Annotated in this window: 73 protein-coding genes, 1 tRNA gene and 1 pseudogene (1 of these 75 running past the window's edge); 47 read left to right on the top strand and 28 right to left on the bottom strand. The window is 66.1% G+C overall.

What is annotated here, in order from left to right:
• On the bottom strand, positions 1–383 hold the start of the coding sequence (locus IFT65_RS07825) for an ATP-binding protein (protein ID WP_192081061.1). 1,234 nt of this gene lie to the left of the window's left edge; only the first 383 of its 1,617 coding nucleotides appear in the window; it begins with the start codon at positions 381–383; its stop codon lies off the left edge, out of view.
• Positions 384–679: 296 nt separating this feature from the next.
• Between IFT65_RS07825 and sucC the strand changes: the two genes are divergently transcribed.
• The 7 genes from sucC to IFT65_RS07860 all read left to right on the top strand — a co-directional run bounded on the left by sucC (position 680) and on the right by IFT65_RS07860 (position 8,307).
• Complete coding sequence (gene sucC / locus IFT65_RS07830; protein ID WP_057506903.1) at positions 680–1,849, top strand: ADP-forming succinate--CoA ligase subunit beta; 1,170 nt, start codon at positions 680–682, stop codon at positions 1,847–1,849.
• A 21-nt stretch (positions 1,850–1,870) separates the two neighbouring features.
• Entirely contained in the window at positions 1,871–2,746 is an 876-nt protein-coding gene (gene sucD / locus IFT65_RS07835; protein ID WP_188324773.1) for a succinate--CoA ligase subunit alpha, read from the top strand.
• 251 nt (positions 2,747–2,997) lie between these two features.
• Positions 2,998–4,632 (top strand): NAD+ synthase, encoded by a 1,635-nt coding sequence (locus IFT65_RS07840; protein WP_188324772.1) that lies wholly within the window; start codon positions 2,998–3,000, stop codon positions 4,630–4,632.
• 107 nt (positions 4,633–4,739) lie between these two features.
• The gene (locus IFT65_RS07845) at positions 4,740–5,702 is read left to right on the top strand and encodes a hypothetical protein (RefSeq protein WP_192080993.1); all 963 of its coding nucleotides are present in this window, start codon (positions 4,740–4,742) and stop codon (positions 5,700–5,702) included.
• An 81-nt stretch (positions 5,703–5,783) separates the two neighbouring features.
• On the top strand, positions 5,784–6,635 hold the full coding sequence (locus tag IFT65_RS07850; protein WP_192080994.1) for a hypothetical protein: 852 nt from the start codon (positions 5,784–5,786) through the stop codon (positions 6,633–6,635).
• Positions 6,636–7,133: 498 nt separating this feature from the next.
• Entirely contained in the window at positions 7,134–7,802 is a 669-nt protein-coding gene (locus tag IFT65_RS07855; RefSeq protein ID WP_192080995.1) for a hypothetical protein, read from the top strand.
• Complete coding sequence (locus IFT65_RS07860; RefSeq protein WP_192080996.1) at positions 7,765–8,307, top strand: hypothetical protein; 543 nt, start codon at positions 7,765–7,767, stop codon at positions 8,305–8,307. Before IFT65_RS07855 ends, IFT65_RS07860 begins: the two co-directional genes overlap by 38 nt.
• 74 nt (positions 8,308–8,381) lie before the next feature.
• Here IFT65_RS07860 and IFT65_RS07865 read toward each other — a convergent pair whose 3' ends face one another.
• Positions 8,382–9,266, bottom strand: a complete 885-nt coding sequence (locus tag IFT65_RS07865; RefSeq protein ID WP_192080997.1) for an outer membrane protein assembly factor BamD — start codon at positions 9,264–9,266, stop codon at positions 8,382–8,384.
• A 114-nt stretch (positions 9,267–9,380) separates the two neighbouring features.
• On the opposite strand from IFT65_RS07865, the gene rluD reads away from it, so the two are divergent.
• Positions 9,381–10,370 (top strand): 23S rRNA pseudouridine(1911/1915/1917) synthase RluD, encoded by a 990-nt coding sequence (gene rluD / locus IFT65_RS07870; protein WP_188324766.1) that lies wholly within the window; start codon positions 9,381–9,383, stop codon positions 10,368–10,370.
• A complete protein-coding gene (pgeF, locus tag IFT65_RS07875) occupies positions 10,367–11,137 on the top strand; it encodes a peptidoglycan editing factor PgeF (RefSeq protein ID WP_192080998.1) in 771 nt (256 codons plus the stop codon). The genes rluD and pgeF overlap by 4 nt, the downstream gene beginning before the upstream one ends.
• 903 nt (positions 11,138–12,040) lie before the next feature.
• On the opposite strand, the gene otsA is transcribed toward pgeF, so the two are convergent.
• The 4 genes from otsA to IFT65_RS07895 all read right to left on the bottom strand — a co-directional run bounded on the left by otsA (position 12,041) and on the right by IFT65_RS07895 (position 18,515).
• Positions 12,041–13,405 (bottom strand): alpha,alpha-trehalose-phosphate synthase (UDP-forming), encoded by a 1,365-nt coding sequence (otsA, locus tag IFT65_RS07880; protein WP_188324764.1) that lies wholly within the window; start codon positions 13,403–13,405, stop codon positions 12,041–12,043.
• Positions 13,402–15,183, bottom strand: coding sequence for a glycoside hydrolase family 15 protein (locus IFT65_RS07885; RefSeq protein ID WP_192080999.1), 1,782 nt, complete (start codon positions 15,181–15,183; stop codon positions 13,402–13,404). The genes otsA and IFT65_RS07885 overlap by 4 nt, the downstream gene beginning before the upstream one ends.
• A 36-nt stretch (positions 15,184–15,219) precedes the next feature.
• Positions 15,220–15,978 carry a trehalose-phosphatase gene (gene otsB, locus IFT65_RS07890; RefSeq protein ID WP_192081000.1) on the bottom strand — a complete coding sequence of 253 codons (759 nt, stop codon included), beginning with the start codon at positions 15,976–15,978 and terminating at the stop codon, positions 15,220–15,222.
• 107 nt (positions 15,979–16,085) lie between these two features.
• Complete coding sequence (locus IFT65_RS07895) at positions 16,086–18,515, bottom strand: TonB-dependent receptor (protein ID WP_192081001.1); 2,430 nt, start codon at positions 18,513–18,515, stop codon at positions 16,086–16,088.
• Positions 18,516–18,770: 255 nt separating this feature from the next.
• On the opposite strand from IFT65_RS07895, the gene IFT65_RS07900 reads away from it, so the two are divergent.
• The 4 genes from IFT65_RS07900 (at position 18,771) to IFT65_RS07915 (ending at position 23,672) form a co-directional block, all read left to right on the top strand.
• A complete protein-coding gene (locus IFT65_RS07900; protein WP_192081002.1) occupies positions 18,771–19,247 on the top strand; it encodes a DUF3574 domain-containing protein in 477 nt (158 codons plus the stop codon).
• Positions 19,214–20,110: an SH3 domain-containing protein gene (locus IFT65_RS07905; protein WP_342365873.1), complete on the top strand. Its 897-nt coding sequence runs from the start codon at positions 19,214–19,216 to the stop codon at positions 20,108–20,110. The genes IFT65_RS07900 and IFT65_RS07905 overlap by 34 nt, the downstream gene beginning before the upstream one ends.
• A 74-nt stretch (positions 20,111–20,184) precedes the next feature.
• Positions 20,185–21,903, top strand: coding sequence for a thiamine pyrophosphate-dependent enzyme (locus IFT65_RS07910; RefSeq protein WP_188324759.1), 1,719 nt, complete (start codon positions 20,185–20,187; stop codon positions 21,901–21,903).
• Positions 21,904–22,079: 176 nt separating this feature from the next.
• Positions 22,080–23,672, top strand: coding sequence for a hypothetical protein (locus tag IFT65_RS07915; protein WP_192081003.1), 1,593 nt, complete (start codon positions 22,080–22,082; stop codon positions 23,670–23,672).
• A gap of 158 nt (positions 23,673–23,830) precedes the next feature.
• On the opposite strand, the gene IFT65_RS07920 is transcribed toward IFT65_RS07915, so the two are convergent.
• A complete protein-coding gene (locus IFT65_RS07920; RefSeq protein ID WP_192081004.1) occupies positions 23,831–24,541 on the bottom strand; it encodes a glutathione S-transferase in 711 nt (236 codons plus the stop codon).
• Between the two features lie 186 nt (positions 24,542–24,727).
• On the opposite strand from IFT65_RS07920, the gene clpB reads away from it, so the two are divergent.
• Positions 24,728–27,313, top strand: coding sequence for an ATP-dependent chaperone ClpB (gene clpB / locus IFT65_RS07925; protein WP_188324756.1), 2,586 nt, complete (start codon positions 24,728–24,730; stop codon positions 27,311–27,313).
• A 54-nt stretch (positions 27,314–27,367) separates the two neighbouring features.
• On the opposite strand, the gene IFT65_RS07930 is transcribed toward clpB, so the two are convergent.
• Both IFT65_RS07930 and IFT65_RS07935 read right to left on the bottom strand, forming a co-directional pair.
• Positions 27,368–29,752 carry a M13 family metallopeptidase gene (locus tag IFT65_RS07930; RefSeq protein WP_192081005.1) on the bottom strand — a complete coding sequence of 795 codons (2,385 nt, stop codon included), beginning with the start codon at positions 29,750–29,752 and terminating at the stop codon, positions 27,368–27,370.
• 167 nt (positions 29,753–29,919) lie between these two features.
• Positions 29,920–31,872: a M20/M25/M40 family metallo-hydrolase gene (locus IFT65_RS07935; RefSeq protein WP_192081006.1), complete on the bottom strand. Its 1,953-nt coding sequence runs from the start codon at positions 31,870–31,872 to the stop codon at positions 29,920–29,922.
• A 194-nt stretch (positions 31,873–32,066) separates the two neighbouring features.
• On the opposite strand from IFT65_RS07935, the gene IFT65_RS07940 reads away from it, so the two are divergent.
• On the top strand, positions 32,067–32,948 hold the full coding sequence (locus IFT65_RS07940; protein WP_192081007.1) for an AraC family transcriptional regulator: 882 nt from the start codon (positions 32,067–32,069) through the stop codon (positions 32,946–32,948).
• A gap of 192 nt (positions 32,949–33,140) precedes the next feature.
• On the opposite strand, the gene ybaL is transcribed toward IFT65_RS07940, so the two are convergent.
• Positions 33,141–34,844 (bottom strand): YbaL family putative K(+) efflux transporter, encoded by a 1,704-nt coding sequence (gene ybaL, locus IFT65_RS07945; RefSeq protein WP_188324752.1) that lies wholly within the window; start codon positions 34,842–34,844, stop codon positions 33,141–33,143.
• 128 nt (positions 34,845–34,972) lie between these two features.
• The gene (locus IFT65_RS07950; protein ID WP_192081008.1) at positions 34,973–37,354 is read right to left on the bottom strand and encodes a TonB-dependent receptor; all 2,382 of its coding nucleotides are present in this window, start codon (positions 37,352–37,354) and stop codon (positions 34,973–34,975) included.
• Positions 37,355–37,682: 328 nt separating this feature from the next.
• Here IFT65_RS07950 and IFT65_RS07955 point away from each other — a divergent pair, with 328 nt between their 5' ends.
• Positions 37,683–39,545: an ATP-binding cassette domain-containing protein gene (locus IFT65_RS07955; RefSeq protein WP_192081009.1), complete on the top strand. Its 1,863-nt coding sequence runs from the start codon at positions 37,683–37,685 to the stop codon at positions 39,543–39,545.
• 270 nt (positions 39,546–39,815) lie between these two features.
• Here the strand turns inward: IFT65_RS07955 and IFT65_RS07960 are convergent, their stop codons facing one another.
• Positions 39,816–40,679, bottom strand: coding sequence for a LysR family transcriptional regulator (locus tag IFT65_RS07960; RefSeq protein WP_192081010.1), 864 nt, complete (start codon positions 40,677–40,679; stop codon positions 39,816–39,818).
• A 176-nt stretch (positions 40,680–40,855) separates the two neighbouring features.
• On the opposite strand from IFT65_RS07960, the gene bla reads away from it, so the two are divergent.
• Positions 40,856–41,770 (top strand): class A beta-lactamase, encoded by a 915-nt coding sequence (bla, locus tag IFT65_RS07965; protein WP_192081011.1) that lies wholly within the window; start codon positions 40,856–40,858, stop codon positions 41,768–41,770.
• A 160-nt stretch (positions 41,771–41,930) separates the two neighbouring features.
• Here the strand turns inward: bla and ggpS are convergent, their stop codons facing one another.
• Both ggpS and IFT65_RS07975 read right to left on the bottom strand, forming a co-directional pair.
• Positions 41,931–44,171 (bottom strand): glucosylglycerol-phosphate synthase, encoded by a 2,241-nt coding sequence (gene ggpS / locus IFT65_RS07970; protein ID WP_192081063.1) that lies wholly within the window; start codon positions 44,169–44,171, stop codon positions 41,931–41,933.
• Between the two features lie 68 nt (positions 44,172–44,239).
• A complete protein-coding gene (locus tag IFT65_RS07975) occupies positions 44,240–45,481 on the bottom strand; it encodes an MFS transporter (RefSeq protein ID WP_192081012.1) in 1,242 nt (413 codons plus the stop codon).
• A gap of 120 nt (positions 45,482–45,601) precedes the next feature.
• Between IFT65_RS07975 and IFT65_RS07980 the strand changes: the two are divergent.
• Positions 45,602–45,802, top strand: a pseudogene (locus IFT65_RS07980) (zinc ribbon domain-containing protein); the annotation flags it as partial.
• An 82-nt stretch (positions 45,803–45,884) separates the two neighbouring features.
• Positions 45,885–46,526 carry a hypothetical protein gene (locus IFT65_RS07985; RefSeq protein ID WP_192081014.1) on the top strand — a complete coding sequence of 214 codons (642 nt, stop codon included), beginning with the start codon at positions 45,885–45,887 and terminating at the stop codon, positions 46,524–46,526.
• Positions 46,527–46,653: 127 nt separating this feature from the next.
• On the opposite strand, the gene IFT65_RS07990 is transcribed toward IFT65_RS07985, so the two are convergent.
• The gene (locus tag IFT65_RS07990; protein ID WP_188324744.1) at positions 46,654–47,424 is read right to left on the bottom strand and encodes a DUF3011 domain-containing protein; all 771 of its coding nucleotides are present in this window, start codon (positions 47,422–47,424) and stop codon (positions 46,654–46,656) included.
• Positions 47,425–47,582: 158 nt separating this feature from the next.
• Here IFT65_RS07990 and aspS point away from each other — a divergent pair, with 158 nt between their 5' ends.
• Both aspS and IFT65_RS08000 read left to right on the top strand, forming a co-directional pair.
• Positions 47,583–49,331 (top strand): aspartate--tRNA ligase, encoded by a 1,749-nt coding sequence (gene aspS / locus IFT65_RS07995; protein WP_192081015.1) that lies wholly within the window; start codon positions 47,583–47,585, stop codon positions 49,329–49,331.
• Between the two features lie 57 nt (positions 49,332–49,388).
• Complete coding sequence (locus tag IFT65_RS08000; RefSeq protein WP_192081016.1) at positions 49,389–49,943, top strand: GNAT family N-acetyltransferase; 555 nt, start codon at positions 49,389–49,391, stop codon at positions 49,941–49,943.
• Positions 49,944–49,955: 12 nt separating this feature from the next.
• On the opposite strand, the gene IFT65_RS08005 is transcribed toward IFT65_RS08000, so the two are convergent.
• Both IFT65_RS08005 and IFT65_RS08010 read right to left on the bottom strand, forming a co-directional pair.
• A complete protein-coding gene (locus IFT65_RS08005; protein WP_192081017.1) occupies positions 49,956–51,797 on the bottom strand; it encodes a hypothetical protein in 1,842 nt (613 codons plus the stop codon).
• Between the two features lie 16 nt (positions 51,798–51,813).
• A complete protein-coding gene (locus IFT65_RS08010) occupies positions 51,814–52,203 on the bottom strand; it encodes a hypothetical protein (protein WP_192081018.1) in 390 nt (129 codons plus the stop codon).
• A gap of 350 nt (positions 52,204–52,553) precedes the next feature.
• Here IFT65_RS08010 and IFT65_RS08015 point away from each other — a divergent pair, with 350 nt between their 5' ends.
• The 17 genes from IFT65_RS08015 to IFT65_RS08095 all read left to right on the top strand — a co-directional run bounded on the left by IFT65_RS08015 (position 52,554) and on the right by IFT65_RS08095 (position 67,233).
• Positions 52,554–53,579 (top strand): hypothetical protein, encoded by a 1,026-nt coding sequence (locus IFT65_RS08015; RefSeq protein ID WP_192081019.1) that lies wholly within the window; start codon positions 52,554–52,556, stop codon positions 53,577–53,579.
• Positions 53,576–54,208, top strand: a complete 633-nt coding sequence (locus tag IFT65_RS08020; protein WP_188324738.1) for an alpha/beta fold hydrolase — start codon at positions 53,576–53,578, stop codon at positions 54,206–54,208. Before IFT65_RS08015 ends, IFT65_RS08020 begins: the two co-directional genes overlap by 4 nt.
• A 116-nt stretch (positions 54,209–54,324) precedes the next feature.
• Positions 54,325–55,050 carry a YebC/PmpR family DNA-binding transcriptional regulator gene (locus IFT65_RS08025; RefSeq protein ID WP_192081020.1) on the top strand — a complete coding sequence of 242 codons (726 nt, stop codon included), beginning with the start codon at positions 54,325–54,327 and terminating at the stop codon, positions 55,048–55,050.
• A gap of 12 nt (positions 55,051–55,062) precedes the next feature.
• Positions 55,063–55,584, top strand: a complete 522-nt coding sequence (gene ruvC, locus IFT65_RS08030) for a crossover junction endodeoxyribonuclease RuvC (RefSeq protein ID WP_188324736.1) — start codon at positions 55,063–55,065, stop codon at positions 55,582–55,584.
• 13 nt (positions 55,585–55,597) lie between these two features.
• A complete protein-coding gene (ruvA, locus tag IFT65_RS08035) occupies positions 55,598–56,191 on the top strand; it encodes a Holliday junction branch migration protein RuvA (RefSeq protein WP_188324735.1) in 594 nt (197 codons plus the stop codon).
• Between the two features lie 105 nt (positions 56,192–56,296).
• Positions 56,297–58,147 (top strand): potassium transporter Kup, encoded by a 1,851-nt coding sequence (locus IFT65_RS08040; RefSeq protein ID WP_192081064.1) that lies wholly within the window; start codon positions 56,297–56,299, stop codon positions 58,145–58,147.
• Between the two features lie 718 nt (positions 58,148–58,865).
• On the top strand, positions 58,866–59,906 hold the full coding sequence (gene ruvB / locus IFT65_RS08045; protein WP_188324734.1) for a Holliday junction branch migration DNA helicase RuvB: 1,041 nt from the start codon (positions 58,866–58,868) through the stop codon (positions 59,904–59,906).
• Complete coding sequence (gene ybgC / locus IFT65_RS08050) at positions 59,899–60,357, top strand: tol-pal system-associated acyl-CoA thioesterase (protein ID WP_188324733.1); 459 nt, start codon at positions 59,899–59,901, stop codon at positions 60,355–60,357. Before ruvB ends, ybgC begins: the two co-directional genes overlap by 8 nt.
• The gene (tolQ, locus tag IFT65_RS08055; protein ID WP_188324732.1) at positions 60,354–61,130 is read left to right on the top strand and encodes a protein TolQ; all 777 of its coding nucleotides are present in this window, start codon (positions 60,354–60,356) and stop codon (positions 61,128–61,130) included. Before ybgC ends, tolQ begins: the two co-directional genes overlap by 4 nt.
• Positions 61,131–61,149: 19 nt before the next feature.
• Positions 61,150–61,575: a protein TolR gene (tolR, locus tag IFT65_RS08060; protein WP_188324731.1), complete on the top strand. Its 426-nt coding sequence runs from the start codon at positions 61,150–61,152 to the stop codon at positions 61,573–61,575.
• A complete protein-coding gene (gene tolA, locus IFT65_RS08065) occupies positions 61,565–62,629 on the top strand; it encodes a cell envelope integrity protein TolA (RefSeq protein ID WP_192081021.1) in 1,065 nt (354 codons plus the stop codon). The genes tolR and tolA overlap by 11 nt, the downstream gene beginning before the upstream one ends.
• A gap of 177 nt (positions 62,630–62,806) precedes the next feature.
• Entirely contained in the window at positions 62,807–64,126 is a 1,320-nt protein-coding gene (gene tolB / locus IFT65_RS08070; RefSeq protein WP_188324729.1) for a Tol-Pal system beta propeller repeat protein TolB, read from the top strand.
• A 64-nt stretch (positions 64,127–64,190) separates the two neighbouring features.
• A complete protein-coding gene (pal, locus tag IFT65_RS08075; RefSeq protein ID WP_188324728.1) occupies positions 64,191–64,706 on the top strand; it encodes a peptidoglycan-associated lipoprotein Pal in 516 nt (171 codons plus the stop codon).
• A 3-nt stretch (positions 64,707–64,709) separates the two neighbouring features.
• The gene (ybgF, locus tag IFT65_RS08080; RefSeq protein ID WP_192081022.1) at positions 64,710–65,528 is read left to right on the top strand and encodes a tol-pal system protein YbgF; all 819 of its coding nucleotides are present in this window, start codon (positions 64,710–64,712) and stop codon (positions 65,526–65,528) included.
• 76 nt (positions 65,529–65,604) lie between these two features.
• Entirely contained in the window at positions 65,605–66,303 is a 699-nt protein-coding gene (gene queE, locus IFT65_RS08085) for a 7-carboxy-7-deazaguanine synthase QueE (protein ID WP_192081023.1), read from the top strand.
• Between the two features lie 74 nt (positions 66,304–66,377).
• Positions 66,378–67,043 (top strand): 7-cyano-7-deazaguanine synthase QueC, encoded by a 666-nt coding sequence (queC, locus tag IFT65_RS08090; protein ID WP_192081024.1) that lies wholly within the window; start codon positions 66,378–66,380, stop codon positions 67,041–67,043.
• Between the two features lie 114 nt (positions 67,044–67,157).
• A tRNA-Lys gene (locus IFT65_RS08095) sits at positions 67,158–67,233 on the top strand.
• 46 nt (positions 67,234–67,279) lie between these two features.
• On the opposite strand, the gene IFT65_RS08100 is transcribed toward IFT65_RS08095, so the two are convergent.
• Positions 67,280–67,516, bottom strand: a complete 237-nt coding sequence (locus IFT65_RS08100) for a hypothetical protein (RefSeq protein ID WP_192081025.1) — start codon at positions 67,514–67,516, stop codon at positions 67,280–67,282.
• A 290-nt stretch (positions 67,517–67,806) separates the two neighbouring features.
• Between IFT65_RS08100 and IFT65_RS08105 the strand changes: the two genes are divergently transcribed.
• Positions 67,807–68,106: a hypothetical protein gene (locus tag IFT65_RS08105; RefSeq protein WP_223202892.1), complete on the top strand. Its 300-nt coding sequence runs from the start codon at positions 67,807–67,809 to the stop codon at positions 68,104–68,106.
• Between the two features lie 45 nt (positions 68,107–68,151).
• Here the strand turns inward: IFT65_RS08105 and yghX are convergent, their stop codons facing one another.
• Both yghX and IFT65_RS08115 read right to left on the bottom strand, forming a co-directional pair.
• Positions 68,152–69,039, bottom strand: coding sequence for a YghX family hydrolase (gene yghX, locus IFT65_RS08110; RefSeq protein WP_192081026.1), 888 nt, complete (start codon positions 69,037–69,039; stop codon positions 68,152–68,154).
• Positions 69,040–69,106: 67 nt separating this feature from the next.
• Positions 69,107–69,526: a response regulator gene (locus IFT65_RS08115; protein WP_188324722.1), complete on the bottom strand. Its 420-nt coding sequence runs from the start codon at positions 69,524–69,526 to the stop codon at positions 69,107–69,109.
• Positions 69,527–69,901: 375 nt separating this feature from the next.
• On the opposite strand from IFT65_RS08115, the gene IFT65_RS08120 reads away from it, so the two are divergent.
• The gene (locus IFT65_RS08120) at positions 69,902–70,231 is read left to right on the top strand and encodes a zf-TFIIB domain-containing protein (protein ID WP_192081027.1); all 330 of its coding nucleotides are present in this window, start codon (positions 69,902–69,904) and stop codon (positions 70,229–70,231) included.
• A 21-nt stretch (positions 70,232–70,252) separates the two neighbouring features.
• On the opposite strand, the gene IFT65_RS08125 is transcribed toward IFT65_RS08120, so the two are convergent.
• The 6 genes from IFT65_RS08125 to IFT65_RS08150 all read right to left on the bottom strand — a co-directional run bounded on the left by IFT65_RS08125 (position 70,253) and on the right by IFT65_RS08150 (position 77,217).
• Positions 70,253–70,768: a GNAT family N-acetyltransferase gene (locus IFT65_RS08125; RefSeq protein ID WP_192081028.1), complete on the bottom strand. Its 516-nt coding sequence runs from the start codon at positions 70,766–70,768 to the stop codon at positions 70,253–70,255.
• A 72-nt stretch (positions 70,769–70,840) separates the two neighbouring features.
• On the bottom strand, positions 70,841–71,779 hold the full coding sequence (locus IFT65_RS08130; protein WP_192081029.1) for a copper resistance protein B: 939 nt from the start codon (positions 71,777–71,779) through the stop codon (positions 70,841–70,843).
• Entirely contained in the window at positions 71,776–73,554 is a 1,779-nt protein-coding gene (locus IFT65_RS08135; RefSeq protein WP_249405082.1) for a copper resistance system multicopper oxidase, read from the bottom strand. The genes IFT65_RS08130 and IFT65_RS08135 overlap by 4 nt, the downstream gene beginning before the upstream one ends.
• An 89-nt stretch (positions 73,555–73,643) precedes the next feature.
• Positions 73,644–74,015 carry a CopL family metal-binding regulatory protein gene (locus IFT65_RS08140; protein WP_192081030.1) on the bottom strand — a complete coding sequence of 124 codons (372 nt, stop codon included), beginning with the start codon at positions 74,013–74,015 and terminating at the stop codon, positions 73,644–73,646.
• Between the two features lie 114 nt (positions 74,016–74,129).
• A complete protein-coding gene (gene recQ, locus IFT65_RS08145) occupies positions 74,130–75,938 on the bottom strand; it encodes a DNA helicase RecQ (RefSeq protein ID WP_192081031.1) in 1,809 nt (602 codons plus the stop codon).
• 715 nt (positions 75,939–76,653) lie between these two features.
• Complete coding sequence (locus IFT65_RS08150; protein WP_223202890.1) at positions 76,654–77,217, bottom strand: Dps family protein; 564 nt, start codon at positions 77,215–77,217, stop codon at positions 76,654–76,656.
• An 89-nt stretch (positions 77,218–77,306) separates the two neighbouring features.
• Between IFT65_RS08150 and hrpA the strand changes: the two genes are divergently transcribed.
• Positions 77,307–81,395, top strand: a complete 4,089-nt coding sequence (gene hrpA / locus IFT65_RS08155; protein WP_192081032.1) for an ATP-dependent RNA helicase HrpA — start codon at positions 77,307–77,309, stop codon at positions 81,393–81,395.
• A 51-nt stretch (positions 81,396–81,446) separates the two neighbouring features.
• Here hrpA and IFT65_RS08160 read toward each other — a convergent pair whose 3' ends face one another.
• Positions 81,447–81,959, bottom strand: coding sequence for a hypothetical protein (locus IFT65_RS08160; RefSeq protein WP_188324714.1), 513 nt, complete (start codon positions 81,957–81,959; stop codon positions 81,447–81,449).
• Between the two features lie 153 nt (positions 81,960–82,112).
• Between IFT65_RS08160 and IFT65_RS08165 the strand changes: the two genes are divergently transcribed.
• On the top strand, positions 82,113–84,266 hold the full coding sequence (locus IFT65_RS08165) for a RelA/SpoT family protein (RefSeq protein WP_192081033.1): 2,154 nt from the start codon (positions 82,113–82,115) through the stop codon (positions 84,264–84,266).
• 30 nt (positions 84,267–84,296) lie between these two features.
• A complete protein-coding gene (locus IFT65_RS08170) occupies positions 84,297–85,859 on the top strand; it encodes a hypothetical protein (RefSeq protein WP_192081034.1) in 1,563 nt (520 codons plus the stop codon).
• Between the two features lie 2 nt (positions 85,860–85,861).
• Here IFT65_RS08170 and IFT65_RS08175 read toward each other — a convergent pair whose 3' ends face one another.
• The gene (locus IFT65_RS08175; protein ID WP_192081035.1) at positions 85,862–87,961 is read right to left on the bottom strand and encodes a glycosyltransferase; all 2,100 of its coding nucleotides are present in this window, start codon (positions 87,959–87,961) and stop codon (positions 85,862–85,864) included.
• Between the two features lie 94 nt (positions 87,962–88,055).
• Here IFT65_RS08175 and mrcB point away from each other — a divergent pair, with 94 nt between their 5' ends.
• The 4 genes from mrcB to tsaB all read left to right on the top strand — a co-directional run bounded on the left by mrcB (position 88,056) and on the right by tsaB (position 94,248).
• Positions 88,056–90,485 (top strand): penicillin-binding protein 1B, encoded by a 2,430-nt coding sequence (gene mrcB, locus IFT65_RS08180; RefSeq protein ID WP_192081066.1) that lies wholly within the window; start codon positions 88,056–88,058, stop codon positions 90,483–90,485.
• 5 nt (positions 90,486–90,490) lie between these two features.
• Positions 90,491–91,018 (top strand): hypothetical protein, encoded by a 528-nt coding sequence (locus IFT65_RS08185; protein ID WP_192081036.1) that lies wholly within the window; start codon positions 90,491–90,493, stop codon positions 91,016–91,018.
• Positions 91,019–91,504: 486 nt separating this feature from the next.
• The gene (locus IFT65_RS08190) at positions 91,505–93,529 is read left to right on the top strand and encodes an ATP-dependent DNA helicase (protein WP_192081037.1); all 2,025 of its coding nucleotides are present in this window, start codon (positions 91,505–91,507) and stop codon (positions 93,527–93,529) included.
• A 14-nt stretch (positions 93,530–93,543) separates the two neighbouring features.
• Complete coding sequence (gene tsaB, locus IFT65_RS08195; protein WP_192081038.1) at positions 93,544–94,248, top strand: tRNA (adenosine(37)-N6)-threonylcarbamoyltransferase complex dimerization subunit type 1 TsaB; 705 nt, start codon at positions 93,544–93,546, stop codon at positions 94,246–94,248.
• The last annotated feature ends 258 nt before the right edge of the window (positions 94,249–94,506 follow it).

Consider the following 94,506-nt stretch of genomic DNA (forward strand, 5'->3'; position numbering starts at 1 on the left):
AGCCCGAGCGACAACGGCAGCATGGTGGCGGCGGCGGCGATGTTGAACAGCAGTGACATCGAGATGCCGGCGCTGGCACCCGGCAAGGCATGGGCCAGCAACGAGGCGGCGAGGATGTCCAGGGTCACGCCGGCGAGCACGATGGGCCGCAGCCAGCGCTCGCTGCGGCCGAGCAGCAGCATCAGCACGGACAGCAGCCAGTAGCCGCCGGACACGTAAGCGGCCAGCGTCGGGTGGTGCGCCTCGCCCAACAACCCGGCCATCGGGCTGAACATCAGGCCAGCGATCGCCGTGGCGATCAGCAGGCGATACAAGGCGAAGAAATACAGTTCGCGCCGAGGGATGGACTCGATGCGGTCGATCAATGAGGCGGTGGGTGCCACGCCAAAACTCCCCTTCTGGCTGCCGCGCAGTATAGGCACGGTTGTCGTCCCTCCGTGCCGTTCGGGCGGGTCAGCGTGCGCGCAGGCCGTGGACGGGTCTACTGGCACGCCGCGGGGGGGGCACCACAAATGCCTGAAATCCCAGCAGAAAACGGCCGCATGCTGGATTCTGCGTCGCCGTCTTTGCGCCACGCGCCGGGGTCAGCCACAATAGCGGGCCCGCCGCTGTTCGTGCCGGTGCTCCTGCGAGGGAGCCTTGGAGATGCGTGCGGTCGTTCCTATTCCCACGGTGACGCATGAATTTCCACGAATACCAGTCAAAACAGCTGCTTGCCGAGTACGGCATTCCCGTCCCGGCCGGCAAGGTCGCGGCTACCCCGGACGAAGCAGTCGCAGCAGCGACCTCGCTGGGCCAGGGCCCCTGGATGGTCAAGGCGCAGATCCACGCTGGCGGCCGAGGCAAGGCTGGCGGCGTCAAGTTCTGCAAGACCACCGACGACGTGAAGGCCGCTGCGGCCAAGATGCTCGGCACCAAGATGGCCACCTACCAGACCGCAGGCGTCGAGCTGCCGGTCAACCTGGTGCTGGTGACCACCGCCGGTGAGATCGTCAAGGAGCTGTACCTCTCGGTGCTGGTCGACCGTGGCACCAAGACCATCACCTACATCGCTTCTTCGGAAGGCGGCGTGGAAATCGAGCAGGTCGCTGCCGAAACGCCTGAGCTGATCCATTCGCTCAACGTCGACTTCGTCGAGGGCGTGCAGGGTTACCACGGCCGTGATTTCGGCTTCAAGCTCGGCCTCACCGCCAAGCAGGCCGGCCAGTTCGCCAGCATCATGGTGAACCTGTACAAGCTGTTCAACGAAAAGGACCTGGCGCTGGTTGAAATCAACCCGCTGGCCATCCTGGACGACGGCAACCTGTACGCGCTGGACGGCAAGTTCGACAGCGACGACAACGCCGCGTTCCGTCAGAAGGCCCTGGTCGCCATGCGCGACAAGACGCAGGAAGACGAAACCGAAGTGACCGCTTCGGAGCTGGACATCAACTACGTCACCATGGACGGCAACATCGGCTGCATGGTCAACGGCGCAGGCCTGGCCATGGCCACCATGGACGTCATCAAGCTCAACGGCGGCGAGCCGGCGAACTTCCTGGACGTGGGCGGCGGTGCGAACAAGCAGCGCGTCATCGAAGCGTTCAAGCTGATCCTGTCCTCGGACAAGGTCGAAGGCATCTTCGTCAACATCTTCGGCGGTATCGTCCGCTGCGACATGATCGCCGAGGGCATCATCGCGGCGGTCAAGGAAGTGGGCGTCAAGGTCCCGGTCGTGGTGCGTCTGGAAGGCACCAACGTGGAAGAAGGCAAGCAGCTGCTGCGTGACAGCGGCATGGCCATCATCCCGGCTGACAACATCAACGACGGCGCCAAGAAGGTCGTTGAAGCTGTCAAGAACGCCGCCTGATTCGACACCGAAGGAAATCCAATGTCAGTTTTGATCAACAAGAACACCAAGGTGATCGTGCAGGGCTTTACCGGCCAGCAGGGCACCTTCCACGCGACCCAGATGATCGAGTACGGCACCCAGGTCGTCGGCGGCGTGACCCCGGGCAAGGGTGGCACCACCCACATCGACCTGCCGGTGTTCAACACCGTGGCCGATGCCGTGCAGAACACCGGCGCCGATGCGTCGGTGATCTACGTGCCGCCGCCGTATGCGGCTGACGCGATCCTGGAAGCGGCTGCGGCCGGCATCAAGGTCATCGTGTGCATCACCGAAGGCATTCCGGTGCTGGACATGCTGCGCGTCAAGAACGTGCTGACCCGTGCCCATCCGGACACCGTGCTGGTCGGTCCGAACTGCCCGGGTGTCATCACCCCCGGCGAGTGCAAGATCGGCATCATGCCGGGCCACATCCACATGCCGGGCAAGATCGGCATCGTGTCCCGTTCGGGCACCCTGACCTATGAAGCGGTCAAGCAGACCACGGAAGTCGGCCTGGGCCAGTCCACCTGCATCGGCATCGGCGGTGACCCGATCAACGGCCTGAACTTCGTCGACTGCCTCAAGCTGTTCAACGAAGATCCGCAGACCCTGGGCATCATCATGGTCGGCGAAATCGGCGGCGACGCCGAAGAAGCGGGCGCTGAGTACATCAAGCAGTTCGTGAAGAAGCCGGTCGTCGGCTTCATCGCCGGCGCGTCGGCACCGGCCGGCAAGCGCATGGGCCATGCCGGTGCGATCGCATCGGGCGGCAAGGGCACGGCGGAAGGCAAGTTCGCGGCGATGGAAGCTGCGGGCGTGGTCACGGTGCGTTCGCCGGGCGACCTGGGCGCGGCCATCGCCAAGCTGGTCAAGTAAGATCGCTGTCGGCCCCGGCCGGCATGATCGGTAGCGCCGGGCCCAGCTCGGCGACTGCCAGCGAAAACAGAAAGCCGCCTTTGGGCGGCTTTCTGCGTATGGGCGCAGCGCTCCGGCAGGACGGCAGCACGCCAGCACGGCAGGTAGCGCCGAGCCATGCTCGGCGGAGGGCGTCCGCAAGGTTGCAGCAGGATCGCCCGCCATGGCTCGGCGCTACAATGGCGGCATAGCAACCACAGGCTGGAATCTTCATGGCTTCGATCCGCATCGCGATGGCGCAGTTTGATTTTCCGGTCGGCGCGGTCGCCGCCAACACCGATCGCATCATCGAAATGATCGAGCAGGCGCGCGACGACCACGGTGCCGACCTGGTGGTGTTCCCGGAACTGGCCATCAGTGGCTATCCACCGGAAGACCTGTTGCTGCGCCCCGGCTTCCTGCGCCACTGTGAGCAGGCGATGGAACGCATCGCGGCATCGTGCAAAGGCATCACGGCGGTAGTGGGTTGGCCGCAGCCGGCCGGACCGGTGGTGTACAACGCCGCCAGCGTGCTCCGCGATGGCATCGTGGAAAAAACATACCGCAAGCGCGAGCTGCCCAACTACGCCGTGTTCGACGAGCGCCGGTATTTCGACATCGATCCGGACGGCCCCAGCTGCGTGTTCGAGGTCAACGGCGTGCCGGTGGGCGTGCTGATCTGCGAAGACCTGTGGTTTGCCGAACCGCTGGCCGATACCGTGCGCAGTGGGGCGCAGTTGGTGGTGGTGCCCAATGCCTCACCTTACGAGCGCGGCAAGCACGCGCAGCGCGATGCTGTGCTGGCGGCGCGCACGCGGGAAAGCGGTGCGGCGATCGCCTACCTCAACGTGGTCGGCGGCCAGGATGCGCTGGTGTTCGACGGCGCATCGGTGGTGGCCGATGCCGATGGCACAGTCCACCCGGCGGCCGCTGCGTTCACCGAGCAGTGGCTGGTCGTGGAATACGAGAGCGAGCAGCGCCGGTTCCTGCCGCTGCTGTGGATGGACGACGGCGATGAAAGCATGGACGCGCTGGCTTGGCGCGCGGTGACCCGTGGGTTGCAGGATTACTGCGCCAAGAACGGCTTCCAGAAAGTCTGGCTGGGCCTGTCCGGCGGCATTGATTCGGCGCTGGTCCTGGCGATGGCCGTGGATGCACTGGGAGCGGAGAATGTCACGGCCGTTCGGCTGCCATCGCGCTACACCGCAGGGCTGTCCAATGACCTGGCCGCCGAGCAATGCGAGGCGCTGGGAGTTAAGCTGGAGCAGGTGTCGATCGAGCCGGCGTTCAAGGGCCTGATGGAGGCGTTGGCGCCGATGTTCGAAGGCACCACGCCCGACATCACCGAAGAGAACCTGCAGAGCCGCAGCCGGGGGGTGATCCTGATGGCGCTGGCGAACAAGTTCGGCGGGCTGCTGCTCACCACGGGAAACAAGAGCGAGTATGCCGTGGGCTACGCGACCATCTACGGCGACATGTGCGGTGGCTACGCGCCGTTGAAAGACCTGTACAAGACAGAAGTGTTCGGCCTGGCGAAGTGGCGCAACACCGTGGGGGGCGCGCCGGTCATTCCGCCTGCGGTGATCAGCCGGCCGCCATCGGCCGAGCTGCGCGACAACCAGACCGATCAGGACTCGTTGCCGGCGTACGACGTGCTCGATGGCATCCTGTACCGGTTCGTGGACCAGGAACAGTCACGCGAAGAAATCATTGCGGCCGGCTACGCCACCGAGGTCGTGGACCGGGTGCTGCGGTTGGTGCGCATCAGCGAGTGGAAGCGTCATCAGGCCGCGCCGGGACCGAAGGTGTCGCGACGCGCGTTCGGGCGCGAGCGGCGTTACCCGATCACCAACGGCTATACGGGCTGAGCGCTGTCGGCCAGCGTGCATCGGTGCGCGCGTGCGCGGGAAATGGCAGTGGCGGGCTGCGACGTTGATTAACGTTCAGCAGACCTTCCCCTGTCTGTGCCGAACGCATGCCCCTTTCCATCTGCTCCACCCCGCCGCCCTCGTTTTCCCTTGCCGGGCGCAGCACCGATGCGGCCATCGGTGCTGCCAAAGCGTTACGCCGCATCGGCGATGCGGTAATCACCGTGTTGAACCAAGTGGCGCCCAACCGCGTGTTGCATGGGCTCAAGCACGTGGTCACTGGCGCACTGCTGTTGTCGCGAATTTACAACGCAGCGGCCAGCCCGCTCCGCCATGGCGGTGGTTATCAGACCGAGGCCAATTACCTTTTGGATCTCGATGTTCCTGAACTGCGCGCTTGCCTGGGGCGGACCGGTGCCGGTCAGCTTCCCGCTGAACGCCGTGTAGCCCAATGCCAGATGGAGTCTACGCTGCGTACCTGCGCGCGGGGGGCGGATCTCGGCTGCGTGGATGTAGCGGAAAGAACGCTGGAGAGGGGCAGGCAGCAGGCAGTAAAAAGCGCAGCCGATAACCTTCAGGCTGACATTGAGTCGAGAAGCAACGAGCTCGTCCGTGATGAACAGCTCACAGCGCCCCACGCATTGCAGAAGGCAGAAGAGGAAACACGGCAGCGTTTTCAGGACTCGGACGAATATGGCACCTCGATGTCAGCACTGTACACGGCGCTGAGCAAGCAGACCCGACGTGATCTGACCGATACCGCCGTTCGCTATTCCGCCGACGAGGTGCAGCTACTCATCGGCGATCCGCTGCAGGGCCGGCGCTTCTGGAAGGCGGCCATAGCGCCGGCCGTGCAACTGGGGCGCGCTCTGGCTGAGGCAGGAGGGCGGGTCTTCATCCAGCGTCCCGAGCTGGTGGACAAACAATGGCATGCGGATTTCCTGCAGGACGTCGCTGTCCGGTACCCGCAGGCGGGGCAGGCGAAATTGACGCGTGAGCAGGCGACGCAGGTATTGCAGGAACTTGCCTTCTGGCTCAATGACCGCGACCCAGGGCATCCCGGCAGTTGATGCCCCGGCAAGGCGCCCGGTGTTACGCCTGTCAGCCGCGCTACCGACGGGAAATCGACGCAGACAAAGGAGGTGGCGCAGATGAGGATTTACGAAAGTATTGTATTTGCGCTGGGCCTGGGAGCTGCAGTGCAGGGGCGCCGTTCAGCGGAGGGCGACCAGCACACGCGCCCGTTGATGGGGCTCACCCTTTCCGACATCTGCAATGAGGGTCGTCACTGGCAGGTGCCGGCCAATGCCGGCGACAGGTCTGGCCCGATTGCCCTACCGTTGCGGGATGATGACAGGCAGCTGCATGGCTGCCTGCAACGGCGCCAGGCGTACGCGCTACCCGATTCCCGTGCCGAGGCGTTGTGTCTGCAGGAGCAGGCCGTAGCGGCCTGTAAAGCGGGAGACGATCCGTCGTGCCTGCGCGCTCTTGGCCGACACGCCAAGCGCGCGCTGGAGCAGCGGGTACACCGCCATGCGCCGGGCCCCCGCCCCGCCGCGGTGGCTCTTACGTTGCCCGACCTGCAGGACGTGATCCAGCACAACGCCCGAACTACCGGTGAGTATCAGCAGATTCTGCAGAGGCTGGAATCGGCCTATTTCGATCTGATCGAATCCGATCCAGCTGCCGTGCCGCCGGGTATGGCGGGTGGTGATCTGTTGGCGCGCGTGCGACAGCTTGACAGGGTCGAACCGATCGGCAGCCGTGCCATGGAGCGTTTCGACTGGGCGCTGCGTGCTGCAGGGGCAGCCCTGCATCCTCTGTTGCAGCGCATCGGCCATGACCTGGTCGACGCTCGCCCTGAACATTACGCCAGCGCGCTGGGTCCGGAACTGGACGAGTGGCTCAACCTTTCGCTGCCGCAGGCTGATGGAAGGGCGGCCAGTGACCTTCAGCGCGATCACGTCACCGGCTTGTTGGCCGCTTGGTTGAACCGGCACTGACGACAGCGGCAGGACGCTGAGGCGGATTCATCATCACTTGAGAGAAGGACATCGACATGGAAATTCCAGCAGCTCCCGTGCTTGCCGCCCCCTGCACCATGGCGCGGGGAGGGCGTGATCATGGATCAACACCGTTCCGTGGGCAGCAGCGACTCGTGCCAGCTTGGGTCGGCAACGTCGCCGCCGGAGTGGGAAGGGCACTGCAGGGGGTGTGTGATCTGATGACACCCCGGCGCGTGCTGCATAACGCTGCGCCATGGCTCACGATTGGCTTCGTTCTGTCCGCCGTAGCCAATGCACAGGCGCGCGGCTCCAGGCACATCGCCCCTCCCTTCAGTCCGGATATCGCCGGACATCCGCAATGGGACCGTATTGATTTACTGCGCAGCAGCGGCTGGGGGGGGCGCGGATGCCGAGTTCCTTCACCTCGACGAAGATCCCGCATTTGCAGTGGAGCAGGAGCGTGAGAGCGGCTGGCGTCCAACCGCGCTGGAGGCCATGTTCGATCAGAACGTGCTGGCCAGGTTGCAGGCGTGCATGAAAAAGGTCGGCGATACACTCACAGCGGGCAAAGCCGAGCCCGATCATGCCAAGGCACACTGCCTTGTTGCCGAGGCGATGGAGGTGTGCGGCCAATCCGGTGATAGCGCGTGTCTGGACGTGGTCGACCGCACGGTACAGACCCTGCAGCCGGCTGTAGCGGGCGATGAAGAGGCGGGACAGGATGAAGGTGCCGAGGAACTCTTCAACGAACTGCATCCAAAAGCTGCTGCAGATCCCGTCTACCACAAGGCGCTGGGCGGGCTTCGCCACGCGCTGAGGGAGCGGCTGGGTGAGTCGTTCACGCAGATGAGGCGGCCCTGCACCGGCCAGGACCTGTACGCGCTGGTGGAGCAGTCTGACCACCGAGAGGCGTTGCGTGGTGCTTGCAGCCAAGCCGGTCTGCAGCTGCGCTCAGTGGTTCATCGGCTGGCTGCGCAGGCCTATCAGCTGCAGCCGCAGCGTTTGGATGACTCCGCGCTCGGGGCTGTTGAAAACGCGTTGGATCAGCGGTACCCGGTGGACAGCGTAGTGCCCATCACCAAGGGCCAGCTGAGGTTCGTGCTGGCCGAGCTCGCACAACGGCTCAATGAGCGCCATGCCGCCGGAGCAGGGAGCGCATCGTGAGCACTCGCGAGGTGCAGGGATGGTCCTCTCGACAACCTGTCCGGGCGCTTGCGTCGTGCAGCGGGCGCCCGATGATGCGCGATCACCTGGGTTACTGCAGTTCGGCGCGGCGCTGCGCGGGGTAAGCAACACGGCAGCGCCGCTGGATAGGACGGTGATGGGCGCATTGGATGTGCTGGCGCCGGGTCGCCTGCTGCACAATGCGGCGACGTGGTGGACCATCGTCGTCACAGCGCTGATGCGTGGGAGCAGGGCAGAGGGCGGCGTACAGGCCCTGCACGCAGACGCCGTCGGTGCCGATCCTGCCGTCTTGTACACGTCACTGCAGCCCGCACTCGCAGCGTGCATCAGCGAACTCGGTGCGGGTTCGCACGAGAGATCGTTTGTCGTCGCACACTGTCTGGGGGCTCAGGGGGAGCGTAATGCGGACCTTTCCGACAAGCAGGTCACGCGCATGCTGCAGGAACTGGCGCACTTCCTGAATCGGAAGCACGGCCTCGGCTGAGAGTTCCGCACTGACCTGCAAAAAAAACGCCCCGCGAAAGCGGGGCGTTTGTCTGACCGGTATACCGTTGCGACCTACTTGCGGTTCATCGTCGCATTGCGCTGGCCGGTGGTGGCCGACTTCTCACCCGCGAACGGGTTGAGCTTGCGGACCATCCACGGGTAGTTCGGCCACTCGTTCTTCAGCCACGGATGATCCGGAGCGTTCAGCTCCAGAACGCGACGGGCGTCGTCGGCCAGGACCTTGTTGCCTGCGTGGGTGTAGGCGTCTGCCAGCACCGCCACCGCGTCGTACTGGTAGGCACTCTGCGGATAGGTCTCCAGCAGATAGGTGGCACGGCCTGCGGCCGACAGCCACGCCTCGCGACGCAGGTAGTACAGCGCATTGTCCAGCTCGTGCTGGGCGAATACGTCGCGCAGGTCGATCATGCGCTTGCGCGCATCCGCGGCGTAGCGGCTGTTCGGATAGCGGTCGACGACGATGTTGAAGTCCGCAAAAGCCTGACGCGGCGTGGACAGATCGCGGCGGCTTGCATCGAGCGACCATACGCGGCGGAGGAAAACCGTATCGCGATTACTGTTGGCCAAGCCACGCAGGTAGTACAGATACGACACGTTGCGGTGGGTCGGGTAGGTCCGGATGAAGCGATCGACGCTGGACACCGCGTCATCGTTCTTGCCGGCCTTGTACTGGGCGTAGGCGGTTTCGATCATCGCCTGCTCGGTATAGGGACCGTACGGATACTGGGCCACCAGGCGGCGGAAGCTGGCCTCGGCGCCGCTCCAGTTGCCGCCTTCCATCAGGCCGTGGCCCTTCTGGTACAACGTCTCGACCGGCAGGCCATCATCAGGGTTATCGCCCTTGGTGCCGCGGTTGCAGCCGGTGGCGGCGATCACCAGGACCAGCAGCAGGGCGGTCAGGCGGACGGGCGCGAAGAACGGGGAAGAGCGTCGGATCATGGTGTCAAGGCGGGACGCGGCTGGAATACGAAGGGTCGATGATAGCCTAGTGTCCTGTCCAGCGACTGAAACAGGTCGCCGGGATCCCCGATTTCGTCTTGAAAAGTTGCCGCCATGTCCGATTCCTCTGCTGAACAGGCCCGCCAGGCCACCGTCCCCGATACCGCTGCAGGCCGCCGCTTCGATGCGGTGCTGGCCGAGCTGTTTCCGGAATACTCCCGCTCCAAGCTGACCGAATGGATCAAATCCGGCGATGTGCTGCTGGACGGGGTCACCGTGCGCGGACGCGACCCGGTCCGTGGCGGTGAGGTCGCCACCCTGAACGCTGTGCTGGAAACCCAGACCCACGCCGAGCCGGAAGACATCCCGCTGGATGTGCTGTTCGAGGATGAGCACCTGCTGGTGATCAACAAGCCGGTGGGCCTGGTGGTGCATCCGGGTGCCGGTAATTCCAGCGGCACGCTGGTCAACGCACTGCTGTACCGCGATGCGTCGGTGTCGGCGCTGCCGCGCGCTGGCATCGTGCATCGCCTGGATAAAGATACCAGTGGTGTGATGGTCATCGCCCGCACCATCCAGGCGCAGACCGCCCTCGTGGAGCAGTTGTCCGAGCGCCAGGTGCACCGCCAGTACCTGGCCGTCGTGGTGGGGGCGCTGGTGGCCGGTGGCACGGCCGACGCGCCGATCGATCGCCACCCCCGTGACCGCCTGAAAATGGGCGTGCGCGAAGACGGCAAGGAAGCGATCACCCACTACCGCCTGCGCGAACGGTTCCGCGCGCACACCGCGCTGGAATGTCGTCTGGAGACGGGCCGTACCCACCAGATCCGTGTGCATATGGCGCATCTGCGCCACGCGATCGTCGGTGACCAGTTGTACGGCGGTGCGTTGAAGCTGCCGAAGGGCGCCAGTGACGAGCTCGTCGCTGCGCTGCGCGGATTCAAGCGGCAGGCACTGCATGCCGAGACACTGGAATTCAACCATCCGATCACCGGGGAGCCGGTGCGTAACACCGCCCCCGCGCCGGCGGACATGCTGCAGCTGATGAAAGCCCTGCACGACGACAGTAAGGCCTTCGCCGAACGCGAGCGGAACCGCTGGTGAGTGGGGGTGCGCTGCCGTTGCTGACGCCGGATTGGCCAGCCCCGGCCGGCGTGCACGCGTTGACCACGCGGCGGTACGGAGCGGGGGTGTCGCAGCCTCCGTTCGACCAGTTCAATCTGGGCAATCGACACACCGCTGACGGCGACATTCCCGCCAGTGTGGAGTCCAATCGTCGCCTGTTGCAGGAGGGGCTTGGCCTGCCTTCCACGCCGCATTGGCTGCGGCAGGTCCATGGCACGACGGTGCTGCGCTTTGATGCAGCGCCTGCGGAGGGAAGCGGCGAACCGGTCGCCGATGCCGCGGTGACATCGGTCCCCGGTGTCGTGCTGGCCATCCTGACTGCCGACTGCCTGCCGCTGGTATTGGCTGCGCGCGATGGTAGGGAGGTGGGCGCTGCCCACGCAGGGTGGCGGGGGCTGGCTGACGGGATGTTGGAGCAGACGGTCGCGGCGATGGAGACGGCACCGGCCGATCTGGTGGCATGGCTGGGTCCGGCAGCGGGCCCGGCGGAGTATGAAATCGGCGAGGACGTCTACCGGGCGTTCGTCGGGCACGATGCCGCGGCGGGCGCTGCCTTCGCGGCGACGCGGGCGGGGCATTGGAAGGTCGACCTGTACGCACTTGCGCGGCAGCGGCTGCAGGCGGCTGGCATGAACGCAGCCGATGTCCACGGTGACACGCTGTCAACGATCGCAGATCCGGGATTTTTCTCGCACCGGCGAGACCGCCGTACCGGGCGCATGGCCACGCTGGTGTGGATGGCGTAGCGCCGAGCCGTGCTCGTCGGAATGTGTCCGCCCACGTCCCGCTGCGCTCGCCGACCATGGGTCGGCGCTACCGATGTCCGATGCTCTGGTAGCGCCGAGCCGTGCTCGGCAGCGTGTGTCCGGCCACGGCCCGCTGCGCTCGCCGACCAGGGGTCGGCGCTACCGATGTCGGACGCTCTGGTAGCGCCGAGCCGTGCTCGGCGGAATGTGTCCGGCAACGGCCCGCTGCGCTCGCCGACCATGGGTCGGCGCGACCGATGTCGGATGCTTTGGTAGCGCCGAGCCGTGCTCGGCGGAATGTGTCCGGCCACGGCCCGCTGCGCTCGCCGACCGTGGGTCGGCGCTACCGATGTCGGGTGCTCTGGTAGCGCCGAGCCGTGCTCGGCGGAATGTGTCCGGCAACGGCCCGCTGCGCTCGCCGACCGTGGGTCGGCGCTACCGACGTCCGATGCTCTGGTAGCGCCGAGCCGTCCTCGGCGGAATGTGTCCGGCCACGGCCCGCTGCGCTCGCCGACCATGGGTCGGCGCTACCGATGTCCGATGCTCTGGTAGCGCCGAGCCGTGCTCGGCGGCGTGTGTCCGGCCACGGCCCGCTGCGCTCGCCGACCGTGGAACGGCGCTACCGATGTCGGATGCTCTGGTAGCGCCGAGCCGTGCTCGGCGGAATGTGTCCGGCCACGGCCCGCTGTGCTCGCCGACCGTGGGTCGGCGCTACCGGTGGCGGATGCACTGGTAGCGCCGAGCCGTGCCCGGCGGCGTGTGTCCGGCAACGGCCCGCTGCGCTCGCCGACCGTGGGTCGGCGCGACCGATGTCGGATGCTCTGGTAGCGCCGAGCCGTGCTCGGCGGAATGTGTTCGGCCACGGCCCGCTGTGCTCGCCGACCCTGGAACGGCGCTACCGGTTCAGGCTTCCAGGGCCTGCAGGAAGCTCTGCCGCCAGTGATTGATGTCATACGTGCGCAGGTGCTCCATCATCGCGTGCCAGCGCTCCTGGCGGCGTTTCAGCGGCATCGTGGCAGCGGTGGCAATGGCATCGGCCACGCCGTCCAGATCATGCGGATTGACCAGCAGCGCCTGCTTCATCTCATCGGCCGCACCGGCCAACAGGGACAACACCAGCACCCCCGGGTTCTCCGGATCCTGCGAGGCCACGTATTCCTTGGCGACCAGGTTCATGCCATCGCGGAGCGGGGTCACCAGTCCCACGGCCGCCGCCCGGTAGAAGCCGGTCAGCGTGGAATGGGTGAAGTTCTGGTTGACGTAGCGCAGGGGCGTCCAGTCCGGTGCGGCGTGGCCCCCGTTGATGTGTCCGGCGATCTGCTCCAGCTGGCTGCGCAGGTGGCGGTACTCGGTGACGTCGCCGCGTGAGACGGGCGCGATCTGCAGATAGGTCAAGCTGCCATGCTGGTCAGCGTGGCGTTCCAGATAACGCTCGAATCCCTGGAAGCGCTCCGGCAGGCCCTTGGAGTAGTCCAGCCGGTCCACGCCGATCGCCAGCTGCCGGTTGCGCAGGCTGTTGCGCAGGTCCTTGACCGCGGTCTTGTTGGCGGCCGCCTTGGCCTGCTGGGCGATACGTTCGGTATCGATGCCGATGGGAAAGGCCGCCGCGCGGAAGTGCCGACCATCCGGGGCTTCCAGTTGGCCATCGCCGAGCACGCGCCCCCCGCCGAACAATCGCAGATAGGTCTGGAACCGATCCGCATCGCGCTGGGTCTGGAAGCCCACCAGGTCGCAGGCGTACAGCGAGGAAAACAGGCGCAGATGGTCCGGCATCGCCTGCAGCAGATCGGCCGACGGCATCGGCACGTGCAAGAAGAAGCCGATCCGGCAGCCGATGCCGCGCTCGCGCAGCATGGCCGCGAGCGGGATCAGGTGGTAGTCGTGGATCCAGACGATGTCGTCCTCGCGCAGCAGCGGCGCGAGTTTGCTGGCGAACAGCTCGTTGACACGGTGGTAGGTCTCGCGCGTGCCCCGGTCGTAGTCCACCAGGTCCAGGCGGAAGTGCAGCAGCGGCCACAACGTGCGGTTCGCGAAGCCGTTGTAATAGCCATCCACGTCGCGCTTGTTGAGGTCCATGGTGACGTAGCGGATGTCACCCTCGACCTGTTCGTGCAGCGCGCCGCTGTTTTCCTTGACCGACTTGCCACTCCAGCCGAACCACACACCGCCGCGCTCCTTCAGCGCGGCGAGCAGGCCGACCGCCAGGCCGCCGGGCCGCGTGTCGCCGGGGATCGCAACCCGATTGGAAACAACGACGAGCCGACTCACGAGGCCTCCTGCCAGGAACGCGACAAGCGCATAGCCGCGGTGATCAGACCCACGTGCGAGTACGTCTGCGGGAAGTTGCCCCAGGCCTCACCGGTCTCGAAGGACAGATCTTCGGACAGCAGGCCCAGATGGTTGCGGCGCGACAACAGGACCTCGAACATCGCGCGTGCTTCGTCCATGCGACCGATCGCGGCGAGTGCGTCGATGTACCAGAACGTGCAGATGGTGAAACTGGTCTCCGGCTCGCCGAAATCGTCCGGCGCGACGTAGCGGTACAGCGCATCGCCATGCTTCAGGTCGCGGCCGATGGCTTCGACGGTGGCGACGAAGCGCGCATCTTTTGCTTCGATGAAACCGATGTCCGCGAGCAGCAGCAACGAGGCATCCAGGCGGTGGCCGCCGAAGGCATCGGTGAAGTGGCCGAGTTCTTCACTCCACGACTCGCGCATGATGCGCTGGTGGATGGTATCGGCGCGACCGCGCCAGTAGTCTGCGCGGTCGTCGAGCTTCAGGCGCACGGCGATCTTGCACAGGCGATCACAGGCGGCCCAGCACATCGCCGCGGTGTACGTATGCACTTCGGTGCGGCCACGGAACTCCCACAGGCCGGCATCGGGAACGTCGTGCAGCAGGAACGCCTGTTCGCCCAGCGGCTCCAGGCGCGCGAACGCATGCTCATCGCCGGGGTCCTGCAGGCGACGGTCGAAGAACAGCTGGGTCGAGGCCAGCACCACGCTGCCGTACACATCATGCTGGCGCTGCACCCAGGCCAGATTGCCGCGGCGCACCGGGCCCATGCCACGGTAGCCGGACAACGAAGGCACTTCGTGCTCGTCCAGCGTGGCCTCGAAGCCGATGCCGTACAACGGCTGCAAGGTGCCGTCGGCGGTGGCGAGATTGAAGATGTAGCCGAGGAACTGCTCCATGGTGCGGGTAGCACCCAGGCGGTTGAGCGAACGCACCACGAAGGCCGCATCGCGCAGCCAGCAATAGCGGTAATCCCAGTTGCGGATGCTGCCGGGTGCTTCCGGGATGGACGTCGTCATGGCGGCGATGATCGCGCCGCTGTCCTCGTACTGGCACAACTTCAGCGTGATCGCGCTGCGGATCACCGCGTCCTGCCACTCCAGCGGAATGGAAAGATAGCGGACCCACTCGCGCCAGTAATCCCGCGTGCGCTGGAAGGCTTCCTGCACATAGCCGCTGAGTGAGCGGTTCAGGGATTCGTCCACGCCCAGCACCAGGTGGACGGGATGGTTGAGGACGAAGGGCAGGCTCTCGCGCACGAAGCGGATGGGCACATCGGTGGTCAGGCGCAACACGTGGTCAGGCAGGACCCAGCGCACGTGGTTGCTGCCCCAGGTGGAGTCCGGCACGCGCTGGCCCCAGTCTGCCAAGGGCCGCGCCAATACGCGGATGCGCGGGCTGCCCGAGATCGGGCGCACCTGGCGGATAAGGCTGACGGGCCGGTAGAAGCGGTCGTTCTGGCGCCAGCGCGGGGCGAAGTCGATGATCTCGATCGCGCCGCCGTGGGTATCGCGCAACACCGTCCGCAGGATCGCGGTGTTGCTGAAGTACTCCTGCTCGGTGCTGTCCAGGTCCTCCAGTTCAACGGTGAAGTCACCGCCTTCCTGTTGGTTGGGGCTGAGCAGGGCACAGAAGGTGGGGTCACCGTCGAAGGTAGGGAGGCAACTCCAGACAACGCGGGCCTGGCGGTCGATCAACGCACCAAAACTGCCGTTGCCGACAACGCCGAGGTTCAGATCAGGGTGGGTCATGGGCGGAACATCTCGTCTGCAGCCGTGGGGGCCGGCCTACCAGGCATTCTCACGCAACCATGCGTGCACGCTGCGTATGTCCTTGAGCTGGAACACCGCCATGCTGGGGTCACGTTCACCTACCAGCACGCTCCAGCCATGCAGGCTGTTGGCGGCCTCGAAGCCGTGTTCGTCCGTCAGGTCGTCGCCCAGGAACACCGGCAGGCGCCCACGGAAGGGCAGGTACTGCATCATCCGGCGTACGGCGCGGCCCTTGTCGCTGCCGACCGGGACGAATTCGACAACATGGTCGCCGGGTTGCAGCCGATAGCCGGCGTTGCCGCGGATATGACGGTCGGCGAACGCGCGGACCTGCTCGGCCGCATGCGGTGCGGCACGCCAGTGCAGGGCCATGCTCGGACCCTTGTCTTCCACCAGCACACCAGGGTGGCCATGGGCAAAACGCATGGCCTGCTGGTGCAGTGCATGCAGCCACTCGGTGGTGCTTTCATCTTCGGTGGTGTCGTGGACGGTGCCGGAGGCGTCGCGGAGCTGATGGCCATGCAGGCCCGCGGCGGGCAGGTGCATGGGGGCGAACAGCGCATCGAGCTGGGCCAGCGGGCGGCCGCTGACCAGGGCGACGGCGCCCTCGAGTCGGTCACTGATGCGACCGATGGCCTCTCGCACTTCGGGCAACAACGTCACCGCGTCGGGGCTGTCTGCGAATTCGATCAAGGTGCCATCGACGTCGAGGAACAACGCGCAGGCGTCGTCCAGCAACGGTGGCGGCGGACGTAGGGGAAGGTCGTTTGCCATGCCGGGCACGATGCCAGCGCCGGTGTGAGCGCCAGGTCATCGCGGTGTAAAGCGCGGGGTCGGATCGCCTTCGCTGTGCGCAGGCGATCCGACCCCGGCGTCCGGCCTCAGAACGTGTAACGCACCCGCCCATAGAAGTACGCGCCGTTGCTGCCGATCGGTGACAACACGTCGTAGGGCAGATTGCCGTAGTAGTAGATGTCTTCGTTGGACAGGTCGGGATAGTTGTCAGTCAGATTCTGGCCACCGATCGCCACGCTCCACTGCGGGGTGATGCGGTATTCCGCTTCCGCGTCCAGCTGCCACTCGGCCTGGTAGGTCTGGGTGGGCTCGAAGCCACCGCCGAAGTTGAACACCCGCGTGGCGCTGCCATGCCGGCTGACACGGCTGGTCAGTGACCAGCGATCATTGCTCCACGAGGCAGAAAACTGCGCACGCGTACGCGGGGTTGCATCGGTGAGGGTGTTGCTTTCCTCCACGCCGAACAACACATACGCTGGATCCAGCGCTTGCAGCGCCGCAGGGGTCGGCAGCACGTTCTTGAGCTCGGTCTTGGCGTATGCCCAGGTGCCGGTCAGCTGCAGCTGGCCATTGCCCACGGCATGCCGCCAGTTGGCGACCAGTTCGGCACCCCGGGTGCGGGTATCGGCGGCGTTGACGAAGAAGCTGGCGCTTTCAAGGCCGGCGACGCCGTACTGCTGCTGCACGAATGCTGTCAGCGCATCGCCGGTGATCGCTTCGGACAGCGCAATGCGGTCATCGATGTCGATCTGGAACAGGTCCAGTGACACGTCGAAGTTCTCACCGATGCGGCTGGTGAAACCCAGGCTGGTGTTGAGCGACTTCTCCGGCTTCAGGTCGCTGGCGCCGAGGCCGCGGGCGATCGGATTGTTCACCGACAGCAGCCGCCCCTGCACCAGTTGGCCTGCGGCGTTATAGCCGGTGGAGGTGGACTCGTAGCCGATCTGTGCCAGCGAAGGTGCCCGGTAGTTGTTCGAGACCGAGCCGCGTACGGCGAAGGCGGGAGTGAACTCGTAGCGCAGGCCGAGCTTGCCGGTCAGCTCGCCGCCGAAATCATCGTGATGCTCGTAGCGCGCCGCGACATCACTGGAAAGGTGCTCGCCGAACTGACTGGAGACGCTGGCGTAGACGCTGGCGACGTCGCGGGCGAGGTCGGCTGCGTCCTGTGGGGTCAGGCCGCCGCCCGCCTGCGAGCCGGTGGGCCGGTCGGTGAACGGGCCGGCCGCATAGCTTGCTGGATCGCCCGGGCGCGTTTCATAGCGCTCATGGCGGGCTTCGGCGCCCACGCCCACGCTGTGGGTGATGTCCTCGCCCTGCTGGAAAACCCGGCCAAGGTCGAGGTTGGCCACGGTCTGCGCGTACTGGTAATCGGCGGTCTTGAAGCGCGTCGGGCTGGTCGGGCCCAGCGATGCGTTCAAGGTGTTGCGCATGCGGTAGGTGAAGTCGTTCTGGCCGAAGTCCAGGCTGGCGTCATAGGTCCATTCGCCCCACTGCCCACGGGCACCGGCCACCGCCTGCACGTCGCGGTTCTCGCCTTCGGAGATCGGGCGGTAGCCGTTGGGATAGAGCTCCTTCCAGTTCGCTTCGCCGTCGGGGTAGCGGAAGTAGTTGGCGCCCTCGCTGTCGCGCTGGTTGTAGGTACCGAAGGCGTAGAACGTACTGGTTTCGCCGAACGGGATCTCCGTGTTCAACCAGGCGTTGAGGTCCTTGCTGGCACCGTCGCCCAGGACGTAATTGCGCTGGCCCCGCAGCGCCAGGTTGGCATCGGTCTGGTCCCACGGCGGGATCTGGTCGAAGCCGGCGCGATTGGTGGCTTCGCGGTTCTTGTACTCCACGCCGACGCGCAGGAAGCCGCCGTCGTCGCTGAGTGCGGTGCCGACGTTGGCGCTGAAATTGCCGGTCTGGCCATCGGTCAGGGTGCGGCCGATCGGCTTGAGGTCGGTGTGGTGTGCGCCGAAGCTGGCCTCGATGGCGCCACCTTCCGGCGTGTTGTCCAGGATCACGTTGATGACACCTGCCACCGCGTCCGATCCGTACAGCGCGCCGGCACCATCGCGCAGCACTTCGATGCGCTTGATCGCGCTGACCGGGATGGCGTTGAAGTCCACCGGTGTGGTGCCGCGGCCGATCTTGCTGCCGGTGCTGACCAGTGCGCTGTGGTGGCGGCGCTTGCCGTTGACCAGCACCAGTACCTGGTCCGGCGACAGGCCACGCAACTGCGCAGCGCGCACGTGATCGGCACCGCCCGAGTTGGACTGGCGCGGGAAGTTGAAGGAGGGCAGCAACGATTGCAGCGCGCTGCCGAGCTCGCCATTGATCACGCCGGCCTTGCGGATGTCTTCTGCCGTGAGCACGTCCACCGGCGAAATGGACTCCAGCACGGTGCGGTCCGATGCGCGGGTGCCGGTCACGATCACCGTGTCCAGGTTGGTGGCGTGCTGCGCGGTGGCCAGCAGGGGGAACAGTGCGAACGCGATGGCGACGCCCAAGGGCGACGCGGTCAGGCGGTGGGACATGGAAACTCCGGTTGCGGGCACGACATGGGGAAGGGGCAGGATGGTTTCAGTTACATCCATCCGGATATAGCGATATATTATCTTGGCGTGATGGGAGATGCGACGCAAGTCCCTCTTTTTCATCGCATCAGCTGATGCCGCATTGGCATGTGGGTGGTTGCAGTTGCAACCTGTGCGGCTGTGTAGGCTGTGTCGTTGCGTGTCGTCCGCCGAGGAGACTTCGGCGTTACCGTGGGGTTCTGGAGAGTGTTGAAGATGAAGCGTTTTGCCGTACTGATTGCCTTGGCGTTGGCGACCACCGGGTGCACCACCTTGTCGGCGGGCACGCCGGCGGCATCGTCTGCCACCGCGGCCCTGCAGGGCGATGCCGCACGTCCGGCCAACGCCAACGGGTGGGTCCGCAGCGAGCTGTACTTCGGCGTAGGTGAGGAACGCGGTGCAGGTGAGCGCGAGCAGGCCAACACCATCAGTGACGCGCAGTGGCGCGCGTTCCTGGACAAAGAGGTGACGCCGCGCTTCCCCGATGGCTTGACCGTGTTCGATGCGTACGGTCAGTGGCTGTTCCGCGGTGACCCGGAACCCAATCGCCTGCGTACCAAGGTGCTGGTGGTGCTGCACGAAGACAGCCCGCAGCGCCGTGCCGACATTGAAGCGATCCGCCTGGCGTGGAAAACCGCGACCAAGCACCAGTCCGTGCTGTGGTCGCGCCAACCGGTGGAAGTGTCCTTCTGAACGCGCTGCGCCATGGGCTGCTGATCGCCGTGCTGGGCGGCTCCGGTGGCGTGGACGAGGTCGGTGCACAGGACCGCGAATCGATCCGCTTCGACGTCGCACCGGGTGTGCCGGTCGAGGCGACGGTGCGCGACGAGGGCGGTGTCGAGGTGCGCATCGGCAGCGCGGGTGCGATCCAACAGGTGGCGGGTGTGGCCGACGCGGATGGCAAGGCGCGGCTGGACCATGAGGACGTCGACTTCGACGGTCACCTGGATCTCGTGGTGCGGGCGAGCGTGGGGCAGGTCAACGAGGCGGTGGCGGTCTACCGCTATGACGCGGCCAGTGGGCGGTTGCAGACGCTGCGCGTGCCGTCCGGCACGCAGGCCAACTGCGATGGGTTGTGGTCGCTCACGGTGGATGTGTCCAGCCGGACGCTGGTCAGTACCTGCCGTGGCGGGCCCATGTGGTACACCGACCTTTATCGCTACGCGGGCGACGCGCTGTACCTGTATCGCGTCGAGCGGATGATGATGCTGGAGACGCCAGCGCTTGAGGCGGTGTTGGACGTCGACGTCGCCGAAGACGCTGGCCCGCTGGCGGTCTGGAGCACCTTGGCGGCCGACGGTCGCGTGCTGGAGAACGCGGTTGCCGGTGGCCTGGCAGTGCCCGCGCATGGCGTGCCCCTGAAGGGCGTGACGGCGCGTGTTGTCGCATCACGCCAACCGCTGTATGCCGCACCGGGAGATACGAGCACGCGCCGCTATCTGGTTGCCGGCGACCGCGTTGAGCTGTTGGACGAGCGCGATAGCTGGCTGCAGGTGCGCTACCGCAATCCATCCAAGGGACCGGTGCTGGGCTGGGTGCCCGTCGCTTTGCCATGACCGGCGGCATGCCTACGGCGGTGTCACCGGAGGGGGCTTAGACTCCGGCGTTCCCCCTCCAGGAAGCCAAGGCCATGAGCAAGCGCGTCGCCGATATCGTTGTTGAGACCCTGCAGCAGGCGGGCGTACGACGCTGCTACGGCATTGTCGGCGACACCTTGAACCATGTCACCACGGCAATCCATGGCAGCGAGATCGACTGGGTGCACGTACGCCACGAAGAGGTGGCCGCGTTTGCCGCCGGTGCCGACTCACTGATCAGTGGCGAGTTGACCGCGTGCGCGGGGTCGTGCGGGCCCGGCAGCCTGCACTTCATCAACGGCGTGTTCGAGAACAATCGCAATCGCGCGCCCATGGTCCTGATCGCCAGCCAGATCGTTACCAGCGAACTGGGCATGGAGTTTCCGCAGGAGGTCGATTTCAAGGCGGTGTATGCCAGTTGCAGCGTGTTCTGCGAACAGGTGTACAGCGCCGAGCAGGCGCGCCGCGTGGTGACCCTGGCGTGCCAGGCGGCGATCAGCCGACGTGGCGTGGCGGTGGTGATCCTGCCGTCCGACATCAGCGAACAGGCGGTCAAGCACGATCCGCCGTTCGCGGTGCATCGCGCGCAACCGGTGCTGCGTCCGTCGGACGAAGAGCTGCTGCGTATCGCCGAGCTGATCGGCCTGGGCAAGCGCATCGGCATCTATGCCGGTGCCGGCTGCGAGGGCGCGCATGCGCCGCTGCTGGAGCTGGCGAGGCGGCTCAATGCGCCCATCGCCCACACATCGCGGGCCAAGGATTTCGTCGAGCCTGAAAATCCCTTCAACATGGGCATGACCGGCATCTTCGGCATCGAATCGGGGTTCCACACGGTGATGGAATGCGACACGTTGCTGCTGCTCGGCGCGGACTTCGCGTGGGGCCAGTACTATCCGGACAAGGCCACCATCATCCAGGTCGACCGCGATGGCAGCCATCTGGGCCGGCGCCATCCGGTGGACCTCGGTGTGGTCGGCGACATCCGGCCTACGCTGGAGGCGTTGCTGCCGATGCTGCCGCCGCGCGAAGACAGCGACTTCCTGGATGAGTGCATCAGCCACCGCGACAAGGCCCTGGCCAAGCGCGCCGCGGAGGAAGCGCCGGGTGAAGGGGGCCTGATCCACCCGCAGTACCTGACCGCGCTGCTGGACCAGCACGCGGCCGACGATGCGCTGTTCACCGGCGACTGTGGCTCGCCGATGGTGTGGCTGCTGCGCCATATCCGCGTCAACGGCCGCCGGCGTACGCTGACCAGTCTGCTGCATGGCACGATGGCCAACGCCATGCCGCAGGCGCTGGGACTGCAGAAGGCCTTCCCCGGCCGGCAGGTGGTCGCCCTGTGTGGCGACGGCGGCCTGACGATGCTGATGGGCGATCTGTTGACCGCGGTGCAGGAAAACCTGCCGATCAAGATCGTGGTGTTCAACAACGGCTCGCTCAACTTCGTAGAGCTGGAGCAGAAGGTAGAGGGCCTGTTGGACTACTACACCGAGTTGAAGAATCCGGATTTCGGCAAGCTCGCCGAGGTGATCGGTTTCCATGGCCGCACCGTGACCCGCAGCGAAGAGCTGGCGCTGGCCGTGCAGGACCTGCTGGCACACCCCGGTCCGGCATTGCTCGATGTACACACCACGCCCACCGAGCTGGTGATGCCGCCGCAGGTCGAGGCCGGGCAGGTGGTGGGCACCGCGCGCTACATGGCCAAGGCGGTGCTGGCCGGGCGTATCGGTGAGGTCAAGGACCTGCTGGCGGACAATTTCCTGAAGCGCTGAGGCAGCTGGCGCCGGAGCCCTCCCGAGAGGGGAGGGCTCTGCGCCCGGGTGCAGGAAGGTGCGGCCCGTGGCCGCGGTGATGCCCGGGTCGGGATGTTTCAGCACGAACCATCATTGGCATCCGGGCTTCGCGAGGCCTACCATCGGCGGTCCCCACACCCCCCCACCGCCCCCACATGTCCGTTCCTGCTCCTGCCGCTTCGCGGCGCTGGTTCGTCGCCGGCGATCTCAATGGTTTCTTCGGCCTGGTGGTCGACAATCTGTCCATCCTCGGTTTCATCGCCATGGCGTTGGTGGGGATGTTCCAGTTCCCGGCCGAGGTGGTGTTCACCCGCATGTTCCCGGGCACCGCCTTTGGTGTGCTGGTCGGCAACGTCCTGTACACCGTCATGGCGCGGCGGCTGGCAGCGCGCACCGGGCGCGACGATGTCACCGCGATGCCGCTCGGGCTCGACGCGCCGACCAGCATCGGCATGGCACTGCTGGTACTGGGGCCGGCCTTCGTGGCCTTCAAGGCGCAGGGCATGGACCCGAACGCCGCAGCGATTGCTACCTGGCAACTGGGCATGGCCTCGCTGGTCATCATGGGCCTGCTCAAGCTGGTGCTCTCGTTCTTCGGCGAAGCGGTGACCCGCGCATTGCCGCGGGCCGCGTTGCTGGGCTCCATCGCAGGCATCGCGCTGGTGCTGATGGGCCTGTTGCCGCTGCTCGAAACGCTGCGCTCGCCCTTGGTCGGCTTCGTCACCCTGGGCCTGCTGCTGTATGTGCTGATCGCCAAGGGCAAGCTGCCGGTGCGCGGGCCTGGCGTACTGCTGGCCTTCGTCTTTGGCACCGCGCTGTATTACGGACTGGGCATGGCGGGGCTGGGTGCGCCCGGCTTCCAGATACCGGTGTGGGCAGCGCCGCAGATCGTGCTGCCGCTGCCGACGCTGGGCTTCCTCGACGGCATGCCGACGGCGATGACCTATCTGCCGCTGCTGTTGCCGTTCGGGTTGTTGATGGTGGTCGGTGGCATCAACGTGTCCGAGAGCGCGCGCGCTGCCGGTGATGACTACCGCACGCGTGACATCCTGCTGGTGGAAGCCGTCGCGACGCTGGTCGCGGGTGTCTGTGGCGGCGTTGCACAGACCACGCCGTATATCGGCCAGCCGGCGTACAAGCACATGGGCGCGCGTAGCGGTTACACCCTGCTGACGGGGCTGTTCATCGGAATCGGCGGCATGCTGGGCATCGTATCGGGGCTGGTGCAGTGGCTGCCGCTGGCGGTGCTGGCACCGATCATCGTCTACGTGGGCATCGACATCACCACCCAGGCCTTCCAGGCCACGCCGAAACAGCACGCCGGTGCGATGGTGCTGGGTTTCCTGCCATCGGCGGCCTACCTGTTGGCGATCAAGGCGCCAGGCTGGATCGCGCCGGAGCAGTTGGTGGCCATGCTGACCAAGGTGGATGGGCATGGGCTGCCCGAGCTGGCGGTGATCTTCGCGCTGGGCAATGGCTTCATCATCACCTCGATGCTGTGGATCGCCACGGTGGCGGCGATGGTCGACGGGCACCTGCGCCGGGCCTGTGGCTTCCTGCTGGTGGCTGCAGGGCTGACCCTGTTCGGGCTGATCCATTCGGTGGATCCCCGCGGTGGCATCTACCTGCCGTGGGACCTGCAGGGCCTGGCGCGCATCATCAGCTGGCAGTTCGCCGGGGCCTACGTTGCGCTGGCCGTGCTGCTGGCCCTGCTGTCGCTGCAGAAGCAGCCCGTTCCCCGCCCATGACGACCGCCGGTCGCTGACGGCCAGCGGCCGTCACTACCGTGCCATTCCGGCATCGGTAACCGTGTCATTCCGCCACCGGTAGCGCCGAGCCATGCTCGGCGAGCGCAGCGGCAAGCGCCGACGCCAGGCGCCGACACTCAGCGGCCGTCTCTACCGTTTCATTCCGGCGCGTCCAGCTCCGGGTAATGGCGGAAGATGCCATTGGTGTTGAAGGCCAGGCGCCGCTCGGATTTCAGATACGCGGCAATGCCCGGCCGTTTCTCCACGCGGTCCTTCAGCGCTGCAAGCAGTGGCAACGAAGGCCACAGCGTGCGCATCCGCTGCGGGAACATGTAGTCCAGCCCGCTCAGCAGCTGGAAGAGCGACAGGTCGACGTAAGAGTGCTCGCGCAGCGGGTGCCGTCCGCCGTTCTCCTTGATCACGTTTTCGAAGTAGTCGAGGAACTTGGGCATCCGTTCTCCGCGCATCGAAGCTGCCCGCGCCTTCGCCTCGGCTTTCTGGTCTTCGTAGTACGCCGACGCCGCGATGGGGTGGTGGGTGTCATGCACCTCGGCGACCAGGTCGGCAATGGTCAGCTGAAGCTGCACGGCCTGCGTGCGTCGCGATGCGGCATGCGGCACCAGGTCCAGCGTGGGGCCGAGGAAATCCAGGATGGCGGCCACCTGTGCGATCACCTGCCGGCCGGCCTTGAGGAAGGGAGGGGCAAACGGGCGGCCCCCCTCGGCCTTGCCGGCGAGGAATGCGTCCATCACCTCATCCCCGTGTTCGCGCGCCATGTCGGTGTAACCGGCGCCGGCATCCTCCAACGCCAATCGGACGAACTCGCCACGCCCCTGGATCCCGGTCCAGTAATAAAGCTCGTAATGCATGTCGGTCCCGTGTCATGAAGGCGACGCCAGTATGTGACGCGGAAGGGCAGGGAACGGTGAGCATGGCCTGCACACCCTGTTTCCTCCGTCTGGCCGATGATCTCAGATGCCCTTGAAACCGGCGGCAGCAGCCGCATCTGGTGGGTAGTGCCGGCGTGGCCGGCTTCTCATGATCGAGGATCTGACATGCGGATGGACAAGCTCACCTCGCGTTTCCAGCAAGCGCTGGCGGACGCGCAGTCGCTGGCCGTAGGCCGCGATAATTCCATCGTTGAACCGGTGCACGTGTTCAGCGCCCTGTTCGACCAGGCCGGTGGCAGTACCCGGCCCCTGCTGTCCCAGGCGGGCGTCAATGTGACCGTGTTGCGTGAGCGCTTGGACGAGGCGCTGGCGGCATTGCCGAAGGTTTCCGGGCAGGCCGGTAACCTGTCCATCGGCAACGACCTCAACCGGTTGCTCAACCACACCGACAAGCTGGCACAGCAGCAGGGCGATGCCTTCATCGCCAGCGAATGGTTCGTGCTGGCGGCGCTGGAAGATGGCGGCACCCTGGGCATGGCGCTGCGCGCTGCCGGTGCCGACAAGGCGCGCCTGCAGGCGGCCATCGACAAGCTGCGCGGCGGCGAGAAGGTGCAGTCGGAAAGCGCAGAGGAACAGCGCCAGGCGCTGGAAAAGTACACCATCGACCTGACCGCGCGCGCTGAGAGCGGAAAGCTCGATCCAGTGATCGGCCGTGACGAGGAGATCCGACGCACCATCCAGGTGCTGCAGCGACGCACCAAGAACAATCCGGTGCTCATTGGCGAGCCCGGCGTGGGCAAGACCGCCATCGTCGAGGGTTTGGCCCAACGCATCATCAACGATGAGGTGCCCGAAGGCCTGCGTGGCAAGCGGGTGCTGTCGCTGGACATGGGCGCGCTGATCGCCGGTGCGAAGTTCCGCGGTGAATTCGAAGAACGCCTGAAAGGCGTGCTCAATGATCTCGCCAAGAGCGAAGGGCAGGTCATCCTGTTCATCGACGAGCTGCACACGATGGTCGGCGCAGGCAAGGCCGACGGGGCGATGGACGCCGGCAACATGCTCAAGCCGGCGCTTGCGCGCGGCGAACTGCACTGCGTCGGCGCCACCACGCTGGATGAGTACCGCAAGTACATCGAGAAAGACGCCGCGCTGGAGCGTCGTTTCCAGAAGGTGCTGGTGGGTGAGCCGTCGGTGGAGGACACCATCGCCATCCTGCGCGGCCTGAAGGAAAAGTACGCGGTCCACCATGGCGTGGAGATAACCGATCCGGCGATCGTCGCGGCCGCTACGCTGTCGCACCGCTACATCAGTGACCGGCAGCTGCCGGACAAGGCCATCGACCTGATGGACGAGGCCGCCTCGCGCATCCGCATGGAGATCGATTCCAAGCCGGAAGAGCTGGACCGACTGGAGCGCCGGTTGATCCAGCTGAAGATCCAGCGCGAGATGCTGAAGAAAGAAAAAGACGAGGCGTCCCGGCAGCGCTTGGCGGACCTCGAGAGCGACATCGACGCGCTGGAGCGTGATTTCTCAGACCTCAACGAAGTCTGGAAGTCGGAGAAGGCGGCGCTGCAGGGCGCAACCCGGATCAAAGAGCAGATCGAGCAGGCGCGGCTGGAGCTGGAGTCGGCGCAGCGCCGGCAGGATTTTGGTCGCATGAGCGAAATCCAGTACGGCCAGTTGCCGCAACTGGAGAAGCAGCTCGCTGCCGCGCAGGAAGCCGAGAACACCGAGTTCAAGCTGGTGCAGGACCGCGTTACGGCCGAGGAAATCGCAGAGGTGGTTTCCCGCTGGACCGGTATCCCGGTCAACCGCATGCTGGAAGGCGAGCGCGAGAAACTGCTGCGGATGGAAGACGAACTGCACCGGCGTGTGGTGGGGCAGGAAGAGGCCATCAAGGTTGTGTCCGATGCGGTGCGGCGCTCGCGTGCGGGTCTGTCCGATCCTGACCGACCGAGTGGCTCGTTCCTGTTCCTGGGCCCCACCGGCGTGGGCAAGACCGAGCTGTGCAAGGCCCTTGCCGAGTTCCTGTTCGACAGTACCGATGCGATGATCCGCATCGACATGAGCGAGTTCATGGAGAAACACAGCGTCGCTCGTCTGGTCGGTGCGCCTCCCGGTTACGTCGGTTACGAAGAGGGTGGCTACCTGACCGAAGCCGTGCGTCGTCGTCCGTATTCGATCATCCTGCTGGACGAAGTGGAAAAAGCGCATCCGGATGTATTCAACATCCTGCTGCAGGTACTCGACGATGGCCGGCTGACCGATGGCCAGGGCCGCACCGTGGACTTCCGCAATACGGTCATCGTGATGACGTCCAACCTGGGTTCGCACCAGATCCAGGACATGAGCGGTGATGATTCGCCGGAGGCCTACACCCAGATGAAGGCCGCGGTGATGGGCGTGGTGCAGGCGCATTTCCGCCCGGAGTTCATCAACCGGCTGGACGACATCGTGGTGTTCCACCCGTTGGACAAGCAGCAGATCAAGCAGATCGCGCGGATCCAGATGCGTGGCCTGGAATCGCGGCTGGCCGAGCGCGGCTTGAAGCTGCAGGTCAGCGACGCGGCATTCGAATCACTGGGCACAGCGGGCTTCGATCCCGTCTACGGGGCGCGGCCGTTGAAGCGCGCGATCCAGTCGCAGCTGGAGAACCCCCTGGCGCAGAAAATCCTGTCAGGTGAGTTCAGTAGCGGCGACACGATTGGCGTAGAAGCCGAGAACGGCAGGTTGCATTTCAGCGTGCGTTGAACATGCGCTGCAGCGGCCAGGGTCTACCTGGCCGCTGCAGCTGAGGTCAGAGGATCAGAGAAAACGAATCTGCTGGTCGGCAGGCCCTGCCATAGCCATGCCGGCGGTGCAGTTGAAGGCTGTGCTGAACTCCCGCATGTTCGACGGCGCACCGTCTGCGCGCACAGGTTCAGGCGGATGATTGTCGATGGCGCGATCAAGCTCAGCCCGCTGCGGAGTTGAAATGGCTCGACGTGCCATCGCGTAGGCGATGAAGAATCGCTGCTCGCGGGTCTTGCCATCGATCATCGGATCCGGCGTCCCCGCCGTCGCCTGCCGCATTGCCTGCAATGCGATGGAGAGCCCACCCAGGTCCGCCAGGTTCTCATCAAGGGTCAACTCACCGTCCACCGCTTCACCGTCACCCTCGTAACCGCTGAACTGCCGGGCAAGCCGGTCTGCGCGTGCGTCGAACTGCTGCCGGCTGTAGGGCGTAAGCCAATCGCCTTCGTGACCACGCTCGTCGAAGGAGGTGCCGACCGTGTCGAATCCGTGGGCGATTTCGTGGCCGATGATCGCGCCGATGCCTCCGTAGTTGAGGGCGGCGTCGGCGTTGGCGTCATGGAAGGGAGGCTGCAGCAGTGCGGCCGGGATCGCGATCAGGTTCAGCGAGACGTCCTGGTAGGCGTTCACTGTCTGCGGCGTCAGCTTCCAATGGTGGTGATCGGCGGGCTGGCCCAACTGGGCCCCATTGCGACGCTGGGCATGTGCCCGCACGGCCTGCATGTTTTCCAGGAACGAGTTGCGCCCGGTGCCGACATCGCTCCAAACCGGCCATTGGCTGGGATGGCCGACCTCGATGCGCTGCGTGTTCGCTTTCTGCATCGCCCTTTCGCGGGTCTCAGCGTCCATCCAGTCACACTGGGCGATCCTGTTTTTCAGCGCAGAGGTCAGCTGCTGGGTAATGGTCTGCAATGAACGTGCAGTATCAGCGGGAAACGCAACCTGCGCGTAGGCCGGGCCCATCGCGTCCCCTGCTGCCTGCTGGATCATGCCGAGTATCCGCGCAAAGCGGGGCACGCGGGATCTGCGGCCCTTGATCACCCCGCCATGAAACGCATCATGGGTGTCGACGAAGGCGGTGGACAGACACGGAGCCGCGTCGTCGGTGGCATGGAAGCGCAGGTAGGCCCTCCAGGTCTCCAGTGGCATGTCCTTGAGCAGGGTATCGAGCTTCTGGAAGAAGGTCGGCATGCCCAGTGAGAAGGTGGCAGGTGGCTGCAGACCCTGGGCGTGGAAGAAGCGCCGCCAATCAAGGTTGGGTGTCTGTTGTCGAGCCTGCTCGGGGGTGACGATGTTGTGGAACACGGAGATATCGGTAGCCAGTTTGGAGAAAGGTACCGAAGCCGCCGCCAGCTCACGCTCGATCAGTAGGATTTCCGGCGCCAGCCTGTCGGCGTCACTGCGGGGCATACCGGAAAGCACAAGCGTTTCCACCACGTGCGCGCGGTATGCATCGATGAGGAGGCGTCCTTTTTGCGGGTCGTCGTACCACTCGCTGCTGGGGAGGCCCAGACCGGATTGCGCGAAATACCCGATGTTGGTCGCCGGGTCTTCGAAGTCGGGACGCACGGTAAAGGTGAACAATGGATTGGCGTCACGCCGGGATGCATCGAACAGGTACTCGATGAGCGCGTCTGTGTCCCCTACCGCTTCGATGGCATCCAGCGCAGGTTGCAGAGGCCGGCGGTCGGCCACCTCGATACCCACTTCATCCATGCCTGTTGCCCACAGGTCACCGATCACCTTGGCTGGCTTGTCCGGCGTCCGCTCGATGGCCATCTGTTCGGCCAACTGCTGGCAGACCAGCAGTGCATTGGTGCGCAGGTGATCGAGCGTGCCCAACTGGGTTCTACTGGGCTGCAGCGTGGTCGTCTCTTCCCACCGCCGGTTGACGTGTGCACCAAGCGAAACGCAGGGGGAAATGCCCGGTTCCAGGTCACTGACATTGAAGCGCATCGGCGGCAGCAGCCGCTGCGGATCGAGCCTATAACGCGGGAGGGGCGGATACGTGACCGGGGCCGGCGCTTCGGCCGCACCGTCGGCGGTGACCGGGTCGCGGTGGAGCAGATAGCCGGCCGTGGCTGCTGCCGCCCAGAAGGCGGTCACGCCGGCAGCCGTCACTGCAGCCGGAGCGCACTGCCGGGGATGGCGCAGGCAGGTGGCCACCGCCGCGTCAGTGGCGAGGTTGACGACGGCCGTCGGAGCACTGCCCAGCAGCGGGTCGTGCGCGGCAGCCGGCGCCGCGGCCGCCCTAATGTCATGCAGCTCGATGCCGGTGTCCATCGCCTGCGCGGCGGGTGGCCACCCGGACGCGGGGCGAGGTGGCGGATGCGCCGCCTGCGTGGCCGGTGCAGGACGGTGGGCGAGTGCGGGCAGCGCGGTGCTCAACAGCAGCATAAGCGCCAACTGGTTGCTCGCCCCCTGCAGATTGAGTCCCGGCGGTTGTCGACCATAGCGCTGTTGGCATGTCGCAATGTGGGAGGGCGCAGCCAAACCGCGATGTTTGCGCTGGTAGGCGCCTTGCTGCTGACGGGCCTGCGTGGCATTGATGGGCATGGATACGCTCAGCTGTTGAGTGTCGTGGGGGGCACGCCAGCGGCATCGGCGTTCCATTCAAGGTGGCGCACGCCATCCAGCAGCGCGTTGGCGAAGTCCACCGCCATCGCAGGATTGACGCGGTGCAGGCGATCGCGTTCGCTGTGGATCATCGTGGGCGGTGCATTGGGGTGCGCATCGCGCAGCGCTTTGTACTGGTGATAAGCGCTGGCCGCTGCCTGGTAGCGTGTCTTCAGAATGCGCGCCTCCTCTGCGGGCAGCGGGGCCGTGCCGCTGTTCTGCGCCTGCCAAGCGCGCCAATCCACTTCGGCATCACGCGCCTGCCATGTCTTGCGAGCGTCCTCCAATTGTCTCCACAGCGCGGCATCTGCGGCGCTCACCTGGGTAACGGCGAGGCAGGGGATGGAGGCGTTCTGGAATGCGATATTGTCCGATGTGATCCACGGGCTGTGATCGGGGGACGCAGGTACGAAGCCCTGCGTGGCCAGGCGCTGTTCGAGCTGCTCACGCGCCTGCTGCTCCACCGGACTGACCGCCGGCGCACGCAGGTACATCGTGGGTTTGCCCAGATGCGGCGAGCCAGCCAGCCCATCGGTGCCGGTCAGCGCATAGCCGTGCCCGCCGCGACCGGTCATGTCCACGTTGATGACGAAGGTCGGGCAGTCGTCCCGCTGCAGGCATTCGTCCACGTACGCGCGCGCACCCAGGAAGCCGAGTTCTTCGTTGGAGGTGACCAGCAATTCGACCTGGGTGCCGGCGAGGGACGGGTCCTCTTTCACCTGGCGGGCGATGTGCAGCAGCGTCGCAACGCCGGATGCATTGTCGTAGGCCCCTTCCGAGCCCCGGGAGCGTCCGATCATATCGCCATGGGCAACCAGCAGCAGCCGCTTCGCAGGGGGGGCCGCAGCGGCCGTCGGCAACGTCACCTGCAGATTGAAGGCTTCGCTGCCATCGGCAATGCCCAGATGCTGCAGTCCATGCAGAACGTACGGCACCCGCGTCACCGGTCCGGCGTCACGCTCCAGTAGACGGGCGATAGCCTCCAGCCTCCGTCCATTGGCCTCTTTCCAGCGCTGCTGGATGTCGTCTGCGGTGCCCTGCCGTCCACTGGGGACGCTGGCGGTGCTGGCCACGATGAATTCAATGTCGTCCTGGAACGCGGCCACGCTGGGCGTATACAGACCGGCAAGCACGTCGGCCAGCTCAAGCAGCGTGCTGTCGGCGGGCAAGGCCGCCGCGTCTGCGCCTGCTAGTGGCCAGCCGTCCTGCACCGACGGCGTCGACGGTGCGACCGTGCGCGCCACCATCTGCTGCAGCTGGGACAGCGTGGCCGGTGGCAAAGAGTGCAGCAGCGCGTTGATGGCCTCGGCGCGGCAGGCACGGTCACCCCCGCAATCGCGCGCGACCTGCAGCAGTGCCGCTTCCATCGGCGAGGAGGTGCCATCGGCCGATACCACGCTGGCCTGTTGTACCGTCTGCTGCACTTGGTCGCGGATAGGGACGCTGGGCGAGGGCAGATGCGGAGGCACGGGCCGCGGCGGCCGCCCGAAGTCCCATGTCTCACGGGAAGGCTGGAAGCCGCTCTGTGCATTGAGGTAAACCAGCCCGCCGAAAAAGCCCAGCGTGCCCAGCATCGTGGCGGCCGCGCAGGTGCGGGGCGCCAGCACGCACGCGCCCAGCGCGGCATTGCCGATTGACCTGATGCCGCCGCACCCTGCTGGCGGGGCAGTACCTGGTACCGTGGTGTACTCCGGTATGGCCTGCGCCGCAGGCACCAGGGCGGTGAGCAGCAAGGCGGCGGTGAGCAGCTGCGCCGGATGGTTGCCCACGCGCAGGGCAGGGCCATGCTGGCCCCATGCGGCGTGCTTGCGGGATTCGCGAGAGGCGGGCGCGGCGCCGTGGTGGCGGTTCTGGAATGCGCCCTGTGTGCGTCGTGCCGCACTGACCTGGTCGACAGGCATCGTGTCTGATCCTTTCCTGGACAAGGCTGCAGGTTGGCGTGCGCCACGCCGGTGCAGATAGGGGCGAATGCGACCTGATGATGCAGATGCGCATTTTTTGTCAGGCTCGGTCATGCTGCCATTGCGCAAGATCGGGCACGCGCCTGGGCCGTATCCCCTGCATCCTGCACGCAGCCTTCCAACGGGAACCCGACATGAGCCACCTCGCCCAGCTGCGCCAGCGCCACGGAATCGACCGCGTGATCGAACATCTCCAAGCCTGCCTGCGCGCAGGCACGCCCTTGCCGGAGCTGGAAACGCTGGCGTCGATCGCTCATCAATCGCCGTTCCACTTCCACCGCCTGTACCGCGCGTTGACCGGGGAAACGCCGGGGCGCACCGTGGCGCGCCTGCGGCTGCTGCAGGCACTTCAGTTGCTGGCGCTGGCGGAAAGCCGCATCACGGATGTCGCCCTGAGCGTGGGCTACGAAAGCCCGCAGGCTCTGGCACGTGCCTGCCGCCAGGCACTGCAGGCGACCCCCAGCGCACTCCGCGACGATGCGGTGCTGCGCGGCGATTGGCAGCAGCGGCTATCGCTGCCAGCCGGCGACGCGGTCGATGACCGGGTTCCGTTGCAGGTACGGGTGACGGCGCTGGATCCGTTCGATGTCGTGGTGTTGCGCACGCGCGGTGCGTTCGACGATCTGGACCAGGCCTTCGGTCGGATCCATGCGTGGGCTGCGGGGGAAGGGCTTGCCGAGCAGTTGCAGCAGCTGGCGGGCATCGCACTGAACGACCACCGTGATGTGCTGCCGGATGCGTGCCTGTTCGACTGCGCGATGGGCTTCGGTCCGCTGCAGGGGCAGGTGCCTGCACCGTTGCGGGTGATGACACTCGGCGGTGGCGACCACGCCGTGCTGCGGCACGTGGGCAGTTACGCAGGACTGGAAACGGCCACTGACGTGCTGCTGCGCCACTGGCTGCCCGACAGCGGACGCGCGCTGCGCGATGCGCCGTTGTATTACCAGTACCTGGACGACCCGGAAGAAGTGCCCGAAGCGATCCTGCGTGCGGACATCTGCATCCCGCTGCAGTGACGCGGTAGAGCCGACTTCAGTCGGCTTCCATCACGCCGGACGGTAGAGCCGACTTCAGTCGGCTTCCATCTCACCGGGACGGTAGAGCCGACTTCAGTCGGCTTGCATCCCCCCAGCCGACTGAAGTCGGCTCTACCTTCAAGCCAGCCGACTGAAGTCGGCTCTACCCCCACGGCAGGCCGCTTCGGCGGCTCACACCACCGGGATGGGGTGTGGCTGACCCATGGTGCGATAGGGCGGCGTGGACATGATCATCTCGGCCAGCGAGTACGCCAGTTCGCGCTCGGCCATCACCGTGCCGTCGGCACCGTGTTCCAGCAGGTGACGTACTTCCGCATCGCTGTGGGCGCGGGCCAGCAGGGTCAGGCCGGGATTGATCGCGCGCAGCTTGGCCAATGCCTCGCCGGCTTCCAGGGGCTGCGGAATGGCCAGCACCGCGATCTTGGCGCGGTCCGGATGGGCTTCGGCCAGCACCTTGTCCGCTGCAGCGCTGCCCCGGATTGCGGCGATGCCGGCCGCATGTGCGCTTTCCACGTGCTCCTTGTTGTCATCGATCACCAACACCGGCACGCCTTTGTCGCGCAGTACGGCGGCCAGCTCGCTGCCCACCCGGCCGTAACCGATCACGATGGCGTGGTCATGCAGGTCGCGTGAGGGGCCGGCGGCCTCTTCTGCCTCGGCGATGGCCGGTTGCAGGGCCAGCTGGCGGGCCTGCCAACGGTCCAGCAGACCGAATACCAGCGGGTTCAGCATGATCGACACCAACGCACCGGCCAGCACCAGTGATTGCCCGGTCTCCGGCAGGATCTGCAGTGCAACGCCCAGGCCGGCGATGATGAAGGCGAACTCGCCGATCTGCGCCAGACTGGCCGAGATGGTCAGTGCGGTACTGGTCGGATGGCCGAACGCACGCACGATGAAGAATGCGGCGGCCGACTTGCCGAACATGATGATCAGCACGGTTGCGAGCACCTGCCACGGGTGCTCGACGATGATCATAGGGTTGAACAGCATGCCCACCGAGACGAAGAACAGCACGGCGAACGCATCGCGTAGCGGCAGCGAATCGGTAGCGGCCTTGTGGCTGAGCTCGGACTCGTTCAACAGCATGCCGGCGAAGAACGCGCCGAGCGCGAAGGACACGCCGAACAGCATGGCCGAACCAAATGCCACACCGAGCGCGATGGCCAGCACGGCCAAGGTGAACAGCTCGCGCGAGCCGGTGCCGGCGGTACGCTCAAGGATCCACGGAATGACCCGCCGACCGACGACCAGCATCACCGCTACGAACAGCCCCAGCTGCACGAAGGTCCAGCCGATGTCGGCCAGCACGCTGCCGATGCTGTGGTTTTCCTTCGCGGCATCCGGACCGAACACGCCGGCCAGCACCGGCATCATCACCAAGGCCAGCACGCAGGCCAGATCCTCGACGATCAGCCAACCCACTGCGATCTTGCCACGCAGGCTTTCCAGCAGACGGCGCTCTTCCATCGCCCGCAGCAGCACCACGGTACTGGCGGTGGCCAGCGAGAAGCCGAACACGATGCCATGGATGGCGGGCCACCCCATCAAGCTGGCCACACCCCAGCCGAGCAGGGTGGCCACCAGGATCTGGCCGATCGCACCGGGAATGGCGATGGCTTTGACGGCCATCAGGTCCTTCAGCGAGAAGTGCAGGCCGACGCCGAACATCAGCAGCATCACGCCCAGTTCGGCCAACTGGTTGGCCAGTGCCTGGTCGGCGACAAAGCCGGGAGTGAAGGGCCCAACGCAGATGCCAGCAACCAGATACCCGACCAGTGGAGACAAACGCAGCTTGTTGGCCAGCGCGCCGAAGATGAAGGCGAGCCCGAGGCCAACGGCGACGATGTTGATCAGGTCGGTGTCATGGTGCATCAGGTCTCGCAGGCAAATCGGGGGATGTCCCGATTTTCACCGATGGGGGCCGATACAGCAAACGCCGGGCAGTGCCCGGCGTTTGCTGAAGTCGACGCTGGTGATGCCGGGCGACGGCATGCTGCCTGTTACCAGGTGTAACGGATGCGCCCGTACACGTACGCGCCATTGAAGCCGAACGGCGAATAGTTGCTGTACGGCAGCATGCCCCAGGTGGAGTTCTGCAGGTCGACGGTGCGGTCGGGGTATTCGTCCAGCAGGTTGTCGGCCCCCAGGGTCAGGGTCCAGTTGTCGCTGGGCTTGTAGCTGGCCGATGCATCCAGCACCCATTTCGCGTCATAGGTCTGGTCGCGGGTGGCGGTGGCGGAGTTGCGCACGGTGAAGCTGCCGTAACGCGTGGCGGCCAGGCCCAGCTCCCAGTGATCCGAACGCCACGTACCGCTGACGATCGATTTGTCGCGCGGGAAGCTGTCTTCGATACGGCCGATCTCATCGCGGCCGATCAGCGCCTGGGTGATGCCCAGCGCCTGGAAGGTGGCCGGTGAGGCATCGAACTTCTGCACCTCCGTGTCGTTGTAGCTGTAGGCCGCGGTCAGTTCCAGGCTGCTGGCGGTGAACGGCACGGTGTAACTGGCCACCGCATCGACACCGCGCGTGCGGGTGTCCAGGCCGTTGGTGAAGTACGAGAACGCCGTCACCTGCGGCAGGCCAAGGCCGGTCAGCAGGTCGGCGACCGCCGTGTTGCCGGTGGTGGTGATGTTGGACGACAACGCGATACGGTCATCGATCTCGATCTGGTACGCATCCACGGTCAGGTACAGGCGATCCACCGGCTGCAGCACCAGGCCGACGCTATAGGAGGTGGAAGTCTCGGCCTTCAGGGGTGCCGAACCCAGTGCCTGCGCGGCGGCGCTGCCCGCGGGGAAGGTGCCACGCTCGACGAAGTTGCCGTTGACGATGGTGCTGGTCACGGCCTGGTAGCTCTGCTGGGCCAGCGACGGGGCGCGGAAGCCACTGGACGCGGTAGCACGCAGGGCCACCTTGTCGGTGAACGCGTAGCGCGCCGACAGCTTGCCGGAGAACTTGTCGCCGAAGTCCGAGTAGTCCTCGTAGCGGCCGGTGACGCCGGCGGAGAACTTGTCGGTCAGGTCCGCTTCCAGCCCCGCATAGACCGCGTAGTTGTGGCGGTCTTCGTCCACGGCGTTGATCGGCGTGAAGCCGCCGAAGCCCTGCGCACCGCTGCCGGTGTACGAGTTCAGCTCGCCCTGGCGCTGTTCCCAGGTTTCGCGACGGTACTCACCACCGAACGACAGGGTGACCGGATACGCCAGGCCCCAGTCCAGCGACTTGGTGAAGTCCGCGTTGAAGATGTCCTGCGTGTACTTCAGCGTGCCGTCGTAGAAGGAACTCGGGCTGGTCGCCACCAGGCTGTAGTTGATGCTGTTGCGGGTGTGGAAATCGAGCGTGTTCTCGCCATGGTTGGCGCTCAGGTCCCAGGTCCAGCCACTTTCCGTGCTGCCCTTCACGCCGGCAACGACCGAACGGTCCTTGGAGTACTGGTTGATCTGCGGCACATAGCCGTCCGGGTAGACCTGGGCCAGCAGGGCGGTCTGTCCCAGGTGGTTGGGCGAGCGGTAGAACGCGAACGAGGTGATGTCGCGGTTGCTGAGCATCGCGTTGGCGTAGCCGGTGACGTTGTCACTGAACGCGAAGCTGGCGTTGGCCGACACCGCCGAGGCATCGACCTGCGGATCGCCGACCACGAAGGTCTTCTCACCGATGTCGGGGAAGTTGCCAGTGTTCGGGGTGGTGCCCTGGTAGGGCCCGGCGCGGTTGCTTTCGTCCTGCTGGCTGTACTGGCCGGCCACGTGCACCTGACCGCGACCGTCGCCGAAGGTGAAGCCGGCATCGCCGGACAGCTGGTCCTTGTTGCCATCGCCCGCCGCGTACTGGCCGTGGTCGATGGCCAGGCTGCCGCCCGTGCCACTGCCCTTGAGCACGATGTTGATCACACCGGCGATGGCATCCGACCCGTACTGGGCCGACGCACCGTCACGCAGCACTTCTACCCGCTCGATGGCACCGATCGGGATGGCATTGATGTCCACCGCCGACGAGCCGCGGCCGATGCTGCCGTTGACGTTGATCATTGCCGAGGTGTGCCGGCGCTTGCCGTCCACCAGCACCAGCACCTGATCCGGCGAGAGGCCGCGCAGCTGGGCGGGACGGATGCCGCTGGTGCCGTCGGTGAGCGCCGGGCGGGGGAAGTTCAGCGAGGGCAGGGCGCGCGACAGCGCAGTGGCCAGCTCGGAGGTGCCGGTGGACTGCAGGGCCTCGGGGGTGATGATGTCGATCGGCGACTGCGATTCGGCGACGGTACGGTCGGCCACGCGGGTGCCGGTGACGATCACCGTGTCGAGGGTGTTGGCGGTCTGTGCGGCGGCGGCGAAGCTGGAGGCGGCGAGCACCACGGCGATGGCGGCGGCGAGCGGGCGGGTCTTGCGGGTCATCTGGACGTGGCTCCGGTTGGGGGCGGCGGCACCGGGCGACATCTCGGGGAGCGGGACGGCGTGTTGCGGCGCGCAATCAAGCAATTAACGACAATTTAATCCCCTGTCAAATGACGGTAACGTCAAAAACTATTGCAAATGCAACGGTTTAGCGGTTCTGGCAGGAGTGGGGGAGAGGGGCCCGGGAGCCGTGTGACACCCTCCGTGGGAGAGAGAGAGGCGCCCTTGGCGTGCCCCCGGGATACGTCAAGTATTCGTTAACGTTAGAATTGCGTCGCAGGAAAGGTGCTCACCAGCACATTCCATTCCGTTATATGGACCTCCCCCAATGATCTCCCTCCGTAATTTCGCCTTGCGCCGCGGCGAGCGGCTGCTGTTGTCCAACGTCGACCTGACCCTGCATGCCGGTTACCGGGTGGGCGTGGTGGGCCGCAACGGCGCTGGCAAGTCCAGTCTGTTCGCAGCCGTGCAGGGCGAACTGGAAGCTGACAAAGGCGATGTCGAGCTGCCTGGCCGGGTGCGCATCGCCAGCGTGGCGCAGGAAACCCCGTCGTTGCCCGACCCCGCGCTGAGCTTCGTGCTGGGCGGCGACGTGGCGGTTGCTGCGGTACTGGCCGAAGAAGCCGCCGCCACCGCGCGTGAAGACTGGGAAGCGGTGGCCGAGGCGCACACGAAGATGGCTGAAGTCAGCGCTTACGACGCCGAAGCGCGCGCTGGCAAGCTGCTGCACGGCCTGGGCTTTCCCGCTGAAACGCACCACCGTGCGGTGTCCTCGTTCTCCGGCGGCTGGCGCGTGCGCCTGAACCTTGCGCGCGCGCTGATGATGCCCAGCGACCTGCTGCTGCTCGATGAGCCGACCAACCATCTGGATCTGGACGCGGTGTACTGGCTGGAGCAGTGGCTGTTGAAGTATCCGGGCACGCTGCTGCTGATCTCGCATGACCGCGAGTTCCTCGACAACGTCGCCACCCATACCCTGCACCTGCATAACGGGGGCGCCAAGCTGTACCCGGGCGGCTACACCGATTTCGAGCGGCAGCGTTCCGAACAGCTGCGCCAGCAGCAGATCGCGCACGAGAAAGAACAGAACGAGCGCGCCCACCTGCAGAGCTTCATCGACCGCTTCAAGGCGACCGCGTCGAAGGCCGCGCAGGCACAGAGCCGCATGAAGCGACTGGCGAAGATGGCCGGCACCGAAGCCGTGCGCGCCGAGCGGGAGTTCCGCATCGAGTTCGCCCCGCCCGCGAAGCTGCCGTTCTCGCTGATCCGGCTGAACCATGTCGAGGCCGGCTACGGCGCCGACTCGGTGATCCTGCACGATGTGGGCTTCGGCCTGGAGGCGGGCCAGCGCATCGGCCTGCTGGGCCCGAACGGCGCCGGCAAGACCACCCTGGTGAAAACCCTGGTGGGCGAACTGAACCCGATCGCGGGCGACCGCGCGGCCCATCCGGACCTGCGCATCGGCTACTTCGCCCAGCACACGGTGGAATCGCTGCACGAAGGGCAATCGCCGATGGAGCACTTCCGCGACATCGCGCCGGATGCGCCGAACCAGTCGTTCCGGGATTTCCTCGGCAAGTGGAATTTCGCCGGCGACCGTGCCTTCGAGCCGGTGGATGGATTCTCCGGTGGCGAGCGAGCGCGCCTGGCGCTGGCACTGATCGCTTACCAGCAGCCGAACGTGCTGCTGCTCGACGAGCCGACCAATCACCTTGATCTGGAAATGCGCGAAGCGTTGGCCGAGGCGCTGAGTGACTTTGAAGGCGCGATCGTGATGGTGTCGCATGACCGCCATCTGATCGGTCTGGTCTGCGATACGTTCTGGCGCGTGGCCGATGGCGTGGTCGAGCCGTTCGATGGCGATCTGGATGAATATGCATCGTGGCTGCGCACCCGCCCGCAGGCGCAGGGCACCAAGGGCAAGCTGCCCGAGCCGGCCGCCGCTGCGGTCAAGACCGAGCCGGTCGCCCAGGTCGTGCAGAAGAAGGCACCGAACCCGCACAAGCTGGCCGCTGCAGAGGCCAAGGTGGCTGAGCTTGAAGCCAGCCTGGCCGAGTTGGACCGCCAGCTGGCCGACCCGGCCAGCTACGCCGATCCGACGCGGATGGCGGTGCTGGGACGCGACCGCGAAACCACCGCCGCCCAGCTGGAAAAGGCGGAAGCGGCCTGGATGGCGCTGCTGGACGGCTGAGCCGCGGCGGCGCTGATGGTGGCGCTGACGCTGGCGGTAGAGCCGGGGGTAGAGCCGACTTCAGTCGGCTGCCCCGTAAGAACTAATGTCAGTCGGCAGGAAAGAGCAGCCGACTGAAGTCGGCTCTACCAGGAGCCCGACGCCGCCCCCGACGCCGCGCATGACCCCGTCCACGACGCCGCCCCCGCCCCCGTCCACGACCCCGTCCACGACGCGGATGCCGACGCCGATCACGACCACGCCCGCACCCTCACCTCACCTCACCCCGCATCACGCGCTCTGCAGCCATTCCCGGAAGCGCGCGGCGGGCTCGCGCTCCGGCCGCGAGCGCAGGCGCGCCAGCCAGTAACTGCCCAGCGCGACGGTCTGCGGGAACGGTTGCAGGAGACGACCCTCGGCCAGTTCCTGCTCGAACATGCATAACGGCAGCAGGGCCACACCAGTGCCTCCTGCCGCTGCCGCCGCCAGGGTCAACGAGGAATCAAAGACCGGGCCGCGCGCTTCCACGCCTTGCACGCCGGCGGCCTGCAGCCAGCAGGGCCACTCATCGCTGCGGTACGAACGCAGCAAGGTGAGTTGGGCGAGATCACGCGGGCTGTGCAGCCGACGCGCCACTGTGGGTGCGCAGAGTGGCGCGAATGGCGCGTCGAGCACCTGTGTGCACTCCTGCCCCTGCCAGTCTCCGTCACCGAAGCGGATGGCCAGATCGAGACCTTCCCCGGCCAGGTCGATCCGGTTGTTATGGGTCTGCACGCGCAGCTCGATGTGCGGGTGAGCGCTCTCGAACGAGGACAGGCGTGGCAACAGCCAACCGCACGCGAATGTGCCGACCACCCCGATGGTGAGCACATCCCGCCTGCCGCTGGCGCCACCGAATCGCGCCACCGCCGCCCCGATGCGGTCGAAGGCCTCGTTCAGCACGGGATACAACGCGGCCCCTTCGTCGGTCAGTGCAACGCCGCGTGGCAAGCGGTGGAAAAGCCGCGTACCCAAGCGGCCTTCGAGCTGCCGGATCTGGTGGCTCAATGCGGCTTGACTGACACACAGCTCCAAGGCGGCACGGGTGAGATTCTGGTGGCGTGCGGCAGCTTCGAACGCACGCAGCGCGGCAAGCGGAAGCTGGGAACGCAGCATAGGGGAGCCGTGAGCAAGGGTTATGGAATTCACTCATTCTAGATTCAATGCGCCGATTTTCAGGGTGGGTTATGGCAGAAGGCATTCATCTGGCTCATGGCTCCTGCTGAAACTATCAGCTGGTTGCGCTGCATGTTCCCTTCGATACTCACGTTTCATCGCACTGGAGATTTCCCATGACCGACCGACGCCGTTTCCTGAAGGCAGGGGGCGCTGCACTCGCCTCGCTGGCTGCTGCTCCCCTGTTGGCACGTACCGCGGCGACGGGGACGCCCGCGGCCGTTTCCGCCGCAGGCGCCATTGCAGAGGCGAAGGATTTCGACGCGCTCGAGCGCATCAGTGGCGGGCGCCTCGGTGTGGCCCTGATGGACGCCCAGGGCAAGGTGATCGCCGGGCATCGACAGGACGAGCGCTTCCCGATGTGCAGCACGATCAAATGGATGATCGCTGCGGCGGCGCTGCACCGCGCCGACGGCCAGCCGGGGTTCCTCGACGAGCGCCTGCCGATGCGCGCAGAGGACCTGATCGACCATGCGCCTACGACCCGCCGGCACGTGGGCAAGGACTTGAGCGTGCGCGACCTGTGCCGCACCACGATGGTGACCAGCGACAACCCGGCGGCGAACCTGCTGCTGCGCCGCCTGGGCGGGCCGCCGGCGCTGACCGCGTTCATGCGTTCCCACGCTGATGCGGTGACCCGCAGTGATCGGTACGAGCCGGAGCTCAACCGGTTCACGCCGGGCGACCCGCGCGACACCACCAGTCCAGCCGCCAGTGCGGCCAGCCTGCAGCGGTTCGTGCTCGGCGATGCGCTGCAGCCGGCATCGCGGCAGCAGTTGGCGGATTGGCTGATCGACAATGAAACCGGCGACGCCACGTTGCGTGCGGGCCTCGGCAAACGATGGCGGGTGGGTGACAAGACCGGCAGCAACGGCAAGGACACGCGCAACGACATCGGCGTGCTGTGGCCGCTGGGCGGTGGCAGCGCGTGGGTGCTCACCGCTTATCTGCAGGGCGCCAGCGTGGACAGTGACCAGCGCGATGCGGCGCTGGCCCGGGTGGCCGCGCTGGCGGAGGGGATGATCGCCTGACGCCCTGTAAGCGCCGGGCTGTAGCCGCGCCAGGCTGGGCGACTACAGCCTGGCGCCCTGCTGGCTGATGCAGGCCGTGCGGCGCGCGCGCCGAGCATGGCTCGGCGCTACCTAGTGCACCACGTAATGCGCGGTGCCGCCGATTCGGCATTGCGCCTGCTCAGGCGCTCGCTTTGTCCACCGCGTCGAGGAAATCGCGGCCCCAGCGGTCTACATCGTAGTGTTCGACGATGCCATACAACTGGCGGAGGCGACCGCCGGCTTCTTCGTCCGGCATGGACAGGGCCTGCATCAAGCCGGCGGCAAGATCGGCCGGATCATGCGGGTTGGTCAACACGGCGCCCTTCAGCTCGGCTGCTGCTCCCGCGAACTCGCTCAGCACCAGCACGCCGTTGCTGCCTTCGATGCCTTGCGTGGCGACGAACTCTTTCGCTACCAGGTTCAAGCCATCACGCAGCGGGGTGATCCACATCACCTGTGCGGCGGCGTAATGTGCAACGACCTCCTCGAACGGCAGGGCCTGGGCGAAGAAGCGCACCGGGGTCCAGTCCAGCCGCGCGAAGCGTCCGTTGATGCGACCTACGGCCTGCTCGATCTGGTTCTGCAGGGTGCGGTAGATGGTCATTTCGCGTGCCGCGGGCACACAGACCATCAGCAGCGTGACCTTGCCCTGCTGTTCGGGATGCTGCTCCAGCACGCGTTCGAAGGCTTCCAGCTTGGCGAGCGTGCCCTTGGTGTAGTCCAGCCGCTCCACCGACAGCACCAGCTTGCGCGCCCCGATTTCGCGGCGCAGCTTGAAGATGTCATTGCGCACATCGCTACGCGCCAGCGTGTCGTGGATACGGCCCAGATCGGTGCCGACCGGGTGTGCGCCCAGTGCCACTTCCCGGTCGCCCACGCGCAGGCGCGTGGTCATGGTGTCCAGGCCCACCGCGCAGCCGTAGGTAAGGAAGCGGGGTGCGCAGTTTTCCCACGCCAGCCGCTCCACCGGAGCCGCCCCACGCACCACGTCGACGAAATTCTCCACCTGGCGCGGGATGTGGAAGCCCACGTAGTCACACGCCAGCAGGCTGCCGATGATCTCGCGACGCCACGGCACCACGTTGAACACATCCGCGGAAGGAAAATAGGTGTGATGGAAGAAGGCGATCTTGACGTCCGGGCGCAGCTCGCGCAGGTACGCCGGCACCATCCACAGGTTGTAGTCGTGGATCCACACCGTCGCCCCGTGGGCGGCTTCGGCGGCGGTGGCTTCGGCGAACTTGCGGTTGACCTTCAGGAAGACCTGCCAGTCATCCTCGCGGAAGCGCGCGCGTTCCCAGAACACGTGCAGCATCGGCCAGAAGGCTTCCTTGGAAAAGCGCTTGTAGAAGATGTCCACTTCCTGGCGGCTGAGTGGCACCCGTGTCGCGCGCAAGGTGGGGTACTGCGCTTCGTCTACGGTCACATGTCGCTGGAACGGCCGATGCTTGGGATCGTCGATGCCCCAGGCAATCCAGCTGCCCTGTTGCCCGCCTTTGAAAAAACTCAGCAGCGACGGAATGATGCCATTCGGCGAGCGCGGCGGCCGTTGCACCAGCTTGCCGTCTTCGAAGCTCTCATCGAACGGCATGCGGTGATAGACCATCAGCAGCTTGGCGCCTTCGTGGGACACCGGCGCCGGTGCGGCCAGGTGCGGATCACGGGCGTCGAGCAGACCGAAGTGTGTGATGGCTTCGAGGATGCCGCCGCAGCCGGGTGCTTCGGCATGCAGGGTGCGCTCCTGCCCGTCGGTCGCCTCCAGCAGAGCGGCCTCTGACTGGCCAACGCAGACGCCGCGGAAGCCGGCGACATACATCGACAGGTCGTTGAGCGTATCGCCGGCCACGAGGATGCGATCGACCTCCAGGTCCAGCGTACGTGCCAGTGCGGCCAGCGTGCGGCCCTTGTCGGTGCCGGGCGGCAGGATGTCCAGGTAACGGTCAGCCGAGTACAGCACGTCGCAGCCGAGCCCGCGCGCGGTCTGTTCGATCTGCGCGCGCAGTGGCGCCAGCGTGTCCGGATCGCAGAAATACGAACACCGGCGCTCCTGGGGCACATCCTGGCGCTGCAGGGCAGTGAATGGCCGCATGGCCTCGGCGACCACGTGTTCACCGGGCCAGTGCGCATCGATCATGGACTGCAACGGCTGCACGGGCTGCAGCGTGTGGCCGTCGACCACCGTGGCGCCGACGTCGCAGACGATGTAATCGGGCACCGGGATGGAGGGGTCGGACAACAACGGCATCACCGCTTCCAGACCGCGGCCGGTGATGAAAATGAGGGAGATGCCGGGATGCTGGTCGATCAACCGGTAGAGGCGGTGCCGTTGCGCGGCGCTGCCGGCAAGGAAGGTGCCATCGAGGTCGGTGGCGAGGATCAGCTGTGGCGGTGCTGCGATTTCAGTAGCGGGGACAGCGGGTTCGGTTGCAAGGGTAGGGTACTCGACAGTCAATGTGTTTCCTTTTCAGGGTGGAGGGGAGTTTCGGTTTCCGGCATCAGCTCCAGCGCGGACGGGGTGGTCCGCACCATCGCGCGGAAGGGAGCCGGATGGGTGCGCAGGCGCGCGTGGCGCAACAGGCGGGTGGCGGTGAAGGCGGCCAGACAGGCCAGCACCACGGCGAAATACAGCGGCAGGGCCGGCGCCCCGAAGCGTGTCATCAGCGCGCCGGCGATGGCCGGCCCGATCGCCGCGCCCACGCCATGGACCAGCAGCAGGCTGCTGCAGCCGGACAGCAGGTCTTCGCTGGCCAGATAATCGAGCATGTGGGCGACAGCGAACGGATACAGCGCGAACACCAGGCCGCCGTAGCAGAACACCAGCAGAAACATCACGTGGATCTGCTGCTGGATCAGTGGCATCGCTGCCAGCACGCCCAACCCAGCGGCTGCCAGGCTGACAGCCAGCAGACCGATGCGGCGGTCATGCCCGTCGCTGACGCGCCCGAGCGGCCACTGCAGCAGGGCGCCGCCGGCGATGGCAGTCAGCATGAACAACGGCACGCCATCGCCGCTCAGGCCGATCTCGCCGGCGTACACCGGCAGCAGGCCCCAGAAGGGCCCCATGGCAAGCCCGGAGAGGCCGGCAGCCACGGTGGCGACGGGGGCCAGTGTGTAGAGGTTGGCCAACTTCAGGCGCGGCACATTGGGCACATCGGGCTGCTGCAGGCGGGTAGCGGTGACCGGCAGCATCGCGGCGCAGACGAGCAGGGCGGTGACCGTGAACATCGCCGCTGCACCGGCGTCGCCGAGCATCAGCAGAACCTGGCCCAAGGCGAGCGCGGACAGGTTGATCATCATGTACAGCGAAAATACTCGGCTGCGTCGTTGTGGATCCGGCTCGGCGTTGAGCCAGCTTTCGATCACCGTGTACAGGCCGACCAGCGCGATGCCGGTGACGACGCGGAGCAGCCCCCAGCCCCATGGGTCGAGCCACAAGGGATGCAGCAGGACGGCCATCGTCGCCAGCGCGGCATGGAAGGCGAAAGCGCGACTGTGGCCCATCCGGCGGATCAGCGGCGGGGCGGTGAACGTGCCGACGAAAAAGCCGGCGAAATAGCCGGACATCACCCAGCCCAGCGCGTTGGCGCTGAAGCCTTCCTGCCCGCCGCGCACGGCCAGCAGGGTGCCGAGCAGGCCGCCGCCGGTAAGCAGCAAAGCCACGCCAAGCAGCAGGGAAGTCAGCCGCAACATGGGTGCGACCTTCGTGGGGAAGGTTGGGCAAACACGTCAACGACCTTAACACAGCGGACCTGACCTCCCTGTTGCAATGGCTTACCATGCGCGGCTCGATACCCCTGCGATGCCAACGCCATGCCGATCTACGCCTTCGCCTGCACCGACTGCGGCCATGCCTTCGACCGTCTGCAGAAAATTGCCGACGCCGACCCCGTCGACTGCCCCCAGTGCGGCAAGTCCACGGTGAAGCGGCAGATCACCGCGCCGTCGTTCCGCCTGGCCGGTGGCGGCTGGTATGAGACCGACTTCGGCAAGAACAAAAAGAACCTCGTCGAGAAGCCTGCCGCGGCGCCGACGAGCAGCGGCGACTGATCACGGCAGGTTTGCGCGGAGTGGCGCGGCTGGGTAGGGTGGAGCGATGAACATGCTTCGACTCATACCCATGATGGGGCTGCTGGCCCTGGCGGGCTGCGATGGGAAATCCCGCGACGTGGTGTCCAACGAGGTGGCTACGGCGCCCGCGGACGCTTTCCTGGCCAGCGTGGCCGCGCACTGTGGCAAGGCCTATGCCGGCGAGATCGTCGAGGATAATCCGGTCGCCACCGGCCCCGACCCGTTCGCCGGCAAGCGCTTGGTGATGCACGTACGCGGCTGTGAGGACACCTCCCGCGAAGTGCGGATTCCGTTTCACGTAGGTGACGACCACTCGCGGACGTGGGTGCTCAGCCGCACCGAGCACGGGCTGCGGCTGAAACACGACCACCGGCACGAAGACGGCAGCCCCGATGCCATCACCCTGTATGGCGGCGACAGCAAGCCACCGGGTACGGCAGAGCGGCAGCAGTTTCCGGCCGATACCGATTCGGTGGCGATGTTCCGCAAGGCGGACATGCTGGCCTCCACGCACAACACGTGGGCAATGGAGATCAAGCCGGACGAGGAGTTCGTTTACGAGCTCACGCGCCCTGACGGGCGGCGCTTCCGGGTAGTGTTCGACCTGACCCGCCCTGTGGCGCTGCCGCCGGCCCCGTGGGGTGCGGACCGCTCAGCCGCACCCTGAACCCGCACGCCGGGGTAGCGCCGAGCCATGCTCGGCGGAATGCGTGGACGCCCGTGCCGCTGCGCTCGCCGACCATGGGTCGGCGCTACCGATCCCGCACGCCCGTGCCGCCTCCGTTGCCGGTGTCTCAGCGCAGGCCGAAGCGGGCGCGGCAGCCGTTGCTGACCCACAGGCTGCCATTGCTGTAGCCCCAGCTCTGGCCCTCGCGACAGGCGCTGCCGGACAGTTGCTGCAGCAGTACCGGCTGGCCGCGGCGGGCTTCCCACGCGCAGGTGCTGCGGCGCTTGTCATTGCTGCTGCAGGTGACACTGTAGTTGGCGTTGCCACTGTTCCAGCCACCGCCCCAGTTGCCGCCGTTGCCTTGCCCACGCGCTTCCGCGAACTCGGCGCGGCAGCCGCCGTTCACCCATACCGCGCCATCCCGCACGCCCCAGGTGCGCCCTTCCACGCAGGCCGTGCCGGATATCTGGCGGACCAGTCGGGCATTGCGCCAGCCGGCGTTGCAGACGCGCTCGCGGTTGTTCTGGCTCTCGCAGCGGATCGTCCCGCTATTACCGGCGTTGCCGCCGTGACTGCCACCCGGCCGGCCATCATTCCACCCGCCGGAACCGCCTTGGCCGGCGCCTCTCAGTGAGGTGGATATGTCCTGCTTGATGCGCGAAAACGCCCAGCCCGAGCTGACCTGGTCCAGATAGAAGCGCAGTTGGTCGTCCGGAATGCGCCGTCCGTTGGACTGATCCGCATATTCCTGGCTGATCACCCGGATCCGGTCATTGGCCGTGAGCTGGGCGAGGTTTTCCGGCGCGTAGGCACGGGTCCCGACCTGTGCGTGCGCAGCGGGCAGGGCGGTCGAGCCGGCCAAAGCGACGGCCAGACAGGCCAGAGTCCAACGGTTCATGGCGACATCCCCGAGCAGTCGATGGTGCGCGACTATACGAACCGGGTGGATTAAATCCACGTGACCGCGCGGGATTTGCCCCCGGAGGGGGCTGGGCCGCAGAATAACGGGCTTTCCGGCCCCTCCTGGTGCCGGCGTACTCAAGCGGAGCTTCCCCCATGCGTACCCACTTCTGCGGCCTGATCGATGAAACCCTGATCGGCCAGACTGTCACCCTCGCCGGCTGGACCGACGTGGCCCGTAACCAGGGCGGCGTATGCTTCATCGATCTTCGCGATCATGAGGGCATCGTGCAGGTGACGGTGGAGGCCGACAACGCCGCCGTGTTCGCGGTGGCCGCGTCGCTGGGCTATGAGGACGTGCTGCAGGTGGAGGGCGTCGTGCGTGCCCGCCACGCGGTCAACGACAAGATGCGCACGGGCAAGGTGGAAGTCATCGCCACCGCCATCACCGTGCTCAACAAGGCAGCCCCGCTGCCCTTCCACGCGCATGAAAATCCGGGCGAAGAAACCCGCCTGAAGTACCGCTACCTGGACCTGCGACGCCCGGAGATGCAGCGCATGCAGCGCACCCGCATCAAGCTGGTGCAGGCCCTGCGTCGCCACCTGGATGGCGAAGGCTTCCAGGATATCGAAACCCCGATCCTGACCAAGGCCACCCCCGAGGGCGCCCGCGACTTCCTGGTGCCGGCGCGCATGCACCCGGGTGAGTTCTACGCGTTGCCGCAGAGTCCGCAGCTGTTCAAGCAGATCCTGATGGTGGCCGGCTTTGATCGGTACTACCAGATCGCGCGCTGTTTCCGCGACGAAGCCCTGCGCGCCGATCGCCAGTTGGAGTTCACCCAGCTGGACATGGAGTTCGCTTTCGTGCGCGAGCAGGACGTGCAGGATTTTGTCGAGAACATGATCCGCGGCATCTTCAAGGAAGTGATCGACGTCGAACTGGCGGCGAGCTTCCCGCGCATGACCTGGGCCGAGGCCATGCGTCGTTATGGGTCGGACAAGCCGGACCTGCGCATCGCACTGGAGTTGGTGGACGTGGCCGAGCTGGTCAAGTCCAGTGAGTTCCCGGTGTTCACTGCCGCTGCCCACGATGCCGACGGCCGCGTCGCCGCGCTGCGCATTCCCGGTGGCGCCAGCCTGAGCCGCAAACAGATCGACGAGTATGCCGCGCACGCTGCCAAGTACGGCGCCAAAGGCCTGGCTTACATCAAGATCGCCGACAACGGCGAAGTCAGCTCGCCGATCGCCAAGTTCTTCACTGAAGAAGCCTTCGCCTCGCTGGTCGCCCACGTGGGGGCCGGCAATGGCGATATCGTGTTCTTCGGCGCAGGTGGCTACAACAAGGTGTCCGATTTCATGGGCGCGCTGCGGCTCAAGGCCGGCAAGGAATTCGGCCTGGTCGCCGACAGCTGGGCGCCGCTGTGGGTCACCGATTTCCCGATGTTCGAATGGGACGGGGAGGCGCAGCGTTACGTCGCCCTGCATCACCCCTTCACCGCGCCTGCGGTGGATGACATCGCCGATCTGCGCACGAACGCGAAGACCGCTGTGTCGCGCGGCTACGACATGGTATTGAACGGCAACGAGATCGGCGGCGGTTCGATCCGTATCCATCGCCCCGACATGCAGAGCGCGGTATTCGAACTGCTGGGCATCGACGCGGACGAAGCCCGCGCGAAGTTCGGCTTCCTGCTGGATGCACTGAACTACGGCGCACCGCCGCATGGCGGCATCGCCTTCGGCATCGACCGCATTGCCGCTTTGATGGCGGGCACCGAATCCATCCGCGATGTCATTCCGTTCCCGAAAACCACCGGTGCGCAGTGCCTGATGACGGATGCACCGTCGCCGATCGCCGATGTGCAGCTGGCAGAAGTGCATATCCAGGTGCGACCGAAGGGCTGACCCGTTTCCTTGGCGTGTCGGCTTCCCGCCGGCACGCTCGCCACCCTGGAGAGCGCCATGACCGCAGGCCACTACGCCATCCGCCGTGCCACTGTCGATGACGCCGCGACCTTGTCGGTGCTGGCAGCGCGCACCTTCACGGAAACCTTCGGTCATCTGTATCCGGCACAGCATCTGCAGGACTTCCTTGACGAGCACTACGTCGTCGAGCGACAGCAGGTGATCCTCGGCCACCCCGACTACGCGGTGTGGTTGCTGGAGCGTGACGGAGTGGCGGTTGGCCATGCCGCGGCAGGACCGTGTGGCCTGCCGCACGCCGAGGTCCAGCCCGGTGACGGGGAACTCAAGCGGCTGTATCTGATCAAGGACGAGCAGAGCTGTGGCTGGGGCAGCCGGCTGCTGGAGACCGCGCTGGCCTGGCTGGAGCGCGACGGCCCGCGTCCGCTGTGGCTGGGCGTGTGGTCGGAAAATTTCGGCGCACAACGCTTCTATGCCCGCTACGGTTTCCACAAAGTGGGCGAATACCTGTTCCCGGTGGGTGAGACCCAGGACCTGGAGTTCATCCTGCGACGGCCGCTGGTCGCTGCCGCCGATCAGCCGGCGACAGCGTAGGCAGGGGCCGGCTCAGCGGGTACGTGGTGCGGCGCTGAACGTGCCGGGCAACGCGGCGGTCTGCGCCGCCGTGCTACGGCTCTGCGTCATCGCCACCAGCAGTTTCAGCTCGTTGCCGCTGAGGATTCCGCTGGACAGGTCGTCCCCCATTCGCGATAGCGACTGCTGCCGATCAGGCCAGGGGCCGTGCACCGGCTCTGCGGCACCCAGATTGAACCTGCGCTGCAACGTCTCGCTGAGCAGGCTGCGCAGCTCGTTGCCACGGTAGGTTTCGCTTTCCTTGTTGCGGTAGCCGGTGGTGTGATGGGTGATCAGCCGGTGGTAGGGAATGACGCCCTGCCAGCAGGCATGGCGGTCTGGCGTGAACATGTCGTGGTGCTCCAGATAGATCACCTGGTGCCCCATCAGCGCGAACGGTTCCAGCGCGCCGCTGCGGATGCCGATCACCGGGCCACCGACGGTGTCCAGCAGCTTGTGCATGAAGTACCACTGGTGTTCACGCGGTGCCAGCACGCGCTCACCGTTCAGTTCGGCCGCCCAGAAACGACCGACATGTGGATGCGGCTGCGGACGATACGGATGACGGTCGGTGAGCCGATCCTCGCCGTTTTCATCGCGTGCGCGGTTGATGTAGGTATCGGCGATGCAGTACACCGGGGTACCTGCTGCGTCCGGTTTATCTGGGCCCAACGCATCGGCGATCTGCTCGAACATCATCGGTCGGGAGATCGCCTCTGCTTCGCGGGCATTGGCATATTCGCGATCGGCGATCCACAGCGCGGCAGCACCGGGCTGGATGCCCTGTTCGGCAATGACCGTGTCGACGAGCGCGTCGATGCGCGTGCGTTCGGCCGGATCGACCAGTGCGATGAGCTTGTTGCGGACATCGATGCAACGATCCTCGGGCGACATGTCCGGTTCGCGGAAGCGGCGCGCGATCAGCTCGGTGGTGGCGGACATGTGGAACACGTGCGTGCCCTGGTGCTCGGCATCGCCTGCCAATGGCGAGGCCGCACCCTCCACGTGCCTGAAGTCCGCGCGCGTCGCGCTGTCGTCCAGCGACTCACGCGCGTCCTTCAGGCTCTTGCCGGTGTGTTCGTACAGCGACACCCGATCGGCCGCGTCCGCCTGCCCACTGGCGGTGAGAGCGGTGCGGATGACCTCGAAAGCCTCGCGGGCATGGGCCTGCTCGGCTTGGTTGCCGCGGCTGTAGGCGATGGATACGTTGAGCTTTGGATTGATCAACATGGCAAGGATCAGCGAGTAGCGGTCGCCGGTGGCATAGCCGGGCAGGAAGGTGTGGATGCTTGAATCCGGGGCCTCCAGGGCTGCGCTGAAATCCACGTCGCGGGGATGCAGGTAGGGAACGCCCTGGCCCGTGACGGCATCGATCCGATAGCCCTGCCGCAACTTCACATCCTCGAGAGGTACCAGCAGGTCCAGCTGCTGCGCCTGCTCGCGGACCTGCGCCAGCGCGGTGCGGCCGATTTCCTGGCGCACGCTCTGGCTGTCATGCGAATGGTGCTGGTAGGCCTTGAGGTAAAGGTCGCGGGTGGCCTTGTCGGTGGGGTTGGCTGCGGTGAAGAAGGCAGCTGGATGGATCCGCTGCTCGGCGGCAGGGACTTCGACGCTGCCGCCGAGCATCGTCACGCACGCCCAGCCGGCGACGAACTTCCGCGAGTCACGGCCCACGTCGAACTCGGCCGCAGCGCGTGACTGGCTGAGCACCGGTGCAGAGGGTCCGGCCGCACTGAACAACAGCGAGGCGTGTTCGCAGATGGGAGAGCCTGCGCCACGTGATGGTGCAGCAGGAAGCAGACAGGGGGAGGTCTGGGGAATGCTCAATGTCAGCATGGAGGAGTCCAGAAGTTCAGAGGGAGTGGAGCAGTCGCTGGCGTACGACCTGCAGGCGCTGCAATGCGCCGGGCAGGTCGTCCAGTGCAGGAGAGTTGCTGGCATGCGCCTGTACCAGGCGCAGGACACCGGTCCGTGGATCGAGCGCGATGGATGCGCCGTCCATTACCTGTGGCTGGTGATGGTGGGCCAGCCATGCCCGTAGCCGGTCGGCATCGCAGTGCAAGCCATCATCGGCAAGTTGGCAGTGGATCAGCAGTTGCTCGGCCGAGCACTCCAGGTGCCATTCCACCCCGACGGCGTCGAGCAGCGTGTAGGCTGCGGCGGAAATGTCCAGTGGCAAGGGAAGGTGCTGCGCGGCGCGCTGAAGGATCGGCAGTGCCCAGGCTGGCAGAGATGCAGTCATCGACGTGCTCGGGTGCAGGAAGGGAGGGATAGCCTGCACAGTGCGTGTGCGCGTTACGCTGAGGCACGCCTTAACACGAGGAAGATCAATCGAACTTGGCGTTGTCGTAGGCAATTTCACTGCGCATATCGCTCGTATCCGTGGTGAAATCAGCGGCCCCGATGATTCTCCAAGACGCGGTCTTTCAAGCGCTCGCTTTCCGCAGGGATTGTTGGCGTCGAAAGCGACATCAATGCAGTAGATGCAGACCGGACACCATGCCTCCTTCGCCTTCCTCCCTGCTGGCCCCGCCGGCACCGATTCCTCGTCCTGACGTGTTGCGCATTTCCGCCACGTCGTCGCGGGGCGCAATGAAAAGAATCCGCGTGCACAACGCCAGCCTGCCCCCTGCAGCAGCGCGCGCGGCAGAGCACTGGATTGCTGTGGTGAAAGGGCGTCAACTGCGCCGCTCGATTCATGTCACCACGCTGGCGCCGGGGATGGTTGCCGTCCACCTGCAGGCATCGCCGGCGTTGCTCCAGCGCATGGGCCTGCAGCACGCCACGACGGCCGCGCTTGCAGAAGACCCTCCTGACGCAGTGACCAAGCGGCTTGCGTGGATGAGCCTGGATCCCCGTCGTTTCAGTGGCCACGTGGTGCAGGGCGATGCGCTGTTGGACCCCTGCGTGCGTCCCGCGGGCGAGGCGGCGGCAAGGCCGTGCGCGCGGATCAATGGCGGGTACTTCAACTTCCGCCAGCGCGCCTGCGTCGACCGCCCCGAGCATCTGTCCATCGGGCCATTGCGGACGCAGGGCGGAACGCCGCAGCCCACCCTGCCGCTGCCACCGGCCTTTGCCGATGACTATCACGAACTGGGATTCGCGGACGGCTCCTCGCTGGCCTGCGCGCCGCTGCTGGCTGAGCAGGGGGCGCCGGTGTTCGCGGCCAAGGCCAGCGGTAGTCCGCTGTACCAGCTGCCGCGGGATTTCGCCTTCGAGCGGGGCGACCAGGTCGCTCCCGGCGTGCTGTGGCATGCGCATGATGCCAACCCGCGGGCAGCGGTCAGCCTGCCCACCACCGCGGACAGCGGATGTATCCGCCTGGTGGCAGCCCCGATGACCGATCGCGGCTGTGCCGACTCCGGCTGGACCCTGGCGGAATTTTCCGGCGCGCTGGCCCGCCTGGATCGTCTGGGTGGGCAGCACGGACCGCCGAATATCTCGCTCAACCTGGACGGTGGCGAGTCCGTGGCCCTGTTGGCCTGGACCGAAGGGCGGCCGGTACTGGATATCCGGCAGACAGCCCAACCGCGGCAAGTCGGCAACCTGATTGAATTCCGGGCAGCGGCCTGCCTGCGGTCGCCGGAAATGGTCAGATGCGTCAAACTTGGCGGATGAAGCAATCGGTTCTCCTTCTGCATGGCATCTGGAACGCCCGCGCCTGGGTCGGGCCGTTGGCATGGCGGCTGCGCGCGCGCGGCTTCAACGTGGAGACCTTCGGCTACTCCAGCGTGCTGGGAGGGCCGGACATCGCCGTGCCGCAGTTGCTGCAACGCTTGCAGGACAGCGGGCCGGTGTCGCTGGTCGGCCATAGCCTGGGCGGGTTGGTGGCGCTTGAGGCGCTGCGCCGGAATCCCACGCTGCAGGTGCAGCGGGTGGTCTGCCTCGGCTCGCCCCTGCGTGGCAGTGGCACTGCCCGTACGCTGGCCGAGCACGGCTGGGCAGCGGCATTGGGTCGCAGCAGCGAGCTGTTGCTGGACGGTCTGCCCGACTGGCAGGGCGAGGCCAAGGTCGGATTGATCGCCGGCTGTGTACCCCATGGCCTCGGCAGTCTGCTCGGGGTGTTCGACGGGGATTCCGATGGCACCGTGGGGCTGGATGAGACGCGTCTGCCGGGATTGGCCGATCATTGCGTCGTCCGCTGCAGCCACAGTGGCCTGGTCTTCTCGCTGGATGCCGCCCGGCAGACCGCCCAGTTCCTCCGCCACGGGCATTTCCATCCGGGCCGCGACGCTGCGGCAGCCTGAGGACCGCCGGGCCGGGATGGGGGTTCCTGCTGATCCCTTTGCCCGTTCGACACGGTGCAGCCACGGGATCAGGTAGAATCCGCGCCCTGTTCCTGACGCTGCGAAACGGAAGCCCCATGGGTAGAGGTCCCTCGATTGAAGGCCGCAAGAACGCGTCTGACGCGAAACGCGGCAAGATTTTCACCAAGATCATCCGCGAGATCGGCGTTGCCGCGCGTGGTGGCGGAGGCGACCCCAACAACAACCCGCGGCTGCGCGTGGCGATGGACAAGGCGCTGTCGTCGAACATGTCCAAGGACGTGATCGAACGGGCGATCAAGAAGGCCACCGGCGAGCTGGAAGGCGTCGAGTACGAAGAAATCCGCTACGAAGGCTATGCGCCCGGTGGCGTGGCCGTGATCGTCGACTGCCTGACCGACAACAAGGTGCGCACTGTCGCCGACGTCCGCCATGCCTTCAGCAAGTGCGGTGGCAACATGGGCACCGAAGGGTCGGTTGCCTTCATGTTCAAGCGCTTGGGCGTGCTTCACTTCGCTTCCGGTGCCGACGAAGACACCATCACGGAGGCGGCCATCGAGGCCGGTGCGGACGACATCATCGTCTACCCGGAAGACGGCGCCATCGACGTCGTAACCGCCGCAGACAGCTACCATGCCGTGAAGGATGCGCTGGAATCGGGCGGCTTGAATCCCGATCATGCCGAGATCACCTTCCGCGCGGACAACGATATTGCCGTGGAGGGCGATACCGCCCTGCAGGTGAAGAAGCTGCTGGACATGCTGGAAGACCTCGATGACGTGCAGGATGTCTACTCCAACGCCGATCTCGGCGTGCACGCCTAGACCTGAGACCCCATGACCCGCATCCTCGGCATCGACCCCGGTTCGCAACGTACCGGGGTCGGCATCATCGACGTCGATGCGGCTGGCCGCGTTACCCATGTCCACCATCAGCCGCTGGTGCTGCTGGGCGCTGACGATTTCCCGCAGCGCATGAAGATCCTGGTGCTCGGCCTGGCCGAGCTGATCATCGAGTACCAACCGCAGGAAGTGGCCATCGAAAAGGTGTTCATGGCGCGCAACCCGGACTCCGCCCTGAAGCTGGGCCAGGCGCGCGGCGCCGCCATTTCAGCGGTGGTGATCCGTGACCTGCCGGTGAGCGAGTACGCGGCCAGCGAGATCAAGCTGGCCGTCGTAGGGCGGGGTGGGGCGGAAAAACAACAGGTCCAACACATGGTCGGGCTCATGCTCGGCCTGAAGACGAAGCTGCAGGCCGACGCCGCTGATGCGTTGGCCGTGGCCATCACCCATGCCCATGTACGGGCGACGGCCAACCGCCTGGGGCTCAGTGCCCGCCAGGCGTGGGGCCGGAAATGAGGAGCAACGCTGCATGATCGGTCGCCTGCGTGGAATCGTGGCTTACAAGGCACCGCCGTGGCTGGTGGTGGACGTCAACGGGGTCGGCTATGAGCTGGAGGCCCCGATGAGCACGTTCTATGACCTGCCCGACATCGGCCGTGAGGTGATCCTGTACACGCACTACGCGCAGAAGGAGGACAGCGTGTCGCTGTACGGCTTCCTGCGCGAGGGCGAGCGCCGCCTGTTCCGCGATGTGCAGAAGGTCAGCGGCATCGGTGCGAAGATCGCGCTGGCCGTGCTGTCGGCCGTGACCGTGGAAGAGTTCGTGCGCATGGTCCAGTCCGGTGACATCACCGCGCTGACCCGCATCCCGGGCATCGGCAAGAAGACCGCCGAGCGCATGGTGCTCGAGCTGCGCGACCGCGCTGCCCAGTTGGGCGCCGGTGGCGCATTGCCGTCCAGCAGCGGCCCCGCCGCGGCCGATCCGGTGTCCGAAGCCACCGTGGCGCTCCAGCAGTTGGGCTACAAGCCCGCTGAAGCGGCACGGATGGCGCGCGATGCGCATGCCGACGGCGACGATGTGGCCCAGGTCATCCGCAAGGCGCTGCAGTCGGCGCTACGCTGAGCTGAGCCGTCTTACTCCCCTTCGTTACCTCCACCGAGCCCTTCCATGTCCAGCCCTTCCAACGCGCCTGATGGCACTCATGGCCATGCTCCCACCGGGAGCAGCATGGCCCTGGTCATCGGCGCCATCGGTGTGGTGTTCGGTGACATCGGCACCAGCCCGCTGTACACGCTGAAAGAGGCGTTCTCCGGGCATTACGGGCTGACCAGCGATCACGACACCGTGCTGGGCGTGCTGTCGCTGGCGTTCTGGGCGCTGATCCTGGTGGTGACGCTGAAGTACGTCACCATCATCATGCGCGCCGACAATGACGGCGAAGGCGGGATCATGGCCCTGATGGCGCTGACCCAGCGCACGTTGCGCAAGGGGTCGCGTTCGGCTTACGTGGTCGGCATCCTGGGCATCTTCGGTGCATCGCTGTTCTTCGGCGATGGCGTGATCACGCCGGCCATCTCGGTGCTGGGTGCAGTGGAAGGCCTGGAAATCGCGGCCCCCGGCCTGCACAAGTTCATCCTGCCGATCACCATCGTGGTGCTGTTGGCGGTGTTCGCCGCGCAGCGCTTCGGCACGGAAAAGATCGGCAAGGCATTCGGCCCGATCACCACCGTCTGGTTCCTGTCGTTGGCGGCGATCGGCCTGTACAACATCGTCGATGCGCCGGAAGTGCTGAAGGCCTTCAATCCGTGGTGGGCGATCCGCTTCTTCATGGACCACGGCTGGCACGGGGTGTTCATCCTCGGCGCCGTCGTGCTGGCGGTCACCGGTGGCGAGGCGCTGTATGCGGACATGGGCCACTTCGGCGCCAAGCCGATCCGCCACGCGTGGTACTTCTTCGTGCTGCCGTGCCTGGTGCTAAACTACCTGGGACAGGGCGCGCTGGTGCTCGAGCACCCGGAAGCGGTGAAGAACCCGTTCTTCGAAGCGGTGCCGGACTGGGCGCTGTACCCGATGATCATTCTCGCCACGATGGCGGCGGTGATTGCGTCGCAATCGGTCATCACCGGTGCGTTCTCGGTGTCCCGGCAGGCCATGCAGCTGGGTTACATCCCGCGCATGCGGATCAAGCACACCTCGCACGACACCATCGGCCAGATCTACATTCCCGGCATCAACTGGGGCCTGGCGGTGATGGTCATCGGCCTGGTGCTCGCGTTCCAGAGTTCGTCGAATCTGGCGGTGGCCTACGGCATTTCGGTATCGGGCACGATGCTGATCGACACCCTGCTGCTGGCCTTGGTCGCGCGCAGCCTGTGGCCGAAGTCGCGGCACTGGATCGTCGCGCTGTGCGTGGTGTTCTTCATCATCGATCTGGGCTTCGTGATCGCCAACGGTGCCAAGCTGATGCAGGGTGCCTGGTTCCCGGTGGTACTCGGCATCCTGCTGTTCACCCTGATGCGCACCTGGCGTCGGGGGCGTGAGCTGCTGCGTGACGAGATCCGCAAGGACGGCATCCGCCTGGATACCTTCCTGCCGGGGCTGATGCTGGCGCCGCCGGTACGGGTGCCGGGCACGGCAGTCTTCCTCACCGCCGATCCGACGGTGGCCCCGCATGCGCTGATGCACAACCTGAAGCACAACAAGGTGCTGCACGAACGCAACGTGTTCCTGCACGTGGTCACCCTGCCGGTGCCCTACGCGGCGGAGGGCCAGCGGCTGAAGATCGAGTCGGTGGGGGATGATTTCCATCGGGTCTACGTGAAGTTCGGCTTCATGGAGACGCCTGACGTGCCGCTGGCGCTGATGCGCTCGTGCGACCACGGGGGCATCTACTTCGATCCGATGGACACCACGTTCTTCGCCAGCCGCGAAACGATCGTGGCGACGGCCAACCGCGGCATGCCGATCTGGCGTGACAAGCTGTTCGCGCTGATGCATCGCAATGCAGCGCCGGCGACCGGCTTCTTCCGTATTCCCGGCAACCGGCTGGTCGAACTGGGCGCGCAGGTCGAGATCTAGTTTTCTTCCGCTGCGCTCGGCTCCGAAGCGGGAGCAACGGCAACGGCAACGGCAACGGCAGAAGCAACGGCGAAAGCCGCACGGCTGCATGTCGGCGGGGCGGGGTGGGTTGGCGGGGGACGGCAACAACCGCATCCATGCGGGCCTCGTTTCGCGCCATCCATGGCGCTCAACGCCCCCGCCAACCCACCCCGCCCCACCCTCGACAGGTCCATGGCGGCCTTTGAATCTGTAGCGCCGACCCATGCAGGCTGTGTAACAACTCCCGGCTCGGTCGAGCTACGCAAGATCTGGAGCGCCTGCAGTCCTGCAAGGTATGCAGATCTCACGTAGCGGGGCGATAAGTGGCGAAAATGTCGCCACTTGCCGTGAAGGCCGGACTTTTTACACAGCCTGCCATGGTCGGCGGAATGTTCCCGCCAACGGCCCGCTGCGCTCGCCGACCATGGGTCGGCGCTACCGCTTTTCTTCTTTTTTTTTACGCGGCTGGCGGCCACGGAATGTGTCAGGGGGCCGGGCGGTGGGGCTGGGCGGGGGCGTTGAGCGCCATGGATGGCGCGAAACGAGCGCTACATGGACGTACTTGTGCGCGTCCCCCGACCAGCCCCACCGCCCGGATCCCAGCTGCAGCTTGAAAGCAGCCAGCCGCGAGGGGGTCTCACCCGTTCGACGGCCGCCAATCGCACGGGACGCGATCGATTTGCCGCATAATCACCGGATGACCGAGCACCGCATCATCGGCGCCGACGCCACCCGCGAGGATGACGCCGTCGACGCCAGCATCCGCCCCAAACGCATGGCCGACTACCTCGGCCAGGTGCCGGTGCGCGAGCAGATGGACATCTACATCCAGGCCGCCAAGGCGCGCGGTGACGCGCTGGACCACGTGTTGATCTTCGGCCCGCCCGGGCTGGGCAAGACCACGCTCAGCCATGTCATCGCCAACGAACTGGGCGTTGCCCTGCGCGTGACGTCCGGGCCGGTGATCGAAAAGGCCGGTGACCTGGCCGCGCTGCTGACCAACCTGCAGCCGCACGATGTGCTGTTCATCGATGAGATCCATCGCCTGTCGCCGGTCATCGAGGAAGTGCTGTATCCGGCGATGGAAGATTTCCAGATCGACATCATGATCGGCGAAGGCCCGGCGGCCCGCTCGATCAAGCTCGACCTGCCCCCGTTTACGCTGATCGGCGCCACCACCCGCGCCGGTCTGCTCACCGCCCCGCTGCGTGATCGCTTCGGCATCATCCAGCGTCTGGAGTTCTATACCGCCGAAGAACTGACGCGCATCGTGCGCCGCTCGGCAAAGATCCTCGGCATCGACTGCACGGCAGACGGGGCAGGGGAGATCGCACGGCGGTCGCGGGGTACCCCGCGTATCGCCAACCGGTTGCTGCGCCGCGTGCGCGACTACGCTCAGGTCAAAGCCAACGGGCACATCGATGAGGATGTGGCCAAGGCCGCGATGGTGATGCTGAAAGTCGATCCGGAAGGCTTTGACGAGCTGGATCGCCGTTTCCTGCGCACCCTGGTGGACTACTTCGAAGGCGGCCCGGTCGGCGTGGAGTCGATGGCAGCGGCGCTGTCCGAAGAGCGGGGGACATTGGAGGATGTGGTGGAACCGTATCTGATCCAGCAGGGCTTCCTGGTGCGGACCGCCCGTGGCCGGATGGCCACGCACCGCGCGTATCGCCACCTTGGGCTCAAGCCGAAGGTCGCCCCCGTGGATCTTTTCAGCGAGCCATCCGACAATGAGTGAGCCGCGGTTCAGTTGGCCGACACGCATTTACTGGGAAGATACCGACGCAGGTGGCGTGGTCTACCACGCGCGGTACGTGGCCTTCATGGAACGGGCGCGTACGGAATGGATGCGGGCGCTGGGCTTCGGCCAGGAGCGCATGCGCAGCGAGCACGGCATGGTGTTTGCGGTCCGCTCCATGGAGATGGATTTCATCAAGCCAGCAAGGCTGGACGATGCACTGGCGGTCACCGCGACGCTGGTGCAGTGCAAGCGTGCCAGCCTGGTCTTCGCCCAGCAGGTGCTGCGCGACGGCCAGTTGCTGCTGGACGCGAAGGTGAGGATTGCCGCACTGGATGCGCAGACCTTCCGCCCGCGCGGCATGGACGACGCGCTGCTGTTGGCGCTGAAACCACATCAACACCCTGATACTCCGAACAATCCTGATTTGCAGACTGAGGAACAACGATGATCGCAATGCTTCTGGGCCTGCAGGCCACGGTGGTCGAGGCGCTGCCGGAGGACGTCACCAGCGCCGCCGCCGAAACCGCCGTACAGGCCTCGCGCAGCGGCATCAATTACTGGGAGCTGATGACCAAAGCCAGCATCCCGGTGATTCTCATCGTGCTGCTGCTGCTGGCCGGCTCCTTCATCAGCTGGGTCATCATCTTCCGCAAGGCCCGTGTGTTCTCGCAGGCGACCCGCGAGGCCGACGAGTTCGAGAACCGGTTCTGGTCCGGCGCCGACCTGGGCAAGCTGTATTCCTCGGCTACCGACCGCAACCGCAGCGTCGCGGGCCTGGAGGCGATCTTCGAGGCAGGTTTCCGCGAGTACAACCGTCTGCGTGACCGTCGCGGACTGGACGGGCGGGCGTTGCTGGAAGGCGCACAGCGCGCCATGCGCACCACCTACACCCGCGAAGTGGACCGGCTGGAACGTAATCTGGAACTGCTCGCCAACATCGGCTCCACCGCCCCCTACGTGGGCCTGGTCGGGACCGTGTTCGGCATCATGGTCACCATGCACGACATGGTCAACAGCGGCGAGCAGGCCGGCATCGCCTCGGTCGCACCGGGCATCTCCGAAGCCCTGTTCGCCACGGCCATCGGTCTGTTCGTGGCCATTCCAGCCGTCTGGGCCTACAACCGCTTCACCACCCGCGTCGAGCGCATGGCGGTCCGGTTTGAAACGTTCGCCGATGAGTTCAGCTCCATCCTGCAGCGCCAGACCGGCGTAGACGACTGAACCCACCGAGGAGCCCGCCATGAGTGCTATCGGTCGCCGCAAGCGTCGCAAGCTCAAATCTGAAATCAACGTCGTGCCGTACATCGACGTCATGCTGGTGTTGCTGATCATCTTCATGGTCACCGCGCCGCTGCTGACGCTGAGCTACGACGTCGACCTGCCGCGTTCCAATGCCAAGGCACTGGACAGCAAGCAGAACCCGATCATCGTGGCCGTCCGCCAGGATGGCCAGCTCAGCCTGAAGCTGCCTGATGACAAGGAGCCCAAGGCCATGGGCGCCGAGGAGCTGCAGGCGCGGCTGGGCGGCATCGTGGCGCAGGACAAGGACGTGCGCGTCATCCTGGCAGCGGACCGTGCCGTCGCCTACCAGAAGGTGATGGATGCCATGGACGCGTTGAAGCGCGCGAAAGTAGAAAAGCTCAGCCTGGCCAGCGATGCACAGTGACGCCCTGCCACCGCCGCGCAAGGAAGAGAATGACTGGGGTTGGCCGGTTGGCCTGGCCCTGCTCATCCATCTGCTGCTCGCACTGATCTTCATCGTGGCCTGGCTGTGGTCGCCCGAGCGCTCCACTGATGCGGCCGCCGGCGATCCCGGCGTGCAGGCTGAGATGGCATCGGCCGCTGAAATGTCCGAGGCGCGTCAGGCGCTGCGCCAGTCCGAACGGCTGGAGACGCTGCCGGAGCCGATTCCCGAACCCATTGCCGAGCCCGAGCCGGTGCCGGAAGACACCGTGCCGCCGCCGCAGCCGTTGCCCGAACCGCGCCCGATGGATGCGCCGACGCAGCAGCAGGCCCAAGCGCAGGAGCGCGTCGCGCAGCCGGACAAGGTTGACCAGGATGCGGTCAGCGCGTTGGCCATTTCGCAGGAAAAGGCCAAGCAGGAGCAGGAGGCCAAGCGTCGTCAGGAGCAGATCGATCTGACCGAGCGCAAGCGCCAGGAAGAGGCCGAGCAGCGCGCCCGACTGGCCAAGCAGCAGGAAGCTGACCGGCAGAAGAAGATTGCCGAGGATGAGCGCAAGGCCAACGAGACCAAGGCAGAGGCGGAGAAGCAGAAGAAGATCGCCGACCTGCGTTCACGCCGCGAGCAGGCCGAGAAGGAAGCGAAGCTGGCTGAGCAGCGGCTGCGCCAGGTCGCTGCCGCGAGGAATGCAGCGGCGGCCAGCTCGAGCGCCAGCGCCAATTCCACTGCGCAGCCGGCAGGTGGCGCGGGCGGAACCAGTGACGATCTGACCGCCAAGTACGCCGCGGCGATCCAGGCCAAGGTGCAGGATGCCTGGATCCGTCCGGAGAACATCGCCAGCGGCCAGCGTTGCCAGATCGTCATCACCCAGCTGCGTGGCGGCCGGGTGCTGTCGGCCAAGGTCGGCGCGAACTGTCCGTACGATGAGGCCGGCAAGCGCTCGATCGAGGCGGCGGTACTCAACGCGCAGCCGCTGCCCTATGCCGGCTTCGAGCAGGTGTTCAACCGCGAGCTGATCCTCAACTTCCGCCCGGATTGAGTGCCCCGGTAGTGACGGTCGCTGGCCGTCACAGGCTGCGGCCCAGCCTGTTGACGGCCAGCGGCCGTCATTGCCGGTGAGCAGCGACCTTGCTTTCACATGGGTCTGGTTCATGATTGCGAAACCATTCACCTCCATCCTGCTATCCCTCGCTGTGGTTCTTCGACTGAGCATTCCATGAAAAAGATGCCCCGCTGGTTCGTCGCGTTCGCGGCTTTGTTGCTTCCCTTCGCCGCGCTTGCGCAGCAGAAGGGCCTTGAGATCGATATCGTGGGCGGTAGTGCCTCTGCCACGCCGGTCACCGTGGTGCCGATGCCCTACGAGGGGTCGGCCGCTGCGCCGCAGACGGATGTAGCGTCCGTCATCCGTGCCGACCTGGACCGGTCCGGCCAGTTCCGCACCCTGCCCGAAGCCCAGATCGTCGAGAAGCCCACCCGCGGCGCGGACATCCAGTTCCCGACGTGGCGCGCGCTGAAGCAGAACTACATCGTGGTCGGCCGCGTGCAGGATGCCGGTGCCGGTGCCTACCGCGTCGAATACGAACTGTATGACGTGCCGAAGGGTGAGCGTCTGCTCGGCTTGGCAATGACCGCCCGCGGCAACGCGATGCGCGATGTGGCTCATCAGATGGCCGATGCCATCTACGAGAAGATCACCGGTGTACGCGGTGCCTTCTGGACCCGCATCGCCTATGTCACCGCCAGCGGTCGCGGCGATGCCATGCGCTATGCGCTGATGGTGGCCGACTCGGATGGCTACAACCCGCAGACGATCGTGCGCTCTGCCGAGCCGCTGCTCTCGCCGTCGTGGAGCCCGGATGGCGGCAAGCTGGCCTACGTGAGCTTCGAGCGTGGCAATTCGGCGATCTACATCCAGAACATCGCCACCGGCGCGCGTGAGCTGGTCACCAGCTTCCGCGGCATCAACAGCGCCCCCGCGTTCTCGCCGGATGGCCGCAAGCTGGCCCTGACGCTTTCGCGCTCGGGCAACCCGGAGGTCTACGCGATGGACCTGGGCAGCAAGCAGTTGACCCAGCTGACCAACCACCTGGCCATCGATACCGAGCCGACCTGGTCGCCGGATGGCAGCGCGGTGTACTTCACCTCCGATCGCGGTGGTCGTCCGCAGGTCTATAAGGTCTCCGCCAGTGGTGGCAGCGCAGAGCGCGTGACTTTCCAGGGCAACTACAACGCCAAGCCGTCGGTCTCCTACGATGGCAAGAAGATCGCCGTGGCGCAGGGCTCGGGGAACAGCTACAAGGTCGCGATGATGGACAGCTCGCTGGGCTCGCCGCGCTGGAGCACGCTCTCCACCGGCTCGCTCGATGAGTCGCCCAGCTTCGCGCCGAATGCCAGCATGGTGCTGTATGCCGCACGCGAGGGTGGTCGCGGTGTGCTGTATGCGGTGTCAGCCGATGCGCGCGTCCGCCAGCGCCTGGTGCTCGCCGATGGTGATGTTCGTGAGCCGGCATGGTCGCCTTACCGTACCAAGCGCTAAAAGAGTGTTAATATTTTCCTAGATTTACCCCATTCACCGGCTTAGGAGCCTCAAAGGTATCGCCATGAACAAGACCACCAACGTTCTGCTTGTTTCCCTGTTGTCCGTGGCCGTCCTGGCCGGTTGCTCGAAGAAAGTGAAGGAAGTCCCGGCCGAAACGACCGCACCGGCGACCACCACGCAGCCGTCGGGTCCGTCGACCTCCGGCCTGTACGGCCCGGGCGACCTGGACACCGACGCTTGCCTGCGCCAGCGCGTTGTCTACTTCGACCTGGACCAGGATTCGGTCAAGCCGGAGTTCCAGGCCATCATGGCGTGCCATGCGAAGTACCTGCGTGACCGTCCGTCCTCGCGCATCACCCTGCAGGGCCACACCGATGAGCGCGGTTCGCGCGCTTACAACCAGGCACTGGGCGAGCGTCGTGGTAACGGCGTGAACTCGGCTCTGGCTGCCAACGGCGGTTCGGCTTCGCAGCTGACCGTGGTGTCCTACGGTGAAGAGCGTCCGGTCTGCACCGATTCGGCCGAGTCCTGCTATTCGCAGAACCGTCGCGTCGAAATCGTCTACACCGCGCAGTAATACATGCGCATCGGCATCAATCTGATGCTGGTCGTGGCGGCAGCCTTCATGGCTGCCGCTCCGGCGTACGCGCAGCGGCAGAGCCTCGCCGACCGCGTTGGCACCATCGAGCAGCAGCTGTACAACAACAGTGCCAACCAGGACCTGTTGAACCAGATCACCGAGCTCCGCCAGCAGGTCCGGCAGATGCAGGGCACGATCGAACAGCTGCAGCACGACAGCGCACAGCTCAAGCAGGGTAACCAGGACGCTTTCCTGGATCTGGACGAACGCCTGAACCGCCTCGAAGGTGGTGCAGCGCCGGTCGTCCCCCCGGCACCCGGCAGCAATGCACCGCTTCCGCCGGTTCCGGCTGTACAGCCACCCGCAGCGGCCACTTCCGAGCGGCCGCCTTCGGTACACGGTGATGCCGGCAGCCTGTCTGTCAGCGGTGATGAGCGCACGACGTACAACGTGGCCTTCGACGCACTGAAGGCGGGCAAGTATGACGACTCCGCGCAGCTGTTCCTCAGCTTCCTGGAGCTGTATCCCAATGGGGTATATGCCCCCAACGCGCTGTACTGGTTGGGCGAAAGCTATTACGCCACCCGTAACTACCCGATGGCCGAGAGCCGGTTCCGTGAACTGATCTCGCGTTATCCCACGCACGACAAGGCATCCGGTGGCTTGTTGAAAGTAGGTCTTTCCCAGTTTGGCGCAGGCCAGGTGGAACAGGCCGAGCAGACCCTGGAAAGCGTCGTATCGCAGTACCCGGGCTCGGACGCCGCGCGCACCGCGCAGGATCGCCTGCAATCCATCCGGCTGGGCCAGCAGATCCGCTGATCGTGCCGCAGGATGCTTCACCAGTAGAGCCGGGCCATGCCCGGCTGCTCTCGTTTAAGAACACCAAGAAATCCGAATGCTCATTACGCCCGCCAACGCCGTCGCCACCCCCAGTGACATCGTTCAGTCGCCTCTGTCGCGACTGAAGATCACCGAGATATTCACTTCGTTGCAGGGCGAAGCGGATACCGCTGGCTGGCCGACCGTGTTCGTGCGGCTGACCGGCTGCCCGCTGCGCTGCCAGTACTGCGATACCGCGTACGCCTTCCACGGTGGCACTTGGTGGGATATCGACGACATCGTCGCCGAGGTGCTCGCGCAGGGCGTGCGGCATGTCTGCGTGACCGGCGGCGAGCCGCTGGCGCAGAAGCGCTGCCTGATCCTGCTGCAGAAGCTGTGCGACGCCGACATGGACGTGTCACTGGAAACATCGGGCGCGCTGGATGTATCCGAGGTAGATCCGCGGGTGTCGCGCGTGGTCGACCTGAAGACGCCCGGTTCGGCCGAGATGGCCCGCAACAAGCTGGAAAACCTGCCGCTGCTGACGGCTCGTGACCAGGTGAAGTTTGTCATCTGCAGCCGCGAGGACTACGACTGGGCGAAGGCCATGGTCGTGGAGCATCAGTTGGCCGAACGCACCATGGTGCTGTTCTCGCCCAGCAAAGGGGAGATCACCGCACGTGACCTGGCCGACTGGATCGTGGCTGACCGCCTGCCGGTGCGCTTCCAGATGCAGCTGCACAAGATTCTGTGGAATGACGAGCCGGGCAGGTAACCGGCCACGTCGCCCTGCAACACCCCGGCGCGGGACAGCGTGCTGGCTCTTTCCCCCAACCGGATGATTCACCCATGAAGAAGGCAGTAGTGCTTCTCTCCGGCGGCATGGACTCAGCCGCCGTCATCGCGCTCGCCCAGGAGCAGGGCTTCGCCGTGCACGCCCTCAGCGTGCGCTATGGCCAACGCCACACCTCCGAGCTGGATGCCGCCGTGCGCGTGGCTGCGGCCCAGGGCGTCATCGTGCACAAGACCGTGGATGTCGACCTGCGCAGCATCGGCGGTTCGGCGCTGACCGCCGACATCGACGTGCCCGAAGCGGGCGGCGAGGGCATCCCGGTCACCTACGTGCCGGCACGCAACACCATCATGCTGTCCCTCGCGCTGGGCTGGGCGGAAGTGCTCGGCGCCAATGACATTTTCTGCGGCGTCAACGCGGTCGATTACTCGGGCTACCCCGATTGCCGCCCCGAGTTCATCGCCGCATTCCAGGCGCTGGCCAACCTGGCCACCAAGGCCGGCGTGGAAGGCGCAGGGATCACCGTGCATGCGCCGCTGCAGTTCATGAGCAAGGCGCAGATCGTCAGCGAAGGCGTGCGCCTGGGCGTGGACTTCGGGCTGACGGTGTCGTGCTACAACGCAGATGCCAGCGGCGCGGCGTGCGGTCACTGCGATGCCTGCCGCCTGCGCGCGCAGGGCTTCACCGATGCCGGTGTGGTCGACCCGACGCACTACGCCTGACGCTGCAGCACAGGGTGAGTGGCGGGGGTCGGGCTTTACGCCTTTACCCCCTTCACCCGGCCGCCTAAATCAGGGTAGAATGCACGCCCTCCGCTGCGAAGCGGGGGCAGCAATGGGCCGTTAGCTCAGTTGGTAGAGCAGAAGACTTTTAATCTTTTGGTCGATGGTTCGAATCCATCACGGCCCACCATTGCAGGCTTCACCATCAAAGCGCCCAAGTGGCGCTTTTTTGTTGCCTACAGGTGATCGAAATCGAAGCCCGACTGCTCAGGCATCCCCGACGAATCGGGCCTGCCGCGCGGCGCCAGATAGTTGATGACCGACCACAGCGCGTAGACCAGCGTCGCTGCGCCCAGCATCCGCGCTGCCATCCGTCGCGTTCGCTGCACGACCTCCACACGTTCGTCCCGGCGGTTCGGCGGCAGCTCACGGTTCTGCACCATCAGCACCACCACCGGGTCGTGCAGTTCCATCACCGGCTTTCCGCTCGGAAGCTGCAGCACGATAGAAGGCCGTCGCATCGCGGGTCCGCTATCGGGGTGATGCGCACCGGGTGTGGCCTCCACGTTGCTTCTCTCGTTGGAAGAGAACACACGTTGGCAGGAGTCGGGTTGGGCGCGCTACCGGAAACCGCGCACCACGCTGAGGATTCGCAGTACTCGCCACTGCAACAAAGAGGGCTTCATGGCAGGTACGGCGTCTCATTCAGAGCTGACATTGCAGGCGAGTATGGTCAAGACTGGTTCGGGAGGACAGCACACAGATGGCGAAGCATGAACGACAGGACATGGCTGAAATACGGTGGTTGAGTTTCAGGTTGCGCAATGGGCAGTCGATCGCACCCGCGAAGCTGCGCGCAGGTTGGGCGGCCGCTGCCGCTGTACCGGGGATCTCGGTCCGCCGTGAAGATATCGAAAGTGGCACCATCGTCTACGCGCTCTATGGGCCGAGCAGCCTCAATGCGCCACAGGTGGCCGAGATGCGCATGCGCCAGTTCCTCATGGACGAAGGCTACACCTTCACCATGGGTACGCTCGGCGCTCGCCCGGGCATCCGCCTGTAGACCCTCACCGCGTGATGCCGGGCCAGGCCCGGCGCACTGCGCTGCTTACGCGAGATAGCGACGGAACCAGGCGAGCGTCCTGTCCCACGCCAGCGTGGCGGCGGCCTCGTCATAGCGTGGCGTGGAATCATTGTGGAAGCCATGGTTCGTGCCGGGATACACGTAGGCCTCGTACGTTTTGCCCGCCCCCTTCAGCGCCGCCTCGTAGGATGGCCACGTCGCGTTGACGTTGTCGTCTTTTTCGGCGAAGTGGAGCAGCAGGGGGGCGTTGATCTTCGTGACATCCTCCGGCCTGGCCTGGCGACCGTAGAACGGCACTGCCGCGTCCAGTTCGGGATACGCCACGGCGGCCGCGTTGGACACCCCGCCGCCGTAGCAGAAGCCGGTGATGCCGACCTTGCCGGTGCCCAGCGCTGAACTGCGCAGGTATTCAATGGCGGCGAAGAAGTCGTTCATCAGCTTCTGCGGATCCACCTGGGCCTGCAGTTCGCGGCCGCGCACGTCGTTGCCGGGGTAGCCGCCCACCGAACTCAGTCCATCCGGTGCCAGGGCAATGAAGCCGGCCTTCGCCACGCGGCGGGCGACGTCTTCGATATAAGGATTGAGGCCACGGTTCTCGTGCACGACCACGATGCTGGGCAGCTTGCCGGCTGCTTTGGCGGGCTTCACCAGATAGCCACGCACCTGGCCATGGCCGTTCGGTGAGGGGTACTGGATGTACTCGGCCACGATGTCCGGATCGGTGAACTGCACCTGCTGGGCAAGCGCGTAATCCGGGCTGAGGGATGCCAGCAGAGTGGTGGCCGTGACGCCGATCACGGCGAACGCTGCCGCACGATCCAGGAAATCACGTCGGCTCAGCCGACCGTGCACGTAGCCGTCGTAGAGCTCCAACAGATCGGGATGGAAATCCTTGGCAGTCAGTCGGGTCATGCGCGTCGCATCCGTTGGCAGGCAGGGAATGCTGAATCTACCACCGCTGGGGCATGGTCTGACGGCCTCAGGCGGCCTGCGGGGTGTCGTGGGCCATGCCTTCATGGGTGTGGCGGAAGCACACCCGGATGGCGTCCAGCAGCTCGCTCATGTTGTACGGCTTGGGCAGGAAGTGGATGCCTTGGTGCAGCAACGGCAGCACCTCGTGCTGGCACATGCCGGAGGTGACCAGAATGGGCAGGCGCGGGAACGCGTCACGCACCCGGTTCGCGGTTTCAATGCCGCTGATGCCGCCCAGGCAGACGTCGGTGAACAACAGGTCGAAGCGTTCGCCGGCATTGAGCAGGCCCAGCGCGGCTTCTGCCGAACTGACACCGACCACTTCGCAGGCCTGACTTTCAAGGGTAAGACGGCTGAGTTCGAGGGTTTCCTCGGAATCTTCGATCAACAGCACGCGCGGCTGGACATTCTGCTTGGACAACAACATGACGCATGACTCCGTACAGCGGGTGGAACAGCTCCGTCCAGGGCTCACGGTCCCCGGCGGCGGGCAGATTATGCGGTCCGCCCCGGTGAGTTCTGCGTGCAGGAATCGAAACGCGGGTGTTACAGCGGGGTGGGGATCACGCATCGCAGGGCATCAAGCGACAACGTGCCACGACGGCCGGCGCGGCAGGGCAGGCAGACAGGACAGGACAGGACGGCTCACCGCGGCGTCCCTGCGGGGGCTGGGATCCACGATCGCGTTGCGGCCCAGCAGGACATGCGCCGGAGGTCGATGTGTCGATGGTCATGCCCGTTGCCATCCAGTCATCACGCGCCGGGTAGAGTGCTGATTCCCTTCCCGGCAGGAGCGCCAGCAATGCTGTGCCCCGTTTGCAAGACCCAGGCGCTGACCATGTCCGAACGCCAGGGCATCGAGATCGATTACTGCCCCCAGTGCCGCGGTGTGTGGCTGGACCGGGGTGAGCTGGACAAGATCATTGAACGTTCGGCATCGGCGCCGGCCGTCCCGCCGCCCGCACCTGTCCAGGCGGCAGTGCCCGCTTACAGCCAGCCGCCGCCGCCGCCGGTAGCCGTGCAGCACCGCGATACGCGTCATCTTGGCCAGAACCCTTACAACCCGCAGGGCCAGCACGGCTACAAGAAGAAAAAGAAGGAAGGGTTCCTGTCCGAACTGTTCGACTTCTGATCGAGCAGCAGGCACGCCGCCCTAAGCGGGGCGGCGCAGGATGAATTCCAGGTCGCGCGACGCGCCCACGATGAAATCGTACTCGCCGACTTTGCTGCAGCCATGACGTGCGTAGAAGCGCTGCGCACCGTGATTCTCCGACCACACGCCCACCCACAGCGTGCGCCGTCGCGGCTGATCCAGCCACGCGAGGAACGCGTCCATCAGGCGCGCGCCGTGGCCGCCGTTCTGGTGGCTGGCCTGAACGTACAGGCGTTTCAGTTCGATGTCGCCCGGCCGTGCCAGCGGGTGCGGCAGGCTGTTGGGGCCGGCCGCCAGATAACCCACTGCGATGCCATCCTCCTCCAGCAGCCACGCGGCGCTGCAGGGATCGGCCAGTTCAGCGCGTTGCGGCATTGGACTGTAATGCGCCTGCAGGAAGTCCTGCAGGTCCTGCGCAGGATACGAGTCGCCGAAGGTTTCGGTGTAGGTCGCGATGGCGATGGTCGACAGCGCGTCGGCATCATCGACGCCGGCGCGGCGCAGGGTGACGGGCATGGGGGCAGGGCAGCAGTCAGCGGGGCCGCAGTTTACTGCCCCGGTGCGTGGCGCGCACCGGGGCGGCATGGATCAGAACCACATCCTGATGCCGGCAACCCAGCGTGTGTCACGCGCGTGGTCGCCCGTGGCCTCGGCATGATCGGCACTGTCGCCGAATCGACGCTCATGGGTGATGCCGATGTAAGGGGCGAAGCGTCGGCTGAACTCGTAACGCAGGCGCAGTCCTGCCTCCGCTTTGTTCACCCCTCGCCCGATGCCTCGCTCTGGCTCATCGCGCGCAGCCAGGGTGGCCTCCAGCATGGGCTGCAGGATGAGGCGGTTGGTCAGAAGCACCTCGTACTCCATTTCGGCCTTTGCCATCACCTGTCCACCTGATCCGAGATACAGCGTTGCCGCCGTTTCGAACTTGTACGGTGCCAGGCCCTGTATACCCAGCGCCGCCCAGCTGCGTGAGGGTCCGGTGTCGACGTCCTGCTTCATGCCGGCCACCACGTCCCACCACGGTGAAACGCTGCGGCCGTACAGCAGCTCTACATCCGCCGTGCCGGTGCGCCCGCCGCTGCGCTCGCCCTCGCTGCGAAGCCACAGGCGGTTGATGTCACCACCGATCCAGCCACTGGCCTCCCACGCTTGGCTGCTGCCGTGGCGACCTTCCCCGTGCTCCAGGCGGTCCACGCGCAGCAGGCTGTTGACGGAAGGTGCATGCTGCATGGCATCGTGGCGGATGGGCGGAAACGCGGCCGCCCGATCCGCATCGGTCACGGCGGGGATGGGAACGCGCGGTTGTGCGGGCGCGGCCTGCCTGTGCGCGGCCGCTGTCGAGTCGCCCCCCTGCTCATGCGCTGTGTCCGAATGGACCATCGAGGAATGGTCCATCGTGGAGTGGTCCATCGCAGCGGCGGGTGGCGCGGCAGGGTGGTCATGCGAGTGCGATTGCGCCATCGCGGCAAACGGGGCCAAGGCGATGAGCGTCAGCGCGCTGCGCTGGAGGGCCGTATGCAGGCTCATTCTTCGATCCTCACTTCGCGCATCATGCCCGCTTCCATGTGGTACAGCAGATGGCAATGGAAGGCCCAGCGGCCCAGTGCATCGGCCCGCACGCGGTAGCTGCGGCGGGTGCCCGGTGGCATGTCGACGGTGTGCTTGCGCAGGTGGAAGTTACCCTGCGCGTCCTCGACGTCACTCCACACGCCGTGCAGGTGGATGGGATGCTGCATCATGGTGTCGTTGACCAGCACGATGCGCATGCGCTCGCCATAGTTGAGCCGCAGGGGCTCGGCACCGGCGAAGGGGATGCCGTCGAACGACCAGGCAAACTTCTCCATGTTGCCGGTGAGATGCAGCTCGACCTCGCGGCCCGGCTCGCGACCATCGGGGTCATCGAACAGGCTGCGCATCGCGCCGTAGGTCAGTACCTCGCGGCCATTGTCGCGCAGGCCGATCCCCGGATCGTCGAGCTTCGGGTCGGTCGCGCTGCTTTGCATGTCCACCAGTGGATTGCCGCGTTCGCTGGCCGGGTGTGTCACGGCGGCCGCCGTCGTGCCGTGCGACGCGTGCGCGCCGTGGTCCATGCCGGCCATGTCGTGGTCCATCCCGGCGGCCGCACCATGACCCATGCCGTGGCCCATGTCGGCCATGGTCAACAGCGGGCGCTGATCGCGTTCCGGCACCGGCGCCTGCAGGCCATGGCGCACGGCCAGCGTACCGGCGGCGAAGCCGGTGCGGCCCATGTCCTGGCAGAAGATCGTGTAGGCATCCTGGCCGCTGGGCTCTACCAGTACGTCGAACGTCTCTGCAGGCGCTATGCGGAACTCGTCGATGCTGACGGGATGGATGTACTGGCCGTCGGCCGCGACGACCGTCATCTTCAGACCGGGGATGCGCACATCGAAGTACGTCATGGACGCGCCGTTGATGAAGCGCAGCAGTACTTTCTCGCCACTGCGGAACAGCCCGGTCCAGTTGCCGGCCGGCGTTGTGCCATTCATCAGGTAGGTGTACGTGTGCGCGTTGACATCGGAGATGTCGGTGGGGGTCATGCGCATGCGCCCCCACATGCCACGGTCAGACAACGCCGCGCTCCAGCCGTCGCGACGGACATCGCGCACGAAGTCGGGCAGCGTCCGCTTGTAGTAGTTGTCATGCTCGGCCAGCTTCTTCATGCGCCGGAACAGTGCACCGGGATCCAGGTCGGTCCAGTCGGAGAGCAGGACGACATGCTCGCGATCGAACGTGTAGGGCGGCGGCGCAGCGGGATCGATGATCAGCGCACCGTACAACCCGGCCTGCTCCTGGAACATCGAATGGCTGTGATACCAGTAGGTGCCCGACTGGTTCAGGGTGAAGCGGTAGTGGTAGGCCTCGCCGGGCGCGATGCCGTTGAAACTCAGGCCCGGCACGCCGTCCATGTTGGCGGGCAGCAGGATGCCGTGCCAGTGGATCGAGGTGGGATGGTGGGCCAGCGTGTTGCGCACGTGGATGTCGACGGTCTGGCCTTCGCGCCAACGCAGGACCGGGGCCGGCAGGCTGCCGTTGACCGTGATCGCCGGGCGGGTCCGGCCGGTGAAGTTCGCGGCTGATTCGCCGATGGCCAAGTCGATGCGGGAGTGGCTGAGCACCCGTGGCGCACCCGCCAGACCCGGCCCCGCCGCCGCGAAGGCGCGCGGCGTGATACCCGCCGCGGCGATGCCGGCGACCACGCCACCGGCCGCCAGCCCCTGCACGAACAGGCGGCGCGACGGCATCGCGGGCAGGCGCCCGCTGTAAGAAGAAGAAACACTCATGTTGGAAACTCCAGACGCAGGAGGTCACCGGCCGTGCCCTAAGGGCAGCGGGCCAGCGTCGAATCACGCTCGGGGCGTGCGCGTTGGACTCAACCGATGGGAGGACGTTGGATGCGCTGCAGCGAGGGCGTTGGAATATCCGTGGCGTGCTGCGGGAACGGGCCTGCATCGGCAGGTGCCACAGGCAACAGCAGTGCGCCCGTAGCCGCCAGCGCAGGCTGTTGAGCGCATGCACGCAGGCAGTCCTTCAGCTTGCAGTGACTGTCGTCGATGGGCGCCTGCAACTGGCTGGCGCGCGACTCTGCGGCCATGTCGGCGTGCGTGTGGCACGGCGGCGCCGTCCTGGCTGCGGTGTCAGCCGTCGCGGGCATGGCTTGGGCACTGGCCATGGCGACGTTCAGCCCGTTGAACAGCAGACTGAGCATCAACACTACGCGCAGCAGGGTGGAGGCAACGGACATGGGCGTACTTTAGCGGGAACCGACGGCGGCTGCAGCCTCGGTCTGAACGGTCGGTTCAACGCTGGACCCGCACCAGGGCGGTGATGGCCGCGCGTTGTCAGTGCTGCTGGGGCATCACCCTTCTTCGCGCACCACGTCGATCAGCTTGGGGCCATAGCGTGCGAGCTTGGTACCGCCGATGCCGCCCACGCGGGCCAGCTCGTCCAACGAGGTCGGCCGTTGTTCGGCGATGTTGCGCAGCGTGCTGTCATGGAAGATGACAAACGCTGGCACGTTCTGCTCGCGCGCCAGCTCGGCGCGCAGCGTGCGCAGTGCGTTGAACAGCATCAGGTCCTGCGGCAGCACCGACAGACCGCTGCCGCTGCGCGGGGTGCTGCGTTCGCGGCTGCTGCTGGGCGCGCTGTCACGCCGCATGCTGATCTGCCGCTGGCCTTTGAGTACGTCCCGGCTGGCATCGGTGAGGCGCAGGCCGCCGTGGCCGGCGGTATCCACCTCGAGCAGGCTGGTCGCCACCAACTGCCGGAACACGCTGCGCCAGGTGCGGCTGTCCAGGTCCTTGCCGATGCCGTAGGTACTCAGTTTTTCGTGCCCGCTCTGGCGGACTTTCTCGTTCTCGCTGCCACGCAGGATGTCGATCAGATGGCCCACGCCGTAGCGTTGGCCGCTGCGATACACGCAGCTAAGCGCCTTCTGCGCGGGGACGGTGGCGTCCCATGCGGCAGGCGGGGTCAGGCAGTTGTCGCAGTTGCCGCAGGGTTGCGGATAGGTCTCGCCAAACCCGGCAAGCAGCACCTGGCGGCGGCATTGCATGGATTCGCAGTAGCCCAGCAGGTGGTCCAGCTTGGAACGTTCAAGCTGCTTGCGCTCCTCGCCTGCTTCGGACTGCTCGATCATCTGCTTCAGCAGCACCACATCGCCCAGTCCGTAGCAGAGCCAGGCCTCGGCCGGCTCCCCGTCGCGGCCGGCGCGCCCGGTTTCCTGATAATAGCCTTCCATCGACTTGGGCAGGTCGGTATGGGCGACGAAGCGCACGTCGGGTTTGTCGATCCCCATGCCGAAGGCGATGGTCGCGCACATCACGATGCCGTCTTCGCGCAGGAAGCGGCGCTGGTTGTTGGCGCGCACCTCTGCGGGCAGACCGGCGTGGTAGGGCAGCGAGGTGAAGCCTTGGCTGGACAGGAACTCGGCGGTTTCCTCGACCTTGCGCCGGGACATGCAGTAGACGATGCCGGCCTCGTTGCGGTGGCTGGCCAGGAAAGCGGTCAACTGCTGCCGCGCGTTGTCCTTCTGCACGACGGTGTAACGGATGTTCGGCCGGTCGAAGGAGCTGACGAAGTGGCGTGCCTGGGACAGGTCCAGGCGCTCGGCGATCTCGCGTTGGGTGGGCGGATCGGCGGTGGCGGTCAGGGCCAGCCGCGGAATCTCCGGCCAGCGTTCGTGCAGCACGGTGAGCTGGCGGTATTCGGGGCGGAAGTCGTGGCCCCACTGCGATACGCAGTGGGCTTCATCGATGGCGAACAGGGCGATGCGGCTGCGCGAGAGCAGGGACAGGAAGCGTCCGGTCAGCAGCCGTTCGGGGGCGACATAGAGCATGTCGAGGTCGCCGGCCAGCAGGTCGCGCTCCACGCGGGCGGCGGTTTCGCCATCCAGGGTGGAATTGAGGAATTCAGCGCGCACGCCAAGCTGGCGCAGGGCTTCGACCTGGTCCTGCATCAAGGCGATCAGCGGCGAGATGATGATCCCGCAGCCGTCGCGCAGCAGCGCGGGCACCTGGTAGCAGAGTGACTTGCCACCGCCAGTGGGCATCAGGACAAGGGCGTCATGGCCGGCAGCGACGTGCTCGACGATGTCCCGTTGCGGGCCGCGGAAGTCGTCGTAACCAAAGACGCGGCGGAGCAGCTCGTGCGCGGGACTGGAAGGCATCCCGATAGTTTACCCCGTCGGGCGACTGCAGGTTTACCGGCAACGGCAACGGCAACGGCAACGGCAACCGCAACGGCAACGGCAACCGCAACGGCAACGGCAACGGCAACGGCAAAAGCAACGGCAACGGCAACGGCAACCGCAACGGCAACGGCAAAAGCAACGGCAACGGCAAAAGCAACGGCAACGGCAACGCCAAAAGCAACGGCAACGGCTGCAGGGCCTTGGGTTGGCGGGGCGGGGTGGGTTGGCGGGGGACGGCAAAAACTGCATCCATGCGGGCCTTGTTTCGCGCCATCCATGGCGGGGTCCACGTCATCGCATTCGCGCTGCCGCTCCCACGCTTTGCTGCGCAAACCGTGGGCCCCGTCTCACCAGCACCCACACCCCCCCGCCTCCCGGCCGCCCCTGGCTCAGGGGCTCCCTCCACCCGACGGGATACCGGTAGCGCCGACCCATGGTCGGCGAGCGCAGCGGGCCGTTGGCGGGCACATTCCGCCGAGCACGGCTCGGCGCTACCGCGGCAATCCTCGCCATCCAGCCGCGTGCAAGCCCCCTTTGTTAAGGGGGCGCGCCGAAGGCGGGGGGATAGGAGGAATGCGCGGGCAGGAGCCGGGCGGCGAAGCCGTTCGGCTCCTGCTAAGGGGGCGCGCCGAAGGCGGGGGGATAGGAGGAATGCGCGGGCAGTAAAACAAAGGGGCCTCGCCCCGTCGTTTTACTGCAGGAGCGAACGCAGCATCCAGGCGTACTTCTCGTGGGTCTGCAGGCGCTGGGTCATCAGGTCTTCGGTGGGGGCGTCGTCGGCGTCGTCCGCGACGTCCAGTACCTGGCGGGCGGTGCGGCAGACCGCTTCGTTGGCGACCACCAACTGGCGTACCATCTCACGCCAGTCGGCGCTGTTGGTCAGGCCCGCTTCTTCCGGGATGGAGGTCAGCGCGGCGAACTCGCGGTACGAACCGGGAGCATTGAAGCCCAGGGCGCGGATGCGCTCGGCGACTTCGTCCAGTGCGGCCCACTGTTCGGTGTACTGCGTTTCGAACATGGTGTGCAGCGAGTTGAACATCGACCCGGTCACGTTCCAATGGAAGTTGTGGGTCTTCAGGTACAAGGTGAACGCATCCGCCTGATAGCGCGAGAGGCCATCGGCGATCTTCTTGCGCTCTGCTTCCTTGATCCCGATATCAATGCCAGGTGCCGACGGGGCGGCATCGGCCAGCTTCTGCTTGCCGGTTTTTTCCTTGGCCGCCGGGGCCTTGGTGACACTCTTGGTCTTTGCCATGGGGACGTTTCTCCTTGTGGGTGAGATGATCTCTACGATAGACCAGAACTAATGACTGGTCGCTTTCAAAAAATCAAACGAATCGATTGATGAAGTCTATTGAAAAAAACCAGGCGTCCAGCCTGCGCGATCAGCGGGCCGCCCTCGACGGCGCCATGACCCGGGACCGCTCGCGATTGCTCGCGCTGTTGTCCCGTTGGCAGGCGAAGCCGGGCGACGCTGGCCTGAAGTCGGCCTTCGAACAGGCGCTGCAGGCCTCGTTGCAGCGCCGGCAGGCGCGTGCCCGGCAGAAACCGGCCATCACTCTGGACCCGCAACTGCCTATCGCGCGTGAAGCCGAGGCGATCACGGCGCTGATCCGCGACCACCAGGTTGTCGTGATCGCCGGTGAGACCGGTTCGGGCAAGACGACCCAGCTGCCCAAGCTGTGCCTGGCCGCGGGCCGCGGAGAGGCTGGCATGATCGGGTGCACCCAGCCGCGGCGGATCGCCGCACGGGCGGTGGCCACCCGCGTCGCCCAGGAGCTGAAGAGCGAGCTGGGCCAGCTGGTCGGCTATCAGGTGCGCTTCAATGACAAGGTCAGCGAAGAGAGCCGTATCAAGTTCATGACCGACGGCATCCTGCTGGCGGAAATCGCCAGTGACCGGTGGTTGTCGCGCTACGACACGATCATCGTGGATGAGGCGCACGAGCGCAGCCTCAACATCGATTTCCTGCTGGGCTATCTGAAGCAGCTGCTGAAGAAGCGTCCGGACCTCAAGCTGATCGTGACCTCGGCCACCATCGATACGGGTCGCTTCGCCGAGCACTTCGACAATGCGCCGGTGATCAGCGTCGAAGGCCGTACCTTCCCCGTGGACGTGCGTTACCGGCCGCTGGAAGGCGAGGGGGAAGCGCAGGGCGAGCGCACGGTCAACGATGCGATCGTCGGTGCCATCGACGAGATCACCCGGCTGGACGCGCGGGGCGATGTGCTGATCTTCCTGCCCGGCGAGCGCGAGATCCGCGATGCCCACCAGTCGCTGGAGCGTCGCAAGTACCGCCAGACCGAGGTGCTGCCGCTGTATGCGCGGCTGTCCAACCAGGACCAGGACCGGGTATTCAATCCGGGTCCGAACCGTCGCATCGTGCTGGCGACCAACGTGGCCGAAACCTCGTTGACCGTGCCACGTATCCGCTACGTCGTGGATCCGGGGTTCGCCCGGGTCAAGCGCTACAGCCCGCGGCAGAAACTTGATCGCCTGCACATCGAACCGATTTCGCAGGCCAGCGCCAACCAGCGTAAAGGGCGCTGCGGGCGCGTGTCCGAGGGCATCTGTTACCGCCTGTATGCCGAGCCTGATTTCCTGGCCCGGCCGGAGTTCACCGATCCGGAAATCCGCCGCTCCAGCCTGTCCGGGGTGATCCTGCGCATGCTGCAGCTGGGCTTGGGTCGCATCGAGGACTTTCCGTTCCTGGAGGCGCCGGACGAACGCGCCGTGGCCGATGGGTGGCAGCAGCTTGCCGAGCTCGGCGCGGTCGATACCGAGCGGCGCCTGACGGCAGTGGGACGGCAGATGGCGCGGCTGCCGGTGGACGTCAAGCTGGCCCGCATGCTGGTCGCAGCGCAGGCGGCCGGTTGCCTGAAGCCGATGCTGGTGATCGCATCCTTCCTCGGGATCCAGGATCCGCGGGAGCGTCCGCCCGAGGCGCGCGGTGCGGCCGATACGGCGCATGCGCAGTTTGCCGATGGACGCTCTGAGTTCGTGGGTGTCCTGCGATTGTGGGATGCCTACCGGCAAGCCCACGAAGACATGACGCAGTCCAAGCTGCGCGACTGGTGTGGGCGCAACTTCCTAGGCTTCCTGCGCATGCGCGAGTGGCGGGAGCTGCATCGACAGCTGCGCCTGCTGTGCGAAGAGCTGGGGTGGGCGGAGGAAGGCAACGAGGCCTCGATGGCGCCGTTGCTGGCCGGAAGCAAGGCGCCCCCCGCGAGCACCGACGACGCCACGGCGATCAAGGCGACGCGCGGCCAGTTGCACCGCGCCGCGCGGCTGGCACGCGAGGGCAAGCCTGCCGAGCAGGCGCCTGCGCCGGTGGCGGCAAGTGCCCGCAAAGACCAGGCGCCAGAGGGCGGCGGATTCAGCGAGCGTGCACGTGCCGCTGCCTACCAGACCCTGCATCGCGCGCTGATCGCCGGCCTGCCCACGCAGATCGGCCACCGCACGGAGAAAGGCGACTTCCAGGCCCCACGACAGCGGCGCTTCCAGCCGTTCCCGGGGTCCACGCTGGCCAAGCGGCCGCCGCCGTGGCTGCTCGCCGCCACCTTGCTGGACACCCAGAAAATATGGGGCCTGACCAACGCGTCGATCGAGCCGGACTGGGTGATCGCCGAGCTGCCCCATCTTCTGCTGCGTCGACACTTCGATCCGCATTGGTCGCGCGCGCAGGGTCAGGTGCTGGCGTCGGAGCAGATCAGCCTGTTCGGGTTGGTGCTGGCCCCGAAGAAGCCGGTGCATTACGGGCGCATCGAGCCGTCCGAAGCGCACGACATCTTTGTCCGTCAGGCGTTGGTGACCGGCGAAATCAACACCCGCGCCAGCGTCATCGCCGACAACCAGAAAGTGCTGGAGCAGGCGCGCGAAGAGGAGGCCAAGCTGCGGCGTGCCGGGATCGTCGCCGACGAAGGCTGGCAGGCGCGCTGGTATCTGGATCGCATTCCGTCGGAAATACATTCCGCCGCGGGGCTGGATGCATGGTGGAAGAGTCTGTCGCCTGCGCAGCGCCATGGCGTGAGCTGGTCACTGATCGACCTGCTGCCGGGCGAGGGCAGCGAGGAGGACCGGTTCCCGAAGTACTTGTCGCTGGGCGATGCACGGCTGCCGCTGCACTACCGGTTCGAGCCGGGAGCGGACGACGATGGCGTGACGCTGGACGTACCGTTGCACCTGCTCAATGCGTTGGACCCGGTGCAACTGGGCTGGCTGGCGCCCGGTTTCGTGGCCGACAAGGCCACCGGGTTGATCCGCAGCCTGCCCAAGGCGATGCGGCGCAATTACGTGCCCGCACCTGATTTCGCACGTGCGTTCGCCGAAGCATTCCCGCAGCCCAGCGCCGATGACATCCGCGGTGAGCTGGCGCGCTTCCTGTCGCGTGCAACCGGTGCGTCCGTGGCGCTCGTCGATTTCGACCTCGACGCAGTGGACACGCACCTGCACATGAACCTGCGGCTGCGCGACGAGCACGGCAAGGTGTTGGCCACCTCACGCGATCTGGATGGTCTGCGCGCCCGCTTTGGCGAAAAGGCCGGGCAGGCGTTCGCGGCGCGTGCGGGCCGTGACATGGCGGAGGAGGGGCTGCGCGAGTTCCCCGCCACGCCCATTCCCCTGCAGGTTCCCGGCGAGGCGGGCGTGCCGGCTTACCCTGCGCTGGTGGACGAGGGGGACAGCGCCGCGCTGCGCATCTTCGCCGACCGGCAACAGGCGGCTGACGCGCATCCGAAGGGCGTGCGGCGCCTGCTGGAGATCGCATTGGGCGAAAAAACCAAGCAGGCCCGCAAGCAGCTTCCCGTCTCCCCCAAGACCGGCCTGCTGTATGCCGCCATCGAATCACAGGAACGGCTGCGAGGTGACATTGTCGATGCAGCGATGAACGCGGTGCTGGCCGATGGCCTGGCCGACATCCGCGATCCCCAGGCGTTCGCGCAGCGACGCGACAGTGCCATCAAGACGCTGTTCGGCGAAGCGATGGAGCGCCTGAAGCTGGCCGAATCCATCCTTGGACTGGTGGCGGAACTGAAGCCGGCGCTGGAAGCACCGTTGATGGGGTGGGCGCGCGGCAACCTCGATGACATGGAGCGGCAGCTCGCAGGGCTGGTGCATGCCGGTTTCCTGCGTGAAACGCCGGCCGACGCGCTCGCGCAGTATCCGCGCTACCTGAAAGCCATGCTGCTGCGCACCGAGCGGGCCAAGCGTGATCCCCCGCGAGACCAGGCCCGCATGCTGGAGCTGCATCCGTTCCTGGAGGCCTTGGAGCAGGGTCGCGGAAAGCGGCTGCAGGACCGGCCGCAGTGGCAGGCACTGCGTTGGGACATCGAAGAACTGCGCGTTTCCCTGTTTGCCCAGGAGCTGATCGGGCGCGGCGGTATTTCGGCGAAGAAGGTGGCGCAGCGCGCGGCCGAACTGCAGAAGCTGGGCTGACGCCAGGGCGTTCGGCCATGGCGCACACGTACTGCCTGAGGTGAAGCGGTGTTACTTGACCCGCTTCACCTTGGCGCGGGTGTTGACGCCCGGGATCTGCAGGAACCAGGCGCCGCTCACGGACGGGGCGATGGACACCTCAGCATCCTGGCGACGCACACCGGCCAGCGTGGCGCCGTCGGTCTGCTCCCAGCTCTGCCCGTTGGCGAGCACGTAGACGCGCCCTTGGGCGAATCCGCGGAACTCGCCCGGCAGCACGCTGACGATCGGCTCGCGGCTGCCAAAGTCGAAGAAGCCGCGGTTCTTCTCCACGACCTCCTTGCGGCCCTCTTCGCGTGCCACTTCCACCGCCGCTGCGGACGCGGCTTCGACCTTGCCCTGCAGCCAGCGGTTGAGCGCGCCCAGTTCATCGCGGCTCAATTTGTCCAGGCCGGCCGCCTTGAACTCGGTGGCGCTCATCTGGTTCTGCAGGTCGCCTTCAACCACGCGTTGCGCCAGCGCGGTGGACGATACGGCCAGCAGGGCGAGCGTACAGACGAGCAGGCGGGGGGATGGCAAGGACATGCGGCTTCTCCGTTGGATGGCTGGATTGTAGGGCAGGCGGTCATCCAGATGCGGCATCAGCAGATGCGGCACCGTTACGTACGGGGTCATTGTCCCTGAACGGGTGCGGCGCTAGTGTAGGTCGTACCTGTCTCAATCGTGATCTTCATCGTAGTGAACCGTGCTTCCGTACCCGGGCTGGATGCCTTGTTGAACCGCCCTTCCGCCGCCGTGGTCCCCGCGTCCCTGCGCGAGGCCTTGTTGGCGCAATCGAGCACGACAGACGCACACGGTGAGGGCGCGGCCAGCTGGTCCTTGCTGGGCGACACCTTCGACGCGCTGGCCCTGCTCTCGGCAGATGAGAGCGCGCTGGTGGCTGCGCTGCTGTTCGATCTGCCGAGCCTGCGGGCAGGTATCACGGCGCTGCCGTTGTCCCACCCCGCGGCCGTGCACGGTCTGCTGGATGGCCTCGATGCGGCCGATCAGGTATGGGCGCTGCACGCAGGTCGCGAGGCGGGGCGCAACAGCGAGGGCCTGCGTCGCCTGCTGCTGGCGATCATCCAGGACCTGCGCGTGGTGCCGGTGCTGCTGGCCCGCCAGTTGGCGCGCATGCGCGCCGCCGACAAGCTGGATGAAGAACAGCGCCGCGCGCTGGCCCAGCTGACGCGGGACATCCATGCGCCGCTGGCCAACCGCCTGGGTATCTGGCAGTTGAAGTGGGAGCTCGAGGATCTGGCGTTCCGCTACCTGGAGCCGGACACCTATCGCCGTATCGCGCGCGAAGTCGATGAAACACGCATCGCACGCGAGCGCTATGTCGAGAACGTCAAGAAGCTGCTGCAGCGCGATCTTGCGGCCAATGGCATCAAGGCGGAGGTCAGCGGCCGACCCAAGCACATCTACAGCATCTGGCGGAAAATGCAGAAGAAACGGCTGTCCTTCGATCAGCTGTATGACATCCGCGCGGTGCGGGTGATGGTCGAGGACGTGGGCGCCTGCTACGCCGCGTTGGGCGTGGTGCACGCGCTGTGGGCGCCGGTACCGAGCGAGTTCGACGACTACATCGCGCGGCCCAAGGCCAACGATTACCGGTCGTTGCATACGGCCGTGGTCGGACCGGAAGGACGCACCATCGAAGTACAGATCCGTACCCACGACATGCATGCGCAGGCCGAGCTGGGCGTCGCCGCGCACTGGAAATACAAGGAAGGCGGCAAGGGCGCGGAGAAAGCGTTCGACCGCAAGATCACCTGGATGCGGCAGTTGCTGGAGCAGGCCCAGGACGCACCGGGCGGCGAGCTGGCGGGCGCGTTGGACGCCGAACTCACCGAGGACCGGGTGTATGCGCTGAGCCCCAAGGGTGAAGTCATGGACCTGCCGCAGGGCGCCACACCACTGGACTTCGCCTACCACGTGCACACGATGGTCGGGCACCGCTGCCGCGGCGCCAAGGTCAACGGGCGCATCGTGCCGTTGACCTACCGCCTGCGCAGCGGCGACCGGGTCGAGATCCTGACGGCGAAAGAGGCCGATCCGCGCCGTGACTGGCTGTTGCCGGCCAATGGCTACCTGGCCAGCAACCGCTCGCGCGAGAAGGTGCGCAACTGGTTCCACAAGCTCGATCGCGCGCGCAACGTGCAGGCGGGGCGCGAATTGCTCGAGCGCGAGCTGAAGCGGTTGGGCCTGGGTCAGGCCGATCTGTCCAGCGTGCTGAAAAAGTTCCACGCCGACAGCAATGATGACCTGTACATCCAGGTGGCATTGGGCGACACCGGTCCCAACCAGGTCAGCCGCGCCCTGCTGGAAGCCGAGCGGGCCGCCAACCAACCGCCCGCCCCGCCGGCGTTGCCACGCCCGACGGCGCGACGCGAAGGCCTGGGAAAGAGCAACTTCACCGTGCAAGGGGTAGGCAACCTGCTGGTGCAGTTGGCCCGCTGCTGCCAGCCGGTGGCAGGCGAGCCGATCGTCGGTTACCTGACCCGCAGCCGCGGCGTCACCGTGCACCGTGCCGACTGCGCTGCCTTGGCGCGTCTGTCGGCTGCCAGCCCGCAACGCATCCTGCCGGTGGAGTGGGGGCGTGCAGGCAGCGGTTACGAGGTGGATGTGGTGGTCGATGCGGTGGACCGGCGTTGGCTGTTGAAGGACATCACCAACCTGATCGCGCAGGAAGAGGCCTATGTGCTGGATATCCACAGTGACAACGTCCGCGACAGTGGACGTGCGCACCTGCGGCTACGCCTGAAGGTCACTGACTTCGACCAGCTGTCGGCGCTGCTCGGCAAGATGGATGCCTTGCCGGGTGTCATGCATGCGCGGCGGCTGGGATGAGTTTCACGCTGCACCGGCTACGCTTGGCGCATGCACCGACCTCATCGCTCCGACAATCCGCATGCCCATGAGGCACTGGCGCGCGTGCGCCGTGAGGGGCGGTGGTGGTGGTTGCAGGCACGCCACACGCGTCGCATCTGGCGCTGGGCGCTGCTGGGAGCCGTGGTGCTGTTCGTGCTGCTGGCGGTGTTCCGCCGGCCGCTGGCGGACTGGTTCTGGGCCGAGCCACGCATCGAACAACTGATAGAACAGGGCGACCACGCCCTCGCGGCCGGCCGCCTGAGCGCGCCGGACGGAAGTGGCGCGCGTGAGTACTACCAAGCGGCGCTGGCGCTGGACAGCGATCGCGGTGCCGCCCGCGCCGGACTGGCGCGTACCGGTGATGCGGCCTTGCAGGCCGCACGCAGCGCACTGCAGCGCAATGCGCTGGACACGGCGGCGGAGGCGCTGCAGTTGGCACGCCAGCTGCAGGTGCCGCAGGCACGCAGCGATGCCATCGCCTTGCAGCTGCGTGAGCGGCGGGCGGCAGGGGCCGGGCTGGACGCATTGCTGCAGCAGGCGCGCACTGCGTTGGCGGCACACCGACTCGATGGGGATGCCGATAGTGCGTTGCCGATCGTCCAGCAGGTGCTTGAGCTGCGCCCTCAGGAACTGGCAGCGCTGGAACTGCGCGAGGATGCACTGAGCGACCTGCTGCTGCAGGCCAGGCAGGCGAGTGGGGAGGGCGAGGTGGTGCAGGCCGCCGATCTGGTGCGGCGTGCCCGCGGGTATGACCCCGGGCATGCCGATCTGCCTGCCAGCCAGGAGGCGCTGTCCCGCGCGCTGGAAACGCGCGTGCGGGCGACCGCCACGGCGCTGCGCCGGGGCCGCCTGGATGCGGCGGTAACGCAGTTCGCGCCGGCACTGCAGGCAGCGGCGGACGACGCGCTGGTCGCCGCAATGCGGGAGCGGATGGTTGCCGAGCTGCTGCAGGACAGCCGCGCGCGTGCTGCAGATTATGACTTCACCACCGCCCTGCAGCGGATCGACCAGGCTGCCGTACTTCGAGGCTCCCCCCGCGAGCTGGCATCCGCCCGGCAGGACCTCGAACGCGCTCGTGCGGCCCGCCATGCCATGCCACAGGCAAGCGGGGCCGGTACCGTGGCAGGAAAACGCAGATTGGACCGTCTGCTGTCCCAGGTGGCCGAGGCAGAATCCGAAGGACGTCTGATCTCTCCGCCGGGCGCCAGTGCCTACGACGCACTGCGTGAGGCGCAGGCACTCGCACCGGGTGATCGCCGCGTGGCCGCGGCCGCCGCACGCCTGCTGCCTGCCGGGCGTCAGTGCTTCGAGCAGGCATTGATGCAGAACCGGGTGGAGGCCGCAGGGGCGTGCCTGCAGGCATGGCAGGCGTTGGCCCCCGGGGGGGCCGGCATTGCCACGGCCAGGAACCGACTCGCCCAGCGCTGGCTCGCGGTTGGCAGCGAGCGCTTGGGGCGGGGCGACCTTGCCTTCGCCGAACATGCCGCCGCCCAGGCACGGCAGCTGCAGCCTTCACTGTCGGAGCTGACGGCCTTCGAGGCACGGGTGCAGCAGGCTGCTGGAGGGCGTTGAGGTCAATCGAAGAAAGTGCGACGGATTCCTTCCCGTGCGGCCTCCATCGAAAAGTGCTCTGTAACATTCGCGAGCCCACCTTCCGCCAGACGCTGCCAGAGGACCGGATCGCTATAGAGGCGTACGACCGCAGCCGCAAATGCCTCCGCGTCATCGGCGACCAGAGCATCTACTCCATCCACCAGGTGCATCCCCTCCACCGCACATGAGGTCCCCACCACGGGTTGGCCGTGGGCCATGCTCAGGTTGATTTTGCCCTTGACGCCGGCGCCAAATCTTAGCGGCGCTACAGCAATGCGCACGCTCGCCATGTAGGGCACTATGTCCTCGACAAACCCGTGCATTCTCACCCCCGGCTGTTGGCCAGCAAGGTCGAGCAGAGCGTTCGGTGCACCGGCCCCAATGCAGTGAAGTTCAACCGTAGGTAAGGCACGGCGAATCCTTGGGAACACGTCGGAAATAAACCATTCCATGGCGTCCAGATTCGGTGGATGACGGAAGCCTCCCACGAATACAAGGTCAGCCCGCTGAGCAAATGGCTCCCCTGGCCCCGCCACCTCATGCAGATTTGATATCAGCTCTACGTGGACGCCCGGTGCGTCCTGTTGAAGGTGGTCTCTTTCGGCAACGCTGACGAGAAGCGTGACATCGCAGCGCTGCATCACCTGAAGTTCGCTTAGACGTGTGCGTTCTGCGTTTCGCCGCATTGCAACATCCCCTGCGATCTGGGCGCCACGGCGTTCCCGCAGGTAGTGAAGATCGACGGTGTCGAACACGCGGCGGGCACAAGGCGCGAACTTCTCAAGCAGTGGAAGACATTCTTTGGCAAGGTGGTGACGTACCATCATGACCACGGCGAAGCGAGGCCCATGCACGCGTAGCCAACCAGCGATGCTGTGCAGATAGGGTGCATACCAGACCTCAACACCCATTTGTTGCAAAGCCTCGGTAGCTTGCCCGCCGTGCTCCCGTCTGGTGGGTACGAATACTACGTGCGCACCATTTTCGATCAACAATCTGATCAGATTGAACTGGCGAAGCGAAGCAGAATCGCGCTCCGGTCGTGGTACGTCCTCGTCAAGAATCAATATCTGCCGCTGGCCGGAGTGGAGGGCTCCAGGAGATGGGACTGTGCCGACAGGAAGTTGCTTCTGAAGATCGGTGGTCCACTTTTCCGAAAAACGCTGTTGGTTGCGCACCTGATAGGACTTCACGCCAGCGCGCGTGTCGGTGCCATTGCTGGTGCCTTCGTCGTGGATAACCCGACTATGCGGTTGAACCAGGACCCGGCGTCCCATCGCACGAACCTGGAACGCCAGATCCGTATCCTCGTAGTAAGCCGGCCGATAGCGAAGATCGAATCCCCCAATGCGGTCCCACAGCTCCCGCTGCACCATCATTGCTGCGCCGGAACCGTAGTCGGTATCGCGCAGGCTGGCAAAACGAGGGTCATCGGCGGATTCGAATCGGCCATAACTCCAGCCGCTACCGTCGGCGAATATGATGCCACCAGATTCCTGCAATCGGCCGTCCGGGTAAAGCAACTGTGCGCAGACAAGTCCTGCGTCAGGCAGCTTTTCAAAAACATCGAGCAGTGCGTCCAGCCATCCTGGTTGAGGCACCGTGTCATTATTCAACAGGGCAACGTACTGCCCTCGAGAACGTCCGACGCCGTCGTTGCACGCTTCTATGAATCCTCCGTTGACAGCTCGCTTTTCATAGCGGAGGCCAGCAACGTTGGGCAGCTGCTCCGGAGTGGCATCTGTGCTTCCGTCGTCGATGACAAGAACTTCACAGGCGACTCTTGGCGGATGTGCGGCCAGCGCACGCAGGCAGGCGAGCGTATGATCGATATGGTTGTAGACGGGAATGACAATGCTGACGACAGGCTGCGCGCTGAACGGTAGACTGAATGTCTGAAATGCTGCATTCGGTGGCATGTAAAGAGCGCGCATGGGCGGCCCAGCCGCAGGCCTCGCGTGAACCGTCACCCGCTGCCATGTAGCACGCCATCCCCGTGCACGCAGGCTTGAGCCGGCCCGTCGTGTCAGTCCAAGCAGACGATGCAGGGTTGAAAGGGCCTGGGCCCACGATATGGTCACTCCGGCGCAACTCCAGCTTAAGCACGAAAAACGTTCGCGGCCACTTCCCGCGTCGCTGCGGTAGACTCGCCCAACCCTATATTGTCGCATGCCTGTGCCCCGACGCTACGATTCCGACGACATCGACGATCTCGACGACGACAACGAGACCGGACCTTCGCCCTGGCGCCGCCGCGTGATCACGTGGGCCATGGCCGCCGTGGCCCTCGGCCTTGGCTTCCTGATCCCGTACACGGTTTACCTGAATCACCAGGTCACCCAACGCTTTGGCGAGCTGCGCTGGCAGATCCCCACGCGCGTCTATGCCCGACCGCTGGTGTTGCTGCCGGGGAAGGCGATGGACGCGGCGACACTGAAGACGGAGTTGGCCGCCTCGGCGTACCGTGACGATGGCAACGGCAAAGCGCCTGCCACCTACACCGTGCAGGGCACGCGCTTCACCATCTCCAGCCGCGGCTACAACGATGTGGACGGTCGCGTTGCCCCACGTCGGGTCGAGCTGAGTCTTTCCGGCGGTACGATCACCTCGCTCCGCGATCCTGACAGCCGCAAGGCGCTCAAGGCGGCCCGGCTGGACCCCGCTCGGATTGCCACGCTGTACGGCCAGAAGCAGGAGGAGCGTCGCCTGATCCGCATGGAAGAGGCGCCCGACCTGCTGGTCACCGGCCTGCAGGCGGTGGAAGACAAAGACTTCAACCGGCATCACGGCATTGATCTGTCCGGCATCGCGCGCGCCGTCTGGGTAACCGTGCGGTCGGGCGGACAGAGTCGGCAGGGTGCGTCGACGTTGACCCAACAGCTGGCGCGCAGTGGCCTGCTGGGTATCGGCAAAGAGCAGACCATCACCCGCAAGTTCAACGAGGTACTGTTCGCGCTGATCATGGAAGCGCGCTACGACAAGCGCACGATCTTCGAGGCGTACCTCAACCAGGTCTATCTCGGCCAGCGTGGCAGCCAGGCCATCCATGGCATGTCGTCGGGTGCGGAGTTCTGGTTCGGGCGCGATCTGTCCTCGCTGGAAAGCGAGCACATCGCGCTGCTGATCGGGCTGGTCAAAGGACCGTCTTTCTATGACCCGCGGCGTAACCCGGAACGCGCCCTCGACCGACGCAACTTCGTTCTCGGCAAGTTGCACGAGGCGACGCTGATCGATGACGCCGAGTACCAGCGCGCCGTCAAGGCACCGCTCGGCGTGCCGGAAAACCCCGGCCTGGTGGCCGCGAACCGTTTCCCGGCCTACGTCGATCTGGTGCGCCGCCAACTGGGGCATGACTACCCTGAGTCGGTACTGCAGGGCGCCGGCATGAGCGTGATGAGCGGCATGGCACCGTCCGCGCAGGCGTATGCCGAAGGGGCTGTGACCCGCACCGTCAAGTCGCTGGAAAACAAGCGTCGGCCGGAAATCCAGGCGGGACTGGTGCTGACCGATGTGCACAACGGCGACGTGCTGGCGGTGGTCGGCGGCCGCGACGTGGCTGCCCCCGGTTTCAACCGCGCCATCGAAGCGCAGCGGCCGGTGGGCTCCCTGCTGAAGCCGTTCGTGTACCTGCTGGCATTGGCGCAGCCGGATCGGTACTCGCTGGCCAGTTGGGTGGATGACTCCCCGGTGACCGTGAGCCTCGGCCGCAACCGCAACTGGTCGCCCGGCAACGCCGACAACCGCAGCCATGGCACGGTACGGCTGATCGATGCGCTGGCGCATTCCTACAACCAGGCGACGGTACGCGTGGGCATGCAGGTGGGGCCGGAGCGCGTCACCCAGTTGATCCATGTACTCGCCGGCATCAAGGCCGACTCCAATCCATCGGTGATCCTGGGCTCCACTGACCAGAGCCCGTACGCGATGGCGCAGCTGTACCAGTTTCTGGCCTCCGGCGGCGAGATCCAACCGCTGCACGCGGTGCGTGGTGTGCTGGACCCGCAGGGCAAGCTGCTCAAGCGTTATGACAAGACCCCGGCACCGGCACAGGAGGGTGACTCGATTGCCGCCAACCTGATCAGCATCGGCCTGCAGCAGGTGGTATCCAGCGGCACCGCGCAGCGCTTGAATGCCGATGGCCTGGGCCGTTTGCAGGCGGCGGGCAAGACCGGCACGTCCAATGACGGTCGCGACAGCTGGTATGCCGGCTACACCGGTGACCACTTGGCGGTGGTGTGGATGGGCAACGACCAGAACGAGCAGACCGGCCTGTTTGGCGCGACCGGTGCGATGCGGGTCTGGTCGGGCATCTTCTCGCGCCTGCCGACGGCGCCGCTGAAGGTCAGTGGCAAGGGCGTGGACTGGCAGTACGTTGATGCCACCGGCAGCAGCGCCACCGATGAAACCTGCCCGGGTGCGCGACGCTTCCCGTTCGTGGTGGGCTATGCACCGGCCTATGCGCCGTGCACGCCACCGGCGGCGTTGCCGGAAGAAGGCGGCGAGGGCGAGGGCGGTGGCTGGCGCAGCTGGTTCGGTCTGGATCCCAAGCCGGAGGCGACTCCGCAACCTGCCGCGCAGCCGGCTCCTACGACGTCCCCGAGGTAACTGTCATGACCTTCCGTAACCTGCGTGTTTCCCTGCTCTGCGCGGCGCTGTGCGCATCGCTGGCCGCCTGCGTGACCGCGCCGCCGCCGGTTGTTGCGCCCGTGGACACTACGACCCCTGCACAGCGCATGGCCGCCGTGGAAAAGATCGCCGGTCACGACGACAAGGAACTGTCCGTACAACCGCTGCGCGATCCGCAGGTGGACGACCTGCGCCAGAGCGCCCAGGCCGCGCGTCAGGCGAACGACCTGGCAGGGGCGGCTGGCCACCTGGACCAGGCGCTGACATTGGTGGCGGAAGATCCGGCGGTGCTGCAGGAGCGTGCCGAAGTCGCGTTGCTGCAGGGCCAATGGGCACCGGCCGAGCAGTTCGCACAGCAGGCCATACAGCTGGGGTCGAAGACCGGACCGCTGTGTCGGCGCCACTGGGCGACCATCGAACAGGCGCGACTGGCGCGTGGTGAGAGCGAAAACGCAGTATCGGCGCATGCGCAGATCGAGCGCTGCACCGTGCCGGGCATCATGCGCTACTGAGGTTGGCGAACGGGTGGCACCCCCTCGCGGGTGGCTCTCAAGCTTGAGCTGAGCTTGGGCCGGGCGGTGGGGCTGGGCGGGGGACGGCAAGGGCCGCTCCTGCGTGCCTCGTTTCGCGCCATCCATGGCGCTCAACGCCCCCGCCCAGCCCCACCGCCCGGCCCTCTGACAGGTTCCGTGGCCGCCAGCCGCGTAATAAAGAAAAAGGAAAAGCGGTAGCGCCGACCCGTGGTCGGCGAGCGCAGCGGGCCGTTGGCGGGAACATTCTGCCGAGCACGGCTTTGCGCGACCGCAGGCCGCATTGACCTATCTGGTGGAAGGAGCCCCTGAGTCAGGGGCGGCCGCGAAGCGGCGGGGTGTGGGTGCTGGTGGGACGGGGCCCGCGGTTTGCGAAGCAAAGCGTGGGAGCGGCAGCGCGAATGCGATGACGTGGACCCGGGCGCCGCTCGGCGAAAAAAACCGCCAGCCGGTATCCTGTGGAGGTTGATGAAGCCTGATCTTGTCCATGCCAGCCGCGAGGCGCTGAGCGAGGGTGGGGCACTCGCCTCCCACGTGGATGCGTTCGTGCCGCGTCCAGCGCAACTGCGCCTCACCGAAGCGATCGCCGAGACGCTGCAACAGCGTGACCTCTTGTTGGCCGAGGCCGGTACGGGTACCGGCAAGACCTATGCGTATCTGGTTCCGGTGCTGCTGTCGGGCCTGAAAACCATCATCTCCACCGGCACCCGCGCGCTGCAGGACCAGCTGTACCACCGCGACTTGCCGCGCGTGCGCCAAGCGCTGGGGGTGGGCCATCGCAGCGCGTTGCTGAAAGGCCGCTCGAATTATCTGTGCCGTTACCGCCTGCAGCAGGCACGTGGTGAGCCGCGGTTCTCCACACCCCAGCAGGCGGCAGAGTTCCAGCGCGTGCTCGCCTGGTCCGGACGTACCCGCCACGGTGACATGGCGGAGCTGGAAGCCTTGGCCGATGACTCGCCGCTGCTGCCGATGGTCACCTCCACCGTCGACAATTGTCTGGGCACGGAGTGCGCGTTCTACGACGACTGCTTCGTGGTGCAGGCACGGCAGCGGGCGCAGGCTGCCGATGTCGTCGTGGTGAACCATCATCTGCTGTTGGCTGACCTGGCGCTCAAGCAGGAAGGCTTCGGTGAACTGCTGCCGGGAGCGGAGGCGTTCGTCATCGACGAGGCGCACCAGTTGCCCGAGCTTGCCGCGCAGTTCTTCGGCGAAGGCTTCGGCATGCGGCCGTGGCAGGAGCTGGCGCGCGACTGCCTGCTGGAGTCACGCAGCGTGGCAGGTGCGCAGGCATCGCTGCAGGCCCCGGCCGGCGCACTGGAGCACGCGCTGCAGGATCTGCGCACGGCGATGGATGGCTTGCCGCCGCGTGGCACGCAGTGGCGTGCGCTTGCGGTGCCGCAGGTGCGTGATGGATTCGATGCGGTGATGAGTGCGCTGCATCTGCTGTTGCAGGTGCTGGACACGCTGCGCGAAGCATCCGCTGGCCTCGATGCCTGTCATGCGCGTGCGCGCGAGGCGGTGTCCCGCCTGACCCGGTGGCTGGGCGACGATGCGCCACTGCTCGACTTCGACGCCGAGCCGGAGCCGCCGTCCGCGCCTGCGGCGGACGTGCTCTGGTATGAGCTGACCCCGCGTGGATTCCGCTGCCAGCGCACGCCGATGGATGTCTCCGGCCCCCTGCGTGAACACCGTGAGCGCACTATGGCCGCCTGGATTTTCACCTCGGCCACGTTGACGGTGGGGGGCGGCTTCGAGCATGTCATCCAGCGGCTGGGGCTGGACGATCCGCGTACGCTGCTGCAGGCCAGCCCCTTCGACTGGCCGCGCCAAGCGCTGTGCTATCTGCCCGAGGGCTTGCCGGATCCTGCGGCACGCGGCTTCGGTACCGCCCTGATCGCTGCGCTTCGGCCGGTGCTCGAGGCTTCTCACGGGCGCGCGTTCCTGTTGTTTGCATCGCACCGTGCGCTGCGCGAAGCGGCCGAAGCGCTGCGCGGTGCGCCGTGGCCCTTGTTCGTCCAGGGTGAGGCGCCCCGCGCGACGCTGCTGCAGCGCTTCCGCGAATCGGGCAATGGCGTGTTGCTGGGATCGGCCAGCTTCCGCGAAGGCGTGGACGTGGTCGGCGATGCGCTGAGCGTGGTGGTGATCGACAAACTGCCTTTCGCCGCACCGGATGACCCCGTGTTTGAGGCGCGCCTGGATGCGATCCGTACGCAGGGCGGCAACCCGTTCCGCGACGAACAACTGCCGCAGGCGGTGATCGCACTGAAGCAGGGCGTGGGGCGCTTGATCCGCAGTGAAACCGACCGTGGGGTACTGGTGCTGTGTGATCCGCGCCTGCTCAACCGGAGCTATGGTCGGGTCTTCCTGGATTCGCTGCCGCCGTTCCGCCGCACCCGCGCGCTGGCCGATGTGCAGGCCTTCTTTGCGCCACAATGGACGCCTCCGGCGGCACAGGCTGACGATCCCCCGGGCACGCCCCTCTCTTTGTTCTGACCGCTGACCCCACGATGAAACTGCTCGCTTTTGAACTGTCCACCGAAGCCTGTTCCGTTGCCGTCCATGTGGACGGTGCGGTGCTGCAGCGCTTCGAGATCGCACCACGACGGCATGCCGAACTGGCGCTGCCGTGGGCCGAGGCGCTGTTGGCGGAGGCCGGCATCGCGCGTTCGCAGCTGGACGCGATCGCGCTGGGGCGCGGTCCGGGGGCATTCACCGGTGTCCGGCTGGCGATTGCGATAGCACAGGGCGTGGCGCTCGCACTGGACCGGCCACTGCTGCCGGTTTCCACGCTGCAGGCGCTGGCGCTACGTGCGCCGGCGGATGCGCAGCACATCCTGGCCGCGATCGACGCCCGCATGGGCGAGGTGTATGTGGCCCGATACCACCGCGTCGACGTCCTGCCGCAGTTGCAGGACACCGAGCGCGTGTGTCCGCCGCAGGCCGTGTCGGTGCCTGCCGGCCTGCGCTGCTTTGGCGTGGGCACCGGGTTCTCGGCCGCCGATGGCGCGGTGCCGACGTTGCTGGGCGGTACGCTGAGCGGCGTGGACGCAACCGCGTTGCCACAGGCATCGGATGTGCTGGCACTGGCGTTGCCGATGCTGGCACGGGGCGAGGCGGTTGCGCCGGAACGGGTGGAACCGGCCTACCTGCGCGACAACGTGGCGTTGACCCTGGTGGAGCAGCAGGCGCTGCGTGCGTCCAAGCTGAAGTAGGTCGGCGAACGGGTGGGACCCCCTCGCGGTTGGCTCTGACAGCAGGTTGCTTGCTTGGGGCCGGGCGGTGGGGCTGGGCGGGGGACGGCAAAAGCTGCATCCATGCAGGCCTCGTTTCGCGCCATCCATGGCACTCAACGCCCCCGCCCCGCCCCACCGCCCGGCCCCCTGACAGGCTCCGTGGCCGCCAGCCGCGTAATAGAAAAGAAAAGCGGTAGCGCCGACCCATGGTCGGCGAGCGCAGCGGGCCGTTGGCGG

Origin of the sequence: Stenotrophomonas sp. CFBP 13725, from assembly GCF_014841935.1 — a bacterium.
GTDB lineage: Bacteria > Pseudomonadota > Gammaproteobacteria > Xanthomonadales > Xanthomonadaceae > Stenotrophomonas.

Coding starts and splice junctions, on each gene's coding strand:
- IFT65_RS08005 (WP_192081017.1), bottom strand. CDS start 51,797: ATGCTGACATTGAGCATTCCCCAGACCTCCCCCTGTCTGCTTCCTGCT.
- bla (WP_192081011.1), top strand. CDS start 40,856: ATGACCGACCGACGCCGTTTCCTGAAGGCAGGGGGCGCTGCACTCGCC.
- IFT65_RS07860 (WP_192080996.1), top strand. CDS start 7,765: ATGAGCGCCATGCCGCCGGAGCAGGGAGCGCATCGTGAGCACTCGCGA.
- IFT65_RS08135 (WP_249405082.1), bottom strand. CDS start 73,554: ATGAGTGTTTCTTCTTCTTACAGCGGGCGCCTGCCCGCGATGCCGTCG.
- clpB (WP_188324756.1), top strand. CDS start 24,728: ATGCGGATGGACAAGCTCACCTCGCGTTTCCAGCAAGCGCTGGCGGAC.
- IFT65_RS07910 (WP_188324759.1), top strand. CDS start 20,185: ATGAGCAAGCGCGTCGCCGATATCGTTGTTGAGACCCTGCAGCAGGCG.
- ruvC (WP_188324736.1), top strand. CDS start 55,063: ATGACCCGCATCCTCGGCATCGACCCCGGTTCGCAACGTACCGGGGTC.
- recQ (WP_192081031.1), bottom strand. CDS start 75,938: ATGCCTTCCAGTCCCGCGCACGAGCTGCTCCGCCGCGTCTTTGGTTAC.
- IFT65_RS08010 (WP_192081018.1), bottom strand. CDS start 52,203: ATGACTGCATCTCTGCCAGCCTGGGCACTGCCGATCCTTCAGCGCGCC.
- IFT65_RS07885 (WP_192080999.1), bottom strand. CDS start 15,183: ATGACCCACCCTGATCTGAACCTCGGCGTTGTCGGCAACGGCAGTTTT.
- otsB (WP_192081000.1), bottom strand. CDS start 15,978: ATGGCAAACGACCTTCCCCTACGTCCGCCGCCACCGTTGCTGGACGAC.
- ybaL (WP_188324752.1), bottom strand. CDS start 34,844: ATGCACCATGACACCGACCTGATCAACATCGTCGCCGTTGGCCTCGGG.
- ruvB (WP_188324734.1), top strand. CDS start 58,866: ATGACCGAGCACCGCATCATCGGCGCCGACGCCACCCGCGAGGATGAC.
- IFT65_RS08160 (WP_188324714.1), bottom strand. CDS start 81,959: ATGTCCTTGCCATCCCCCCGCCTGCTCGTCTGTACGCTCGCCCTGCTG.
- IFT65_RS07935 (WP_192081006.1), bottom strand. CDS start 31,872: ATGCCTGTCGACCAGGTCAGTGCGGCACGACGCACACAGGGCGCATTC.
- pal (WP_188324728.1), top strand. CDS start 64,191: ATGAACAAGACCACCAACGTTCTGCTTGTTTCCCTGTTGTCCGTGGCC.
- IFT65_RS07930 (WP_192081005.1), bottom strand. CDS start 29,752: ATGCTGCTGTTGAGCACCGCGCTGCCCGCACTCGCCCACCGTCCTGCA.
- IFT65_RS08150 (WP_223202890.1), bottom strand. CDS start 77,217: ATGGCAAAGACCAAGAGTGTCACCAAGGCCCCGGCGGCCAAGGAAAAA.
- IFT65_RS07845 (WP_192080993.1), top strand. CDS start 4,740: ATGCCCCTTTCCATCTGCTCCACCCCGCCGCCCTCGTTTTCCCTTGCC.
- IFT65_RS07960 (WP_192081010.1), bottom strand. CDS start 40,679: ATGCTGCGTTCCCAGCTTCCGCTTGCCGCGCTGCGTGCGTTCGAAGCT.
- IFT65_RS07990 (WP_188324744.1), bottom strand. CDS start 47,424: ATGAACCGTTGGACTCTGGCCTGTCTGGCCGTCGCTTTGGCCGGCTCG.
- IFT65_RS08120 (WP_192081027.1), top strand. CDS start 69,902: ATGCTGTGCCCCGTTTGCAAGACCCAGGCGCTGACCATGTCCGAACGC.
- IFT65_RS08170 (WP_192081034.1), top strand. CDS start 84,297: ATGCACCGACCTCATCGCTCCGACAATCCGCATGCCCATGAGGCACTG.
- IFT65_RS07895 (WP_192081001.1), bottom strand. CDS start 18,515: ATGTCCCACCGCCTGACCGCGTCGCCCTTGGGCGTCGCCATCGCGTTC.
- yghX (WP_192081026.1), bottom strand. CDS start 69,039: ATGACCCGACTGACTGCCAAGGATTTCCATCCCGATCTGTTGGAGCTC.
- IFT65_RS07920 (WP_192081004.1), bottom strand. CDS start 24,541: ATGCATTACGAGCTTTATTACTGGACCGGGATCCAGGGGCGTGGCGAG.
- aspS (WP_192081015.1), top strand. CDS start 47,583: ATGCGTACCCACTTCTGCGGCCTGATCGATGAAACCCTGATCGGCCAG.
- IFT65_RS08040 (WP_192081064.1), top strand. CDS start 56,297: ATGGCCCTGGTCATCGGCGCCATCGGTGTGGTGTTCGGTGACATCGGC.
- ruvA (WP_188324735.1), top strand. CDS start 55,598: ATGATCGGTCGCCTGCGTGGAATCGTGGCTTACAAGGCACCGCCGTGG.
- sucD (WP_188324773.1), top strand. CDS start 1,871: ATGTCAGTTTTGATCAACAAGAACACCAAGGTGATCGTGCAGGGCTTT.
- ybgF (WP_192081022.1), top strand. CDS start 64,710: ATGCGCATCGGCATCAATCTGATGCTGGTCGTGGCGGCAGCCTTCATG.
- rluD (WP_188324766.1), top strand. CDS start 9,381: ATGTCCGATTCCTCTGCTGAACAGGCCCGCCAGGCCACCGTCCCCGAT.
- IFT65_RS08025 (WP_192081020.1), top strand. CDS start 54,325: ATGGGTAGAGGTCCCTCGATTGAAGGCCGCAAGAACGCGTCTGACGCG.
- tolQ (WP_188324732.1), top strand. CDS start 60,354: ATGATCGCAATGCTTCTGGGCCTGCAGGCCACGGTGGTCGAGGCGCTG.
- IFT65_RS08105 (WP_223202892.1), top strand. CDS start 67,807: ATGGCGAAGCATGAACGACAGGACATGGCTGAAATACGGTGGTTGAGT.
- IFT65_RS08020 (WP_188324738.1), top strand. CDS start 53,576: ATGAAGCAATCGGTTCTCCTTCTGCATGGCATCTGGAACGCCCGCGCC.
- IFT65_RS07975 (WP_192081012.1), bottom strand. CDS start 45,481: ATGTTGCGGCTGACTTCCCTGCTGCTTGGCGTGGCTTTGCTGCTTACC.
- queC (WP_192081024.1), top strand. CDS start 66,378: ATGAAGAAGGCAGTAGTGCTTCTCTCCGGCGGCATGGACTCAGCCGCC.
- IFT65_RS08125 (WP_192081028.1), bottom strand. CDS start 70,768: ATGCCCGTCACCCTGCGCCGCGCCGGCGTCGATGATGCCGACGCGCTG.
- IFT65_RS08015 (WP_192081019.1), top strand. CDS start 52,554: ATGAAAAGAATCCGCGTGCACAACGCCAGCCTGCCCCCTGCAGCAGCG.
- tolR (WP_188324731.1), top strand. CDS start 61,150: ATGAGTGCTATCGGTCGCCGCAAGCGTCGCAAGCTCAAATCTGAAATC.
- hrpA (WP_192081032.1), top strand. CDS start 77,307: ATGAAGTCTATTGAAAAAAACCAGGCGTCCAGCCTGCGCGATCAGCGG.
- sucC (WP_057506903.1), top strand. CDS start 680: ATGAATTTCCACGAATACCAGTCAAAACAGCTGCTTGCCGAGTACGGC.
- IFT65_RS07900 (WP_192081002.1), top strand. CDS start 18,771: ATGAAGCGTTTTGCCGTACTGATTGCCTTGGCGTTGGCGACCACCGGG.
- IFT65_RS08185 (WP_192081036.1), top strand. CDS start 90,491: ATGACCTTCCGTAACCTGCGTGTTTCCCTGCTCTGCGCGGCGCTGTGC.
- IFT65_RS08140 (WP_192081030.1), bottom strand. CDS start 74,015: ATGTCCGTTGCCTCCACCCTGCTGCGCGTAGTGTTGATGCTCAGTCTG.
- IFT65_RS07915 (WP_192081003.1), top strand. CDS start 22,080: ATGTCCGTTCCTGCTCCTGCCGCTTCGCGGCGCTGGTTCGTCGCCGGC.
- IFT65_RS07950 (WP_192081008.1), bottom strand. CDS start 37,354: ATGACCCGCAAGACCCGCCCGCTCGCCGCCGCCATCGCCGTGGTGCTC.
- ybgC (WP_188324733.1), top strand. CDS start 59,899: ATGAGTGAGCCGCGGTTCAGTTGGCCGACACGCATTTACTGGGAAGAT.
- IFT65_RS07985 (WP_192081014.1), top strand. CDS start 45,885: ATGAACATGCTTCGACTCATACCCATGATGGGGCTGCTGGCCCTGGCG.
- IFT65_RS08115 (WP_188324722.1), bottom strand. CDS start 69,526: ATGTTGTTGTCCAAGCAGAATGTCCAGCCGCGCGTGCTGTTGATCGAA.
- queE (WP_192081023.1), top strand. CDS start 65,605: ATGCTCATTACGCCCGCCAACGCCGTCGCCACCCCCAGTGACATCGTT.
- IFT65_RS07850 (WP_192080994.1), top strand. CDS start 5,784: ATGAGGATTTACGAAAGTATTGTATTTGCGCTGGGCCTGGGAGCTGCA.
- tolA (WP_192081021.1), top strand. CDS start 61,565: ATGCACAGTGACGCCCTGCCACCGCCGCGCAAGGAAGAGAATGACTGG.
- IFT65_RS08100 (WP_192081025.1), bottom strand. CDS start 67,516: ATGGAACTGCACGACCCGGTGGTGGTGCTGATGGTGCAGAACCGTGAG.
- IFT65_RS07840 (WP_188324772.1), top strand. CDS start 2,998: ATGGCTTCGATCCGCATCGCGATGGCGCAGTTTGATTTTCCGGTCGGC.
- IFT65_RS08190 (WP_192081037.1), top strand. CDS start 91,505: ATGAAGCCTGATCTTGTCCATGCCAGCCGCGAGGCGCTGAGCGAGGGT.
- IFT65_RS08000 (WP_192081016.1), top strand. CDS start 49,389: ATGACCGCAGGCCACTACGCCATCCGCCGTGCCACTGTCGATGACGCC.
- IFT65_RS08130 (WP_192081029.1), bottom strand. CDS start 71,779: ATGAGCCTGCATACGGCCCTCCAGCGCAGCGCGCTGACGCTCATCGCC.
- IFT65_RS07940 (WP_192081007.1), top strand. CDS start 32,067: ATGAGCCACCTCGCCCAGCTGCGCCAGCGCCACGGAATCGACCGCGTG.
- IFT65_RS07855 (WP_192080995.1), top strand. CDS start 7,134: ATGTTCGATCAGAACGTGCTGGCCAGGTTGCAGGCGTGCATGAAAAAG.
- tolB (WP_188324729.1), top strand. CDS start 62,807: ATGAAAAAGATGCCCCGCTGGTTCGTCGCGTTCGCGGCTTTGTTGCTT.
- IFT65_RS07865 (WP_192080997.1), bottom strand. CDS start 9,266: ATGATCCGACGCTCTTCCCCGTTCTTCGCGCCCGTCCGCCTGACCGCC.
- IFT65_RS07955 (WP_192081009.1), top strand. CDS start 37,683: ATGATCTCCCTCCGTAATTTCGCCTTGCGCCGCGGCGAGCGGCTGCTG.
- tsaB (WP_192081038.1), top strand. CDS start 93,544: ATGAAACTGCTCGCTTTTGAACTGTCCACCGAAGCCTGTTCCGTTGCC.